Origin of the sequence: Blattabacterium cuenoti, assembly GCF_014251595.1 — a bacterium.
Classification (GTDB): Bacteria; Bacteroidota; Bacteroidia; order Flavobacteriales; family Blattabacteriaceae; genus Blattabacterium; species Blattabacterium cuenoti_Q.
Map to the genome: position 1 here is coordinate 414,995 of NZ_CP059192.1, position 115,343 is coordinate 530,337.

Here is a 115,343-nt window from a genome sequence, read left to right on the forward strand (position 1 = left end):
TTTTTTCCAGTAAGCTTAATTTTATTAGAATTAATAACAATAACATGATCTCCGCAATTTATATGTGGAGAAAAAAAAGGTTTGTGTTTCCCCATGATAATACAAGAAATTTTAGTCGATAGTCTTCCTAAAATTTGATTTGTTGCATCTATTATTATCCAAGATTTTACTACAGTATTTTTTTTAGCTGAAATTGTTTTTAAACTTAAAAAATCCATGTTATTTTATTTATATTTTATCAATATAAGAAATTTTAAAAATTTAATGAATGACTTTTTGTCATAAAAAAATTTTTTTCATAAAAGCTTTTTATTGTCATATTTCCTCTTCCCTTTTATTTATAAAGTTATAAAGGTTTTATTTTGATTATGGCATAATGATTGAAGTGGTTCCTATTGAATAAAATTAACATATGAAAAAACGTAATAAAAATGAGTAAAATTATAGGTATAGATTTAGGAACAACAAATTCTTGTGTTGCTGTTATGGAAATCAATGATCCTGTTGTAATACCTAATTCAGAAGGAAAAAGAACGACTCCATCTATAGTCGCTTTTGTAGAAGGAGGAGAAAGAAAAATAGGAGATCCCGCTAAAAGACAAGCGGTAACTAACCCCCAAAAAACTATTTTTTCAATCAAAAGATTTATGGGAAGAATGTATTCAGAAGTTACTGAAGAATTGAAACATATCCCTTATAAAGTTATTAAAGGAGGAAATAATACACCTAGAGTTGATATAGAAAAAAGATTATATGCTCCTCAAGAAATATCTGCAATGATTTTACAAAAAATGAAAAAGACAGCTGAAGATTATCTAGGAGAAGTAGTTAATCGAGCTGTTATTACAGTTCCAGCTTATTTTAACGATGCACAAAGACAAGCAACTAAAGAAGCTGGAGAAATAGCAGGATTAAAAGTAGAAAGGATTATAAATGAACCTACTGCAGCTGCTCTTGCTTATGGATTAGACAAAAGTAATCAAAACAAAAAAATTGTTGTATATGATTTGGGGGGAGGAACTTTTGATGTTTCCATTCTAGAATTAGGAGATGGAGTTTTTGAAGTTTTGTCAACTAATGGAGATACTCATCTAGGAGGTGATGATTTCGATCAAGTTATTATTAATTATTTAGCTAATGAATTTAAATTAAAAGAAGGATTAGATCTTAGAAAGGATCCTATGGCTTTACAACGTTTAAAAGAGGCATCAGAAAAAGCAAAAATAGAACTATCTTCCTCCAATCAAACGGAAATAAATCTTCCTTATATTACAGCAACAGAATCAGGTCCTAAACATTTAGTTTTAACTTTAACTCGTTCAAAATTTGAACAATTATCAGAAAATTTAATACAACGTTCTATCAGTCCTTGTTCTCAAGCATTGAAAGATGCTAATTTAAACACTAAAAATATAGATGAAGTTATTTTGGTAGGAGGATCTACACGTATACCAAAAGTACAAGAAGAGGTTGAGAAGTTTTTTAGTAAAAAACCATCTAAAGGAGTAAATCCAGATGAGGTTGTAGCAGTTGGAGCGGCTATACAAGGAGGAGTATTAACGGGAGATGTACAAAATGTATTATTATTAGATGTAACTCCTTTATCCTTAGGTATTGAAACTTTGGGAGGCGTGTTTACCAAGCTTATTGATGCTAATACAACCATTCCCACTAAAAAATCAGAAATATTTTCTACAGCATCTGATAATCAATCGGCCGTCACCATCCGTGTAGGACAAGGAGAAAGGCCAATGTTTAATGATAATAAAGAAATAGGTAGGTTTGATTTAGTTGATATTCCTCCAGCACCTAGAGGAACACCTCAAATTGAGGTTACATTTGATATAGATGCTAATGGAATACTTAATGTTTCTGCAAAAAATAAAGGAACAGGAAAAGAACAATCTATACGTATTGAAACTTCTTCAGGATTAAATCAAGAAGAAATAGAAAAAATGAAAAAAGAAGCGAAAGAAAATGCTCAAAAAGATGAAAAAATAAAAGAAGAAATTGAAAAATTAAATACTGCAGATAATCAGATTTTTCAATCTGAAAAACAATTGAAAGATTATGGAGATAAATTATCTGAAAATAATAAAAAAAATATAGAAGATTTATTAGATAAATTAAAAAAAGCACATTCTCAAAAAGATTTGATTTCAATTGATAATTATATGAAAAAATTAAATGAAGCTTGGAGTAATGCTTCTCAAGATATCTATAATGCCAAAAATACAAATAAAAACAATCAATCAAATAAAAAAGAAAATGAAGAAAAAAGTAGTAAAGGAAATGAAAATGTACAAGATGTTGATTATGAAGAAGTCAAATAAATATGTTGATAATGAAGGAGTCAAATAAAATTGACAAGACGCAAGGATAAGATAAAGGGAGTCTATTTATGATGGAATAAAAGAAATTCTAGTTTCTCCTCCAATAACTTTTTCTCCCTTTTTCACTAAAATGATGGATTTCAATGGTAAAAAAATATCAACTCTGGACCCAAATTTAATAAATCCAAATTCATCTCCTTTTTTTATTATAGAATCTTTTTTTGCATATAAAACAATTCGTCTAGCTAAAAAACCGGCAATTTGTCGAAATAAGATTCGATTTCCTTTAGTGCTTTCCACTACTATCGTAGAATGTTCATTCTGTAATGAAGATTTAGGAAGCCAAGCTATAACATGTTTTCCAGTATGATATTTTACATAAATAATTTTTCCAGAAACAGGAAATCTATTAACATGAACATTGAAAGGAGACATAAAAATAGAAATGCATATGCAATTTTTTTTTAAAAATTCGTTTTCAAAAACTGGTTGTACATTTAAGATTTTTCCATCAGCAGGAGAAACAATTGATTCTTTATTATAATTTTGATCATAATTTTCATCATATGAAATTCTTTTTGGGTTTCTAAAAAAGAAGACAAAAAAAAGATAAAGAATAACAAAAAAAACTGATATAAAAACGAAAATAAATCTAGATAATAAAAAAAAAGAAAAAATTATTACTACTATCATTATTAGTAGTGTATATCCTAAAAATGGAATTCCTTCTTTATGAATCATAATTATAAAAGTTGAAATCAATCATGAAAATTTTATAATTTCATTCAAAAAATATAAATAATACTAGTTACTACACTGGCTATAATAGGAATAACAAAAATAAAACTATCTAATCTATCTAAAAAACCACCATGTCCAGGAAACCAAATTCCTGAATTTTTGACATTACAAGATCTTTTAATGATAGATTCTACAAGATCTCCAATAGTAGAAAAAATAGGAACAGTAAAAGATAAAATAAACCAATATTTTTTTTCCCATATTTTGTATAAAAAAAATCCTAATATTATACAAAAAAATAACCCTCCTATAATACCTTCTATTGATTTTTTTGGAGAAATAGATATAGCAATTCTTCTTTTTCCCCATTTTTTTCCTATTAAATAGGATAAAGAATCATTTGTCCATATTAAAATGAATACACCTAAAATCAATTGTTTTCCATGATGAACAATAGTATACATATAAGAAGCTAAATAAAATGGTAAAACAATATACACTAACCCAAAAGTTAGATAACTTGCTTGTATTATTTTTTCTTTATGTGAATATTTTTTAGAAAACAATTGAATTACAAGAAAAATTATAGAATAAGGAATAAAAAAAACTCCATATGCTATTAATCCCTTTTTTGTAAAAAATAAATCTATGAAAATAGGAAATAAAAAAAATAAAGAAGTAATTTTAATTAAATATGTATTAATTTTTGATATTAATAAAAATTCCAATAAACAAAAAAAAGATAGGATCATCATAACTATTCTAAAAGTTTTTTCCCCTTTTTCAATAGAAAATACAATTGAAATAACATAAATTAAACCTGTAAAAAATCTTATCAGAAAATCTAAATTTTTTTTTTTGTTCATTATTCTTTACAATTAAAAAGAAGATATGTTGTTTACTGTATTAGTAACTGAACAACTTAACATATCTCCAATTTCATCAGGATAAGGTCTTTCTCCAAATATTTTTTTCAAATCTTCTCTAAAAATAACTTCTTTTTCTAATAATTCGTTTGCCAATATAGACAATTTTTTTTCATGATTTTTCAATATATTTTTGGCTCTTTGATATTGTTCTGTTATTATTTTAGATATTTCTTCATCTATAATTTGAGCCGTCTTTTCGCTATAAGGTTTAGAAAAAGAAAATTCATTTTGTCCTGTAGAATCATAATAAGAAACGTTTCCAATTTTTTCATTTAATCCAAAAATAGCAACCATAGATTGAGCTTGTTTTGTGACTCTTTCTAAATCATTTAAAGCTCCAGTTGAAATGTTACTGAATATAATTTCTTCTGCTGATCTTCCTGCTAACAATGCACATATTTCATCTTTCATTTGTTCTGGAGTTGTTAATTGTCTTTCTTCCGGAAGATACCAAGCTGACCCCAAAGATCTCCCCCTTGGAACTATAGTGACTTTGACTAAAGGAGCGGCATGTTCTAATAACCAACTTATTGTAGCATGTCCTGCTTCATGATAAGCTATTCGTTTTTTTTCATTGGGTTTTATAATTTTGTTCTTTTTTTCTAAACCTCCAATAATACGATCAATTGCGTCAAGAAAATCTTGATTTTCTATTTGAGATCTATCTCTTCTTGCTGCAATTAAAGCTGATTCGTTACATACATTAGCGATATCAGCTCCACTAAATCCTGGAGTTTGTCTTGCTAAAAAATCTATATCTACATTTTCAGATAATACTAATCTTTTAAGATGAACTCGAAATATTTCTTTTCTTTCATTTAATTCAGGTGGATCTACCAATATAGTACGATCAAAACGTCCTGGACGAAGGAGTGCTTTATCTAAAATATCCGATCTATTAGTAGCGGCTAATACAATAACATTAGTATGAGTTCCAAATCCATCCATTTCTGTTAAAAGTTGATTTAAAGTATTTTCTCTTTCATCATTTGATCCCGCTATATTACTTTTTCCACGTGCTCTTCCTATTGCATCTATTTCATCAATAAATATTATACATGGAGATTTATCCTTAGCTTTTTCAAATAAATCTCTGACTCTAGAAGCCCCAACTCCTACAAACATTTCTACAAAATCTGACCCTGATAAAGAAAAAAATGGAACTTTTGCTTCTCCAGCTACAGCTTTTGCTAATAAAGTTTTTCCTGTTCCTGGGGGTCCAATTAATAAAGCTCCTTTAGGGATTTTTCCTCCAAGCTTAGTATATTTTTGAGGGCTTTTTAAAAACTCTACTATTTCTTGAACTTCTTCTTTGGCTCCTTCTAAACCTGCAACATCTTTAAAGGTTGTTTTAACATTATCATTTTCATCAAATAATCTAGCTTTAGATTTTCCTATATTAAATATTTGTCCTCCAGGACCTCCACTAGTAGACCCTATTCTTCTAAATAAAAAAACCCAAAAAACAATTAATAATATGAAAAATATACCATAATCAAAAAAAAATTTAGTAATGGTATATTCTTGTTGATTTTTAAAATCAATAATAGTATTTAAATTATATTTTTTTTTATATTCTTCAAATTTTTTTTGAAAAAATTGCAAATCTCCTATTTCAAATTCATATTGCAATGGTTGTGTCGTGAATCTTTTTTCATTTTCATAATTCTTAATAATATTACGATTTCGATAAAAATTATTAAATGGAATAAATTCTTTTTTTAAATAAACATATACTATTTCTCTATGTTTGACTATAATTTTTTGCACTTCTCCTTTTGATAAAATATCAAAAAAAGTGTCCTGATCTATTTTTCTGGGATTAGAAAAAGAAGATTTAAAAAAAAATATCCCTAAAAATATAGCAAATATGACGGCATATACCCAAAAAAAGTTATTTTTACTTTTTATTTTTTTATTTATCATATATAGGTTTATCCATTACTTAATTTTAATAAAAACCTGGTTTTTTATGAATCATGATTTTCGTGATTCCAAAGATCTTCTATATCATAATATAATCTTAATTTTTTTTGAAAAATATGAACAACAATAGAAATATAGTCAACTAAAATCCATTCTTTATTTTTTAAACCTTCCACATGCCAAGGTCTTTTTTTTAATTTTTCTATCGTTACTTTTTCGATGGATTGAGAAATAGCATATACTTGATTGTGAGAAACTCCATTACAAATAACAAAATAATCACAAATAAAATTTTTTTTATTTTTTAAATTTATGATAGAGATATTTTCCCCTTTTACCATTTGAATTCCTTCTATTATTTTATCTAATAGCAAAACAAAAATTATTTTTTAATATTATTATAAACAAGTATTTTTTATTTTTAAAATTTATTTCAAAAAAACAAAAATAAGGTTTTCGTATCAAAGAAGTGAAATATCCCAATATAAAAAACATTTTGAAAAAATTTATTTGGCCTATAAATCTAATTATTTTAAAAGAAATTAATTCTACAAATCAATATGCTAGAAAATGTATTCATGAAAAATATAATTGGATAGTCATTTGGACGATGAATCAAACTAAAGGAATCGGAATGAATAAAAACTTTTGGCATGCAGAAAAGAAGAGAAATTTAACTTTTAGCATTGTTTTGAAACCTATTAAAACTTTACATATAAAAAAAGTATATATTGTAAATATGTTGATAATCAATGCAGTTCATAAAGCTTTATCCAAATGTTATAATTCCGAAAATAAAGAAAAAATTTGGATCAAATGGCCTAATGATATTATCATCAATAATAAAAAAATAGGTGGAATATTAATAGAAAATAGTATTTTTTCAAGAAAAATATATGCTATTATTATTGGTATAGGTTTAAATGTCTATCAACAAAAATTTCAAAAAAAATGGAATGCTTCTTCTTTAGAAAAAATTTTTAATCTAAATTTTGATTTAGATTCTCTTTTTTATAAAATTATATCTTCCATTCAAAAAGAATATTTTTTTTTTATAATTAATGGAGATAGATTTATACGAGAATATTATATCCATTATCTCTATTTGAAAAATAGAATCTCTCTTTTTTATATTTACAAAACAAATAATTATATATTAGGAATAATACGATCAATAACAAATAAAGGATTATTAATGGTTGAATTTGATAATAAACTTTATTTTTTTGATCATAAAGAAATAAAATTTATCATTCTGTAGGATTCTTATATTTTTTATTTTCTATTTTTTTAATTATATTTTTCCAATAATTATGTTTTATAATTCTTTTTTCTTGTATTTTCATAAAAATTTTTTTTTCATCTAACATAAATTCTTTAATAAAAAAGAAAAATCCAATATTAATTATGTTAGATGTAAAATAATATAAAGATAAAGCAGAAGCATAACTATTTATAAAAAATAACATTATAATAGGCATTAAATATAATAAAAAATTCATATCAGGAATAGAATAATCATTTTCCTTTTTATAAAAATCTTGTTTTCCATTATTACTCAATTTTGTATAAATTAATAAAGCAAAAGAATACAATAAAGTTAGTAAACTTACATGGTTTCCGTAAAAAGGAATAAAAAAAGGTAACTTTAAAATTGAATCATATGAAGTGAGATCTTCTACCCATAAAAAAGATTTTCCTCTTAAATTAATTATAGTAGGAAAAAATTTAAATAAAGAATAAAAAATAGGAATTTGAAATAATGTGGAAATACATCCAGACATTGGATTGATTCCTACATTATGATATAATTCCATTATAGCTCTTTGTTTTTTTAAAATATTTTCTTTATATTTTTCATTTAATTTTTCGATTTCTGGACGAATTAATTTCATTGTAGCACTTAACTTATATTGTTTATAAGCAATAGGAGATAATATAAGTTTTACAACAACAGTCATTAAAATGATAATTATTCCATAATTTAAATTCGTTTTTTCCAAAAATTCAAAAATTATTAAAAAAAAATATTTATTAATCCACTTGAGAAATCCCCATCCAAATGGAATAATATTTTCGAATCCATTCTGATATTGTTTTAATAAATTTAAATCTAAAGGACCAAAATAAAAACGAAAAGAAAGATAAAATCCTTCATTATTTTCCGTATTTATAAAAGTTTTAAATTGAATTCTTTTGAGTATATCTCCTGATGAAAAATTTTCAGATTTAACAAAAACATTTTTTAATATTTTTTCTGGAATCAATATAAAAGAAAAAAATTGCTGTTTGTGAGCAATCCAATTCACTCTATATATATTTTTATCTTCCGTCTTTTTTTCAGATAAATATTTGATGTCATTATTCAAATTATTTTTATAAGAATAATATACTTGAGTATAAGAATTCTCCCAATCTCTATCCTTTTCTAAAGGAAAAAGCTTATGGTCTAAATTGAGATAAAAACCCTTATTAAATTTAGAATAAAAATTTCTGCTTTTAATAGAAAAGCCAATATCATACTGATTTTTTTCTCCTATTGTATAAATGTAATCTAAATATCCTTTTCCATTTCCATAAGGATTTTTAGCTCTAATAATAAGAGTAGTAATTCCTGATATTTTATTTTTTTCTAATGAAAAAAGATTGAAATATAAAGTATTTGTATCAAATTTTAGTTTTTTTTGATTTAAAAAAGATAATTTGTATAAAAAATTAGAATTTTTTATCAAATGAAGGTTGTTAGTATGAAAAAATGATAAAGGATCATATGCTTTGTATTTTTTTAAAAAAACATCATGAATTACTCCGCCAATACTAGATATCTTAATTTTAAGAACATTATTTTCTAGTAAGAAAAAATCATTTTTTTTTCTTTTATCTGTAAAAAAAATTTTTTCCTTTTCAAATAATTTTTTATGGTTAAAATCTAGTTTTGTAGAAAAATTATTATCATTATTATTGTTTATATAAGTAAAAATTATTAAAACAAACAATATAAGAATCAATCCTATTATAGAACTGTAATCTAAATTTTTATCCTTCATATATAAGAAGAATTCTGAGTATCTATAGAAACTTGAATAAAATTAATAAATAAGGGATGTGGATTAGTAACTGTACTTTTATATTCCGGATGATATTGAACTCCCAAGAAAAAAATGTGATCTTCCAATTCTAATGCTTCTACTAAACCTGTTTCTGGGTTTACTCCAACCGCTTTCATTCCAGCATTAGAAAAATATTCCAAATAATTATTATTGAATTCATATCTATGACGATGTCTTTCAAAAATTTCTTTTTTTCCTCCATAAATAGAAAATATTTTAGAGCCTTCTACAAGAGAACACTTCCAATTTCCTAGACGCATTGTTCCTCCTGTATGAGTTAATTTTTTTTGTTTTTTCATCAAACTTATTACTGGATAAAATGTATTTGGATTGGTTTCACAACTTTCTGCTTTTTCTAATCCTAAAACGTTTCTAGCAAATTCAATGACAGCAATTTGCATTCCTAAACATATTCCAAAATATGGAATTTTATTTTCTCTTGCATATTTTGCTGCAAGTATTTTTCCTTCTATTCCTCGATTTCCAAATCCTGGAGCAACTAAAATTCCAGAAATTCCTTTAAAATATTTTTTTATGTTTCTTTCTTGGATCATTTCTGAATAAATCCATTTTATATCTACATAAGTTTCATTTTCTGTTCCTGCATGAATTAAAGCTTCTGTAATTGATTTGTAAGAATCACGTAAAGAAACATATTTTCCAACTAACGCTATTTTAGTTTCATGTTTAGGGTTTTTATATTTTTTAATAAAAATTTTCCACTTTTTTAAATCTGGAATAGTAATAGTAGATAAATTTAAATGATTTAATACTACTTTATCAAAATTTTGTAAGTGTAATAAATAAGGAATTTCATATATAATTTTAGTATCTATTGATTCAATAACATGATTTGGTTTTACATTACAAAATGAAGCTAATTTTTTTCTAATATTATCGGATATATGTTTTTCGGTTCGACAAACTAGAATATCTGCTTGTACTCCATTTTCCATTAAATTTCGAATAGAATGTTGTGTTGGTTTTGTTTTAATTTCTCCTGTAACTATAATATATGGAAGTAATGTAAGATGAATAACCAATCCATTATATTTTCCTAATTCCCATTTTAACTGACGTACGGTTTCAATGTAAGGTAAACTTTCTATATCACCCACAGTTCCTCCAATTTCAGTAATAACAATATCATATTCTTTTGATTCTTCAAAAATTTTAATTCTTCTTTTAATTTCATTAGTTATATGAGGAATAACTTGTACTGTTTTTCCTAAATAATTTCCTTTTCTTTCATTGTCTATTACTGTTTTATATATTAACCCCGATGTAACATTATTTTTATTATTTGTTGATTGATTTAAAAACCGTTCATAATGTCCTAAATCCAGATCTGTTTCTGATCCATCTTCAGTAACAAAACATTCACCATGTTCATAAGGATTCAGAGTCCCTGGATCTACATTAAAATAAGGATCTAATTTTAATATAGAAACTTTATAACCTCTGGCTTTTAATAACATTCCTAAAGAAGCCGAAACTATTCCCTTTCCCAAAGAAGAAGTAACTCCTCCTGTAACAAAAATATATTTTGTTTCCATTTATAAAAGTAAAATAACCTAATTTTTTCGTTTTTTTTAGAATAAAAATAGATAATTATCTTTTTTCAAAAGAGAATTTATGATTTTTTTTTTATATTTACCAAACTTGGAGCAAGTCCTACACAATCAGCTCCCTAGTCAAACCTCCAGGGTGGGAACACAGCAAAGGTAATTAGGTCGTAGCGATGTGATGTAATTAAGCTTGCTCCTTGTGTAATAGTGAATTTTTATGGAAGATTTCTTAAAATGTAATTTTTGTGGAAGAAGTAAAAATGACATCACTTTTCTTATATCAGGAATTAACGGACATATTTGTAACTATTGTATAGAAAAAACTTATTCCATAATTCAAAAAAAATTTTTGGGAAAAAATATTCACGAAAATAATAAGAATAATGAAACTCATAACGAGTTTTTAAAAGAAATCAAAAAGCCTAAAGAAATAAAATCTTTTTTAGATAAATATATTGTAGAACAAAACGAAGCTAAAAGAATTATATCTGTTGCTGTTTACAATCATTACAAACGTATCCAAAAACAAAATCATAATCATGATTATCAAAATATAGAAATAGAAAAATCTAACGTATTATTAATTGGAAAAACAGGAACAGGTAAAACTTTATTAGCAAAAAGCATATCAAAACTTTTAAAAGTTCCTTTTGCTATAGCTGATGCAACTGCTTTAACTGAAGCAGGATATGTAGGCGAAGATGTTGAATCTATTTTAACTAGATTATTACAATCTGTTAATTATGATATTTTTTCTGCTGAAAAAGGAATAATTTTTTTAGATGAAATAGATAAAATTTCTAGAAAAAATAATAACCCTTCTATTACAAGAGATGTATCTGGTGAAGGAGTACAACAAGCTTTACTAAAAATATTAGAAGGATCTGTAATTAATGTCCCTCCACAAGGAGGGAGAAAACATCCAGATCAAAAAATGATACAAATCAATACTGAAAACATTTTATTCATAGCTGGAGGAACTTTCGATGGTATAGAAAAAATTATTTCTGATCGAATAGAAAAAATGTCTATAGGTTTTTTAACTCAAAAACAAAAAAAAAGAAGAATAAATAAAGAAAAAAATTATTTAAAAAATATTATTGCGGAAGATTTAAAAAAATTTGGATTAATTCCTGAAATTATAGGAAGATTTCCTATTGTTACTTATTTAAATCCTCTCAATAAAAAGACATTGAAAAAAATTTTAGTAGAACCCAAGAATGCTTTAATCAAACAATATCAAAAGTTATTTGACATGGATAATATCTCTTTGAATATAACAGACGAAGCATTAAATATTATAGCAGACAAAACTTTTCAACTGGGTTTGGGAGCAAGAGGTTTACGAACGTTTTGTGAAAAAATATTTTTAGATTATATGTTCGACATAGAAAACATTAAACCTGTATTGAATATAGATAGAAATATAGTCAAACAAAAACTTTCTTATTCTTAATCATTGTTGAATAAGATCCCATAATCTATTGATTAATTCTGATAATCCTTTTTTTGTAAAAGAAGAAATAAAAATAATATTTTCTTTTAATTCAAAAAAAATTTTTCTTATTTTTTTTTTTTGATTATTATCTATTAAATCTGATTTAGATATCACCAATAAACGTTTTTTTTTTAAAAGATTTAAATTGAATTTTTTCAATTCATTTAATAAAATGAAATATTCTTTTTTTTTATTTTTTGTATCTGAAGAAATTAAAAATAACAAAACTGAATTTCGTTCTATATGTCTTAAAAAATGAAGACCCAAACCTTTTCCTTTAGATGCGTTTTCTATAATTCCAGGAATATCAGCTACTAAAAAAGAATTAAAATCGATTTCTACCACTCCTAAATTTGGCTTTTTAGTTGTAAAAGCGTAATCTCCTATTTTAGGTTTTGCTTTTGTAATTACAGAAAGTAAAGTAGATTTTCCAGCATTAGGAAAACCTACAAATCCTACATCTGCTAAGATTTTTAATTCTAAAAAAATCCATTTTCCTTTTGTTTTAATTCCCGGTTGTGCATAATAAGGAGATTGACAAACTGAATTTTTAAAAAATGTATTTCCTTTTCCTCCTAATCCTCCTTCAAATAAAATTTTTTTTTGAAAATTTTGGGTTATTTCCATTATTACATTTTTATTTTCATCTTTTATTATAGTCCCTATGGGAACTTCTATTAATAAATTTTTTCCATTAGCTCCAGTTATATTATTTTTTTTTCCTGGAAATCCCGATTTAGCTATCCAATGTTTATGATATCTCAAATGTAAGAAATTATAAATATGAGAATTCGCTTGAATAACAATATCTCCTCCTTTTCCACCCGTTCCTCCATCAGGTCCTCCTTTAATTATATATCGATCTCTATAAAAATGAACGCATCCAGCTCCTCCATCTCCACTTTTACAATAAATTTTTATAAAATCAACAAAATAATTTTTCATGTCATTTAATTAATATAATAAATTCATAATTTTTTTTTCTATAAAAGTAGAAATTTCTTCTACAGATAAAGCCGCATTTAATTTTATTATATTATTTTTCCATTTATAATTTTTCCATATTAAAGAAGTTTCTTGGTCATACTCTTCTATTCTTCTTTGAACTGTCATAATATCTATATCATCATTACGATGACTTGTTTTTCCTCTTTTCAATAATCTATGTATTATTAAATTTTTTTGAATAAAAAAATAAAAAATTATATTAATTTTACCTAATCCAAATTTCTTTAAAACTTTTTCTAAAGAAAAAATTTGGGTTAGGGTTCTAGGATATCCATCATAAATAATTCCTTTGGATTGAAAGTGTTTTTTTATTTCTATATTTAACATATTTGTAGTAATTATATCAGGAACTAATATTCCTTGATTTATATAATAACTAACTAATTTTCCTAGATTTGTTTTTTTTTTCATATGATCTCTAAATATCATTCCAGTAGATAGGTGTATAAACCCAAATTTATTTGATATGATTTTAGCTTGAGTTCCTTTTCCACAACCTGGTGGTCCAAATAATATAATATGTATCATAAAATAATAAAAATTATGGATTTTATGCAAAAAAAAACAAAAAACATAGTAGAATAAGATGGATTTTTATTATTCGTGTAAAATAGTATAACAAAACATATATGTGTGGAAAAATAAAAAAATCAGTATTTTTTAAACTGATTTATTTACAAATGAATGGCCTTTCCATAAGCATTAGCTACAGATTCAATGATAGATTCACTTAATGAAGGATGAGGATGTATGCTTCCTAAAATCTCATAGCTGGTTGCTTCTAATTTTCTAGCAACTACTACTTCTGAAATTAAATCTGTTACATGATTACCTATCATATGACATCCTAACCATTCATCATATTTATCATCAAAAATTACTTTTACAAAACCATCAGTATTTTCATCAGAAATAGCTCGACCTAAAGCACTAAAAGGAAATTTTCCTACTTTTATTCGAAATCCTTTTTCTTTAGATTCTTTTTCAGTATAACCAACTGAGGCTATTTCAGGAAGTGAATAAACGCATTTAGGAATATTATTATAATCTATTTTTTGACAATTTAAACCTTTTATATTTTCAATACAATTTATTGCCTCATGTGAGGCTACATGTGCAAGTGAAGGACTTTTAATTATATCTCCAATTGCATAATATCCATTAATATTTGTACGGTAATTTTCATCCACAACTATAAAACCTTTTTCCGTTTGAATACCGATTTCTTCCAGTCCAATATATTCAGTATTAGGAATAACTCCCATTGCACATAATATAGTATCTGCTTTTAATAAAATATTATTGGAAAATAATGTTTTAATGCCAACTTCATAAATACCGTTATGATAAGTGATATTATTTATGTTAGAAGATACATAATTTGTGATTCCAATTTTATCGAAAGAATATTTTAAAAAATCAGATATATCATTATCTATATGAGGAAATAATTTAGAACTTATTTCTATGATCGTAACTTTCGTTCCCATAGAATGATAAAAATAAGAAAATTCTAAACCTATAGATCCAGAACCTATAATTATCATTCTTTTAGGTAATGAAGGTAATGATAAAGCATCTTTATATGTTATAATTTTTTTTCCATCACATTGAAATTTGGGATCAATTTTGGGAATTGATCCAGTAGCAATAATAACATGTGAAGCTGAATATTCTGCTATACTTTTATCATTTTTTAAAACTTCTATTTTTTTTCCTTTTTTTAATTTTGCATTTCCATAAATAACATGGATTCCATTTTTTTTCATTAAAAATAAAATTCCTTTTTTTATTTTATCAACAACATTTCTACTTTTAGAAAGTATTTTTGGATAATCTATTTCAATATTTTCACTTTTTATTCCAAATAATTCCCCATTTTTTTTTATGGATTGTAAAATTTTTGCACTATTGAGAAGTGATTTAGTAGGAATACACCCCCAGTTTAAGCATACTCCTCCAACAGATTCTTTTTCAAGAAGAGCTGTTTTCATTCCAAGTTGTGCTGCACGTATAGAAGCTACATAACCTCCAGGACCACTTCCTAAAATAATAACATCAAAATGCATAATCGTTATATAAGTATAAGTAAATAAATACTTTTACTTTAAATTTACGGAAATTTCTGTTTAATTTTAAAAAAACAATTAAAAGTTCTTTACATTTGTTGAAAAATATTATAAATTTGTCCACTTTGAAGAAAAGAAAGTTATGAAATTTTTTATAGATACAGCTAATTTAAAAGAAATTGATGAAGCAAGATCGTTAGGAATGCTAAATGGAGTTACCACAAATCCTTCTTTAATATCAAAAGAATCTGTTTATAACCAAAAAGAAATTTATCAACATTACATATCTATATGCAAACGTCTCAAAAACGATGAAAATGTAAGCGCAGAAGTTATCAGTAGCGATTATACTGATATGATTCAAGAAGGAGAAAAACTCGCTTCTTTACATCCAAAAATTGTAGTAAAAATACCTATGACAAAAAATGGAGTCATGGCTATTAAATATTTTTTTAGAAAAAAAATTAAAACTAATTGTACTCTTATTTTTTCTACGGGACAAGCTCTAGTAGCTGCTAAAGCCGGAGCTGATTATGTTTCTCCGTTTTTGGGTAGATTAGATGATGTTTCTTATAATGGATTGAGTTTAATAAAAGAAATAAAAAATATATATGATAATTATTACTTTAAAACTAAAATATTAGCAGCTTCCATACGTTCTCCTTTACATATTGTAGAATGTGCTAAAATTGGGGTATATGCCGTTACTTCTCCCATAAATGTAATTTATTCTTTATTGAATCATCCATTGACTAACATAGGATTGGCAAGATTTATAAAAGATTTTAAAAACAAAATCAAATAACTAAATTTTTATTTTTCCATCTAATAAATATTGAATAGAAATAGATGTAGATTTTGGCAGTTTTTCATAAAATTTTGACAATTCTATTTGTTCTTTATTTTCGAAAACTTCTTCTAGATTGTTTTTGCTCAAAATATTGAATTCTTCCAATTTATCATATAAATCTTCTTTAATTTGATTATTAATTTTTTGGCTTATTTTTTCTAAAATACATATAGTTTCATATATATTTTTTCCTGATTTTTTTTCCAACTGAACACGATCTATCGTTTGCGTATTTATTGGAGCATTAATATTTCTTAAAAAATTCATATTTAATAACTTAATTAAGTTATAGTCTTTATTAATTTAATTTTTTGTACAAAATTTTTAATTTTTTTGCATTATTAGAATTTGGAAAATTTTTTATGTATTCATTATATGATTTAAAAAAATCTTCTTTTCTTGAAATCTGATATTGAGATACACAAATTTTATACAAAACTTTTTCTTTAAAAGAAGTTTTTGGAAATTGATTTATAAAATCTTGAAAATAAATCAAAGCTGCTTTATATTTATGCATTATAAAATAATAATTAGCAATGTAATAGTTTTTTTGTTCGATTTTTTTCAACAATTTTTGAATCAAGTCATAAGCTTCTTTTACTTTTGAACTATCAGGATGTTCTTTGATAAACTGATTCAGTTCATTAATTGCAAGATTGGTCTTTGTTTGATCTAAATTGAAATTTAAAGATGAAAGATAATCACGTTTTCCCTTTTCAAACAAAGTACTCTCTCCTGATTCTAAAAAATCAGATTTTTTTTCTGATAAAATAGAACATCCTTCAAAAAAAAAACTTATAAATAATATTGTCAATATCAGATAAATAATTTTAATCACAATTTTTTTTTTTATGAAAATTTTTCATGTTTTGATCAAAAAAATATAACCCCCCTTTATCTTCTCCTATTAATTCTATTTTATCCAATACCGTTTTAATCAAAGCTTCTTCTTCAATTTGTTCTTCAACATACCATTGCAAAAAATTATATGTAAAATAATCTTTTTCTTGTAATGAAATTTCTACCAAATAATTAATTTTTTGAGAAATTTTCTTTTCATGTCCAAGTAATTTTATAAATAATTCTTTCAAAGATTGATACGTTACATTTATAATTGATATACCATTTAAAACAATATTCCCCCCTCTCTTATTAATGTATCTGACTAATTTTAACATATGAATCCTTTCTTCATTTGAATGATCATATAAAAATTCACATATTCCTTCATAACCTTTTTTTTCAACCCAAAACGCCATAGATAAATACAATTGAGAAGATTCCGATTCTCTATTTAATTGTTTAATTAATCCTTTCTCTATTTTTTCACTAAGCATATTTTACTTATTAATTTCATTTAATAAATGTAACATCTTTTTTCTTAAAGATGAAGTTCCAACTAATAATGGTAATCTTACATATGGATTACATATTCCGATTATGTCTAAAAAAGTTTTGATTCCTGTCGGGTTTCCTTCTTCATAAATCAAATTTATTATTTCAATAATATTATAAAAAATAGAAAAAGCTTTTTTAACATTATGATCAATTGCAAAAGAAATCATGTTAGATATTTTGTCAGGAATACCTTGAGCTATTACAGAAATAACACCAGATCCTCCTCCTAATATAATAGGTAAAGATATCAAATCATCTCCTGATATTACACTAAAATTTTCAGGTTTATGTTCCAAAATTCTATAAGATTGTAAAACATTACCAGAAGCTTCTTTTATTCCTATTATATTTTTAAAATCATCAGCTAAACGTAAAACAGTTTCCGGTATAATATTGGAACCTGTTCTTTTAGGTACATTGTAGAGAATAATGTCTGCTTCTGTACAATTAACTATCGATTTAAAATGTTGATATATTCCTTCCTGAGAAGGTTTATTATAATAGGGAGAAACCGAAAGAATAGCATAAAAATCAGATAAATTTTTTATGCTATTTATTTTATTTATCACATCTTCCGTATTATTTCCACCTATTCCTAATACCAAAGGTAGTTTTTTATAATTAGCACTTTGAATACATTTTACAACATCCCATCTCTCCTCCTTACTTAAGGTCGTTGTTTCCGCTGTAGAACCCAATGCTACCAAATAGTCAATATTATTATTTACAACATATTTTACAAGTTTCTCAAGTCCATTGAAATCAATGTTTCCTTCCTTTTTAAAAGGAGTAACCAACGCTACACCTGTTCCATATAATTTTTTCATAGATTAGTTTCCTTATATATATTTTTAATTAAATAATAAAACAGATGTAAGCGTATATAAACATAAAGATAAAAGATAAAATAATAACTAATAATCTTTTTTTGCTCTTGGTCTAGCTGCGGATACAATAATATTTCTTCCCATAAATTCTGTTCCATTCAATTTTTCTATGGCTTGTTTTGCATTTTCTTCATTAGACATCTCTATGAATCCAAAACCTTTACTTCTTTTATTTGAAGAAGATTCATCAAAAATAATTTTGGCATGAGTCACTTCTCCTACAGATTCAAAATATTTTTTCAATTCTTGTTCTGTCATATCATAAGATAAATTACCTACGTATAGTTTCGTGTTGTCCATATTAAAAATAAATTGTTTTAAAAGCAAATTTAGATAAATATTTTTTCTAAAACAGAAAAATATATTTTTGACTTAAAAAATACTAATTCATTTTTTTTGTAAAAATTTTTAATTTATTTATAATAAATAACATTTTGTATGAATGATTATTCTATTATTATATCATCATTATTGGATAATGATTTTTATAAATTTACAATGCAAAATGCTGTAATTAAACTTTTTCCACTAGCAAAAGCCAAATATGAATTTATAAATAGAGGACGACACTCTTTTCCTAAAAATTTTGCTCAAATTTTAAAAGAAAATCTAGATAAAATGGCACATTTAAAACTTTCAAATGAAGAAAGAATTTATTTAGAAAAATATTGTCCCTATTTAGATTCCTCTTATTTAGATTTTTTAAATAAATATCAATACAATCCAAAAGAAGTCAACATTCTTCAAAAAGGAAAAAATATACGAATGTATATAGAAGGATTATGGAGTAGGACTATATTATGGGAAGTTCCTTTAATGGCTATTATATCTGAATTATATTATAGATTAACAGAATCTAAAAAAATATCGGAACAAAAAATTACAAATATCACAAAAGAAAAATTAAAAATTTATAAAAAATTACAAGTAAAAATTGGAGAATATGGAACCAGAAGAAGGTATTCTTATCAAGTACAAAAATGGGTGTTAAAAACATTAACAAAAAAAGGAAATCCTTTTTTTATAGGAAGTAGCAATGTTCATCTTTCTCACATTTTTTCAATAAAACCAATAGGAACTCAAGGACACGAATGGATTATGTTTCATGCAGCAAAATATGGATTTAACATAGCTGATCGTATAGCTATGGAAAATTGGCTTAACATTTATAATGGAAATTTAGGAATAGCTTTATCTGACACATATACTTCTCCAATTTTTTTCAAAAATTTTAACAAAAGACTTTCAACTCTTTTTAAAGGAGTAAGACATGATAGCGGAGATCCCATTTTTTTCGCTCAAGAAACCATAAAACATTATAAAAAATTTAAAATTAATCCTATAAGAAAAAAAATTATATTTTCAGACAATCTTGATCCATATAAAGTTGCTTATATTTCTTCTTTTTGTAAAAAAAAAATAAACACTTGTTTTGGAATAGGAACTAATTTTACTAATGATGTTGGTGCTCCTTCTATGAAGATTGTCATTAAAATGGTAAAAACACTTCCAGAAGAAAAAAAAAAATGGATATCAGTAGTAAAACTTTCTAATGTTAAAGAAAAATCAACGGGTAAAAAAAATATGATTTTTTTTGCAAAAAAAAATCTTCATATATGAATTTTTTTTCATTTATGACATAATAACATTTATGTATATATTTAAATTATGAAAAAAAAAAGTGTTTATATTGAAAATTATGGATGTCAAATGAATATATCAGATAGTGATATCATTAATTCGATTTTATTAAATAATGGTTTTATTTTATCTGAAAATTTAAATCAAGCAAATATAATATTATTAAATGCTTGTTCTATTCGAGAAAAAGCAGAATTAACTATTAAAAAAAGATTAGAACAACTAAAATTTTTAAAAAAAAAGAAAAAAATTTGGATTGGAATTATAGGATGTTTTTCAAAACAAATCAAAAATATTTTTTTACAACATAAAATAGTTGATTTTTTTGTAAATCCCAATTCTTATAGAGAAATACATAATTTTATTAATTATTCTATAATTGGAAAACAATATGATCATGTTGAAAATAAAAATGAAACCTATGCAGATATAAGTTTTGTGAAAACTAAACAACGAAATAATAAAATAACAACTTTTTTAAGCATTACAAGAGGTTGTAATAATATGTGTACATTTTGTATCGTGCCTTTTACCAGAGGAAGAGAAAGAAGTAGTGATCCATATTCCATAATTATGGAATGTAAACGTTTATATAAAAATGGATATAAAGAAATAACACTTCTTGGACAGAATGTAGACTCTTATCTATGGATAGATCATAATAATTTGATCTCAAATTATAAAAATACTGTAGATTTTTCAATTCTTTTGAATCTATTAGCTCAAGAAATTCCTTTTATGAGAATTAGATTTTCTACATCTAATCCTCATGATATGTCTGATGAAGTATTAAAAGTCATTTCTAAATACAAAAACATTTGTAAACATATTCATTTACCAGTTCAATCTGGAAGTAATAAAATATTAAAATTAATGAATAGAAAATATACACGGGAAAAATATCTTTTTTTGGTTAAAAAAATTAAAAGTATTATCCCTGAATGTTCTATTTCTCATGATATTATGACTGGATTCTGTAATGAAAACGAAGAAGATCACCAAGATACTATAAGTTTAATGAATGAAATTAAATATAATTATGGATACATGTTTTCTTACTCGCCTAGACCTGGAACTTATGCATATAGAAGATTAAAAGACAATGTTCCTACAAAAATAAAAAAAAGACGATTAAAAGAGATTATTGATTTACAAAAAAATCATTCATTCTACAGAATGAAAGAGCATTTAGGAAAAATAGAAGAAGTTTTAATAGAAGGAGAATCAAAAAAAAATAATCAATATTGGTATGGAAGAAACTCACAGAACTTAGTTGTAGTCTTTCCTAAAAAAAACCTAAACATAGGAGATCTAGCTTATGTAAAAATAACAGATACCACATCTGCAACTTTAATAGGAGAATTTTGCAAATAATAAAAAAATATGGAGTCCATTTCAATCCAAAATATCAAACAAAAATTTGGAATCATCGGATATGATTACGCTTTGCATAGAGCCTTAGAAAAAGCCATTCAGGTAGCACCTACTGATATTTCAGTATTAGTTCTTGGAGAAAGTGGAGTCGGAAAAGAATTTATACCCAAAATTATTCATCAACACTCTTCTAGAAAGCATCATGCTTATATTGCGGTAAATTGTGGAGCTATTCCAGAAGGAACTATTGATAGTGAACTTTTTGGACATGAAAAAGGTTCTTTTACAGGAGCTACAAGTATGCGAAAAGGATATTTTGAAGGAGCAAATGATGGCACTATTTTTTTAGACGAAGTAGGAGAATTACCTTTAACGACACAAGTACGTCTTCTTCGAATTTTGGAATCTGGGGAATTTATTAAAGTAGGATCTTCTAAAATTCAAAAAACCAATATACGTATTGTGGCTGCTACTAATTTAAATATGACAGAATCTATACAAAGGGGGAAGTTTAGAGAAGATTTGTATTATCGTCTTAACACTGTACAAATTAATGTTCCTTCTTTACGTTTCCGTAAAAATGATATTAAATTTTTATTTAAAAAATTTTCTAATGATTTTTCGGAAAAATATCATATGCCTCCAGTAAGGCTGACTGAAGAATCTTTAAAATATTTGGAAAATTATTCTTGGCCTGGTAATATCAGACAGTTAAAAAATCTAACAGAACAAATATCTGTAGTCGAAACCCAACGTGAAATTTCTGTGGAAAAGTTAAAAGAATACATTCCAGAAAATATACCATCAATATCTTTTTCTAATCATAATAATATAATAGAAACATCTTTTCATAATAGGGAAAGAGATTTTATTTATCAAATTCTATTTGATATGAAAAAAAATTTGAATGATTTAAAAAATATTACTTTTCAATTAATAAAAAATAACTCTAATCCTAGGTTTATTGAAGAAAATCAACAACTAATGGAAAAAGTTTTTGGAAAAATATTTCATAATAGAGATGATTCAATTTTTCAATTGGAAGATACATCTAAATCTGATGAAGATGAGGATTTAGATTATGAAGAAGTAGAAGAAGATTTATCTAAAAGTGAGTTATCTTCTTTTTCTTTACAAAAAAAAGAAATAGAATTTATTCAGAGGGCTTTAAAAAAAAATAATGGTAAAAGAAGAAAAACTGCAAAAGAATTAGGAATTTCAGAAAGAACATTATATAGAAAAATTAAACAATATGGCTTATAAAATAGCTTATAGAAACATTTTATTTGTTTTTATTTTTATGTCTATGATAGTTGGTTGTTATCATTCGTCTTTATCATCGCTTTTAAATGGAAGAAAAACAATAGAAATAGGAGAGATTACAGAAGTAGTTAATATACCTCAAAGATCTATTTCTTTTGATTTCAAAAAAAGCATTGAAAATTATATAATGAAACATAATCCTTCTAATTTGGTATTAAAAGACGGAGACGTTGTCTTGGAAGGAGTATTTTTGAATTATGCTGTTATTCCAATGGAAGATTATCCATTGAAAAAAATTAAAGTAACAGCTAAAATATGTTATAGAGATAATTTGGAACCGGAAAAAAGTTGGGAGAAATCTTTTACTGTTTCTGAACAATTTTATAACAACAAAAAAAATCTTTTTTCAAAAGAAATTATTGATAAAATTATAGAAAAGTTAACAATTCAGGTATATCATAAAATATTTCGTGATTTTGACAATGATTAAAAAATAATTAAAAAGAATAAATAAATGGAAAATATATCCATAATTATATTTGGTTTTTTTATTATTATAACATCTCTTTTGCTTTCTTTGGTTATATTAATACAAAATCCTAAAAAAGAAAGTATTTATCAATCTTTTATGGAAAAAAATTTTAGATTTTTTGGAATTAAAAGAACAAATACATTTTTGGAGAATATAACATGGTCTTTATCCATTATTATATTTTTTTTAATTTTGTTTTTCAATTTTTTACTAAAATCAAAACATTGAAAAAAAATATGTCATAATGACATTTAATGTTCTTTAAATGAAAAAAAATTTAAAGTTTTTTTATTTGGCATGTTTTTGGCTCTATTAACGATTAGAACCGTTAACTTTAAAAATTATTTGTAATATGATGGAAGTAAAGATTAAACCTTTAGCAGATCGTGTTCTTGTGCAACCCGATCCTGCTGAAACAAAAACAACTTCAGGTATTATTATTCCTGATACGGCAAAAGAAAAACCACAAAAAGGGACCATCATCGCAGTAGGAAAAGGAAAAAAAGATGAACCTATGAGTCTCAAGAAAGGAGATAGAGTTTTATATGGTAAATATTCTGGAACAGAATTAAAATGGGAAGGATATGAATATCTCATTATGCGAGAATCTGATATAATAGCTATCATATAATTCATATTTAGGAAAATTCATTAAAATTTAAAAATTATGGCAAAAGATATTAAATTTGATATTGAAGCAAGAGATAAATTAAAAAAAGGAGTCGATGCATTAGCAAATGCAGTTAAGGTCACTTTGGGACCAAAAGGTCGTAATGTTGTATTACAAAAATCTTTTGGAGGCCCTCAAGTTACTAAAGATGGAGTAACCGTTGCTAAAGAAATAGAATTAGAAGATCCAATAGAAAATCTTGGAGCTCAAATGGTTAAAGAAGTGGCTTCTAAAACTAATGATGTAGCTGGAGATGGAACAACAACTGCGACGGTATTAGCTCAAGCTATTGTGAGAGAAGGATTAAAAAATGTGGCGGCAGGAGCTAATCCTATGGATTTAAAAAGAGGAATAGATAAAGCTTTAGAAGTGGTTGTATTAGATTTAAAAAGACAATCTAGAGAAGTAGGAGGAAATACAGAAAAAATAAAACAAGTAGCTTCTATTTCTGCAAATAATGATGAAAAAACTGGAGCTTTGATTGCTGATGCTTTTGAAAAAGTAGGAAAAGAGGGTGTTATTACTGTTGAAGAAGCGAAAGGAACAGATACGTCTGTAGATGTTGTTGAAGGAATGCAGTTTGATAGAGGTTATCAATCTCCTTATTTTGTTACAAACACTGAAAAAATGATAACAGAGTTTGATCAACCACAAATTTTATTATCTGATAAAAAAATAGCAGCAATGAAAGATTTGTTGCCTATATTAGAACCTGTAGCACAATCTGGTAAACCTCTATTGATTATTTCTGAAGAAGTAGAAGGAGAAGCTTTAGCAACACTAGTCGTTAATAAAATACGAGGAACTTTAAAGGTAGCAGCAATTAAAGCTCCTGGTTTTGGTGATAGAAGAAAGGCTATGTTAGAAGATATTGCTATTTTGACAGGAGGTACTGTAATTTCTGAGGAAACAGGAAGTAAATTAGAGGATGTAAAATTGCATATGTTAGGAAAAGCCGAAAGAGTTATCATAGATAAAGATAATACAACTATAGTCAATGGAGGAGGAAACAAAAAGGATATTAGAGGACGTGTAGATCAAATTAAAGCACAAATAGAATCTACAACATCTGATTATGATAAAGAAAAATTACAGGAACGTCTTGCAAAATTAGCTGGAGGAGTAGCTGTTCTTTATGTTGGAGCGGCATCTGAAGTAGAAATGAAAGAAAAAAAAGATAGAGTTGATGATGCATTAAATGCGACTAGAGCAGCCGTAGAAGAAGGTATAGTTGCAGGAGGGGGTGTAGCTTTAGTTCGTGCTATAAAATCTTTAGAAAATACAACAGGGGACAACGTCGATCAAGATACTGGTATACAAATAGTTAGAAGGTCTCTTGAAGAACCATTACGTCAAATCGTAGCTAATGCAGGTGGAGAAGGATCTGTTGTTGTGGCTAAAGTAGCAGAAGGAAAAGGTGATTTTGGATATGATGCTAAAATTGGAGAATATAAGAATATGATAGTGGAAGGGATTATAGACCCAACTAAAGTGGCTAGAGTTGCATTGGAGAACGCTGCTTCTGTATCAGGAATGTTATTAACTACGGAATGTGTTGTTACAGAAATAAAAAAAGATGAACCAAATGTATCCCCTCCAATGCCCGGAGCTGGAGGAGGTGGTATGGGTGGAATGATGTAATAATATATAAACATACACAGTTACAAAAAAAAATAGTGTCTAAGACACTATTTTTTTTTGTTGATATTTGTTGATAATTAAAACCAATTTTTTTGAATTTTGAGAGTTTGCTCAATAACATCTCTTACGCATCCTCTTCCTCCTTTCTTAGGTGAAATATATTTAGATATGTTTTTGACCTCTTGAACTGCATCTATTGGAGAACAAGGTAAAGCCACAGATTTCATGACCTCAATATCAGGAATATCATCTCCCATATAAAGTATTTTTTCTTTGGTAATATTTAAAATATTACAATACTCATCCAAATATTTTTTTTTATTATCTACTCCTTGATAAATGTAACGAATATTTAAACCTCTTAAACGTCTAAAAACCATTAAATCTGACCCTCTTGTGATAATACATAAATTATATCCCCTTTTTTTTGCCAATGCTATTGCATATCCATCTTTAGCAAACATTTGTCTAACTAAATTTCCATCTGGAAATAAATTTAAAGTACAATTTGTTAATACTCCATCTACATCAAATATGAAAGTATTAATATCATTCATTATATTTATATAATTTTTCATATATTCCATTAAACATAATAAAATAACAAAAAAAAAGCCATTAAATCTGATTATCTTATTTGTTTAACCAGATCTCCATCTGAAAATAAATTTAAAGTATTTCATTATTTTTTTCTATAACTACTAAAACCTATATAAACTCGATTAAAAAAACTGAGATTAAAATTAAAACATATTAATTTTTCAAATATCTTCAAAATTAATATTTGTGAAATTTTTTATCTCTGATGTTTTTTTTTGTACATCCTTAATTTCTTGATTATATGTAGTATGACTTTTAAAATCTTTTTGATGACGTTCGGAAATAACTTCTCTTCCTTTTTCATGAATAATAAATCGAATCATATCATCAAGTATACTTTGAAATTTTGAAAAATCTTCTTTATACAAATAAATTTTGTGTTTTTTATAAGATATTTCTCCTGTTTCAGAAAAATTTTTCTTACTTTCAGTTATAGTTAAATAATAATCACCTGCTCTTGTTTCTCTTGCATCAAAAAAATAAGTTCGGCTCCCAGTTTTTAGAGTTCGTGAACAAATTTCATTTCTTTCTTTGATATTTTCTTTTTCGTCCATTTCAAAAAATATTATAATCCTAATTAAGCAAATCTAAACAAAAAAAATGGTCCACACTACTTTTTTTATCATAATTATTTAGATTTAAATTTTATAAACAAATATTATGATTTTCCATTTTTGATATTTTTCCATTTTTTAAAACAATAAATAAATCAAAATCAGAAATATAAGAAATATCGTGAGTGATAATAATAATAGTGGTATATTTCATTTTTTTTTTAATAGAATGAATAATAAGTCTTCTAGTTTTTTGATCGATAGCGGAAAAACTATCATCAAATAAAAGAATTTTAGGATTTCTTATAATTGCTCTGGCTATACATATTCTTTGTTTTTGTCCTCCAGATAAAGTAATTCCTCTTTCCCCTATCATAGTATCATACGCTTCTTTAAAATTGAGAATATCATTTTCTATCATAGCTATTCTAGCTGCATTATATACTTTATATGGAGTAGGTTGATTTACACTTCCTAAAGCTATATTATTATAAATAGAATCTGAAAAAAGAAAAGACTCTTGAGGAACATAACCAATATTTTTTCTAAAATCATATAAATTATGATTTTTTAAAGATAAATTATCTACTAATATTTCTCCTTGATTCGGATCATACAAACGAGATATTAATTTTCCTATAGTTGTTTTTCCAGATCCTGTTTCTCCTGTTAAAATTAAAGTTTTTCCTTTCATTAAAGTGAATGATACTTTACTAATAGTTTCATTTTTAATATTTTTATTCACACTTATTTGATGACTATTGTTACAATAAAAAAAACTTACATTTTTAAATTGAATTTTTCCAAAAATTTTATTTTTTATATGATTATTATTTGATATCTCAGGTTTTTCTTTCAAAAATTCACAAATACGAATTTGTGATACTTTAGCTCTTTCTACAATAGAAACAACCCATCCTAATATAATAAAAGGAAAAATTAACACATTTATATATGTGAAGAATTCCGCAATGGTTCCAATTTCTTTTATCTCTCCTTCAAAATATTTTTTTCCTCCAAAAAAAAGAATTAGTAAATGACAAGCTCCTATAAAAAATATAATAATAGAAGATAATATAGTATCAATTTTAGCTAGTTCTATATTTTTTTTTTGATATTTTAATATAATCTTTCTGTGTTTTTCTTTAAAAAAAGATTCAGATACAAATGATTTAATTATGTGAATTCCTGAAAAAGTTTCTTGTATAAAGGAGCAAATAATAGATTGAAAACTCTGAACTTTTTCACTTTTACTAGTAATGAAAACACTAATATAATAAATAAAAATAAAAAGAATAGGAATAGGTAAAATGACATAAAAAGTCAGCATTTTATGAATCCGTAACATTTGCATAAATACCATAAAAAAAAGAATTATAAGATTCAAGAAATACATTATTCCAGGACCAATATATTGTCTTATAAAAGAAACGTCTTCTGTAAGTCGATTCATTAAATCCCCTGTAGAATTTTTTTTATAAAAAGATAAACTTAACTTTTGATAATGTAAAAAAATATCATTTTTAATATCAAATTCTATCATTCTAGATGTAGTAATTATACATTGTCGCATATGATATCTTACAAATCCACCTATAATTGGAACTATTAATATGATACTGGTATAAATACAAATGTCTTTTTTTAAAGAATAAATAGAAAGAGAATTTGATGTATTTGAAAAGTTTATAAACAGATTTTTTATGCTATTAACAGATTTTCCTATATAAGGAATAGGAAGAAGAGTTAAAATATTTGATACTAAAATTAGAAAAAATCCTATACACAAACGAAATTTGTACTTTTGACAATACCTTTTGCTAAAAGTAAATAAACTACTCATATAATATACAAAAATACAAACTTTTTAAGTTTTGATTTTTTATTTATATAATTGTACGAAAAATTTTTTGTGCATAAAAAATCAACATTATTATAATCAAAAATGTCAATTAGACGACACTTTAGAATAAGAAGTTTACAATTTTTATATGCTCAATATTTATCTAAAATGGATTCAAATAAAGTTGAAAAAAATATGCTTCAAAGTATTGAATCATTGCATAATTTGTACATTTTTTTTCTTTATTTAATTTTGAAAATTAGAGAAAATGCTTTAAAAAAAAATTATTTTTTTAATAATAATAACGAAAGAAATATCATACAAAAATTTGCATGTAATTCAGTCATAAAAATTTTATCCAAAAATAAATATTTAGCAGAAGAATATCATTCTACAAAAAATTCGGAAAAAATTTTATGGAAGCAACAAGACGAATATATCTTTATATTGTTGCAAGAAATGCAAAAATATGATTTTTGCTCTAAATATTCTAGAACAAATTCTTCTTCTTTTGAAGAAGAAAAAAGATTTTTAATAAAATATTATAAAAATTTTATTATTCCAAATAAAAAATTGGGAGAATATATAGAAGATTTATACTACTTTAACGGAGAAGAAAATTTATACATAGCGCATACTATGGTATGTAAAACTTTACAGTTTATAAATCATTCTACACCAAAAAATTTTAAATTATATAATATTTATAAAAATAATGACAATAGAAAATTTATCATCGATTTGTATCGAAATACAATTTTTCATAAAGAAGAATTTAATAATTTAATTAATGACATATCGAATAATTGGGATATAAAAAGAATTGCAATTATAGATTTAATTATATTGCAAATGGCAATTTGTGAATTTTTATATTTTCCAAATATACCGCCCAAAGCAACTATGAATGAATATATAGAAATTACAAAAATATTTTGTATGGAAAAAAGTAAAATTTTTATTAATGGTATATTAGATCAAATATTTAAATTTTTATATAAAAAAAATAAAATATTCAAAATCGGAAAAGGACTAATGTAAAATTTACTCAAAAAAAAATAATATGATTTTTATGTTTTTTTCATTACAACAAAATTCTATTACAAACACCATTTGGATGTTCGTTTTGATTTTCATTATATTTTATTTTTTCATGATACGTCCTCAAATAAAAAAACAAAAAATCGAAAAAAAATTTCAGGAAAATTTAAAAATAGGAAATTACATCGTAACGAATTCAGGAATACATGGTAAAATCACAGATATTACAGATCATTTTTGTATACTAGAAACTGTTACAGGAAAAATAAAATTTGAAAAAAATACAATATCAAAAGAATTAACACAATTACGTTATCATCATAATCATGCTAATAATAATAATCAAAAAAAAACTATAAGTTATGATCAAAAAAATAAAGAATAGAAAAATAAAATTAGTAGGTATAACGGGAAAAATGGGATCTGGTAAAAGTTTATTTACTTCCTTTTTTTGTGAAAAAGGTGTCCCTATTTATTATTCAGATCAAAGAGGAAAAATATTAATGAATCAAATAGAAATTATAAAACAAAATATCATAAAATATTTTGGAAAAAATTCTTATGATAAAAAAAATCAAATAAATAAAACTTATTTATCTAATATTGTATTTAAATATCCTACTGCATTAAAATTATTATGTAATATTGTACATCCATGGGTTTTTCTTGATTTTCAACAATGGATATCATCTCTAACACAAGATCATAAAAAAAAATATTATATGTAATCAAAGAATCCGCTATTTTATTTGAAAGTCAAAGTTATAAAGAATGTGATTTTATTATTACTATAATTTCATCCCAAAAAAATATAATCAAAAGAATAATAAAAAGAGATAATTTAAATGAAAATCAAATTATAAATCGTTTAAAAAATCAAATATCTAATAAGAAAAGAAAAAAAAGATCTAATCTTATTATTCATAATTATTTATCTACGTATCATTTAAAAAATCAAGCAAAAAAAACACATCGATTATTAAAAAAACTAATTATACAAAAAAATCAATATGGGGAAAGGAGATAAAAAAACTAGAAGAGGAAAAATAAGAAATAAAACTTATGGAAATCTTCGTCCAAATCCAAGAAATTCCAACAAAAAGAAAAAAAAAATAATTAAAAATGTTCATCTTTTTTATCACCAGTAAAAATAGACAAAAAATATATTAATTGAGCTAAACTACCTAAAGCAGAAACAACATAAGTCATAGCAGCCCAATTTAGTGATTCTTTTGCTTTATGATATTCTTGATGATTTACTACATTTTTATTTCTAAGCCAAGTTAAAGCTCGATTACTAGCATCAAACTCTATAGGTAGAGTGATTAAAGAAAAAACCACAACCAAAAAAAATAAACCTATTCCTAATTTAAGAATTAAAGAATCTTTTCCTCCTGAACTATAAAAAACAGTCAATCCAGACATTATTGCTATGTTCACAAATCTAGAACTAAAATTTAGAATGGGAATTAAATGATTTCGTAATTTTAATAAATTATAGCCTAATCTATGTTGTAAAGCATGACCACATTCATGAGCAGATACTGCAACGGCAGCTGCCGTTTTATCGTTATAAACTTTTTCACTTAAGTTAATTGTTTTATTCATAGGATTATAATGATCAGTTAATTCCCCTTCAACAGAAAGGACCTTAACATCCCATATTCCATGATCAGTTAACATTTTTTCTGCTATTTCTTTTCCACTCATATGTGAATCTAAATAAAGTTTAGAATAAACTCTGAATTTATTTTTTAATATTGTATTCACAATAAGACTTATCAAAAAAGTAATTCCAACAATTAAATAGTAAGTCATAAAATTTGTTTTTAAACAAAATTATTAATTTATAAATTAAAATGAAAATATATATAAATTAGCTTATATGTCAAACCTCTGACTATGAATATACCAAGAGTAAACCATCTAAAAAGAGTCGTTATTATTGGTTCTGGATTCGCTGGATTACAAGTAGCGAAAAAATTAAGAAGAGATAAATTTCAAGTAGTTCTTATAGATAAAAATAATTATCATACTTTTCAACCTTTATTATATCAAGTAGCGACAGCAGGATTAGAACCAGATTCTATAGCACATTCTATTAGAAATATTATTAGAAAAACTAAAAACTTCTTTTTTAGATTGGCTATTGTCCATTCTATTAACACAAAGGAGCAAAAAGTATATACAAATGTAGGAGATTTATCCTATGATTATTTAATTATGGCTACAGGGTCTGTTACCAATTATTTTGGAAATAAAAACATAGAATCTTTTGCTTTACCCATGAAATCTATTCCAGAAGCTTTAAATTTAAGAAGTCTTATTTTACAAGATTTTGAATCCGCTTTATTAACAAAAAATAAGAAGAAAAAAGAAAGACTTATGACTTTCGTTATTGTAGGTGGAGGACCTACTGGAGTTGAATTAGCTGGAGCTTTAGCTGAAATGAAAAAATATGTTTTACCTCATGATTATCCTGATTTAGACATTCAATATATGAATATTCATTTGTTACAAGCTACTTCTAGATTATTAGATGGAATGTCTAAACAATCAGCTCAACAAGCTTACAAAAATTTGGAAAAATTGGGTGTTATTATTTGGCTTAATTGTTTAGTTAAAGATTATAATGGAGAAATAGTTTTTATGGAAAAAAATCAAAAAATAGAATCTTCAAATGTAATATGGGCAGCAGGAGTTAAAGGCGCTATAATGAAAGGTTTTTTAAAAGAAGATATAGAAGGAAATAGAATTTTAGTAGATAATTATCTTAAGACTATAAGATATAAAAATATTTTTGCGATTGGAGATGTAGCTTATATGAATGATAATAAACATTATCCAAATGGTCATCCTATGACAGCTCAACCTGCTATACAACAAGGTAATTATTTAGCTAAAAACTTAAATTATTTTTTATTTTTAGATAACTCAAAAATGAAACCTTTTGTTTACAAAAATTTGGGTTCTATGGCAACCATAGGTAGAAATAAAGCCGTGTGTGATTTCCCTTATTTAAAACTAAAAGGTTTTTTGGCGTGGATTGTATGGATGTTTGTTCATTTAGTCAGCTTAGTTGGTTTTAGAAATAGAGTAATAGCTTTAACAAATTGGATTATTCAATACTTTCATTATCATAAAAGTGTACGTCTAATTATAAGACCATTTCATAGAAAAAAAAAAATTATTTGAAAATAAGTTGAGAAAGAATATTTTTCATTTTATTTTCTGTTTCCATATACTCTTGATGGATATTACTATCCATAGTAATTCCGCTGCCAGCATATAAAGTCATTTCTTTTTGGTCTTCTTTTATTCTTACACATCTTAAATTAAGATATAATTCCATATTATTTTTATGAACGATTCCAATGTATCCTGTATAAAAATTTCTTTTGTATCCTTCATATTTATGAATAAAATCTAAAGATTTGATTTTTGGAAATCCACATATAGAAGGAGTTGGATATAAACGATTTAATATTTCATAATAATTAGGATTATTATAAAAAGAAAAAAAAATTGGAGTTTCTAAATGTTTTAAATGCCCTACTTTTATGATTTTAGTTTTTTTTATATAAATATATCCTTTATAAGATTTTAATAAATGAATAATATATCTTACTACAATTTTATGCTCTTCTATTTCTTTTTTTGTCCATTTATTAGATCCCCAAATTGTTCCTGCTAAAGCTGGAATTTTTAATTGTTTATTATAACATTTCATTAATAATTCAGGAGTACATCCTATCCAAAATCCATGATGAAAATCATACCAAAGACTAATTAAAGCATTAGGATACGTATAGATTAATTTTATAAATGTATTTTTAAAATAAAAATGACGAAAAGGTATTTTAATAAATCTGGATAAAACAACTTTTTTGAAAAATCCTTTTTTTATATTTTGAACGGCTTTTTTTATTAAATTTTTATATTCGCAAGAATATGTTAAAGTTAAAAAGGAAGAATTTTGTTCCCAAAAAGATGAAAAAATATTCTCTTTTTTGTGAAAATATTTATGAATATCCACACAATAAACTTTTTTGGGGTATATTTTTATGGTATAATCGTAATTAAAATTTTTAATTAAAAAAAATTTTCCATTTCTATATATAGAATCATAATGAGAATAAAAAAATATTTTTTTATCATAAGGTTTTCTGAAAATAACAAAATTATTATGGTTAAAATAATTTTTAATAATTTTTTTATACAAAGAAAAAACACTGATTTTTACTGACATATTTATTTTTTGGTAATTATAATATTAGTTAGCTTACAAAAGCTAATAATGGTTTTTTTTTCATTATAAATATTAACTTTGACAAAATGTAAAGAATTTCCTTTATGAAAAATTTTAGCTTTGGCAAACAAAATTCCTTTTTTTGTAGATCGAACATGATTGGCAGAAATTTCAATACTAAAAACATTAAAATTATCTTTTTTTTCGTTTTTTATATTGATAAAAGAAATAGAACTTCCAACACTTTCAGCTAAAATCATAGTCGCTCCTCCATGTAGATATCCAAATGGCTGAAACATTTTATGATCTATAGGCATTTTTGCTATCAAAGTATCCAATTTAGGAGATAAAAAAATAAATTGAATCTTCATCATGTTTATCAATGTATTTTTTTTTAAATCGTTTAGTTCATTTAATAATTCTTGAATATGTTTCATAACATAATATAAAAATCAACAATGTGAAATTCATTATGTCAATCAATTTACATTATTACATAATAATTATTTTATCTATTTCTTAAAAAGAATACAAATACGAAAAATATGAAAAAAAAAAAACAATACGATAAAAACGATGAAAATCTTATTCCTTTAATTGGAATGGAAAATAAAATTATAGGATTTGAAAAAAAAGAAAAAATTCATATCGAAGGACTATTACATAGTGCTGTTTCTGTTTTTATTTTTAATTTAAAAAATGATTTAATGTTGCAAAAAAGATCTTCAAAAAAATATCATTCTTCCTTGCTTTGGACCAATACTTGTTGCAGTCATCCCAAAAAAAACGAATCTGTTTTAAAAGCAGCACATCGTTGCTTGATAGAAGAAATGGGTTTTGATTGTTTTTTAGAACAACGATTCAGTTTCACTTACCATAAGTGTTTTAATAATGGATTAATAGAAAATGAATTAGATCATGTTTTTGTCGGATATTATGAAAAATCTCCAACTATAAATTTTAAAGAAGTCGATAATTGGAAATGGATATCATTAAAAAAATTAATTGAAAATATCCATGCTTATCCAGATTCTTATACCATTTGGTTAAAAATTATTGTTCAAAATTATTTAAATCAATTAAAATATATTTAAATATGATAGCTACCATAAGCAGAAAAGGATATTTTAGTGCATCACACAGACTTTACAATAATCATTGGGATAATCAAAAAAATATTGAAATATTTGGAAAATGTTCACATTTAAATTATCATGGACATAATTATCAATACATTGTAAGTCTCACAGGAAAAATTGATGCGGAAACAGGTTTTGTTTTCAATTTACAAAAATTGAAAAATATTCTTTATGAAGAAATAGAGAAAATTTTTGATCATAAAAACATTAATTTAGACATCAAAGAATTTTCATCGATCAATCCAACTATAGAAAATGTAGTTATTTTCATGTGGAATAAAATAAATAAAAAAATACCTTCAGATTTTCATTTAAAAATAACATTATACGAAACGGAAAATAATTTTGTTGAATATGATGGAAAATAATAAAAATATTATAAAAACAATTTTATATGACAATCATGTCAATTTAGGAGCAAAAATGGTTAACTATTCCGGATTTTATATGCCACTTCAATATACTTCTTCTTTAATAGAACATATGCATGTAAGAAATTATGCTGGAATTTTTGATGTAAGTCATATGGGAAAATTTATATTAAAAGGAAAACACTCTGAAGATTTAATTCAATATTTAACCACAAATGATTTATCTAAAATAAAGACAGGACAAGCTCAATATAGTTGTTTAATTAATGATAAAGGAGGAATTATAGATGATTTAGTTATTTATAAAATATCAAAAGAAAAATTTTTGATTATAGTTAATTCTATTAATATAGAAAAAAATAAAAAATGGATAAATGATCATATTAATAAAAAATATCATAATATAGAATTGATAGATACTTCTAGAAAGTATTCTTTATTAGCTATTCAAGGACCATTATCGTTATTTTATGCTCAAAAGTTTACAAATATTTCATTAGAAGAAATTTGTTTTTATCATTTTAAAATAGGCGAATTTTCAGGAATAAAAGATGTATTAATTTCTCGTACAGGATACACAGGATCTAAAGGGGTAGAAATTTATGTTTCCAATGAAAATGTAAAAAAAATATGGAATGATGTTTTAAAAATAAAAAAAATAATTCCTTGTGGAATAGCAAGTAGAAATTCATTAAGGTTAGAAATGGGATACAGATTATATGGACAAGATATATCTGAAAATATAACCCCTGTAGAAGCTGGTTTATCTTGGATAATTAAATTTGAGAAAGAATTTATAGCAAAAAGAATATTACAGAAACAAAAAAAAGAAGGAAAATATAAAAGATTAATATCTTTTCTTGTTGAAGAAAAAAACAAAATTCCAAGACAAGGACATTTATTAGTAGATGAAAATGAAAAAACCATTGGTTATGTAACTTCTGGTTCCTTCTCTCCAGTTCTAAAAAAAGGCATTGGGATAGGATATTTTTTTAAAAATCAAAAAGAAATAAATTCTGTATTTATTATTATAAGAAAAAAGAAAATATCTATTAAGATGGTTAAATTACCTTTCATCAAAATAAATCATTAAAAAATAAATAAAAAAAAACATAATATATTTAAAACATATTAAAAAAAATTTTTTGTTAGCTATTCCTATATTTTTTACTCAATTAGGTGTAATCTGTGTAGGATTATCTGATAATATGATGGTAGGTTTTTTAGGAAAAAAAGCTTTAGCTTCAGTTTCGTTGGCTAATTCTGTTTTTTTTATTGTCATTATTTTTGGATTGGGAATATCTACAGCAATTTCTTCTTTAATAGCATCAATAGATGTAAAACAAGAATATAAAAAAGGGGCTATTATTTTTCACCATGGATTAATTTTAAATTTTTTTCTATCCATATTTATGTATGGATTCATACATATATTTTGTTATATTTTTCCATACTTAAAACAACCTAAAGAAATACTAAATGAAACAATTTATTTTTTGAAAATAGTATCCATATCTCTTATTCCTTGGATGATTTTTGAAGTTTTTAGAAAATTTTCAGAAGGATTATCTTTAGTCCTTCCTAGTTTAATTATAACTTGGATTTCTGCTTTTATTAATATTATACTAAATTATATTTTTCTTTACGGAAAATGTGGTTTTTCGAAATTAGGGATTATTGGCGTTGCTTATGCAACTTTAATATCTCGTACTTTTATGCTGATAGGTATTTTTATTTTTTTGTATAAATATAAAAAAGTACATAACTATTACAATCAATTAAAATATTTTTTTTTTGATAAAAAATATATAAAAAAAATATTGAAAATAGGAATTCCGTCTGGATTACATATGTTGTTTGAAATGTGTGCTTTTGCCATTTCCTCTTTTATATCAGGTAAATGTGGAGTTAAAGTATTGGCGGCTCATCAAATAGTTTTAAATTTAGTTTCTTCTACTTTTCTTTTAAGTACAGGTTTATCTGTGGCTGCTACAGTGAGGATAGGAAATCAATTCGCTCTAAAAAATTATTTAGAATTAAAAATAATAGGAAAATCTATTTTTTTTATGGGAGGAATTCTTATGTTGATTTGCAGTTTTTTATTTTTCTTCTTAAAAAGTTATATTCCTTATATTTATATAAAAAATGATGATGAAGTTATTAAACTTGCAGAAAAAATGATTATGATTGCTAGTTTTTTTCAATTATCTGATGGATTACAAGGAATTATTCTTGGAGCATTAAGAGGATTACAAGACGTTCATATTCCTATGTGGATCAGTTTTTTTTCTTATTGTATAATTGCTATACCTACAGCATGGTTTTTATCAATTAAAATGGGAGGAATAGGAGTGTGGATTGGATTAGGTATAGGATTAACTATATCTGCTATATTGCTTTTTATCAGATATAAAACAATAATTCAAAAATTACTCAAAAAAAGTACAATAATTTAATATTCAATAATATACTATTCATATTAAATATCTATATTTGTCATGTAATATATGGATATTAAAAATTTTAATAGTATTTTTACCATTCTTTTATGAAAACATTTCAAGAATACGGTCTTCTCAACAAGAATATAATTCAAGCTATAGAAGAACTTGGTTTTAAGTATCCAACTCCGATACAAGATAAAGTAATTCCTTTTTTATTGTCTTCAAAAAAAGATATTATAGCATTAGCTCAAACTGGAACAGGAAAAACAGCAGCTTTTGGTCTTCCCATTATTCAACAAATAAATATTAAATCCAATTTTACTCAATCTTTAATTTTGTGTCCTACAAGAGAATTGTGTATACAAATTACACGAGATCTTTGTCGTTTTTCAAAATTTTCATCATTGATAAAAATTGTTTCATTATATGGAGGTGCTAACATTAATTCTCAAATTCAATCTTTGAAAAAACAAACTCATATCGTAGTTGGAACTCCAGGAAGAATTATTGATTTAATCCAAAGAAAAAAATTATTTTTTGATAAAATTAAATGTTTAGTACTTGATGAAGCCGATGAAATGCTAAATATGGGATTTAAAGATGAATTAGATTCTATAATAGAAAAATTACCAAAAAAAAGACAAAGTCTCTTATTTTCGGCTACAATGTCTAGATATATAAACGTTATAGCTCATAAATATTTAACAGATCCTGTAGAAATTGTTACAGGTAAAAAAAATATAGGTTCAGATGATGTAAAACATGTTTATTATATAATTGAAAATTTAAATAAAAAATATTTAACCTTAAAAAGGATTGTAGATATTAATCCTGATATTTTTGGTATTATATTTTGCAATACTAAAAAAGAAACTAAAGAAATAGCCGAATCTTTAATAAAAGATGGTTATAACGTAGACGCTTTACATGGAGATCTTTCGCAAACACAACGCGAGTCTGTGATGAATAGATTTAGAAACAAAAATTTGCAATTTCTTGTAGCAACAGATGTTGCTGCTCGTGGATTAGATGTAAATAATATTACTCATATTATTAATTATAATCTCCCAAAAGAAAGTGAAATTTATGTTCATAGAAGTGGACGTACTGGAAGAGCTGGAAATACAGGAATTTCGGTTTGTATTATTCAATACAAAGAAATTAAAAATTTAAGAGAATTTGAAAAAAAACTTGGAAAAAATTTTGACCGAATCATGGTTCCTACTGGAGAAGAAATATGCGAAAAACAATTATTTTTTTTTGTAGAAAAGATAAAAAAAGTAATTGTTGATGAAAAAATAATGAATAAATTCCTTCCTGAAATACAAAAAAAATTAGAATTTTTTGATAAAAAAGAATTAATAAAACGTTTTTCCTGGATAAAATTCAATCATTTTATGAATTTTTATAAAAATTCTCAAGATTTAAATCCTATTTTTTATAAAAAAACACAAAATAAAAAAAGAATTTTTTTAAGAACAAAAAAATTTAAGAAAGAATCTTTCTCAAAACTTTTTTTAAATATCGGATCTAAAGATAAACTGACAAAATTAGGATTAATAAATTTAATCAATCAAGCTGTTAATAAATCACGTATTAATATTGGTCATATAGAAATTTTATCAAATTCTTCATTATTTGAAGTGGAAAAACGTTATAGAGATAAAATATTAATAGGAATGAGTAGAATAAGTCATCTAGGAAGACCCCTTTCGATAGAAATTAAAAACTGAATTTTTTTTGTTATGGCAGGAAATATTTTTGGAAATTTGTTCAGAGTTAGCACTTTCGGAGAAAGTCATGGAATAGCATTAGGTGGAGTGATTGATGGATGTCCAGCAGGAATAAAATTAAATATTAAAGAAATTCAATATGAATTAAATAGAAGAAAACCAGGACAATCATCTATTGTCACTCAAAGAAATGAACCTGATAAAGTTGATTTTTTATCCGGAATTTTTAATAATAAAACGACAGGAACTCCCATTGGATTTATTATTTATAATAAAGATCACCAGTCATATGATTATGATCATATTCGAGAAGTTTATCGTCCATCACATTCAGATTTGACATACGAAAAAAAATATGGAATAAGAGATTACAGAGGAGGAGGGCGGTCTTCTGCAAGAGAAACAATATGTCGAGTAGTAGCTGGGGCTATTGCTAAACAATTAATCAAAAATATTACAATTACATCTTATGTTTCTTCTGTAGGAGATATATCCATAAATAAATCTTATCAAGAACTAGATTTATCCAGAGAATCAATAGAAAAAAATTCGATAAGATGTCCTGATCCAGACACTGCAGAAAAAATGATATCTAAAATAAAAAAAACAAAAAGTCAAGGAGATACAATAGGAGGAATAATCACTTGTGTGATAAAAAATATTCCAATAGGAATTGGAGAACCTGTTTTTGACAAATTGCATGCTGAATTGGGAAAAGCGATGCTTTCAATTAATGCTGTAAAAGGTTTTGAATATGGGAGTGGATTTGATGGAACAAAACTAACTGGTTCTCAACACAATGATTTATTTCAAAAAGATGAAAAAACTAAAACAAATTTATCTGGAGGGATACAAGGAGGTATTTCAAATGGAATGGATATTTATTTTAGAATTGCATTTAAACCTGTAGCAACAATAATGAAAAAACAAAAAACTATAGATAAACATGGAAATTTTGTTCTTATGGAAGGAAAAGGAAGACATGATCCTTGTGTATTGCCTCGTGCAATTCCTATTGTTGAATCTATGACAGCTTTAGTTTTAGCCGATTATTGGATGTATACTAAATTATCTAAATATTCTTCAATTATAAATTGAATCAAAAATATCTTATTTTTATTTTAGGCCCAACCTGTGTAGGAAAAACTAATCTTTCCTTATTTTTAGCTGAAAAATTTAAAACTGAAATTTTATCCAGTGATTCTAGACAATTTTATAAAGAATTAAAAATAGGAACTTCTATGCCAACTACAAAAGAACTATATAGTGTTCCTCATCATTTTATTGGACATTTGAGTATTCATCATACTTATAATGCCAAATTATTTGAAATAGATTCTTTGAATAAGATTTCAGAGTTATTTACTAAACATTCCATATTAATTATGGTAGGAGGATCTAGTTTATATGAAAAAGCAGTAACAGAAGGATTATCTGAATTTCCTAAAATCAATTCTAATGTTAGAAATCGTTTGATTTATTATTTTAAAAAAAATGGAATTTCCTTTTTACAAAAAGAATTTCTCAAAATTCAAAAAAAAAATGAATCAATAGATATTGATAATCCTAGACGTTTAATTCGATACTTAGAAATATTTAGATCTACAGGAAAAAATCCTTCTTTTTTTTACACACATAAAAAAAAAAGAAATTTTATAATTTTAAAAATAGGATTAACAATTCCAAGATATGAAATTTATTCCAGAATAAATGATAGAGTAGATTACATGATGAAAATAGGTTTGTTAGATGAAGCAAAACTCTATTATCATTATAGAAATTTAAATAGTTTAAAAACTATAGGATATAAAGAAATATTTGATTTTTTTTCTAAAGAAAAAAATGATTTAAATGAAAGTATAGAAGAAATAAAAAAAAACACCAGAAGATATGCAAAAAAACAGTTTACCTGGTATAGGAAAGATCCGTCAATTATATGGTTTCATCCAAAAGAAAAAGATAAAATATTAAATTTTATTTTAAAAATAATGGGCAATACTGGATTCGAACCAGTGACCTCCTGCTTGTAAAACAGATGCTCTAAACCAAACTGAGCTAATTGCCCTATCTGTTCTTCGTATTTATTCAAATGTAAGAATAAATTATTTATAATATAACAAAATTTCAGATACAACAAACGTACTTCCACTGATTAAAATTAAATCATTTTTATTGGCTTTTTTTTTAGCAGACAAAAAAGCTGTTTTCACAGAAGTAAAAAAATTTATTTTATCACAATTTTTAAATATTTTATTAACCAACATAGTTAAATCATGAATAGAATATTTTCTATCTATATCAGGTTGACAAAAATAATAAAAAGATTCAATGGGAAAATATTTTAATAAATTATCTACTTTTTTTTCTTTTACAAAACCTAAAACTAGGTGTAGTTTTTTATATGATTCTTTTTTTAACTGTTGATTGATTGCATATACCCCTCCTTCATTATGAGCAATATCACAAATAATTTTTGGATTTTCTTTTTGTAAAATGTGCCATCTTCCTTTAAATTTAGTATTTTTAATTACATTTTTTAATCCTTTTTTAATAGATCGATTAGAGATAATAATATTTTTTCTGTGATGCAAAATATTGACAATTTTTAATACTACGCTTCGATTGAAATTTTGATAATCTGCTTTAAAAGGTATTTTATATTGAAAATCTTTTGTAGTATTTACAGAAATATAAATTGGAGCATTTTTTTTTAAAGCTTCTTTAAAAAAAAGAAATCGAACGTCTTTTGATATTTGTCTTCCTATTATTACTGATACATTTTTTTTTATAATTCCAGCTTTTTCCAAAGCAATTTGAAATTGATTATTTCCAAGAGTTTCTGTATGATCTATACTAATATTTGTAATTACAGATATTTCTGGATTTATTATATTTGTAGAATCTAATCGTCCTCCCATTCCTACCTCAATAATTGCTATATTTACCTTTTTTTCTTTAAAATATTGAAAAGCTAAAGCGGTATTCATTTCAAAAAATGAAATTTTTTCTTGTTCTATAAATTTTTTATTTTCATTTATAAAATCTATTATGAATTCTTTTTCTATCAAAAATCCATTCCAGGTTATTCTTTCTCTAAAATCTATTAAATGAGGAGAAGTAAATAGCCCAATATTATATTTTTCTTCTTGTAAAATAGAAGATAACATGTGAACTGTTGATCCTTTTCCATTTGTTCCACCTACGTGAATAGTTTTAAAAAAATTTTGTGGATTTCCTAAATAAGAACAAAAATTATGTATTCTCTTCAAACCTGGTTTATACGATCTCAATCCTATTTCTTGATAGATTGGAAGACGTTTCAAAATCCATTGAACTGTTTCTGTATAATTCAAATATTAATATATTAAAAATAACATAGCAAAAATATATTTTTTTCAAAAAATTGATTATATTCGTATCATAACTAATTTGTAATTATTGTAATAAAATCACATATACATTTTATTGAAAAAATTATAGAAGAAGATATAAAAAATGGACTTCCTATAAAAAAAATTAAATTTCGTTTTCCTCCTGAACCCAATGGGTTTCTTCATATTGGACATATAAAAGCTATATGTTTAAATTTTGAGTTAGGAATAAAATATAAATCTCCAATTAATTTAAGATTTGATGATACTAATCCTATAGGAGAAAATAGAACTTTTATAGAATCTATAAAAAAAGACATTCTTTTTTTAGGATTTCATTGGGATCAGGAAAGTTATGCTTCAGATTATTTTCCTCAACTTTATAAATGGGCTATAAAGTTAATTAAAAAGAATAAAGCTTATGTAGATGATCAATCTCAAAATATTATCCAATTTCAAAGGAAAAATCCTTTTGAAATTGGAATTAATAGTGATTATAGAAATAGATCTATAGAAGAAAATTTGTTTTTATTCGAAAAAATGAAAAATGGATCCTTTAAAGAAGGGGCTTGTGTTTTAAGAGCTAAAATTAATATGAGTTCTTCAAATATGAATATGCGAGATCCAATTATGTACAGAATTTTACAAAAAAAACATCATAGAACTGGATATAAATGGTGTATTTATCCTACTTATGATTGGACACATGGTTTATGTGATTATATAGAACAAATATCTCATTCTTTATGTTCATTAGAATTTGAAAATAGACGTCCTTTATATAACTGGTATTTAGATCATATTTATATTGATAATAATGATCAAATTAGGCCTAAACAAATAGAATTCTCAAGATTAAATTTAAGTCATACTATAACGAGTAAAAGAAAAATTCAATATTTAATTAAAAAAGGAATTATTCAATCTTGGGACGACCCACGTATTTTCACAATATCTGGATTACGTCGTAAAGGATATACTTCTATTGCTTTAAAAAATTTTATTCATAAAATAGGAATTACAAAAAGAAATAATATTATAGACATATCTTTTTTAGAATTTTGGATTAGAAAACATTTAAATAAAATAGCTACTAGGGTTATGGTTGTATTACATCCAATTAAATTAATCATAGACAATTATTTAAATACGAGAACTGAATGGATGGAAGCAGAAAATAATCCAGAAGATTCTAATTTTGGAAATAGAAAAATTCCTTTTTCTAAATATATATATATTGAAGAAAATGACTTTTTAGAAAAAGAAAAGAAAAATTTTTTTCGTCTATGTCTTGGAAAAGAAGTTCGACTTAAAAATGCTTATATCATAAAAGCAAATTATATAAGAAAAAATTCTGAAGGAAAAATAAAAGAAATACATTGTACTTATGATCCCAAAAGCAAGTCTGGAAAAAGAAATAAAACTCAAGAAAAAAGAAGAGTAAAAAGTACTTTACATTGGGTCTCTATAAAACATTTTTTTCCTATAAAGATTAATTTATACAATTCTCTTTTTTTTAAAAAAAATACAGATGATATTAATTTTGATAAACATATCAATCCTACATCAAAAAATCAAATTATAGGTTATGCTGAGCCTTATTTAAAGGAAGCAAAAAAAGGAGATCATTTTCAATTCCAAAGAATTGGATATTTTTATGTGGATAGTGAGATGATTCACAATAAAGAAAAAATTGTTTTTAATCAAACAGTATCTATAAAAAACCAATGGGAAAAATATAACTTATAAACTAATTTTCAGCTTCATATAAAATATCCGGAAAAATGTTTTCATATTCTCTTAATCCAGTCCCTGCGGGTATTTTATGTCCTACAATAACATTTTCCTTTAATCCATGTAAATAATCAATTTTACTACTTATAGCAGCTTCGCTTAAAACTTTTGTTGTTTCTTGAAATGAAGCGGCGGATATAAAAGATTTTGTTTGTAATGCCGCTCTTGTTATCCCTTGTAATATAGGTCTTGCCGTGGCAAAAATTGCATTTCTAGTTTTGACTAATTTTTTATTTTTATATTTTAAAACTGCATTTTCATTTCTTAAATTTCTATAGCTAATAATATCTCCATTTTTAAAGATTTCAGAATCTCCAGAATTTTCAACTACTTTCATTTGAGAAATTCTATCATTTTCTTCTATAAAGTCATCTTTATATTCTATATTTCCTTCCAAAAATTTAGTATCGCCTACATCTATAACTTCTACCTTTCTCATCATTTGTAAAACAATGACTTCAAAATGTTTATCATTAATTTTTACACCTTGCAAACGATATACATCTTGTATTTCTTTGATTAAATATTCTTGAACGGCTCTAGGGCCTCTTATATTTAAAATATCATTAGGTGTAATAGCTCCATCTGATAATGGCATTCCTGCTTTTACATAATCGTTTTCTTGCACAAGTATTTGATTGGATAATTTGACTAAATATTTTCTAATTTCTCCTGTTTTAGACTCTACAATAATTTCCCTATGCCCTCTTTTTATTTTACCATGACTCACTATTCCATCTATTTCCGATACTATAGCTGGATTAGATGGATTACGTGCTTCAAATAATTCAGATAAACGAGGTAATCCTCCTGTAATATCTCCTGATTTAGCTGTTCTTCTTGGTACTTTTACTAATATTTTTCCTACATTTATTTTTTCTTCATCTTCTACCATTAAATGAGCTCCTACCGGTAGATTATATACTTTTAATTCTTCATTTTTGTCATTAACAATTTTTAATGTTGGTATCAAATTTTTGTTTCTAACTTCTGTAATTACTTTTTCTTGAAATCCAGTTTGTTCATCTATTTCTACTTGAAAAGTTACACCTTGTTCTAAATGTTGATAAGATATTATGCCAGAAAATTCTGCAACAATAACTGCATTATATAAATCCCATTTGCAAATTATATCTCCTGTTTTCAATTTATCTCCATGTTTTACATATAAATAGGCTCCATAAGGAATATTATTCATCATTAGAACTGATGATTTTTTTAGATTAAAAAGTTTCATTTCTGTAGTTCGAGAAACCACTATTCCTATATGATCATAATTTTGTTTTATTTTCACTAATTTTAAATCTTCAAATTCTATAATTCCGTCATGTTTTGCTTTTATTTGTGAAGATTCTGTAATATTTCCAGCCGTTCCTCCAACATGAAAAGTTCGTAAAGTTAATTGAGTTCCAGGTTCTCCAATTGATTGTGCAGCAATAACTCCTACTGCTTCTCCTTTTTGAATAATTTTTCCTGTAGATAAATTACGACCATAACATTTAGAACAAATTCCCATTTTAGCTTCACAAGTTAAAGGAGATCTTACTTCTACCGTTTCAATACCAGATTGATCAATAATTTCTGCTATTTGTTCGTCAATCATTTCACCTGAAGAAATTATTAATTGATTATCTTTATAAATATCATTTAAAGATATACGTCCTAAAATTCTATCAAATAAAGTTTCCACTATTTCTTCATTTTTTTTCAATGCTGAAATTTCTAATCCACGTAAAGTTTGACAATCTTCCATCTTGATAATAACGTCTTGAGCTGCATCAACCAAACGTCTTGTAAGATATCCAGCATCTGCTGTTTTTAATGCAGTATCTGCTAATCCTTTTCTAGCTCCATGAGTAGATATAAAATATTCTAAAATTGATAATCCTTCTCTAAAATTGGATAAAATAGGATTTTCAATAATCTCTCCTCCAGAAGATCCTGCCTTTTGAGGTTTAGCCATTAATCCACGCATTCCTGAAAGTTGACGTATTTGTTCTTTAGAACCTCTTGCTCCAGAATCTAACATCATATATACAGAATTAAATCCTTGTCTATCTTCACGCATATATTTCATGACTTTTTCTGTAAGCATAGCATTGGTATTGGACCATATATCAATGACTTGATTATAACGTTCATTATTTGTGATTAATCCCATATTATAATTTATTTTTACATTATCTACTTGTTTCATTGCATGTTCAACCATATTTTTTTTATTATCAGGAATAATAATATCTCCCAATCCAAAAGACAACCCTCCTTTGAATGCATTATAAAAACCTAATTCCTTAATATCATCTAAAAAATTTGCAGTAGTAGGAACATCTGTAAGATGTAATATTTTTCCTATAATTTCTCTAAGGGATTTTTTTGTAAGAGATTCATTAATAAATCCTACTTTTCTAGGAACTACTTGATTGAACAATACTCTGCCTACAGTTGTTTCTATTATTTTACTAACAAATTTTTCTTTTTCACGAAGATTGACTTTAACTTTAATTAAAGCATGTAGATCTACTACATTTTGATTGTAGGCAATTTCTACCTCTTCTGGAGAATAAAAAATAAAACCTTCACCTTTTACTTTCTTTGTGGAATCTGATAACAAAGGTTTAGTCATATAATATAATCCTAATACCATATCTTGAGAAGGGACTGTAATAGGAGATCCATTCGCCGGATTTAATATGTTTTGAGAAGCTAACATCAAAAGTTGAGCTTCTAATATTGCTCCATGAGATAATGGTAAATGAACAGCCATTTGATCGCCATCAAAATCAGCATTAAAAGCAGCACAAACTAAAGGATGTAATTGAATTGCTTTTCCCTCTATTAATTTAGGTTGAAAAGCTTGAATTCCTAACCTATGCAATGTAGGAGCTCTATTTAATAATATAGGATGTCCTTTTAAAACATTTTCTAAAATATCCCATATCATGGGATCTCTTTTATCAATAATTTTTTTAGAAGATTTTACTGTTTTTACAATTCCTCTTTCAATCAATTTTCGTATGATAAAGGGTTTATAAAGTTCTGCTGCCATATCTTTAGGTAATCCACATTCATGCAACTTCAAATGTGGACCGACTACTATAACTGATCTTGCAGAATAATCTACTCTTTTTCCAAGTAAATTCTGTCTAAATCGACCTTGTTTTCCTTTTAATGCATCAGATAAAGATTTTAAAGGACGATTTGCTTCTGATTTTACAGCAGAAATTTTTCTTGAATTATCAAAAAGAGAATCAACTGCTTCTTGAAGCATTCTTTTTTCATTTCGTAAAATCACTTCAGGTGCTTTGATTTCTATAAGTCTTTTTAAACGATTATTTCTTATAAGTACACGACGATATAAATCGGTCATATCTGAAGCGGCATAACGACCTCCATCCAAAGGAACTAAAGGACGTAATTCAGGAGGAATCACAGATAATACATGAATAATCATCCAAGATGGATCTCCTCCATTTTTCTTTCCTTCTCTAAAGGATTCAACAACTTGTAAACGTTTTAATGCTTCAGTTCTCCTTTGTTTTGAAGTTTCATTATGTGCCTGATTCCTTAAATTCATAGACAAAAGATCTAAATTTATTTTATTTAAAAGATCCTCTATACATTCTGCTCCCATTTTAGCAATAAATTTATTGGGATCCGAATCTTCTAATTGTTGATTTCCTCTTGGGAGTTTGTTTAATACCTGCAAATATTCTTCTTCGGTAAGGAAATCTCCTTTATGGAAAGAAGATCCATCTGTACGTATTCCTACTCCTCCTTGAATAACGACATATCGTTCATAATAAATTATCATATCAAGTTTCTTAGAAGGTAAACCTAATAAATGTCCAATTTTATTAGGAGAAGATCGAAAACACCAAATATGAACAACAGGAACGACGAGACTTATATGCCCCATACGTTCTCTTCTGACTTTTTTCTCAGTAACTTCAACACCACATCGATCACAAACAATACCTTTATAACGAATTCTTTTATATTTCCCACAAGCACATTCATAATCTTTGACTGGACCAAAAATTCGTTCACAAAAAAGTCCATCTCTTTCTGGTTTATGAGTCCGATAATTAATTGTTTCTGGTTTGAGTACTTCTCCATGAGATTCCTTTAATATAATTTCTGGAGAAGATAATCGAATGGTTATTTTATTGAATTTATTGTTTTTTTTCTTATTCATTTTTTAATCATATAAGAATATGGAAATTAGGTTATTCTTCTAAACGTATATCTAGTCCTAATCCTTTTAATTCATAACAAAGCACATTAAAAGATTCTGGATTATTAGGTTCAGGCATTGGTTCTCCTTTAACTATAGATTCATAAGTTTTAGCTCTTCCAGGAACATCATCGGATTTCACAGTTAAAATTTCACGTAAAATATTGGAAGCTCCAAAAGCTTCTAAAGCCCAAACTTCCATTTCTCCAAAACGTTGTCCTCCAAATTGGGCTTTCCCTCCTAAAGGTTGTTGAGTGATTAAAGAATAAGGACCTATTGAACGTGCATGCATTTTATCGTCTACCATATGTCCTAATTTCAACATATATATAACCCCCACAGTTGCCGGTTGATCAAATCTTTCCCCCGTTCCTCCATCAAATAAATAGGTCGTTCCAAAACGCGGAATTTTTGCTTTATCTGTATATGTACAGATTTCTTCTATAGTAGCTCCATCAAATATAGGGGTTGAAAATTTTATATTCAATTTCTGTCCAGCCCATCCTAATACAGTTTCATATATTTGTCCAATATTCATTCTGGAGGGAACTCCTAAAGGATTTAGGACAATATCTACTGGACTTCCATCTTCTAAAAAAGGCATATCTTCTTCTCTTAATATTCTAGCAACTACTCCTTTATTTCCATGTCTTCCAGCCATTTTATCTCCTACTTTTAATTTTCTTTTTTTAGCAATATATACTTTTGCCATTTTAATAATTCCTGAAGGTAATTCGTCCCCAACAGTAATAGAAAACTTTTTATGTTTAAAAGAACTATTTAAATCATTTACCGCTATTTTGTAATTATGTAAAATTTCTGATACTAAATTATTGATTTCAAAATTATCTGTCCAATGATTAGAACTAATTTCTATATAATCTTGTATACTATGAAGTAGTTTTATAGTAAATTTGATTCCCTTTTTTATAATTTCTTGTTTTTTTTCATTATAAATAGAATTATGACATAATTTATTATTTAAAATAGATTGTAATTTATTAATCAATAAATTTCTAAGATCTGAAAATTTTTTTTCATATTTTTTTTCTAAACGTGCTATTTTAATCTTATCTTGAGCTCTAGATGTTTTATCTTTTATACTTCTGGTAAAAAGTTTTGTGTCTATCACCACTCCAAATAATGACGGTTCAGCTCTTAAAGAGGCATCTTTCACATTTCCTGCTTTATCACCAAAAATGGCTCTTAATAATTTTTCTTCTGGAGTAGGATCGGATTCTCCTTTTGGGGTTATTTTTCCAATAAGAATATCACCAGGTTTAACTTCTGCTCCAACTCTAATAATTCCATTTTCATCTAAATCTTTAGTAGCTTCTTCACTAACATTAGGAATATCGTTGGTTAATTCTTCCATTCCTAACTTGGTATCACGAACATCCAAAGAATACTCATCTATATGAATAGAAGTAAACCAATCTTCACTTACTACTTTTTCGGATATTAAAACAGCATCTTCAAAATTATAACCATTACACGGAATAAAAGCTGCTTTTAAATTTCTTCCTAAAGCTAATTCTCCATTTTCTGTAGCATAACCTTCACATAAAATTTGACCTTTAGTAACTTTCATTCCTTTTCTAACAATAGGTTTCAAAGTGATACATGTATTTTGATTCGTTTTTCTAAATTTAATCAAATCATAAACTTGAATTTCAGAATCAAAACTAACTAAATTTTCTTTATATGTTTTGTCATAAACAATAATTATTTTATTTGCATCAACATATTTGACCATTCCATTTTTTTTTGCATTAATCAATATACGAGAATCTCTTGCTACTTGTTCTTCTAATCCAGTTCCTACTATAGGAGCTTCAGGCTTTAACAATGGAACGGCTTGACGCATCATATTAGATCCCATTAACGCTCTATTTGCATCATCATGTTCCAAAAAAGGAATCAAAGAAGCTGATATAGACGCTATTTGGTTTGGGGCTACATCGATATAATCTACTTGATCCGATCGGACTATAGGAAAATCTCCATCTTCACGAACTATAATTCTATTAGATAAAAAATTTCCATATTTATCAATAGCATTAGCCTGTGCTATAATTTTTCCTTCTTCTTCTTCTGCACTTAAATATTTTACTTCAGATTGTAAATCTATTTTTTTATTAGAAACGACTCGATAAGGAGTCTCTACAAACCCCATTTTATTTATTTTAGCAAATACAGAAAGAGAAGATATTAATCCTATATTAGGTCCTTCTGGTGTTTCAATAGGACATAATCTTCCATAATGAGAATAATTGACATCTCTAACTTCAAAACCTGCTCTTTCTCTAGATAAACCACCAGGACCTAATGCAGAAAGTCTTCTTTTATGAGTAATTTCAGATAAAGGATTTGTTTGATCCATAAACTGAGATAATTGGTTCGTTCCAAAAAAAGTATTTACAACAGATGATAAAGTTTTTGCATTAATAAGATCTACAGGCATAAAAACTTCATTATCTCGAACATTCATTCTTTCTCTTATCGTTCTAGCCATCCTAGCTAAACCAATACTAAATTGAGCATAAAGTTGTTCACCTACTGTTCTGACACGTCTATTGGATAAATGATCAATATCGTCAACTTCTCTTTTAGAGTTAAATAAAGCATTTAAATGTTCTACAATTGCTATTATATCTTTTTTGGTTAAAACTAAATAATTAGAATCTATATTTAAACCAAGACGTTTATTCAAACGATATCTTCCCACAGGACCTAAACTATATCGAGTATCAGAAAAAAAAAGTTTATCTATGACTCCTCTCGCCGTTTCTTCGTCTGGAGGTTCTGTATTTCTAAGTTGTTTATAAATATATTCTACTGCTTCTTTTTCAGAATTCGTAGGATCCTTATATAAAGTGTTGTAAATAATAGAATAATCTTTTTTCCTTTCTCCTTCTTTATGCAATAAAATAGTTTTTATTTCATGATTGATCATAAGATCAATATGTTCTTCTTTTAAAAGAACATTTCTTTCTATCAGAACTTCATTTTTTTCTATAGATAATACTTCTCCTGTATCTTCATCCACAAAATCTTCATGCCAAATTTTCAAGACTCTAGCTGCTAGAGTTCTATTTAAAATATTTGTTTCATTATCTTTTATTATTATTTCCTCAGCTAAATCAAATATTTCTAATATATCTTTATCTCTTTCATATCCTATGGCACGTAATAAAGTTGTCATAGGTAATTTTTTCTTTCTATCAATATATGCATACATAACATTATTAATATCGGTTGCAAATTCTATCCATGATCCTTTAAATGGAATAATTCTAGCAGAATAAAGTTTAGTTCCATTAGCATGATGAGATTGACCAAAAAAAACACCAGGAGATCGATGTAGTTGAGATACAATAACCCTTTCCGATCCATTAAAAATAAAAGACCCAGATGGAGTCATATAAGGACATGTTCCTAAATAAACATTTTGATAAACAGTTTCAAAATCTTCATGATCAGGATCAGTACAATATAATTTTAATTTTGCTTTTAAAGGAACACTATAAGTTAACCCTCTTTCTATACATTCTTCTATTGAATATCTAGGGGAATCTATAGAATAACCTTTAAATTCTAAAACAAAAGAATTTCTAGCATCAGAAATGGGAAAATTTTCTGTAAAAGCTTTAAATAAACCTTCATTTTTTCTATCTTCTGGTTTTGCATCTAATTGAAAAAATTCTTTAAATGATTTGATTTGAATATCCAAAAAATCCGGATATTCTGCTTGTTTTGCTACTGAGGCAAAAGTGATTCTTTTTTTTTCTGTATTCACAAATTTTAATTTAATAGATAATAAAAAAATGTAAATTTTTCTATTTTAATTCCACTTCAGCTCCTATTTCTTCAAATTTATTTTTCAAATTTTCTGCTTCTGTTTTATTTACAGATTCTTTAATAACACCAGGAATATTATCGACTAAGTCTTTAGACTCCTTGAGTCCTTTTCCAGTAATTTCTTTCACTAATTTGACTACAGATAATTTAGAATTTCCGGATGATTTTAAAATTATGTTAAAAATGCTTTTTTCCTTTTTTTCATCAATTTTTTCTTTTACAGATAAAGGATTTTCCACTTTCATTGAAGTCGATGGCTCTATTCCATATTTTTTTTTTAAAATAGTAGCTAATTCAGAAACTTGTTTTACTGTTAAATTAACTAATTGTTCGGCTAGCTTGTCTATCATTTTATTATTTATTTTTTTAATATTAGTAATTATCGTAAACTGAAATTTTCATTTTTTTATTTTTTATAAGATGATAAAGCTTCTAAAATTTCACATATTTTGTATTTCGTTGAATTAAAAAAAGATGAAATAATATCTTTTATTGAAAATTGAAGTATATTGAAAATTTCAATTATGATATCTTCCTTAGATTTAAGATGTAGTAATATATTTAAATCTTTGTTTCCTCCAAAATAAAAAGATTCTTGAGCATAAGCTCCCTTTAAATAAGGTTTATCAATTTTTTCTTGAACATGAAAATTTTTTATAATATTAGAAGTTATATTTGTTATATTCAAATTTGAATCCGAAAATAATACAGTTGTATTTCCATTTAAAATAGAAAAAAAAGAATCCAATTTTTTATTTTTTATTTTTTGTATGGCTTTTTTCAATAAAGTATTTTTTACCACTTTCATTCTAATACTATATTCATGAAAACTTTTTCTAAGAATAGAAATTTGATTAGAATTTAAATCGGATATATTAATCAAGTATATTGTTTCATTATTAGATAATATAGAAACCAATTTTGATAATTCTTTTTTTTTATTTTCTTTATTCATTTGTTCATGTATTCGCGAAAATTTTTAAATCTAATGGGATACTACAACTCATAGTGCTAGATAAATAAATACTTCTTATATAAAATCCTTTAGAAGTGGAAGGTTTATTTCGAATAATTATTTTCATAAATTTTACTATGTTATCTAATAAATGTTGAGACGAAAATGAAACTTTTCCTATTGAAGCATGAACAATTCCATAACGATCTGCTTTAAAAGTGATTTTTCCCGATTTAATTTCTTGTATAGATTTTCCTGGATTTACAGAAACAGTTTCCATTTTAGGATTAGGCATTAATCCTTTAGGCCCCAATATTTTACCTATAGTTCCTAATTGATTCATAACAGAAGGAGTAGCCACAATAAGATCAATGTCTGTCCATCCAGACTTAATTTTTTCAATATAATTTAATCCAACATAATCAGCACCTGCTTTTTTAACTTCTAATTCTTTATCTTTTGGAACTAAAGCTAAAATACAAATATTTTTACCTGTACCATGAGGTAACAATACCGTTCCTCTTACCATTTGATTAGGAAGACGAACATCAATTCCAAGATGAACTGCAATATCAAAAGATGCATCAAATTTTACAAAATTTATTTCTTTAATAAGAACGATCGCTTCTTCTAAAGAATACTTTTTTTTACTAGAAATTTTTTCTAGAATCTTCTTTTTATTTTTAGTTAGTTTTTTAGACATATAAAAAGTATTTTAATTATAAATTTCTATTCCCATAGATCTAGCAGTACCGGAAACCATGGATATAGCTGATTTCATAGAAAAACAATTAAAATCTTCCATTTTATTTTTTGCAATTATTTTAATTTCATTTAAACTTATTTTTCCTATTTTAGAACGATTAGATTCTTTAGATCCTTTTTCTTTTTTGATAACATTTAACAATTGAATAGAAATTGGAGGTTTTTTGATCAAAAAAGAAAAGGATTTATCTTCATATACATATATTATAACAGGACATATTTCCCCTATTTTATCTTGAGTAAGGGAATTATATTGTTTGCAAAACTCCATAATATTTACGCCAGAACTACCTAAAATAGGACCAATAGGAGGAGCCGGACTTGCTTTTCCTCCATTGATTTTCTGTATTTTAATTTTTTTTATTACTTTTTTTATTATTTTTTCGGACATATGATTTCTTTAAATTTTTTCTATCTGTGTAAAATTCAATTCTAATGGAGTTTTTCTTCCAAAAATTAAAACGGCTAATTCTAATTTTCTTTTTTCTTCATTAATTTTTTCAATTGTTCCATTAAATCCTGTAAAAGGACCATCGATAACTTTAATTGTTTCTCCTACTAAAAAAGGAATACTAATATTTTCATATCTTTCAGATAGTTCATCTATTTTCCCTAACATTTTATTCACTTCTTCTTTTCTCATAGGAATAGGAATAGCGGAAGGGCCTTTTCCTTCACTTAAAAAATTTATAACACCTGGAACATTTTTTATTGCATGAATCGCTTCTCCTTCTAAATTTACTTCGACCATAACATATCCTGGATAATGAACTTTTTCCCTATGAATTTTTTTACCTTTTCTCATTTGTATAACTTTTTCAATAGGAACCAATACTCTTCCTATATATTCTTGAAATCCATTATCTCTAATTTCATTCTCAATATATGATTTCACCTTGTTTTCTTGTCCACTCATGGTTTTTATGACATACCATTTTCTTTCTAAATCATTCATTAATATATAATTTTATAAAGAAAATAATTTTTTAATCAAAAAAATAAAAAAACCATCCACTCCATATAAGAATATGGATAAGAATATGGAAAAAAAAGATATAATCATTGTTGTTAATTGTAAATCCTCCCATTTAGGCCATGTTATACAATGAAAAAATTCGTTATAAATTTCTAAAAAAAAATTATTTTTTATCATTATTTCAATCAATGCACGGACGGTAAGGATCGAACTTACGACCTTCGGTTTTGGAGACCGATGCTCTACCAACTGAGCTACATCCGTTTTTGGAATTAATTATATCATAATAAAAAATCAATTCAATCAATCTATTATATGAATGACTTGTCCAGCTCCTACAGTTTTTCCTCCTTCACGAATAGCAAAACGTAAGTTTTCACTTAATGCTATAGGTTGATGTAATTCAACCTCCATAGAAATATTATCTCCAGGCATGACCATTTCTATTCCATCCGGAAGATGAATTTCTCCTGTTACATCTGTTGTCCTTAAATAAAATTGAGGACGATATTTATTATGAAAAGGAGTATGTCTTCCGCCTTCTTCTTTTGTGAGAACATATACTTCTGCTTTAAATTTTTTATGAGACTGCACAGATCCTGGCTTTCCAACTACCATTCCTCTTTTTATATCTTTTTTTTCTATTCCCCGTAATAATAAACCTACATTATCTCCTGCTTGACCTTGATCCAATATTTTTCGAAACATTTCAACTCCTGTTACTGTAGATGATAATCTATTTTCACCCATTCCAATTATATCAACTAAATCTCCTGTATGAACAATTCCACTTTCAATACGGCCTGTTGCTACTGTCCCTCTTCCTGTTATAGTAAAAACATCTTCTATAGGCATTAAAAATGGTTTATCCATTTCACGAATTGGTTCTGGAATATAATCATCCAATACTTTCATTAAGTCTTTTATTTTTTCTGTCCATTTTTTTTCTCCATTTAAAGCTCCTAAAGCTGATCCTTGTATAATAGGAATATTTTCTCCATCATATTCATATTTAGAAAGTAACTCTCTAATTTCCATTTCAACTAATTCTAACAACTCTGGATCATCTACTTGATCTACTTTATTCATAAATACCACAATTTTTGGAACTCCCACTTGACGGGATAATAATATATGTTCTCTTGTTTGAGGCATAGGCCCATCTGTAGCTGCTACAACTAGAATAGCTCCATCCATTTGAGCAGCTCCTGTAATCATATTTTTTACGTAATCTGCATGTCCAGGACAATCAACATGTGCATAATGTCTTTTTTCGGTTTCATATTCTACATGAGATGTATTAATAGTAATCCCTCTTTCTTTTTCTTCAGGTGCATTGTCAATTGCATCAAAACTTTTCTCTTCTGCCAATCCAATTTCTGATAAAACTTTTGTAATTGCAGCAGTCAGAGTTGTTTTACCATGATCTACATGACCTGTAGTTCCTATATTTACATGTGGTTTATCTCTTTTAAATTTTTCTTTTGCCATGATAAATTTATTAAATTCAAAAAAAGCCAACGGCGGGAATTGAACCCGTGACCTCTTCCTTACCAAGGAAGTGCTCTACCAACTGAGCTACATTGGCCATATATTTCATAGAGCGGAAGACGGGATTCGAACCCGCGACGTTCAACTTGGAAGGCTGATGCTCTACCAACTGAGCTACTTCCGCTTTTATTAAAATATGGGGAGAGCAGGATTCGAACCTGCGAAGGTATAACCAACAGATTTACAGTCTGTCCTCGTTAACCAGGCTTGAGTATCTCCCCCGAAAAAAAGCCGATGGAGGGATTCGAACCCACGACCCCGAGATTACAAATCACGTGCTCTGACCAACTGAGCTACACCGGCTATTCAAATTTTATTCGTAATAATGAAAATCAGGACAATACAAATCTATAGAGATTTTTATAATTCTCAAAAAAATAATAAACGTTATAAAATTTTTACATTTTTAATTTTATGTTTGAATATGAATAAAAAAAACACTCCAATAGATATCACAGCATCGGATAAATTAAAAATAGGTTTAAAAAATTGAAAATGATAATCGCCAAAAAATGGAATCCAATTAGGAAAATAAGCATCTATTATAGGAAAATAAAATAGATCGACTACACATCCCTCCATGAAAGAAGCATATCCTTTATCAAAACTGATTTGAGATATTCCATGATAAGGAATCCATTTTTGTGATTTTTCACTATAAATAGTTCCTGTATTGAATAATAATCCATATAAAGCGCTATCCAAAAAATTTCCCATAGCTCCTGAAAAAATTAAACTAATAGGAATAGTTAAATATTTAGAAGACCCTTTGATTATATTTCTATAAAGAAAAATAAAAATGAAAATAACTAAAAAAAATCGAAAGATGCTCAATAATATTTTTCCATGATATCCGGATCCCAAATTAATCCCATAAGCCATTCCTGGATTTTCTATAAAAAAAATACGAAAAAAAGGAAATATATAAATTTCATCTCCTAATCTAAAATGAGTTTTAATATAAATTTTTAAAATTTGATCTATCGATAAAATAGAAATAATAATTAAAAAGAATTTTTTCAAAAAAAATAAAATTTTTTTATTTTATACTAATCTTATCTTTACTTTTAGTATAATAATATGTTGTTTTTTAAAAATTAATTTTTTTATTTTTAGTAATACAAAAATCTCATAATCTTTATTTTCAATTTTAATCAAAGTTTAATTTAAACTTTATGACTACAAGTTTATGAACACTTAAGCTTTAATATATTATTCCATGATTCTGATTATTAATCTTAATAAAAAGACCTTAAAAATAGATAAATATTTTTCTTTCATTTTTTTATATTTTCCATTTTATGAATCCACATATATAATATAAATTCTTTTTCAAAGTAGATTTTTTCTTTTTTTTCTTCATCTTTTTTTATTCCATTTTTTGGGAATAAAATATCGACAGAAAGAGTTTCTGTACAAATAAAATTTTTATTTTTTATTAAAATAGCTTTTACTTTATTTTTTAACTTATTATTTTCTTTTATTTTTACATATATAAATATTTTTTCAAGAACATCATATTTACAATCTTTTCTTAATTTTTGTATATGTCGTATGAATTCCCTTACAAATCCTTCTTTCCATAAAGAATCTGTAATTTTTAAATCTAATGCAATTGTCAATTTTGGATCAAATAAAATTGACCATCCTTTAATATATTCCGTACTAATTTTAACATCTTCTAAAGAAAGAATAATTTTTTCTTTTTTTAGAAAAAAAATATATTTTCCATTATTCTCTATCTCTTTTATTTTTTCTTGACTAAATTCCTTTATAATTTCGGATATCTTTTGAGTTTTTTTTCCAAATTTTGGTCCTAAAGATTGATAATTAGGTTGAATATGTTTGATAAATTCAAGATTTTTATAAGAGGAAGAAAATTCTATTTCTTTTATATTGGCTTCTTGAAATATAATTTTAGAGAATTGTTTCAATTGAAAATGCATGTTCTTATCAGAGAGAATAATAAGCAATTTTTGTAAAGGTTGACGAATTTTTATTTTATTCTTCTTTCTAATAGAAAAAACCATCGTAATTATTTTCTGAACCCAAAACATACTATTTTCCAAATTTTTGTTAATTAAACTTGGATCATAACTAGGAAAACTTGTAAAATGAATACTTTTGAAATCTTCTTTTTCGGTAACAAAATTTAAATCCACATATAATTTTTCGGATAAAAATGGAACGATGGGGGAAATTAACTTAGCTACAACAATTAAACATTTATAAAGAATTTGATATGCCGATATTTTATTTTTTGTATATTTTTCTTTCCAAAATCTCTTTCGAGATAATCTTATATACCAATTACTCAATTTATCTAAAACAAATGATGAAATTAAACGTGCAGCTTTAGTTGGATTATAGTTAGAATAATAATCATCCGCTTTTTGAATAAGAGTATTTAATTCAGAAATAATCCAAAAATCTAATTCTGTATAATGTTGAAAACATTCTTTTTCTTTGTAAGAAAAACCATCAATGTTAGCATATAAAGCAAAAAAAGAATATATATTATACAATGTTCCGAAAAATTTATTTATAATGGTATGAAGATCATTTATATTAAATTTTAGATTATCCCAAGGTTCAGAATTAAATATAATATACCAACGTATAGCATCAGGACCATAATTGTCTATCAAATCAAAAGGATTTATGCTATTTCCTTTACTTTTAGACATTTTACGACCATGTTGGTCTAATACCAATCCTGTTGATACAACATTTTTATAAGCAATGGAGTTAAACAGTAAAGTACTAATAGTATGCAAAGTAAAAAACCATCCTCTTGTTTGATCTATTCCTTCTGAAACAAAATCAGCGGGAAATAATAAATTTTTATCTATATATTCTTTATTCTCAAATGGATAATGAAATTGAGCATATGGCATTGCTCCAGAATCAAACCATACATCAACTAAATCAGATTCCCTTTTCATAGGTTTTCCTTTAGAAGAAACCAATATGATTTCATCCAAAATATGTTTATGCAAATCTATTTTATCATAATTATGATCACTCATATCGTCTAACACAAAATCTTCAAATACATTATGTGACATAAAACCATATTCAATTGATCTTTGTATTTCTAAAAACAATTCTTTAACTGATCCTATCACAATTTCTTCATCTCCTTTTTCTGTTCTCCAAATAGGAAGAGGAGTCCCCCAATATCTAGAACGTGAAAGATTCCAATCTTTTGTATTTCTTAACCAAGAATCAAAACGTTTTTGACCTGTAAAATCAGGATACCATTGAATTTTTTGATTCAAATTAATCATTTTATTTTTTATGATTGTAGTTTTTATAAACCATGAATTCAATGGATAATAAAGTATTGGTTTTTCTGTTCTCCAACAATGTGGATAAAAATGAATATATTCTTCAGTTCTAAATATTTTTTTTTCTTTTTCTAGAAAAAGAATTATCTCTTTATCTACTGATAAAAAATTTTTTTGATTTGTATTAAATTCGTTTTTAACATATTTTTCTGAAAATCCATGAGGAAAATTTTTTATGAATTTTCCTTGAAAATCAACTAAAGGAATAGGAATATTTTTTTCATTTAGAACTAACATTGGGGGGATGTTATATTTTTTAGCAATCATAAAATCATCTATTCCAAATGTTGGAGAAATATGAACAATACCTGTTCCCTCATTAACGTTAACAAAATCTCCTGTTATAATTTGAAATGCATTTTGTTTATTATATAAAGGTTGAAACCAGGGTAATAATTGTTCATATTTACTGAATATGAATTCTTTTCCTTTGAATTTATCTACTATTAGATAAGGAATTTTATAATTTTTTATATTATGATTATCTAATTCAATATAACTTGATACAGAGTAAAACTGATTTGATAATAATATTTTATGAATTAATTTTTCAGAAAAAACAATATTTTCCTTTAAAAAAGTACGTTTATTATAAGTTTTCACTAATACATAATCTATATCATCCCCAAAAGCTAATGCCGTATTTGAAGGGATAGTCCAAGGAGCCGTTGTCCATGATATAAAATATATTTCACCTGAAATATTTCTAAATTTTTCGGGTAAAGTATTTTTAATTGCTTTAAATTTTAAAAATGGAGATAATTGTTTTACTTCTTTATAAGCTCCTGGCATATTTAATTCATGATGACTTAGACCTGTTCCTGCAGAAGGAGAATAAGGTTGAATCGTAAAACCTTTATAAATAAGTTTTTTATCGTATAATTTTTTGATTAACCACCATATACTTTCTATATACTTTGCTTTATAAGTAATAAATGATTTATCTAAATCAATAGAATATCCTATTTTTTTTGTAAATAATTGCCATGTTTCCAATGATTGATTAACAAACTTTTTACAAAGTTGATTATATTCTTTTACACTAATTTTTTTCCCTATATCATTCTTCTTAATTCCCATTTTTTTTTCCACATTTAATTCCACTGGGAGTCCATGGGTATCCCATCCAGCTTTTATAAATACTTTTTTACCTTTAAGTCTATGGTATCTTAAAAAAATATCTTTTATGGTTCTAGTTAAAATATGATGAACCCCAGGATCTCCATTTAAAGATGGAGGGCCTTCATATAAAATATACGAATATGACAAAGGATTTTTTTTATTATAGAAATTAGAATTTTGTTGAAAAATCTTATGTTTTTTCCAATATTGAGATATTTCCATCGTTATTTTACTAAGATCCAACTCTTTATATTTTCTAAATATTCTCGACATAAGGCTATAAATAATAAATTAATAATCTTCTATTTTAATAATTATATTTTGATATGAATAAAAACAAAACTTTTGATCACAAAAAAAAAGAAGAAACTCCATTAATTAAGCAATATAATAATATAAAAACTAAATATCCAGATACAATTTTATTATTTCAAGTTGGAGATTTTTATGAAACTTTTGGAGAAGATGCCATTAAATGTTCACAAACATTAAATATCGTTTTAACCAAACGATCTCATATGAATTTAGCTGGATTTCCTTATCATTCTTTAAAGACTTACTTACCAAAATTAATACGTTCAGGATTTCGTGTCGCAATTTGTGACCAACTAGAAGAACCCAAAAAAGGAAAAAATATTGTAAAAAGAGGAGTGATCGAACTAGTTACTCCAGGAGTATCTATAGATGAAAATATTATATTACCCAAATCAAATAATTTTTTGGCTTCTATTCATGTAGGAAAAAATCTTAATCTAGGATTAAGTTTTTTAGATATTTCTACTGGAGAATTTTTGGTAACAGAAGATACGAAAAATAATATATTACAATATTTAAAACATTTTCATCCCAGTGAAATACTTTTTCAAAAAAAAGAAAAAAAATTTTTTGATCAATTATTAAAAGGAAAATATTATACATTTCTAATGGAGGATTGGGTATTTAATTATTCATTTGCATATGAAAAATTAATATCACACTTTCAAATTAATTCTTTAAAAGGATTTGGTATTAATGATTTAAAATTGGGAATCATTTCTTGTGGAGCAATTTTATCTTATTTACACAACACTTTACATTTTAATATAAAACATATTTCTACTATACAAAAAATAAAAAAGGAAGAATATATGTGGATTGATGATTTTACATTTCGTAATTTAGAAATATTTCATCCCTTAAATAAAGAAGGAGTTTCTTTAATCAAGATACTAGACCATACTCTTACTCCTATGGGAGGAAGGTTATTGAAAAATTGGATTCTTTTTCCTTTAAAAAATTTATTTTATATCCAAGAACGTCTTCAAATAGTACAAGAATTGTGTACTCATAACATAATACGTCTTTTCATAAAAAATAAACTAAAAAATATTTATGATGTAGAAAGAATAATATCCAAAATAGCCATTGGAAAAATTACACCACGAGAGATGTATACATTATATAAATCGTTGATTTCTATAACAGAAATACAAAAAAAATTTCTATCTCATAAATCTGAAATTTTTATGAAACTTGGAAAATCTTTTCAAGATTGTAATTTAATATGTGAAAAAATTGCTTCAACAATAGAAGAAAATCCTCCATATCAAATTGAAAAAGGAAAAGGAAATGTTATTATTAAAGGTTTTTCTAAAGAATTAGATGAAATTCGTTTGATGTATTTTTCTCAAAAAGAATATTTAGAAGAACTTTGCTCAATAGAAAAAATAAAAACAGGAATTAATAATTTAAAAATTGGATATAACAATATTTTTGGATATTTTTTTGAAGTTAAAATGTCTAAAATAGAAAAAGTTCCATCTTATTGGAGACAAAAACAAACATTGACAAATTCTGTTCGATATATCACAGATGAGTTAAAAAATTATGAACTCAAAATTTTTGATGCAGAACAAAAAATATTTTCTTTGGAAAAAGAAATTTTTTATAATCTAATTAATCAAATATTAGAAAATATAAAAATTTTACAAAAAAATGCAAAAACTATTGCAAAATTAGATGTATTATGTTCGTTTTCTAATTTAGCATTAGAAAATAATTATGTGAAACCAAAAGTTAATAATTCTTTAAAAATTTCAATAATAAAAGGTAGACATCCAGTTATTGAAAGACAATTTATTTCCAAAGCATCTTACATTCCTAATGATATTATTTTAAATAAATTCAATAAACAGATATTAATCATTACAGGCCCCAATATGTCAGGTAAATCTGCTATTTTACGTCAAACTGCGATTATTATACTTATGTCTCATATTGGGTGTTTTATTCCTGCTAAATATGCAGAAATAGGATTAATAGATAAAATATTCAGTAGAGTTGGAGCGTCTGATAACATTTCTATAGGAGAATCTACTTTTATGGTAGAAATGAATGAAACCGCAAATATACTCAATAATCTTTCCAAAAGAAGTTTTTTAATATTAGATGAAATAGGAAGAGGAACAAGTACTTATGATGGAATTTCAATAGCAAAATCTATCATAGAATTTTTACATGAAAAAAATTTACGTCCTCTAACCTTATTTGCTACACATTATCACGAATTAAATGAAATGAGTCTCTTCTTTAAAAGAATAAAAAACTATCATGTATCTGTAAAAAAAACAAATAATAACGTTATTTTTATGCGAAAGCTAATATACGGAGGAAGTAAACATAGCTTTGGAATTTATGTAGCTAAAATGTCTGGTATGCCCATAGAAATTATTGAAAAAGCAAAAAAAACATTAAACATATTAAAAAAAAATAAAACGGAAATAAATAAAAAAAAAGCTCTTCAATTGTTAAAAAAAATAATTTGTTCTTTAAAAACAATAAAAAATATTAATTCTTTATCATTACAAGACGCCACTATAAAAATTTATGAAATTAAAAATTTATTAGATTGTTAAAATTTGCTACATATATAAAAGTGTATTTAAATTAGTTAGTATAAAAATGCGAGAATAGCTCAGTTGGTAGAGCACAACCTTGCCAAGGTTGGGGCCGCGGGTTCAATTCCCGTTTCTCGCTTTTTAATTAAATGCCCGGATGGTGGAATTGGTAGACACACAGGACTTAAAATCCTGTGATCATTGTGATCGTACGGGTTCAACTCCCGTTCCGGGTATATTTTTCACTGGCTATAATTAAAATAATTAGGTGATTCTTTAGTAATGTTTACACTATGTGGATGATTTTCTTTTAATCCTGAATTTGTAATTCTTACAAATTTAGCAGTCCTCATAAGCTCCGTAATAGAAGAAACTCCACAATACCCCATTCCAGAACGTAAACCTCCACAAATTTGATAAATAACATCTTTTATTTTTCCTTTATAAGGAACAATAGCTTCAATTCCTTCTGGAACAGATTTTTCGTTAAATTGAAAATAACGATCTCCACTTCCTCTTTTCATAGCTATTAATGATCCCATTCCTACATAAGTTTTAAACTTTCTTCCCTGAAAAATAACCTCTTCTCCCGGAGCTTCATCTGTACCAGCAAACAAACTTCCAATCATAACCGAACTAGCTCCAGCAGCAATAGCTTTTACCACATCTCCTGAATATCTGATTCCTCCATCAGAAATAATACTAATATTTCTTTTTTTAGCATATTCATATACATCATTAATAGCCGTAATTTGTGGCATTCCTACTCCAGCTATAACTCTTGTTGTGCAAATGGATCCTGATCCAATTCCTACCTTTAAAACAGAAGTACCTGCATCAATCAAATCTTTAGCTCCCTTCATCGTCACTATATTTCCTGTTAACAATGTTATCTTCGGAAAAGAATGCCTAATTAATTTTATTGTATTTAATATTCTAGAAGAATGACCATGCGCTGAATCTATAGCTATAATATCTGCTCCCACTTTGACTAGAGCATCTACTCGTTCTAAAGTTTTTTTATCGATTCCAACAGCGGCACCTACACGTAAACGACCTTTAGAATCTTTACAAGCATTAGGGTGTTTAATCAAATTATCAATATCTCTAATTGTGATTAATCCCACTAATTTATTATAATCATCTATAATAGGTAATTTTTCTATTCTTCTTTTTAATAAAATACTTTTTGCTTTTTCTAAAGTGATATTTTTTTTAGATGTCACTAACTTTTCTTTCGTCATCACTTCCTCAACTAAAGAATCTAAATCGGTACGATATTTTATATCTCTTCTGGTAATAATTCCTACTAATGAATGATCTTTTTCTATGACAGGTAATCCCGAAATTTTAAATTTTTTCATAAGATATTGAGCGTATCTTAATGTTGAATTTCTAGAAAGAGTAATAGGATCATCTATCATTCCACTTTCACTTCTTTTAACTCTATAAACCTCTTCTGATTGATTTTCTATATTCATATTTTTATGAATAATCCCTATTCCCCCTTCTCTAGCTATAGAGATAGCTAAAGAAGATTCTGTTACTGTATCCATAGCGGCACTTAATATCGGAATATTCATAGTAATATCAAGTGTAAGAGAAGTTTTAAGAGAAACTTCTGATGGAAGAATCGAAGAATAAGAAGGGACAAGCAATACATCATCAAAAGTAAGAGCTTCTTTTAAAATCTTTTTATTTAAAGACATAATTTTTATTTTAAAATATATAATTTTGCATATATTATGGTTTATAAACACATAATATTCTTATTTTCAAATCAAAGAGAAAAATAAAATCTAGTTATGCTCGTCTTTTATAAAAATACAAATAATGATATATTTTTTCATTCCAAATTTTTATATAAATTTGCCCAGAATATGTAATAACTGAAATACTATCGATTATGATGAAAAAATTAAGAATTACAGTCACGACCATCTTATTAGCAATGTTTTTGTTTACTATTAGTTGTAACAACAAAAATAAAAATGAAAGTAACTCTACTACAACAGAAGAGGAAAAAACAGCTAATAATAATGAAAATCAAACAGATTCTACTAGCACAAATACTCCTCCTACAACTAGTGAGGATCCCTCAAAAAATAACAATAATGAGGAAAATAACAATAGTCCATCCGAAAAAGAAAAAATAACAACTGAGGAAAACGATAAGAATAATAAATAAAAATATAAAAGGGAAAAGAAGAAAAAGTGAAAAAAGTGTACAACACTTTTTTCACTTTTCAGCTTTAATCCTTGCTTTTTTACCTTTCAAAGCTCTAAAATAATAAATTTTCGATCTTCGAACTTTCCCTTTTTTATTTATTTCTATTTTACGTATATTAGGTTGATTGAATATAAATATACGTTCTATTCCTATTCCTGCACTTATTTTACGAATAGTAAATGTTTTTGTTAAACCTTTTCCTTGTTTTTTTATAACAACCCCTTTAAAAGATTGAATTCTTGTTTTTTCTCCTTCTTTAATTTCGAAAAAAACAGTAATCGTATCGCCCGAATGAAACGAAGGAAAATCATTTTTAGATAAAAATTTATCTTCTGTATATTTTTTTTGAAACATAATTTAATTTTATTAAAATGAAATGTTTTTTATTTCACATATGATATTTTTAGATAAAAAATTTGCTCTTTTTTTTGAAGAACTTTCTGTATGTATTCTAATAATATTTTCGGTATTCGATTTTCGGATATGTATCCATTCATTATGTTTCAAATAAATTTTAATTCCATCATTAAAATCCATTTTTTTTCCTTGATATTTCTTTTTTATTGTTTTTAACAATATTTTAATTTGTTCATGAGAAGAAAATCGAATTTTCTTTTTTGACATAAAATAATTGGAATATCTTTTTTTTAATTTAGATAATGGAATATTATTCAATTTAGCGATTTGAGTTAGAAATAATGCAATTCCGATCAATGCATCTCTTCCATAACGAAAATTAGGATAAATTATTCCTCCATTTCCTTCTCCCCCAATAACGGCATGAACTTCTTTCATTTTTTTTACAACATGTATTTCTCCAACAGGAGTAGAATAATAAGGAACTCCTTTTTTAATAGAAAGATCTTTTAATGCATGAGAAGAAGACAAGGTTGAAACAATAGGTCCCAATTGATTTTCTAATATATAATCTGCAATGGACACCAAAGTATATTCTTCTCCAAAAAATTCTCCATTTTCGCAAATAAATACTACACGATCTACATCAGGATCTACAGAAATCCCCAAATTTGCTTTTATATCCGGTACTTTTTTACAGATTTCCTTTAAGTTTTTTTCAATAGGTTCTGGATTATGCACAAAATCACCATGAGGATTACAATACATTTTGATGACATTAACTCCTAAATATTTTAATAAAATAGGGACAGCTATTCCTCCTGTTGAATTAATTCCATCCACTACAATTTTTAATTTAGAATTTTTAATGATATTTTTATCTATAATAGGTAATGAAAGAATTTTTTCTATATGTTTATGAATATAATTTTTTTTGTAAAAAAGACTACCTAATTTTTTATATGACGAAAAATTGAAATATTTTTTTTCTACTATATAAAACAATTTTTTAAAATCTTCTTCAGATAAAAATTCTCCATAAGAATTAAACATTTTTAATCCATTCCAATTTTTAGGATTATGACTTGCCGTTAACATAACTCCACCATCAGCTTTTTCATTCATGACAGCTATTCCAACAGTAGGAGTTGTAGATAAACCAATATTTACAACATTTACTCCTAAAGTTTGAAAAGTAATTATTAAAAATTCTTGAAATAAAAGAGAAGAGATTCTACCATCTCTTCCTAAGATTATAAAAAATTTCTTTTTATTTTTATATTTTCGTTTCATCCAGGAAACATATCCTGCAGAAAACTGAATTATATCTATGGGAGAAAACCCATTTCCTACTTTCCCCCCCAATGTTCCTCTTATTCCAGATGAAGATTTTACAAGTGTCAAAAATAATTGAATTTTTTATTACAAACAAAAATACAAAAATTAAATTTTTTTGATTTATTCAAATTCTACAATTTTTATAGGTGTAGTTTTGTTTATAACAAATAAAGAAGGAAAAAATATTGTAATAAAACAAATAAAAATTATAGACAAATTAATCATGATAATATGATATATATTTATATAAATAGGCACAAAATCAACAAAATATTGTATTTTATTTAATGATATTAAATGAAATTTTTTTTGTAATGCTAATAAAGTGATTCCAACACTATTTCCTATTAGTAAAGAAGGGAATAATATTTGTATCATATAAAATAAAAATATTTTATGTATAACCTGATTTCTAGCTCCTAAAATTTTTAAAATACCTATAGTTCTAATTCTTTCTAAAAGAAGTATTAAAACAAATACAATCATATTAATAGTTACAGATACCAAAATGATAAAACTGATAACAATAATATTTGTATCGAATATGTTGATCCATTTGATAATATCATGGTTATTTTGAATGGTTTTTACTATAAATTCTTCAGGTATTTTTTTAAAAATTTTTTTCTTTATATTCTCATAAGAAACAAAAATTTCAAATTTTTCTACAAAATCTTTATTCCGTCCGAAAATTTGTTGAATAGATTTTATATTTCCAATAATATATACATCATCAAATTCTGCTATTCCAGTTTCATATAAACCAGAAACTATAAATTTTTTAGAAAAAATAATAGGATTTCCTTTTTTATTAAAAAAAATAAAATCTATTTTAATATTTGATCCAACACTTAATCCTAGAGATAAGGATGCTTTTTTAGATAAAAAAATATTTTTATGACACGATAAATCTTTATTTAAAAAATTTTTCTTGATTAAGAAATATTGAAAAAAAACAGGATTATAATCCTCATATATCCCTTTAAATATGTATTGACTTATTTTATGATTTGTAGAAATGATCACATTATTTTCAGCAATTCCGTAAATTTTTTTAACTAAATTATATTTAAAAAATTTCTTTTTTTTTATAGAAAAAAAAGAAGAACTTGCTTTTAAATCATTTTTATGTATAATAATTTGTCCTCTAATATTTAATAGTTTATTTTTTATGATTTCTTTAAAACCGAATCCTATAGAAAAAGTTAAAAAAGATATAATCAAACCAAAAATTATTGTTGTTTGTGTTATGAGAACTATTATTCTAAGAGTTTGATTTTTTCTATAATCTTCCCAAATTGTTTTTTTAGAAAAAAACCATTCAAAATTCAATTTTATTTTTAATTATTCAGATAAATAATTTTCATTATTGAAATCTATTTCATTTTCATTACTAGATTCTGATAATGGATCATTTTTAAAATCCTCAGGAGAGATAAAAAAATTTTCTTGATCGATAACATTTTTTTTGTAATCTTCTTCCCAAACTAATGAAGTTTGTTTCTTGTCTTCTAAATTTAAAAATTTAGCTTGATCACTTATAAATTTTAAACGAAATTTATCTAATCCTCCGTTTCTATGTTTAGCGATTATAATTTCTGCTTGACCTATGCAAGAATCATTATCTTCATCCGAATCCCAAATTTTAAATCCATAATATTCAGGCCTATAAATAAACAAAACTATATCTGCATCTTGTTCGATAGCTCCCGATTCTCGTAAATCAGACAGTATAGGTCTTTTACTTCCTCCTCTTGTTTCAACAGCTCTAGATAATTGAGATAAAGCTATGATTGGTATATCAAGTTCCTTTGCTATAGATTTTAAACTTCTAGAAATAACGGATATTTCTTGTTCTCTATTTTGTAGTCTAAAATTATGATCAGTAATTCCCATTAATTGCATATAATCTATAAATATCAATTTAATTCCATGTTTAGATATTAAACGACGACATTTTGCACGTAAACTAAATATAGATAAAGATGGAGTATCATCTATAAATAAAGGAACATTTTTCAAATTTTTTGTTTTATGTAACAAATGTTCCCAATCTAATTGAGATAAATTTGCTCTTTTAATTTTATCTGAAGATATACCTGTTTCTGACGAAATCAACTTTGTAATTAATTGAATTGAAGACATTTCTAATGAAAAAATGATGATTGGAATTTTTTGATTAACTACTATGTTTTTTACCATAGATAACATAAAAGTTGTTTTCCCCATTCCTGGTCTTGAAGCTAAGATAATTAAGTCAGAATTTTGCCATCCAGAAGTAATATTATCTAATTTATGAAATCCGGAAGAAATTCCACTCAACCCTTCTTTTTCTGTTTTTTTTATTTTTTCAATAGCTTTTTGTATAAGACATTGAGTAGTTTCAAATTTTTTTGTTATTAAATATTTTTGATTAATCTCAAAAAGCTTTGATTCTGCATGATCTAAAAGATCAAAAACATCTGTACTTTCATCATAACATTTTTGAATGAGATTAGAAGATATACTAATTAATTTCCTTAAAATAAATTTCTGTACTATGATACGACTATGATACTCTATATGTGCAGAAGAGATAACTTTTTGTGTTAATCCAATCAAATATAATTCTCCCCCTATTGATTCCAATTTTCCAATTCTTCGAAGTTCATTTAAAACGGTATATAAATCTATTGGTTTTGAATCATGATATAGTTTTTGTATTGCAATAAATATTTCTTGATGTTCTTTTTTATAAAAAATTTCTGGAAAAAGTATATCAATCACTTCATCTAATCCTTTTTTATCAATCATAATAGCTCCTATGATAGCTTCTTCTAAATCCAATGCTTGAGGAGGTATTTTTATTTTTTTTGTCATGGAATCAAAACGATATTTATTTGTTTCTTCCTGTTTACCAATCATTTTTAATAAATATTATTTCACGAAGTGAAGTGAATAGAATAAATAAGATAATATTAATTTAGATATAATCACAAAAATTTATTCATCAAAAAAACCAATAGAAATATACTTATTTTTTCTTTTTTGAATCAATAATTCTATATTAAATCCAGATAATTGTTTATAATGTTTAATAATTTGTTTTTTTACAAGTTTATAAGCTTTTTCAGGAAAAAAATGTGCACCTCCTAAAGGTTCTTTAATAACATTATCTATAAGATTTAATTTATGCATATTTTCTGCTGTTAATTTTAATGCTTCTGCTGATTTTTCTTTATTATCACGATTCCCCCAAAGTATTGTAGAACAACTCTCAGGAGAAATAACAGAAAACCAAGAATTTTCCATCATTGAAACCTTATCTCCTATTCCGATTCCTAAAGCTCCTCCACTAGCTCCCTCTCCTATAATCAAAACAATAATAGGAACTTTTAAACACATCATTTCATAAATATTTTTTCCTATAGCTTCTCCTTGACCTCTTGTTTCTGCTTCAATTCCAGGAAAAGCCCCTGGTGTATCAATAAAAGTAACAACAGGTTTTTCAAATTTTTCTGCTAATTTCATAAGACGTAAAGCTTTTCTATATCCTTCTGGATTAGGCATCCCAAATCTTCTATACTGTCTATCCTTAGTATTTCTTCCTTTTTGAGTTCCAATTAGCATAAAACTATGATCTTCTATTTTTCCAAAACCACCTACGATAGCTTTATCATCACCAAAATGACGATCTCCATGTAATTCCATAAAAGAATCTTTTTTTGTTATGTAATTTATGTAATCCAAAGTATAAGGTCTATTGGGATGTCTAGACAATTGTACTCTTTGCCAAGGAGTTAAATTACTGTGCAATTTTTTAATGGTTTCTTCCAATTTGAATTTCAATTGATTACAAACTTCTTTCATGTTAATCCCTGTTTTTTTTTCTATTAATATACAGTTCATATATTGATCCTGAATTTCTTGTATGGGTTTTTCAAAATCTAAATATTCCATATTCAAAAAAAAATATAATTAAGTAATAAAGGATTGTATATATTCACGATTCATAAAGGAAATATATTCTGTAGATATACCTTTAGGACATTCAACTTCACATGCTTTAGTATTAGTACAGGTTCCAAATCCTTCTTCATCCATTTTATTAATCATGTTTAAAACTCTTTTTTTTCTTTCTATTTTACCTTGAGGTAATAAAGCAAATTGTGAAATTTTTGCTGAAACAAATAACATAGCCGATCTATTTTTACATGCAGCGACGCATGCCCCACAACCAATACATGTAGCCGCATCAAAAGCTTTATCTGCTTGATCTTTTGAAATTGGAATCATATTTCCATCTATTGTTTTTCCAAATGTACTTACGGAAATGTATCCACCTGACATAATAATTCTATCAAAAGAAGATCTATCTACGATAAGATCTTTAATGATAGGAAAAGGCTTAGCCCTCCAAGGCTCTACATATATCGATTCTCCATCATGAAAATGACGCATATGAAGTTGACAAGTGGTAATTAAATTATCAGGACCATGAGCTCTTCCATTAATATATAATGAACACATACCACAAATCCCCTCACGACAGTCATGGTCAAATGATATAGGAGATGAATCTTGTTTCTTATTACATATGATTTGATTATTTAAAAGATCTAACATTTCTAAAAAGGAACTATTAGGAGATATATTGTCTATTTTATAAGTTTCAAAATAACCTTTTTCTTCTCTGTTTTTTTGTCTCCATATTTTCAACTTAAAATTCATAACAAAAATATTATATATTATTATTTATAAGAACGAGACTGTAATTTAACAAAAGAAAAATTCAAATCTTCTTTATGCATAATTTCATCACTTATGGGTTTATTTTTTTTGTATTCCCATACAGAAACATATTTATAATGAATGTCATCTCTCATAGCTTCTCCTTCTTTTGTCTGATATTCTTCACGAAAATGACTTCCACAAGATTCTTTTCTATTTAAAGCATCCATAGCCATTAATTCCCCTAATTCTAAAAAATCGGAAACACGTCCAGCTTTTTCTAATTCAGAATTTAATCCATCATCAATATTTCCAGGAACAAATACATTTTTCCAAAATTCATCTCTAAGTTCTTGTATATATTTTATAGCTTTGCATAACCCTATATGATTTCTACTCATTCCTACATACTTCCACATGATATTTCCAAGTTTTTTATGAAAAAAATCAACGGACATATTTCCGTTATTCTGAATAAGCTTTTGAATTCTATTTTTAACATTTATTTCCGATAATTGAAAAGCTATATGTTTTGTTGATATTTTTTCTGTCAAATGTTCAGATAAATAATCTGCTATAGTATATGGTAAAATAAAATAACCATCTGATAATCCCTGCATTAATGCAGAAGCTCCCAGTCGATTTGCTCCATGATCAGAAAAATTAGCCTCTCCTATGACATAACATCCAGGAATAGAAGACATTAAATTATAATCTACCCATAAACCTCCCATTGTATAATGTACTGCTGGATAAATTTTCATAGGAGTATTATAAGGATTTTCATTGGTAATTTTTTCATACATATGAAATAAATTTCCATATTTAGATTCCATTATTTTTTTTCCTAATTTTTTTTTATCCAAAAAATTAGGCTGTTTTATTCCAAGTTCATTAGCTTTTTCTTCTCCATATTTTTCTATAGAAAAACTAAAATCTAAAAAGACCCCTTCTTTGTTATCATTATTTTCTATTCCAAACCCTTTATCACAACGTTCTTTAGCGGCTCTAGATGCAACATCTCTTGGAACAAGATTTCCAAATGAAGGATATCGTCTTTCAAGATAATAATCTCTATTATTTTCAATTATATCTTCAGGTTTTTTAGTTCCATTCCGTATATAAACAGCATCTTCTAATTTTTTGGGAACCCATATTCTTCCATCATTTCTTAATGATTCAGACATTAATGTTAATTTAGATTGATAATTTCCATGAACAGGAATACAAGTAGGGTGTATTTGAGTATAACATGGGTTAGCAAATAATCCACCTTTTTTATGTACCTTCCATATAGCACTTGCATTAGAACCCATTGCATTGGTCGATAAAAAAAATACATTTCCATATCCTCCTGAAGCAATAACTATAGCATGTGCGGAATGCCTTTCTATTTCTCCGGAAACAAGATTTCTTGCAATAATGCCTTTAGCTATTCCATCTACAATAACTAAATCTAACATCTCATGACGGTTATACATTTTAATTCTTCCTTTTCCTATTTGTCTAGACATAGAAGAATAACACGCTAATAGGAGTTGTTGTCCTGTTTGACCCTTAGCATAAAAAGTTCTAGAAACTTTTGTCCCTCCAAAAGATCTAGTATCCAAATATCCAGCATAATCACGAGCAAATGGAACACCTTGGGCTACACATTGATCTATAATGTTAGAAGATATTTGGGATAAACGATAAACATTGGCTTCTCTAGATCTATAATCTCCTCCTTTAATTGTATCATAAAATAGTTGATAAACTGAATCGTTATCTCCTTTATAATTTTTAGAAGCATTGATTCCACCTTGAGCCGCCACAGAATGTGCTCTTCTTGGAGAATCTTGATAACAAAAAGCCTTCACTTTATATCCTAATTCTGACAAAGAAGCAGCAGCCGCCCCTCCAGCTAGTCCTGTTCCAACAACAATAATTTCTATGTTATATCTATTATTAGGGGCCACCAATTTCAGTGTAGATTTGTGATCTTCCCATTTATGAGTTAATGAACTTACTGGAATTTTCGAATTGAACTTAAGGGTATTTTCCATCAAAAATATTAATTAAAAAAAAACCAAACCGCAATAATAGAAAATCCAGAACAAATAATCCACAAATATAAATAACCAAATCTTCGTATCCAAGCCAATTTTTTCTGATTATATAAACCTAAAGATTGAAAAGAAGATTTAAATCCATGATTTAAATGAATACCCAAAATTAAAAATGAAAACACATATATAAATGTATAAAAAGGATTTTTAAACAAAGAAACAACTATATTATAATCAGATATTAAATGACGGGTTTTTGAATATTTCATGGGAATCATAAAATTAATAATATGTAAAATTAAAAAACATAAAATTAAAATTCCTGTATATACCATTGTACGACTACTAAATGAAGTCGAAAAATAATAATTTATCGCATAATCAACTTCTCCTTTTATTTTCTTATTTACTAAATGTAACTTTATTCCTAATAAAATATGTATAATGAATCCTATAGCAAGAACATATTCCATCATTCGAATAAATATGTTTTTTCTCATAAAATAAACAGCTTCATTAAAAGCTGTTTCTCCTGAGAAGAGAAATAAATTCACACTTAAATGCAACAATAAAAAAATCATTAAAAAAATTCCTGTAGTAGCCATGACCACTTTTTTTCCAATAGAGGATTGAAAAAAATTGCAATGATTCACTGTATTTTACATATTGATTTTAGTAAATATAAATAAGATATTTGAAAAATAAAATTACTCTATTTTCTAATTTTTTGAAGGGCTTTTACAAGCGTATCTATATCTTTTTTTTCATTAAAAATTCCAAAAGAAATTCTAATAGGCATTGTTTGATTTAATAAATATTTATCTTTTATTATAGATTGAATTACATGAGATTTTTTTGTAGTATGACTGTTACAAGAACTTCCTTGAGAAACAGAAACTCCCATTAAATCCAAATGAAAATATAATAAATGATCTTTTTTTGTAGGATATAAAAAATTTAATATAGAAGGAATACTTTTATCAATATGAGATGATAATCCATTAAAAATAATATTGGGAATTATTTTTTTCAATTCTGAAATACAGTAAAACTTTAAACTTTTCATTTTTTTTATATGATTAGAAAAATTGATATAAGATAGTCGTAAAGCCTCAGATAATCCAGCAATTCCAGGTATATTTTCTGTACCTGAACGAATTCCATATTCTTGAACTCCACCAGTTATAAAGGATTTCATTTTCCTTAAAATATTTTTTCTTATAAAAACAAAACCTATTCCTTTTGGACCATAAAATTTATGTGCACTTGCAGTAGCAAAATCAAAAGATAATTTTTCCATATCAATAGGAAAATTTCCTATAATTTGTATGGTATCTGAATGAAAATAAGCATTATATTTTTGACATAAAAAAATGACCTGATCTACTTCTAACAAATTTCCAATTTCATTATTGGCATACATTAAACTCACAAGTGTTTTTTTATATATATTTTTTTTCAATATTTTTTCCATATCATTAAAATCTAATATTCCTTTTTCATTAATCAAAATAAAATCTACAGATATTTTATATTGAGTAGATAAATCTAAAATAGTTTGTAATACCGATGGATGTTCTAATTCTGAAGTTATAATATGTTTAATATCTAAACTTAATACTGAAGATCTTAATACAAGATTGTTAGCCTCGGTTCCTCCTGAAGTAAAAATAATTTCAGAAGGAAATGCATTAATCTTTTTTGCGATACAAACTCTAGATTCCTCCAAAATTGAACGAGCTTCTCTTCCATAACTATGTTGCACAGAAGAAGGATTTCCTAATGAATATTTTAATGTATTTAACATGACTTTAACAACTTCATTTCTTATAGGAGTGGAAGCTGCATTATCTAAATAAACTCGTTTCATTTATAATCGAATATAATTGAAAGTTTGACAAAAGTTTGACATACAAATATATAATCTATTAAAATTCCGTTTTTTTTAAATATTTTTAATATAAAATATCAATAAAATCTCATCTTTAATTTTGTATATTTATTCGTGATTGTATTGGGATTCGATGAAAATATTTTATAGTATTCATTATAAAAAACTTTATAGTTTTTATTAAACATTTGTTGTTTTAATAATGTTATTAAAATGTCTATTTTATTTTTATTTAAATTGAGTGAGTATGAAAATAAATGTTGGATTTTCGGTCCTAATGGGGTTTTTGATTGGAATTATTACATGTTATTTTTTTGGAAAAAAAACTATATTAAAAAAATATATTCAATTGTTAGATAAAGCTAATTTTAAAGCAAGGAAAATTATAAAAAATGCAGAAAAAGAAGGAGAATCCATAAAAAAAAATAAAATGCTTCAAGCAAAAGAAAAGTTTATCGAACTTAAATCGAAACATGAAAAAGATGTTTTTTTAAGAGAAAAAAAAATAATTGATATAGAAAATAAAACAAGAGAAAAAGAGAATAGATTGTCTAAAGAAATAGAAATTTATTTCAGAAAAAATAATCGTTTAGAAGCACAAATACATGATTATGAAAAAAAATATAAAATTCTTAAAAAAAAACAAGAAGAATTTAAAAATATGCATATTCAACAAGTAGAATTACTTGAAAAAATATCTAATTACTCTTCTGAAGAAGCTAAAAATGAATTAATTGAAATTCTAAAAGGAGAAGCGAAAGTAAAAGCACAAACTCACATACAAAATATTATAGAAGAATCACAATTAACGGCAAAAATAGAGGCAAAAAAAATTGTAATTCAAGCGCTTCAAAGAATTGGAACAGAAGAAGCAGTTGAAAATGCTGTATCCGTTTTTAACATAGAATCAGATGATATTAAAGGTCGGATAATTGGACGAGAAGGAAGAAATATTAGAGCTTTAGAAAAAGCAACAGGAGTAGAAATTATTGTAGACGATACACCAGAGGCTATTCTTTTATCTTGTTTTAATCCTATACGAAGAGAAATAGCTAGATTAGCTCTTCATAAATTAGTTATAGATGGTCGTATACATCCAGCTAGAATCGAAGAAATAGTAGCAAAAACGGAGAAACAAATTGAAGAAGAAATAATAGAAGTAGGAAAGAAAAACATGATAGATTTAGGAATTCATGGAATACATCCTGAATTAATCAGAATGGTAGGAAGAATGAAATATCGTTCTTCTTATGGGCAAAATCTTCTACAACACTCTCGTGAAGTCGCCCATTTATCAGGAATATTGGCTTCTGAATTGGGATTAAATTCAAAATTGGCCAAACGTGCGGGTTTGTTACATGATATAGGAAAAGTTCCAGAAAACGAATCTGAACTACCTCATGCCATTTTAGGAATGCAATGGGCTGAAAAATATGGAGAAAATATAGAAGTTTGTAATGCAATAGGAGCACATCATGATGAAATAGAAATGAAAGTATTAATATCTCCTATTATACAAGTTTCCGATTCTATTAGTGGAGCTCGTCCTGGTGTAAGAAGAAATTCATTTGAATCGTATTCAAAAAGATTAAAAAATTTGGAAGACATTGCCTTTAGTTTTGATGGAGTTAAAAAGGCTTTTGCTATACAAGCAGGAAGAGAATTACGTGTTTTAGTTGAAAGTGATAAAATTGATGATAAAAAAGCTTTTCAATTATCTTGTGACATCACAGAAAAAATAAAAAACGAAATGACTTATCCTGGTCAAATTAAAGTAACAGTGATTAGAGAAACTCGAGCAGTACAAATAGCTAGATAATAAAATAATAAAATTATGAAAGACTCTCCTATTACTTCTTTTATCAAAAAATACTTTCTTCATTTTAATGCTTTGACTTTATCAGAAGCAGCTAAAGCATATAAATATCACATTCAAAATAATGGAAAAATGATGATCACAATAGCAGGAGCAATGAGCACTGCAGAACTAGGTAAAATTTTATCTGAAATGATACGAAAAAATCAAGTTCATATTATTTCTTGTACAGGAGCTAATTTAGAAGAAGATATATTGAATTTAATCGCTCATTCTTATTACAAAAAGATACTCAACTATAGAGATTTAACTCCTGATGAGGAAAAAAAATTCTTAAAAAAAGGTTATTATAGAGTAACAGATACTTGTATTCCAGAAGAACAAGCATTTAAAGAATTACAAAAGCATATATTAAAAGTATGGACAAGAGCCAAAGAAAAATCAGAGCGTTATTTTCCTCATGAATATATTTATCAATTATTATTAGAAAATATTTTAAAACCCTATTATGATATGGATTCGGAAGATAGTTGGGTATTAGCTGCTGCAAAAAAAAATATACCTATAATAGTTCCAGGATGGGAAGATAGTACAATGGGAAATATTTTTTCCTCATATTGTATGAAAAAAATATTTCAACCTTTTCTTGTAAAAAACGGAATTGAATATATGATTTTTTTAGCCAAATGGTATCAAAAAGAATCTATCAAACATAAAATAGGTTTTTTTCAAATTGGAGGTGGAATATCAGGGGATTTCCCTATTTGTGTCGTCCCTATGTTATCTCAAGATATTGGATTTTATCCGACTCCATTTTGGTCTTATTTCTGTCAAATTTCTGATTCAACAACGAGTTATGGATCTTATTCTGGAGCTATTCCCAACGAAAAAATTACTTGGGGGAAACTTGATAAAGATACTCCAAAATTTATCATTGAATCAGATGCAACTATAGTTGCTCCCCTTATTTTTGCATATATATTAAATATGTAATTATTTATTTTAAATTTTAATCTATGTAACTTTGAATATAAAATATAAATATAAAATATTTTTGTGATGAATATATATGATCTTATTGTTATTGGATCTGGTCCAGGAGGATATATATCCGCTATCAGAGCAAGTCAACTAGGACTTCGTACGGCTATTATAGAAAAATATCAAAAATTAGGCGGAACATGTTTAAATGTGGGCTGTATTCCTTCTAAATCTCTTTTAGATTCTTCTAAATATTTTTCGTTAGCTAAAAATGATTATTCTTCACATGGAATTTTTTTTGAAAAACTATTTTTTGATTTCAAAAAAATGATGGATAGAAAAAATGAAGTAGTTAAAAATATAAATAATGGAATCAAATATTTAATGAAAAAAAATAAAATTGATTTATATCAAGGAATAGGTTCATTTAAAACTCAAAATATTCTGTCCATAAACATAAAAGATAAAGAATCGTTACAAGAAAAAGAAAAAATAAAATTCAAATACTGTATAATATCCACAGGATCTAAACCTTTATGCTTCCCCCACTTAAATTTTTCTCTAAAAAATAGAATTATTTCTTCCACAGAAGCTATTAATTTAAAAGAAATTCCAAAAAAATTAATCATAATTGGAGGAGGGATAATCGGATTAGAATTAGGTTCTATTTTTAATAGATTGGGGAGCAAAATTATTATTATAGAAACCATGGATCGAATTATATCAAATATGGATGACTCTTTAAGTCAAGAAATACGAAAAATATTAGAAAAATCTTCTATTCAAATAGAAACCTCTTTATCTATTTGTAATGTTTTTAAAGAAAACAATGAAGAAATATCTGTTATTGGAAAATATTCCAATCATGAAAAAAAAATTAAATTCACAGGAAATTATTGTTTATTGTCAATAGGAAGAAAACCGTATACGAAAAATATAGGTTTAGAAAATATAAATATTAAAATAAATAAAGAAGGATTTATAGTTGTAGATGATGATTTACAAACATCTGTAAAAAATATATATGCAATAGGAGATGTGATTGGAGGAAAAATGTTAGCACATAAGGCTGAAGAAGAAGGATTATATGTAGTAGAACACATAACAGGACAAAAACCAAATAAATTAAATTATGATTTAATTCCATCTATAATTTATACTTTTCCTGAAATAGCAAGTGTAGGTCGATCAGAACATGAAATCAAAAAAGATAAAATAGAATATAATATAGGAATTTTTCCTATGAAAATGCTAGGAAGAGCTCGTGCTAGTGGTTATACGAATGGATTTTTAAAAATGATTTCTCACAAAAAAACAGATGAAATATTAGGTGTTCATATAATTTCGGATCATGCTGCAGATATGATTATGGAAGCATCTATTGCTATGGAATTCAGATCTTCTTCAGAAGACATATATAGAATATGTCATCCTCATCCTACCTTCAGTGAAGCATTTAAAGAAGCCGCTTTATTGAACTTCGAAAAACGCTCTATACACATGTAATCACACATTTTTAATGCCAAAAAATAGTTTTTTTTCCTATTCTTTTTAAGAAATCGTTTGTTTTTTTAAAATGTTTAGAACCCAAAAAACCCATATGAGCAGAAAAAGGGGATGGATGTGAAGTTTGTAAAACATAATGATTATGAAGAAAGTTAATCAAAGATATTTTTTTTTGAGCATATTTACCCCATAAAAGAAAAACAATATTTTGTTTTCGATTAGAAACCGTTCGTATTATTTGATCTGTAAAGAATTCCCATCCTATATTTTTATGAGACATAGGAACTCCTTTTCTGACTGTTAATATTGAATTAAGTAATAACACTCCTTGTTTTGCCCAATGAATTAAAGATCCACTATAAGGAAATTTTTTTTCTAAATTTAAAGAATGATTTACTTCTATAAAAATATTTTTTAATGAAGGAGGAAAAGGAATACCATCAGAAACTGAAAAACAAAGACCATCAGCTTGATGATCCTTGTAATAAGGATCTTGTCCTAAGATAACTACTTTTAATTTTTGAAAAGAACAATATTTCAAACAAGAAAATATATTTTCTTGTTTAGGAAAACAAATAAAATGATGATACTCAATTTTAAGAGTTTTTAATAATTTTATAAAATAGGGTTTATGATATTCATCTTTTAATAAAAAATTCCAATCAAAATTGGTATTTTGCATTATTATTAGGTTTATTGTTTTTTGAATTAAAATTCACTATGAATTACATGAATTTTCATGTAAAAGAATTTTTTTTTTCATAAGTTCCTCTATATTTTCATAATGTTTTGGATCCGGAACACAACATTGAACTGGACAAATTATAACACATTGTGGTTGATCATAAAAACCTACACATTCTGTACATTTTTCATGAACGATAAAATATATGTCTTTTTTTTTAGGTTCTTGAAATATAGTTGGATCCAACGTTTTGTTTTTTATCAAAGAAGTTCCATCTGACATTCTCCATTTTTTTCCTCCCTCATAAATAGCTTGATTAGGACATTCGGGTTCACAAGCCCCACAATTTATACATTTTTCTGTAATTTTTATGGACATTTAATTTGAAAAAATTTTAATAATGATTAAAACTTTTGACCGTTTAGGATCTTTTTTAAGAGAAGTTAATAATTTTTATACACATAAAAAATCTTTTTCTCAAGATTATAAAGAATTTTTTCCTCCTTTTCAAGATCTTATTAAAAAAATAACTATTACGAACGATTGGTTTAGAATCGAAGATTTATTAATAACTTTTGATCAATGGGGAAAAAATCTTAAGAAAGAAAAACTAGAATATTGGATGAGTCAATATAAATTGAAAAAAAAAAATATAAAAAAAATTCTTGTTATTATGCCTGGAAACATTCCAATGGTAGGTTTTCATGATTTTTTATGTGTTATTTTATCAGGACATAAAATAATAATTAAACTATCAAAAGAAGATAATCTATTACTTCCATTTTTGTGCAAAATCATAATACATGAAAACCCCATATTAAAAAATAAAATCAAATTTACAAATAACATTTTTTGTGAAAAATTTGATTATGTAATAGCGACTGGAAATCATAATACAGCTCGTTATTTTGAATATTATTTTAAGATATACCCTATGTTACTCAGAAAAAGTAGAACCTCTATTGCTGTCTTACAAGGAAATGAAACAGAAAAAGAATTAATTTATTTAAATCGTGATATATTAACTTATTCAGGAAGAGGATGTCGAAATGTGGGAAAAATATTTATTCCTCATAATTATGATATTCATTTAATATTGAAAAAATCATCTGTATATGAATATGTTACAAAAAATTATAAGTATATAGATAATTATAAATATTATCTATCTATCTATACTATGAACAAAGTTTTTTTTCAAAAAAATCATTTTGTTATTTTCAAAAAAGAAAAAAATGATTACAGCCCAATATCTGTTGTTTATTATGAATTTTATAATAAAAAGAATATTAATCAATTAAAAAAAATAATTTTGGAAAAAAAAGAACACATACAATGCATAGTATCTAAAAACTTTTTAGAAAAAGAAATTTATTTTGGACAGACACAATATCCAAAATTAGAAGACTATTCAGATGAAATTGATACAATTCAATTTTTGAATTGATAAATAATGAGTTGATCTTCATCTAAATTCTTTTTATGAGATTTAATTCCTCTTGTTATTTTAGGTCCCTTTAATCCATTTTTTAACAAAACATTGCATATAAAAATACGACATTCATCCCAAACATTTTCTTTTATAAAATTTTCCAAAGTTTTTTTTCCTCCTTCCACTATTAAAGATAATATTTTCTTTTTATACAAAAAATTTAATATCTGATTGATTATTTTTTTTTCAAAAGAAATTTGAATATACTCTATATTTTTTTTATTTTCTCTATTGATTCCTGTAAATACAATAGTATGTTGAGATCCATCCAAAATAAAAGAAGAATTAGAAATACTCAGTTTTTGATCAATAAAAATTCTAATAGGATTTTTTCCAAACCATTTTCTTACGTTTAGTCTTGGATTGTCATTTAATACAGTTTTCCTTCCTACTAAAATTCCATCCTCCTCAGATCTCCATTTATGATTTAGCTGCCTAGCATATATTCCACTAATCCAATGATTTTTTTTAGTATATGAAGATATAAAACCATCATCACTTTGTGCCCATTTTAATATGATATAAGGACGTTTTTTTTCATAAAAAGTAAAAAAACGTTTATTCAAAATTCTACATTGATCTATCAAAACATTTTCTATAACTTCAATCCCATATTTTTTTAATTTTTTTATTCCTAATCCTTTGACTTTATGACAAGGATCTTGTATTCCCACTACTACTCTTGGTATATTTTTTTTAATAATCAAATCGACACAAGGAGGAGTTTCTCCAAAATGGACACATGGTTCCAATGTAACATATAAAGTACAATCAAAAAATAAATATTTATTTTTTATATTATTAATAGCTAAAAATTCAGCATGATACATTTTTTTTTTGTAATGCCATCCTTCTGACAAAACAATTCCATTTTTTTCTATAACACATCCAACCATAGGGTTTGGAGATGTAAGTCCTAATCCGTTTTTAGCTAGTTGTATAGCTCTTTTCATAAAAATTTCTTTATATTTCATATTATATTTTCCATATCTTCCAAGATTCTTCTGCTTGAAGATATAACATTTCTAATCCATTTTTTATTAAAGCTCCTTTTTTTTCTGCATTTTTCAAAAACAAGGTCTTATTAGGATTATAAACCATATCATAAAAATAATGTTCATAAGATACGTGTTGATAAGGTAAATATGGACATGAATTTATATTAGGATATGTTCCTATAGGAGTACAATTGATAATAATTTTATATTCTTTCAATAAATTTTTATTTATATCTTCATAAACTAAAAAACCTTTATTTTTGTTTCTAGAAACATATTGATATGAAATTTCTAATTTTTTTAAAACAAATGAAACTGTTTTAGAAACACCTCCAGTTCCTAAAATTAGAGCTTTTAAATTTTTTTTATTATGAAATTGGATTAACCCTTTTTTAAAAGAACATTCAAAACCTAAAACATCTGTGTTAAAACCAGTTATGCATTGATCATTAATTTTTATCACATTTACAGATCCTATAGATTTTGCTTCAGACGTAATTTTAGTTAAAAAAGAAATTATACTCTTTTTGTAAGGAATAGTTACATTACATCCTTTTAGATAAGGATTTTGAAAGATTAACGATACATTTTCGATTTTAGGAATATCAAAAATTTCATAATCAACATTGAAAATAAATTCTTTTTTAAATTTTTTTAAAAAAAATTTTCTCGAAAAAGAATATTCAATATTTTTTCCTATCAAACCATAAATTTGGGTTATTTTATTTATCATAAAATAAAAATCTATTCTTCTTTCTTCAATTTCATACGTTCTATATATTTTGCTCTCAATATTTCATTTCTTCTTCCTTCAGAAGGTTTTATATATTGTTGTTTTTCTCGAAACTCTTTTAGAATACGAGTTTTATCAAATTTTTTTTTACACTTTTTTAAAGCTTTTTCAATTGATTCTCCTTCTCTAATAGTGGTAATTAAGATCATAAAATTGAATAAATAATTTTTGTGGACATTATCGGATTTGAACCGATGACCTCTATTCTGTCAAAATAGTGCTCTAAACCTACTGAGCTAAATGTCCTTTAAAATCAACAAAATTAAGTATTTTTTGATATATAATGGATTACAATTTATTTTATGTCCTGCAATATTCTAAATAAATCTATAAAATATTTAAAAGGATTGAGTTTAAGAAAAGCTGATTTATTTAATCATGAATTAAACCTTTATACATACGAAGATTTACTTTTTTTTTATCCTAAAAAGTATACATATTTATCTACAAAAAAAATATCAGAATTATCAAATCATAATCATAATGATTTTGTCAAAATAATAGGAAAAATTCATAAGATTGAAGAAATCAACTATAAAAATAAAAAAGGAAAAATGTTAGTCGCTTCTTTGGAAGATAGAACAGGTTTGATTGAATTAGTTTGGTTTCAAAAAAATAATTTTATAAAAAAAAATATAACAGAAAATATTAGAGTAATCGTTTATGGAAAAATAAATTATTTTCAAGATAAACTTCAAATCATTCATCCCAATATTAAAGAATTTAATGATTCAATAGAAAATCATTCTATATTTCCTGTATATTCTATTCCTAAAAACTTGATAAAAAAAGGAATTAATAATTTTTTTATGATCAGTTTGTTACAAAATCTTATAAAGGAATTAAAAAATGATATTAGTGAATTTTTTTTTCAAGATTTTATGAATAAAAAATTAATGTCAAGAAAAAAAGCTTTAATTCAAATTCATTTTCCAAAATCTTTAGATTTTTTATTACAAGCACAATATTCTTTAAAATTTGAAGAGTTATTTTTATTAAAACTATTTTTTTTATCTAAAAAAGAAAAAGAAATCGTATACAGTTATCCTTTTACAAAATTAGGTAAGAATTTTCATAATTTTTACAAATATTTTATACCTTTTACTCTAACAACAGAACAAAAAAAAGTGTTTAAAGAGATATGGATTGATTTAAAAAAAAACACTCAAATGAATAGATTATTACAAGGAGAGGTGGGGTGTGGTAAAACTATTATAGCTATATTGTCAATGCTTGTAGCTTTAGATAACGGATTTCAATCTTGTTTAATGGCTCCTACTGAAGTTTTAGCTATACAACATTATTCTTCTATCAAGAAAATGGTTTCAACAATTGGAATTAAAATCGCCTTATTAACAAGTTCTATTTCTGATTCTATTCGAAAATCTTTATATCATGAAATATTAAAGGGACAAATTTCTATTGTAATAGGAACCCATTCTTTAATTCAAGAAAAAGTTAAATTCAAAAATCTTGGATTAGCAATCATAGATGAAGAACAACGTTTCGGAGTAGAGCAAAGAGAAAAAATTTGTAAAAAAGATAATAAAGCTCCTCATATACTCATTATGACAGCTACTCCAATTCCTAGAACTTTAGCAAAAATTATTTACCATGATTTGAATATTTCTATTATAAAAGAATTGCCTTTAGGAAGAAAACCTATTAAAACTATTCATTTTTTTAACAAAAATCGAGATCAAGCTTTTAAAATAGTGAAAGAACAAATTTCAAAGGGAAGACAAATTTATATTATATATCCCACAATTAATACTTCTTTAAAGTATAAAAATTTAATGAAAGGATATCAAGAAATTAGAGAAAAGTTTAAAAATTTAGAAAAAAAGATTGGAATTTTACATGGTGAAATGAATTTTCAAGAAAAAAATATACAAATTAATCGATTTTTATGTGGAGAAACTAAAATTTTAATAGCAACTACAGTTATAGAAGTAGGAGTGAACGTTCCTAATGCGTCCGTTATTTTAATAGAAAATGCAAATTTTTTCGGATTGTCTCAATTACATCAATTGAGGGGAAGAGTAGGAAGAGGAATTCATCAAAGTTATTGTATTCTTGTCACTGATCATAAAATTAGTGTAGAAGGTTTTTTTAGAATCAAAAAAATGTGTGAAACAAATAAAGGATTAGAAATAGCTAAAGAAGATTTAAAATTACGTGGTGGTGGAGACTTAATAGGAACAAAACAAAGTGGAAAAAATTATTTTTGTATTGTAAATCTGATCAGAGATTATAAATTGATAAAAGAAGTTTTCCCGATTGCTAAAAATTTTTTTCATAAAAATCCTAATTTTTTTAATAATAAAAAAAATATTTTTTACGAATACTATAAAAAAAAATGGAAAAATTTAATGAATAAACACCATGAATTATCTAAATAAAGATCAACATAAAATCATAGAAACCTTTAATGTTCCTATTTTAGTTATTGCTGGAGCAGGATCTGGAAAAACTCGTGTTATTACACACCGTATTGTTCACATGATTCAAAATAAGGGAATATCTCCTTTTAATATATTGGCTTTGACTTTTACCAAAAAAGCTGCTAAAGAAATGAAAAGTCGTATTTCTAACATGATGATCAATCCCAACAATTTGAATCAAATCACATTGGGAACTTTTCATTCCATATTTTCTAGTATTTTAAGAAAAGAATCCCATTATCTAGGGTTTAAGTCAAATTATACCATTTATGATCATAAAGATTCAGAAAATGTAATCAAAAAAATATTAGAAAATGTAGATGTATTTTTTAATTATAAAGAAATAAGAAGAAAAATTTCTGAATATAAAAATAATTTATATTATTTATTATGTGATAAACAAAAATTAGAAAATAAAAAATTAGAACTTTTTACTAAAATATATGAATCTTATATAAAGCGTTGTTTTCAAGCAAATGCTTTAGATTTTGATGATATATTGCTTTATACTAATCATTTATTTTTTCATTATCCAAAGGTACTTGAAAAATATCAAAATCAATTTAAATACATATTAATTGATGAATTTCAAGATACAAATTTATCTCAATATACTATTATAAAAAATTTGGTTTCTAAACACAAAAATCTTTTTGTAGTAGGAGATGATGCTCAAAGTATTTATGCTTTTCGTGGAGCTAATATTTCAAATATATTAAATTTTAATGTTGATTATAGTAATGCTAAAATTTTTCGTCTTGAACAAAATTATCGTTCCACTAATTATATCGTACAAGCTTCTAATAGTATCATTTCTTTTAATCAAAATCAAATTTTGAAAAAAACATGGACAAATAATGAAAAAGGAGAAAAAATAAAAATATATTGTGCTTTTTCTGAACTCGAAGAAGCAGAATATATCGCTTCTTCTATTCTTTCAATAAAAAAGAAAACAAATTTTCAATTTGAAAATATTGCTATTCTTTACAGAGCAAATGTTCAATCACATATTATAGAATCTTCTCTTAAAAAAAAAAATATTCCATATCATATATATGGATCCATACCGTTTGAAAAAAAAAAGGAAATTCGAGATGTTTTGGCGTTTCTTAGGATCATTGTGAATTCAAATGATGAAGAATCTTTATTACGTATTATAAAAAATTTAAATCCCAAAATCACGAAAAACATATTGAATTTATCCAAAAAAAAAGAAGCCCAAGTTTATGAAATAATTAAAAATATTGAAAATTATCAATGTTATTTAAAAATAAATAATAAAACGAAAAATAAATTCGTCAATTTATTTTTGACAATAGAAAAACTGCGTATTAGTTTAGAACAAGAAAACGCATATATCATAGCAAAAAATGTAGTAAGTTTTTTGTTAAAAGAAAATTATAAAAATTATAAAAACGAATATTTTCAATATATACTTGATAATATATTTCAATACGTTCAAGATCAAAAAAAATTAAAAAATGAAGGGGATTCAAGTTTAGCTGGGTTCATTCAATGTTTTTATATGGAAATACATGAAAATATTCATCATAAAGACAATGAAAAAAACAAAATTTCATTAATGACAATTCATTTATCTAAAGGATTAGAATTCTCCATTGTGTTTATTACAGGATTAGAAGAAAATTTGTTTCCATCCAAATCTAGTTTAGAAGATCCGTTTAAAATCGAGGAAGAACGTCGTTTATTTTATGTTGCTTTGACTCGAGCCCAAAAAAAAGTAGTACTTACTTATACAAAGTATAGATTTATATGGGGAAAGAAAAAAAAGAATATACCTAGTCGTTTCATTAACGAACTTAATAAAAACTTTATTGATATAGAAAATCATAAATCTATATTAGAAAAAAAAAAATTAATTCTTTAAATCATTTTAATATTAATCATCAAAATTCTAAATGTTTAGAAATTAAAAAAGGAATAAAAGTTTTTCACAAAAATTTTGGAGTAGGAACTATTATAGAATTACAAAATCAAAATCAAATAGCTCTAATAAAATTTCAAAAATCAGGAAAAAAAAGAATTTTGATAAAATTGAATAAACTTGTTATTTGCTCATAACAAAAATTTATGGATGATTCAAAAAAAATTAAATTAAACTTTTATTTTCAGAAAATAATTTGTTTTGTCGCGATTATTTTATTTTTCATAAAATTAGTGACTTGGCATATTACTTCTTCCCTTTCTATATTTAGTGATGCAATGGAAAGTTTGATTAATATTATTAGTGGTTTTATCGGATTATGTAGTCTTTATATATCATCTTTACCTAAGGATCAAAATCATCCATATGGACATGGTAAAATAGAATTTATATCAACAGCTATAGAAGGTTTTTTAATTTCTGTAGTAGGAATTTCTGTTTTTATAAATACTTTTATACGTATTAAATATAATATGTATGAAGTTATTTTATCGAGATTAGATTATGGTATTTTTTTGATGTTTTTTACTGGAATTATTAATTATTTTTTAGGATTTTTAGCCTGTAAAATAGGAAATCAGAATGGAGCCTTGACATTAATTGCTAGTGGAAAACACCTTCAAATTGACACTTATTCTACTTTTGGAATAGTTGTAGGATTAATTTTACTGAATGTAACCAAATGTATATGGATAGATCCTATTATTTCTATTATTTTCTCATCCTTAATTTTGTATACGGGATTCAAATTGTTGAGAAATGCTACAGCTGGAATTATGGATGAATATGATAAAAAACTTTTAAAAAAATTGTCTTTATATCTTAACGAAAAAAGAGATATTAATTGGATAGATCTTCATCATTTGAAAATCATTAAATATGGAAGTGCATTGCACATAGATTGTCATCTAACCGTTCCATGGTTTTTTAATATAAAAGAAGCAAATCAAGAAGTAAAAAAGTTAACTCAATTGACTAAAAATGAATTTGGATCTAAAGTAGAATTATCGGCTCACATTGAGGCTTGTTCTAATAATCATTGTACGTTTTGTTTAAATCATTATTGTCAAGTAAGAAAAAATGTTTTTCAAAAAAAAATTCTTTGGACTCTAGATAAAACATCTTATTATAACAACAACAATAAAAATCCTAAACTTTAAATAGATATTATGGAATACAACACGAATCGTTTAAAATTGGTAATCCCAGAATATGGGAGAAATATTCATAAAATGATAGATCACGCCATACAAATAAAAAACAGAAATAAAAGGAATCGTTGTGCATGGGAGATTATTAAATTAATGACGAGTTCTATTCATACTACTAAATTTCATAAATCAATTCCTTATTTACAACATAAATTATGGAATCAACTTTTTATTATGTCCAAATATCAATTGGATATTGATACTCCTTTTCCTATTCCTAAACCCACCTCAAAAGAAATCTACAAAATAAATTTATGTAATACTAAAAAAGTAGTGTATCCTGAATATTTAACAAATTTTAGATATTATGGAAAAATCATAAGAGATATGATACATGCAGCAATACGTTGTAAAGATACACAAAAAAAAGAAGGGTTATTTTATGCTATTGCTAATACAATGAAAAAAAATTATTTAAGATGGAATAAAAACATGGTGGAAGATGATGTGATATTTAAAGATTTAAAAAAACTTTCAGAGGGAAAGATATGTTTAATGAAAAATGTAGATTCTTTATTACAAAGTTCTCATATTTTAAAATATAGAAAAAATATAAATATGACTAAAAGAAAAGATTATAAATATGACTAAAAGAAAAGATAATTAAAATATACAAACTTATTTTTATAATGGGAACTTTTAAAATAAAAGGAGGAGTTCCTTTAAAAGGAGAAATTCAACCACAAGGATCTAAAAACGAATCTTTACAGGTATTATGTGCCGTATTATTAACTTCAGAAAAGTTAAGAATTAAAAACATACCAGAAATAGGAGATGTTAAATGTATGATGAAAATTCTGAAAGATCTTGGAGTTTTAGTCATAAAAAATGGAATTGGAGATTATACTTTTCAAGCAAAAAATATAAACATTGAATATTTAAATACGAAAAGATTTCGTGAATATGGAAAATCTATCAGAGGATCAATTATGATTGCAGGACCTTTACTTTCTAGATTTGGAAAGGTTTGTATTCCAATTCCTGGAGGAGATAGAATAGGTAGACGACGTATAGATGCTCATTTAACAGGACTAAAATTATTAGGAAGTAATATATACTATCATAATGAATACAAATATTTTGATTTACGTATAAATAAAAACAATTTGATTGGAGAATATATTTTAATGGAAGAAGCTTCTATTACAGGAACAGCTAACGTCATTATGGCTGCAACTTTGGCTAAAGGAAAAACGACCATATACAATGCCGCTTGTGAACCTTATATTCAACAATTATGCAAATTGTTAAATAAAATGGGAGCAAAAATTAAAGGAATAGGATCTAATTTAATTAATATAACTGGAGTTAAAGAATTAGGAGGATGTTCTCATACTATATTACCTGATATGATAGAAATAGGAAGTTGGATAGGATTAGCTGCTATTACTTGTTCCGAAATTAGAATTAAAAATGTTAATTGGAAAAATTTAGGAATTATACCTAATACATTTCAAAAAATGGGAATTAAATTAGAAAAAGAAAAGGATAATATTTATATTCCATCACAAAAATCTTATCAAATAAAAAAATCATTTAATAATGCAATATTAACAATATCCGATGCACCATGGCCTGGATTAACTCCAGATTTATTAAGCATTTTAACTGTAGTAGCGACTCAAGCGAAAGGAAGTGTTTTAATTCATCAGAAAATGTTTGAGAGTAGATTATTTTTCGTAGATAAGCTTATTGAAATGGGAGCACAAATCATATTATGTGATCCTCATAGAGCTACTGTTATAGGATTAGATCATCAATATACTCTTAGAGGAGCGACATTAAATTCACCAGATATAAGAGCAGGAATATCTCTACTTATAGCAGCTCTTTCGGCTAAAGGAACTAGTGTTATTCAAAATATAGAACAAATAGATAGAGGATATGAAAATATAGATAAAAGATTACGTATTTTAGGAGCAAACATTCTAAGAATGAAATGATAAAGTCATTTTTTTTACAATTAACTTGATTGAAAAGATACATTTTAATTTCATAAATAATATATTATTTATCTCCATCATTTTTTTCACAATTTTTGAGTGAATATATGAAAAACAATAAAATAATATGAAACATATGTATTTATTTCAGAATCATATAATATAACTTTATATGTCATATAATTTAAATAGATAAATTGAATGAAAAAGATAAGAAAAAAATAATAATGAAAAATTATGGCAAAATTTGAATATATAACTAAAGAAGGATTAGAAAAATTACAAAAAGAAATAGAGAGACTAGAAAACATAGAACGTCCAAAAATATCTATGCAAATAGCAGAAGCTAGAGATAAAGGTGATTTATCAGAAAATGCGGAATATGACGCAATAAAAGAAGCTCAAGGTTTTTTAGAAATGAATATAGCCAAGTTAAAAAAAAAATTATATAATGCACGGATTATAGATGGATCAAAAATTAATAGAACGAGAGTTTCTATTCTTTCCACAGTGAGAGTTAAAAATTTAACCCATGGAGGAGAACAAATATATACCTTAGTTCCAGAAGGAGAAGCTGACTTAAAATCAGGAAAAATATCCATAAACACGCCCATATCAACAGGGTTACTTGGAAAACAAATAGGAGAAATAGCCCATATTAAGTTGCCTAATAAAATGATACTTGATTATGAAATTTTAGAAATAGCATTTAATGAATAAAAATAATATATTTCAAAAAATAATTAATAATGAAATTATAGCTTATAAAATAGCGGAAAATTCGGATCATTTAGCTTTTTTAGATATTTATCCCTTAAAAATAGGACACACTTTAATAATACCAAAAAAAAGTAATACAGATAAAATTTTTTCTTTATCGGAAAAAGAATTTATCTCTATTATGTCTTTTACAAGAAAAGTAGCTGTAGGTATAGAAAAAATTATTCCTTGTAACCGTGTTGGTATATTTGTTTTAGGATTTGAAATTCCTCATGTACATATTCATTTAATTCCTATGGACAGAGAAAGCGATGGTAATTTTTCCAAAAAAAGAATGGTTTTGTCTTCAAACAATTTACAAAATTTGTCCTATAAAATTAAAAAATCTATTCAAGGATTAGAACATAGATGAAAATTTTCATTTGTGTTCTAATGATTCCAATGAAATAAAATTTTTAATCCTTTTATTGTATGTAATTTATCTTTTATATGAATTTTTTCGATCAAAGGGGTATATATGTGAGAAACACCTCCTGTTGCAATAACAAAACAATTTGTTTTCAATTCTTGATTGACTCTATTAATTAATCCTTCAACCATACTTATATATCCATATATTATTCCACTTTGAATACATGTTTCTGTATACTGTCCTAATATACTAGGAGGTTCTTTTAACTCAATTTTTGATAATTGAGCTGTGTTTCCAATTAAGGCACTTAAAGAACTATTGACTCCTGGAGCTATAATAACCCCTTGAAGTCCCCCATATTTATCTATGCAGGTCAAACTTAATGCAGTTCCAAAATCCACGACTAAAGTCGTTTTTTGATTATTGTATAATGTATATGCAGCTATAGCGTTAGCATACAAATCTGTACCTAATTGATGAGAATAATGTTTAACAGGAGAAGATGAATTTCTATCAACTACAATAGGTTTGATTTTATGTATTTCATATAGAGATTGCTCCACAATATTTGTAAGAGAAGGGACCACTGATCCAATCACAATATTTTGTATAAGTTTGGATAAAATCCCATATTGCTGATATATATTTCTAAATAATAAAATATATTCATCTCGTGATCTATGCGGAGTAGTATTAATAATCCAAGAACAATGACATTCTAAATTATAATGATTATCAAATAATCCAAAACGAAGATTAGAATTTCCAATATTTATTGTTAACAACATGATTCACTTTATTTTTTTTAAACGTCTTTTGAATCAGATAATTGTTTTCTTTCAATTTCAATAATATTTGATTTCATTATATTTATATTAATATATATTAATATATGACTAATATTATAAATTTTAAAACAAAAGGAAAAGGAATTCCTGTCGTCTTGTTACATGGATTCATGGAAAGTTTAGAAATATGGAACTATGTATATGATAACATTTCTAAAAAATATAAAATTATTTCTATTGATCTTCCAGGTCATGGAAAAAGTATTTTTCCATTAAAAGAAAATACAGTTTTTACGATGGAAAAAACTGCAGAAATTGTAAAAAAAATTCTAGAAAAAGAAAATATACAAAAAGCTGTTTTTGTAGGCCACTCTATGGGAGGATATGTTGCTTTAGCAATAGCAGAAAAATATCCAGAAATATTTTTAGGTTTGTGTTTGCTTCATTCCACCACAAAATCAGATACATTTGAAAAAAAAAAAATCGGATTCAATCAATTCAATTAGCAATTAATAATCATCCATTATTTATATCCATAAGTATAAAAAAATTATTTTTTTACAAAAAGCTATCTTCTTTACAAAAAGAATTTCTTTTTGTAAAGAAGATAGCTTCTAATACTCATATTAATAGCATTATTTCTTTTTTAAAAGGAATGTCAATTCGAAAAGATAGAAAGTTTTTATTAAAAACAACCCAATTTCCAAAATTGTATATAGCTGGTTTATATGATATGGTTCTTGATGTAAAAAAAATTTATGAAGAAACTAAAAATGGAAATCAAATTTATTTTGTAGCTATACCTACAGGTCATATGGGGCATATAGAAAAACCTAAAGAAATAATAAAAATATTAGAAAATTTTATAGATTTTTCTATTTTTTATTAGGAAATAAAACATGAATAAAATAAATGAATAAAAAAAAATTACGTAAAAAATATTTGCATATGAGAAGATATATTTCTCAAAATGAAATTAGAAAAATGAGTTATGATATTTTTTTTCAGCTAAAAAAAATATTTTTTATATGGGAAAAGAAACTTTATCATATTTTTATACCAATACAAAAATTTCGAGAAATAAATACATTTATAATCATCAATTTTTTACTAAAAAAAGAAAAATGTGTGACTATTCCTTGTTCTAACTTTCATAAGTTATCTATAGAAAATTGTTTATTTCATGAAAATACCATATTAATCAAAAAAAAACATGGAATTTTAGAACCTATTCCAATGCATAAGTATATTATTTCTATTTCTATGATTGAAGTCATATTTATTCCTTTATTAATATTTGATTTAAAAGGTTATAGAATCGGTTACGGAAAAGGTTTTTATGATAGATTTATTCCTTTATGCAAAAAAAATGTTATGAAAATAGGTTTAAGTTATTTTTCTCCCATAAAAAAAATCCAAAATATACATAAAAATGATTTATTTCTGGATATAGGAATTACACCTAGTCAAATTTTTTTATTCGATAAAAATTCAAGAAATAAAAACTTTGAAAATATCCCAAATTATGATCGACATCATTATTAAACTAATAATGACAAATCCATAAACAGTACTACGTTCAATAATTTCTTCATTTATTTTTTTTCTTGTAATCATTTCAATCATGATAAATAAAATATAACCTCCATCTAATGATGGTATAGGGAATAAATTTAAAAACGCTAACCAAATAGATAAAGTACCTGTTAAAGTCCAAAAAATACCCCAATTCCATTTAGATGGAAATTCTTTAGCAATGGAAAAAAAACTTCCTATTTGTTTATAAGCTTTAGTTTCTATATGAAAAACATTTTTCAAAAAAAAGATTTGATTTTTTAAAACATCATAAGCTTTTTTTGTTCCATGAGGAAAGCTCTCTAAAAAAGAGTATTTCTTTTTTTCGAATAAAAAAATTTGATCTAAATCCATAAAGTTTTTTAAATAAATACCCAAAATCCCTTTTGAATCTAAAAAAATTTCTTTTTGAATTAATTTTCCATTTCTATTTATAGATATTAATATATTTTCATTTTTGTATTTTGATAATAAATCTTTTAATTGATCAGAAAAAAGAACAAATTCAGAATTAATAGCTAATATTTCATCATTATTTTTTAATCCATATTTTTCTGCTTTAGAATTTTTGATCATATAATTTATGATAGGAGGAACACGCGGTTTAATAAAAAAATTAAGTTCTTTTCGATCAAAAATAAATTTTTTCTTTTTATCATCTAATGGTAATTTTATAATATGACCCATACGATCTATAGTAATAGAATTTCCCAAAAGAATTTCTTTAGGAATTTCATTGAAATATGGAATATACTTATCGTTGATAAATAAAATTTTATCTCCATTTCTTAATCCAATTTTTTCTCCTATGGAATCAACTTCTATTCCATATTTCACATTTTTTGTAGGAAGATAAGTTTCTCCATATTTAAACAATAAAAAAGTAAAAATCAAAATGGATAACAATATATTAAAAATAATTCCTCCAGAAATGATTAACAGTCTTTTGATGGGGGATTTAGATCTAAATTCCCAATTTTTATTTTTTGATAAAATATTTTTGTTATCCATCATCATTCCAGATATTTTAACGTATCCTCCTAAAGGTAACCAACCTAATCCATAAATTGTATGTCCTATCTTTTTTTTAAAAATTGAAAACCAAGGATCAAAAAATAAAAAAAATCTTTCTACTCTAACTTTAAAGACTTGAGCTATAATAAAATGACCTAATTCATGAACAACAACTAATATAGAAATACTAAGTAGCAATTGTATAGATCTAATTAAAATTGATGACATTTCTCAGATTTAAAATAATTAAAAAAATAAAAAAGATAAATTTAAACCTTTATTCTAAAATAAAATATATTTTGAATTTATCTAATCTTAAAAAAGGAGAAAAAGGGATTATTAAGGGATATAAAAATGATAATTTTCCTGTCAAATTATTAGAATTAGGAGTTTTACCTGGTGTAAAAATTGAAATACTTTTTGTTTCTATTTTTTATGATCCATTATGTATAAGTTATGATCAATCTTGTTTAGCTTTACGAAAAAAAGAAGCTGAAAACATTATAGTTGAACCTATTATTCACAAAAATAAATAATGTCAAAAATTAAATTAGCTATTGTTGGAAATCCCAATGTAGGAAAAACTTCTTTATTCAATCAATTAACTGGACTTAATCAAAAAGTTGGAAATTATATAGGAGTTACAGTAGATAAAAAAATAGGAAATTTTTATTATGAAAATATGTGTTTTCAAATTATAGATCTTCCTGGAACTTATAGCATATATCCTTCATCTGAAGATGATGAAATAGTATGTAGGTTACTTAACAATATAAACGATTTAGATTATCCAGATAAAATCATAGTAGTAGCAGATTATTCGAATATAAAAAAAAGCCTTCTTTTACTTAGACAAGTACAAGATTTAGGATTTCCTGTTCTTTTTGTATTGAATATGGTCGACGAAGCAAAAAAAAAAGGAATATTTATTAATATAAAAAAATTAAAAAAATTTCTTATAACAGAAATTGTGTTGATCAATGCAAGAAAAGGAATAGGAGTTAATCAAATTAAAAGAAAAATAAAAAATTTAAATTCCAAAATAAAAATAACCCATTTTTTCAATCCCAGATTATATTATTCTCTTGCTATTAATGAAGTAAAAAATATTTATAAAGTCGATACTTATCAAGCTTGGTATTATTTAGCTTATCACAAAAAATTGTTAAAAGAAGATTGTTTATTAAATGAAATAAAAAAAAAATATAATATTATACCAAAACGATTACAAATCAAGGAAACATTAAGTCGATATGAAGAAATAGAAAAAATTTTCTCAAAAACAGTTTCTGAATTCATTTCAGATAAAGAAAAGACTTATTTAGAATTTTCTAAAAAAATAGATAATTCTTTCATTGTTCATCCTTTCTGGGGTTATTTTATTTTTTTATTCTTTTTATTTTTTATTTTTCAATGTATTTTTTTTGGGTCAGAAACTCCTAAACAATTTATAGAGCTTTTTTTTTCTTTTATACAAAAAAAATTATATAATGTTTATCCTGGTCCTTTAAATAATTTCCTTTTACAAGGAATCTTACCTGCAATTAGCACTATTGTTTCTTTTATTCCCCAAATTTCTATTTTACTATTTTTTCTTCTTCTTATGGAAGAAAGTGGATATATAAGCAGAGTTATATTTCTAATGGATAGAATTATGCGACCTTTTGGGTTAAATGGGAAAAGTGTTGTTCCTCTTATTTCTAGTATAGCTTGCGCGATTCCCGCAATCATGTCAGCTAGACATATAGAAAATCCTAGAGATCGTTTAATTACTATTTTAGCTACTCCTTTTATGACGTGTTCGGCTAGATTACCTGTTTATACTTTAATTATATCTCTAGTTATACCGAATAAAAAATGGTGTTTTATTCAATTAAGGGGAATAGTACTTATGTTTATGTATATTTTAGGGATTATATCGGCTTTAAGCGTATCAATAATTTTACATCAATTCTTAAAAAAAAAATATCAAAGTCATCTTATAATGGAAATCCCCACTTATAAAATTCCTATATTTAAAAATATATTAATCACTCTATGGATTCATATTAAATCATTTATTATAAATGCGGGTAAAATGATTTTATTAATTAATATATTAATTTGGGTTTTGGGTACTTTTGGTCCTTCAAAAAATTCATCAAATCAAAATTTGATCATAGATATACAAAGAAAAGAATTGCCTTATTCTTATTTAGGTATATTAGGAAAAAAAATGGAACCTGTAATTCATCCATTAGGATACGATTGGAAAATTGGGATCGGATTACTATCATCTCTTATAGCAAGAGAAGTTTTTGTTAGTACGATGGCTTCTGTCTACAGTATAGAAGAAAAAGAAAATTTTTTGAAAGAAAAAATGAAAAAAGAAATATCTCCTATAACTAAAAAACCTATTTATAATTTAGCAACAGGAGTTTCTTTGTTGTTTTTTTATGCATTTTCTATGCAATGTATGAGCACATTAGCTATAACAAAAAAAGAAACAAAATCTTGGAAATGGCCCATAGTACAATTTGTTTTTATGACTTTATTGGCTTATATAGTTTCATTATTAACATATCAAACACTTCAAATAAAATGTGGCAATACATTATAATAAGTTTATTTTTTTCATACTCAATTTTTTGTTTACTGAGAAAATTTTTGAATTTTTTTTGTATAAAAAAAAATTTTGTAAAAGAAAATAGAAAATGTGATTGTAAACTATGAAATTTTTATTTATTCATTTTTTCAATAGAAGCGTATATATAATTTTTAAAGACATCGGATAAAGATATTCCAACTATTTTCAATTGTTTTGGAAAAATACTTTCTTCTGAAAAACCTGGAACTGTATTGATTTCCAAAAAAAAAGGTTCTTCATTGACAAGTATGTATTCCGCTCTAGATATTCCTGATAGATTTAGAAATTGATATACTTTTTTTGCTGTGTTTCGTATTTTATTTTCAATATTTTTAGACATCTTTGCTGGTGTAATTTCTTGAGATTTTCCAGAATATTTTGATTCAAAATCAAAAAAATCATTTTGACTAATTATTTCTGTTATTGGCAAAACAATAATTTCATTTTTAAACGAAAAAACACCTACGGAAACTTCTTTTCCTTCAAGAAAAGATTCCACAATAATTTCTTCGTCTTCTATAAATGCTTTTTGTATTGCATCAAATAAATCTTTTTCTTCATAAACTTTGCTTATACCTAAACTAGACCCAGATCTATTAGGTTTTACGAAACAAGGAAGTCCTATTTTATTTAGGATTTTTTTTGGGGAAAAAGTTTGATTTTTATTTAAGAAAAAAAAATCAGCTGTATTAATTCCAAAATATTTCAAAAAAGTTAAACAATATTTTTTATTAAAAGTAACATTAGCATGATGAAAGTCACATCCTGTATAAGGAATTCTTAAAAGATCAAAATAAGCTTGTAATATTCCGTCCTCTCCTGGAGTTCCATGTATAGCATTAAATATACAATCAAATTTAAGATGTTTCATTCCATAAACAGTGAAATCTTGTTTATTTATAAAATATTCTTTATTTCTTTTATCTTTCATGAACCATTTTTCTTTAAAAATAAATATTTGATAAGGATCAAATTCTTTCCTACATAAATTTTCGTAAACAATTTTTCCACTTTTTAGTGAAATGATGGATTCTTTTGAATACCCCCCCATAATAACAGCTATTTTTTTCATTATTTATCTTTAATTTTATTAGTTTTTTTTATGTAAAATATGTAAAATATTTTCATTTAAATAATTTGTTTTTTTTCATGAATTATTTAAAATATTTTGTGATATTCATCGTTAATTTTTTAATTGCCATGTTAATTTTATATAAAATTTCTCAAATTGCATTGCAATGGGTAGATGTTTATACAAAACATGGGTCTTATGTGACTGTTCCTGATTTGAAAGGATTTACTTTATCTCAATCTATATCTATTTTAAAAAAATTAGGTCTTAAATACGATATAGATACATCACATTATGATCCTAATTTTAAAATTAATCAAATTATTTCCTTTTCTCCAGAAGCTGGAGATTATGTAAAAGAAGGAAGACATGTATATATACAAGTTAATTCTAAATCCTCTCAATCTATTTTACCTAATATCATAAATAAAGATAAACGAATGGCTATCAAATTCCTTCATGACAATCATATATCTGTTAAAGAAATAAGATATATTAATAATATGGATAAAGATAGTGTTTTCAAAGTTTTATATAAAAATAAATTTATTAAACCTGGATATAGGTTCCCCACTCATCAAGATGGAATCATTTTAATTATTGGAAAAGGATACGAAAAAAACAATTTCACAGTTCCTAATGTTATTGGAATGTCATTACATTCAGCAACTTATACTTTAAAAAATAAATTATTTCATACTATTAATTTTTATTATGATCATACAATAAAAAATCCTGATCAAGATGCAAAAGTATATCGTCAAAAACCTGATCCTGGATCTATTTATGATAAAAATAAATCTGTTGAACTTTGGTTAACTTCAAAAGAAGTGTTAGATCATTTAATTCAAATTGAAGAAAAAGATTCTAATAAAGAAATCGAAGACATTCAAATTGAAAAAAAAAATTATAATAAACAAACGGAAGAAAAGGAAAAAATGAAATTAAATGAGAAAAATTAAAATTATCGCAAACGAAAATCAAAAAGAAATTCGTATTGATAAGTTTTTAAAAAAAAATGTAGAAAATATTAGCAGGAATCAAATTCAAAAACTTACTCTTTCAGGAAGCGTTATGGTGAATCAACGCATTGTAAAAAAAAATTATAAAATAAAACCTTTAGATTTTCTAGAAATAGAAATTTCTAATATTCCCCCTTTATTAGATTATTTAGAGTATAAAAATATAATTGCAGAAAAAATAAATCTGGATATTATACATGAAGATGATGATGTAATTATAATTAATAAACCGGCCGGAATGGTAGTTCATCCTGGATTTGGACATAATAAAGGAACATTAATTCATGGAATTAAGTATCATTTTCAAAAATCAAACTTTCATAAGTTTAATTTATATAGAAGTGGATTGGTTCATAGATTGGATAAAGATACATCAGGTTTATTAGTTTTAGCTAAAAATGAATATTCTAAAAAATATTTATTTCAACAATTTCAATCCAAAACAATTCAAAGAGAATATAGAGCTTTAATATGGGGAAATTTAATTGAAGAAAAAGGAATTATAACTGGTTTTATTGGAAGAGATCCTAAAAATAGAAAAAGAATGACACTTTTTAAAAAAAATGAATCTCATAAAGGAAAATATTCTGTAACATATTATAAGGTATTAGAACGGTTTAAATATTTAACATATGTTTCTTGTAATATAAAAACAGGAAAAACTCATCAAATAAGAGCTCATTTCAAGTATTTAGGTCATCCATTATTTCATGATTCTACTTATGGAGGAAATAAAATTTTTATGAAAAAAAAATGTTCAAATCAAAATATAAAATTTTTAAAAAACTGCCTAAAAATATTATCAAGACAAGCTTTACATGCCATATCTCTTTCTTTTATACATCCAAAAAATGAAAAATGTTATTTTTATTGTCCAATTCCTGAAGATTTTAAAATAGTTCTACAAAAATGTAGAAAAATATTATAATAAAGTACCATGTAAAAGAAGATAAGATATAGAAAAATATATAATTAATCCAACGACATCTACTAATGTAGCAACAAAAGGAGCAGAAGAAGTTGCAGGATCTCCTCTAAATTTTTTAATTATAAAAGGCAACATCGCCCCACTGAAAGTCCCCCATAATACTATTCCAATTAACGAAAAAAATACCGTGAATCCTACCAAAATCCAATGATAACCATAATTAAATAAATTGATTTTGTGCCAAGCTACTACACGTATAAAACCAGTCAGTCCTAAAATACTACCTAAGAAAAAACCACAAATAATTTCTCTTCGCATGACAATCCACCAATCTTTTATTTTCACTTCTCCTAAAGCCATTGCTTGTATGATTAAACTTGCAGCTTGAGAACCACTATTTCCACCACTAGAAACAACTAAAGGAATGAACAAAGCAAGAACTAAAGCTTTTTCGATAACACTTGAAAATATTTGCATCACTGTTGTGGTTAACATTTCTCCTATAAATAATAAAATAAGCCATCCCGCTCTTTTTTTAATAAGTTTGTATAAAGGAACGTTTAAATAAGATTGATTTAAAGCTTCCATTCTTCCTATTTCTTGAAAATCTTCTCTATAATTTTCATTTAAAACCCATAAAATATCATCTATTGTGACTATTCCTAATAAAAAATTCTGATCGTCTATAACGGGAAGCGAAATTCTATTACTCATGGAAAACATTTTGATTGCTTCTTTTTCTGTATCTGTAACATTTAAAGTTTCAGTATATTGACCGTTTGTTAAATCAGATACTTTTGTATTGGGATCTACTAATAAAAATTCTCGTATTTTTATATCATCTATTAATTTTCCTTCTTTATCTATTATATAAACAATTTCTATTACATCACTATCTTTTACATCTTTACGAATATAATTTAAAACTTCTTTTACAGTCCAGTTTTCTTGAACAGCAAGATAATATGGAATCATTAAACAACCTATACTATTTTTAGGATACCCTATAGATACTAAAGTTTTACATTTTTCTTCTGGATTCAAATATTTTATTAAATCTTTTAATATATTCTTGGGAAGATTTTCTAAAAAATAAACACGATCATTTATCGATAAATTATTTAATAATTCCATTTTTTTAATAGGAGGTAAACCTTTTATAATTTTTTTTTTTATAGAAAAATTTAATACTCTAAAAACAGAAATTGCTTTACATAATTTTAATAAACTAAAAATTTTTACAACATGATTCGAATTATGATAAATAATTTTTATTAATCTACTTACAGTTTGATTATTTAGAAATTTATCGTTATTTAAATGATCTTGATCCTCATTAAACATTTTTTATTTTTTTTTTGTAGAAATTTTTTATGAATATATAAATTCATTTCCACAGGAAAAATTTCTATATTGTTCTGCAGAAATGAATTAAAATTACGTAATAAAATAATTGTAATATTTATAGTGTTAAAAAAATAAAAATGGAATATAATTTTCGTGAAATAGAAAAACGTTGGCAAATATATTGGAAAAAAAATCATGTATTTCATACAAAAGAAAATAAAAAAAGAAAGTACTATATTTTAAATATGTTCCCTTATCCTTCTGGAACAGGTCTACATGTTGGACATTGTTTAGGTTATATTACATCAGATATTTATGCAAGATATAAACGAACAAAAGGGTATAATGTTTTAAACCCCATAGGGTTCGATTCTTTTGGGTTACCTGCAGAACAATATGCAATACAAACAGGAAAACATCCTTCCAATACTATTATTGAAAATTCACATAGATATAAAAAACAAATGAATAAAATAGGACTTTCTTTTGATTGGAATAGAAAATTATATACGAGTCATTCTGATTATTATCGTTGGACTCAATGGATGTTTATTCAGATTTTTCATTCTTGGTACGATAAAAACACTGAAAAAGCTAAACCTATAAATCTGTTGATTAAGGAATTTAATAAAAATGGAAATAATTTCATTAACGCAAGTTGTACATCGAATTATAAATTCGATTCAAAAACATGGAACTTATTAAGTTTACATGAAAAAGAATCTATTCTGTTAGATTATAGATTGGCTTTTTTAGCTAAAAATACAGTGAATTGGTGCCCTGATTTAGGAACAGTATTAGCTAATGATGAAATCAAAAATGGAAAAAGTGAAAGAGGAGGATTCCCCGTTTACAAAAAAAAAATGTTACAATGGCATATAAGAATTAGTGCATATGCAGAAAGACTCATGAAAGGATTAAATCTTATTGAAACTTCTCCGTCTTTAAAAAAATTACAATCTAATTGGATAGGAAAATCAATAGGAACTTCTATTTTTTTTAAAATTATTTATCCTATTGGTAAAATTAATCATATTGAATTATTTACTTATCATCCAGAAATGATTTTTGGAATGACTTTTATTATATTATCAACAGATCATCCACTTTCAGATAAAATAAGTTATCATTCTTCACATTATCAAAATGTTTTAACATATACTTCTCAAGTGTTTTCCATAGAAGAAAATACGAAAAATATTTCTGGAATTTTTACAGGAAACTATGTATTCCATCCTTTTATTAGAAATAAGAGAATTCCTATTTATGTCAGTAATTTTTTTTCTATAAATAATCATATACAATCTTTTATAGGAATACCTGGATATGAAGAAAAAAGTAAAAAATTTGCTCAAAAATTTGGAATAGAAATCATAAAAATTTTTGATTTTAATCAAAAATGTATTAATTCTAATTTTTTAAATGGATTAAATCGTCAACAAGCAAAAGAAAAAATAATCAAAATTTTAATAAAAAATAAAATAGGAGGTATGAAAATCAATTATAAGATTCGTGATGCTATTTTTTCCAGACAAAGATATTGGGGAGAACCAATTCCTATTTATTTTAAAAATAAAATTCCTAAAACAATTCCCGTCGATAAATTACCTCTGTTTCTTCCAAAAATAGAAAACTATCATCCTATCAATGGAAAATCTCCATTAATTAGAGCTAAAAATTGGGCTTGGGATGAAAAAAATATGAAAATTGTTTCTAATACTATTATTGATAATAAATATATATTTCCAATTGAAACTAATACAATGCCTAGTTGGGCAGGATCAAGTTGGTATTTTCTTAGATATATGGATGTACATAATCATCAATTTTTTCTTGATAAGAAGAAAGAAAATTATTGGAAAAACGTGGATTTATATATTGGTGGATCTGAACACAGTACTGGTCATTTAATTTATGCTAGATTTTGGAATAAATTTTTATTGGATAGGGGATGGATCACTTCTGAAGAACCTTTTAAAAAAATATTGAATCAAGGAATGATATTGAGTTATTCTGCTACTATACTTAAAGTAATAGGAGAAAATACTTTTATATCTTATGGATTAAAAAATAAAAAACACGCATATTCTTCCTTTCAAGAAATATATGTAGATCTTTCTTTAATTAAAAAGAACAATGAACTAGATATTAATAGATTTAAAAAATTAAGACCAGAATTTTATTCATCTATTTTTATTTTAGAAAGAGGAATTTTTTTATGTAAAAAAAAATTGGAAAAAATGTCAAAATCTAAATACAATGTAATAAATCCTGATGATATATATGAAAAATATGGATCAGATGTACTTCGTATTTATGAGATGTTTTTAGGCCCTATTAATCAATCTAAACCTTGGGACGAAAAAAAAATAAATGGGATAAAAAATTTTATAAATAAATTTTGGGGTTTATTTCATAAAAATGAAATTTTTCAAATAACGGAAATCCATCCTACATTACAAGAATTTCAAATTTTACATAGTACTATAAAAAAAATTCAAAATAAAATGGAATCTTTTTCTTGGAATACTTCTATTAGTTTATTAATGATTATCACTAATCAATTGATTACGTTAAAATGCAATAAAAGAAAAATACTAGAACCTCTTGTTCAATTGATAGCTCCATTTGCTCCTCATATATCCGAAGAATTATGGTATAAATTGGGTAAAAGAAAATCTATTATATATTATGATTTTCCAGTTTTTAATTCAAAATATGTCATGATAAAGGAAATAACGTATCCTATTTTGTTTAATGGAAAATTAAAATTTTTAGAAAAGTTTGATAATCGAACTTCAATTGAAGAAATAAAGAATAAAATTTTGAGTCATCCTAAAACAAAATTTTTTTTGAAAAAAAAGATTTTGAAAAAATTAATTTTAATTCCTAAAAAAGTAATAAATATTTTATTTCAATAATTTTTTTGACATGATTTTAAATATTTTAAAAACGTATTACAATTGAATTTAAATTTCTACATAAAACGTAGATTTGTATTCGATTATGCTAATGTAGCATTTGTATTTTTTTTCATTCTATAGAAATGTGTAAAAACTTTTTTTTATGTCAAAAAACCAAAATAAAACTAGTGCATATAGTTTTTTTAATTGTATAGAAAAAAATTTTGATAAAGCTGCACGATTTATTTCTATTGAACAAGGTCTTTTAGATCAAATTAAAGCTTGTAACGCTGTATATCGAATGCATTTTCCTGTAAAAATAGGAAAAGAAATTAAAGTGATTGAAGCATATAGAGTTCAACATTCTCATCACAAACTTCCTTGTAAAGGAGGAATTCGATATAGTATGAAAGTAAATCAAGATGAAGTTATGACTTTAGCTGCTTTAATGACCTATAAATGCGCTATAGTTGATGTTCCTTTTGGAGGAGCTAAAGGTGGAATAAAAATTGATCCACAAACTGTATCAATAGAAAACATAGAAAAGATAACACGTCGTTATACCTCAGAATTAATTAAAAAAAATTTTATTGGTCCAGGAATAGATGTCCCCGCACCTGATTATGGTACTGGGGAAAGAGAAATGAGTTGGATTTTTGATACTTTTCTATCTCTTCGTTCTGGAGATGTAGATGCATTAGCTTGTGTTACAGGAAAACCGGTATCTCAAGGAGGAGTAAGAGGAAGAAAAGAAGCAACAGGGTTAGGTGTTTTTTATGGAATAAGAGAATTGTGTCTTGTTAAAGAAGATATGGATTATGTCGGTTTAGATGTAGGATTAGTTGGAAAAAAAATTATCATACAAGGATTAGGAAATGTTGGGTATCATGCTGCTACTTTTTTTCATGAAGCAGGAGCGATTATAATAGCTTTAGCAGAAAGAGAAGGCGCTATTTATAACGAAAAAGGATTAAATGTTTCCAAAGTTTTTTTACATTTAAAAAATACTGGATCTATATTAAATTTTCCAGAAGCAAAAAATATGGAGAATACGGAAAAGGCTTTAGAATTGGAATGTGATATTTTAATTCCTGCTGCGTTAGAAAATGTGATCCATAAAAATAATGCCAATCGGATTAAGGCTAAAATTATTGGAGAAGCAGCCAATGGACCTATCACGCCTGAAGCGGATGAAATATTGGAAAAAAAAGGAGTGATTATTGTTCCGGATATTTACTTGAATGCAGGAGGAGTAACTGTTTCTTATTTTGAATGGATAAAAAACTTAAGTCATGTCCGTTACGGACGTATGGAAAAGAAATTTAGCGAAAACATGAACGCAGAATTACTACAAGTTATAGAGACGATTTGCAAAAAAAAAATTTCAGTAGAAGAAAAAAAAATTATTTCAAGAGGACCAAGAGAAATTGATTTAGTCCGTAGTGGTTTAGAAGATACAATGATCAATGGATTTCATAAAATTCGAGATCTAAAAAAATCATCAAAAATAGAAAATATGCGTACGGCAGCATTTGTACTTGCTATAAATAAAATTATAGATTCTTATGAAAAACTAGGAATTTTTCCATAATACCTTTTAATATCCTTTATTATGAAATAAACGATAAAATATATTTTTCATGAAGTACAAAAGATCATTATTGAAATTAAGTGGAGAATCTCTTATGGGAGAGAACGAATTTGGACTTCATTCTACTCGTCTTCAACAATATGCAGAAGAAGTCAAAAAAGTAGTAGATATGGGAGCTCAAGTAGCAATAGTTATTGGGGGTGGAAATATATTTAGAGGGTTTTCTAGAATAAAGGAAAAAACCATAAATCGTATAGAAGGAGATTATATGGGAATGTTGGCTACCGTTATTAACGGCATAGCTTTTCAATCATATTTAGAAAATGTAGGAGTATGTACCTATATTCAAACAGCTATTAGAATGGATGAAATCGCAGAACCTTTTGGTATAGATAAAGCAATATACCATCTTGAAAAAGGAAGAGTAGTAATATTTGTAGCGGGATTAGGAAACCCTTATTTTACTACAGATACAGCCGCTGTTTTACGTGCTATAGAAATAAGAGCTGATGTATTATTGAAAGGAACCAGAGTGGATGGAATTTATACAACAGATCCAGAAAAAGATAAATATGCTAAAAAACTTAAAAATATATCTTTCGATACAGCATATAAAATGGGAATTAAAGTTATGGATCAAACGGCTTTCATTTTAGGAAATGAAAATAATTTACCGATTATTATTTTTGATATTAACAGGAAAGGAAATTTTAAAAAAGTAATTTCCGGAGAAGAAATAGGGACTATGGTTTCCAAAAAAAAATAAAATTATGGATGAATTAAACAACATTTTTTTCTCTTGTCAAGAAAATATGGATAAAATTTTTAATCAGTTTAAAAAAGAAATTCATCGTGTTCGATTAGGAAGTCAATCTATATCTTCTTTTTTAGGTAAAATAAAAATAAAATGTTATGGAACTTTTTTTCCCCTTATAGAAGTGGCTAATATTTCTATTATCGATAATATGAATATTTCTATTCATCCTTGGGATCGTTCTATTGTTTCAAATATAGATAAAGCCATTATTAATGCAAATTTAGGTTTTATGCCAACTAATAAAGGAGACTCTATCGATATACATTTACCTACAATAACAGAAGAAAGTAGAAAAAATTTGATCAAAAAAATCAAATCAAAAACAGAACATGCAAAAATTCTTGTGAGAGAAATTCGGAAAAAAAATAACCAAAATATCAAAAAATTAAAAATATCAGAAGATTTTTATAAAATGGGAGAAAGTCGTATACAAAAAATAACGAATCAATACATACAAAAAATAGAAAATTTCTTTCTTCACAAAGAAGAAGAAATATTGAGAATATAAAATGATAAAAAAATATTCAATTAAAGAATTATTAAATAAAGGAAAATCTTTTATAAATCAAAAAGTATTAGTTGAAGGATGGATCCGTTCTTTTCGTTATTCTATTTTTATTACTTTAAATGATGGATCTACAATTCAAAATCTACAAATTATTTTATCCAAAAAATTAGATAAAATAATTATGAAAAAAATAACGATAGGAAGTTCAATTAAAGTTATAGGAATAGTCAAAGAAAGTATTGGAATTAAACAATATATAGAACTCCAATCTTTGGATATAACTATATATGAATCAGTCGATCCAAAAATTCTTCAAAAATCTATTTTGCAACCTAAAAAACATAGCTTGGAAAAGCTTCGTGAACAAGCTCATTTACGTTTTCGTACAAATATTTTCAGTTGCATTATGCGAATTCGTCATCATATTGCTTTTTGTATACATAAGTATTTTCATGAGCATGGTTTTTTTTATCTTCATACTCCAATTATTACTACTTTAAATTGTGAAGGAACTGGAAAAATGTTTCAGATAACCACTATGGATTTAAAAAATTTAAAAAATAAATCAATAGATTATACAAAAGATTTTTTTAAATGTAAAACTTATCTTAGTGTCTCTGGACAATTAGAAGCGGAGACTGCTTCTTTAGGATTAGGAAAAGTGTATACTTTTGGTCCTGTATTTAGGGCTGAAAATTCAAATACTTCGCGACATTTATCGGAATTTTGGATGATTGAACCCGAAATGGCTTTTTATCATCTAGAAGAAAATATAAATCTGGCTGAAAATTTTCTTAAGTTTATTATTAGATATATTATTGATAATAGTATGGAAGATTTGATTTTTTTAAATCAATGTTTGGAAAAATGGGCCATTAAGAAAAAAAATTACCTTTTAAAAAAATTAGAACTTGTTCTAAAATTTTCATTCAAAAAGATTAGCTATACAGAAGCTATAAAAATCCTTGATCAAGAAGAAAAGAAAAAAAATATAAAATTTTTACATCCAATTATTTGGGGGATGGATTTACAATCAGAGCATGAACAATATTTGGTTGATAAGTATTTTAAAATTCCTGTAATTATATTTGATTATCCTTGTGGAATAAAAGCTTTTTATATGCGTATAAATAATGACGGAAAAACTGTTAGAGCTATGGATGTTTTATTTCCTGAAATAGGAGAAATTATTGGAGGATCTCAAAGAGAAGAACGCTATGATATATTATTGCAACGGATGAAAGATACAAACACTGATAAAAATAAACTTTGGTGGTACTTAGATACACGTCGTTTTGGTTCTGTTCCTCATAGTGGATTTGGTTTAGGTTTTGATCGTCTAGTTCAATTTATAACAGGAATGAATAATATTCGTGATGTTATACCATTCCCAAGAACTCCAAATAATGCAGAATTTTAAAACATGTTAAAACAACAATTATTACAAAAAGGACAACATAAACTCTCTCCACAACAAATTAGATTAATGAAATTAGTTCAATTGTCTACTTTAGATTTTGAACAGAGAGTTCAACAAGAATTAGAAGAAAATCCAGCTTTAGAAGAAGAAAATTGTTTGGATTTAGAAGAAGACTCTGATATAGAAAACCAGACAGATCTTATAGAAGATCAAAATCAATCTATAGACATGTCTGAAATTGATGAATATTTAAGTGATGACGAAATGGAAGATTTCCAAATCAATTATCAAAATCACTATATAAAAAAATATATTCCAATTATTTATGGAATTTCTTTTCAAGAATATTTAAAAAATCAATTACATACATTTCGTTTAAATGAAAAAGATTTATTAATTGCTGATTTTATATTAGGAAATATAGATGATGATGGTTATATTAGAAGAAAAATTACATCTATCGCAGATGATATTTTTTTAAGGTTTGGAATATCTGTTTCTATAGAAAAAATAGAAAAATTGATCGTAAATTATATACAAAAATTAGAACCTATAGGTATAGGATCTAGAGATTTACGAGAATGTTTATTAATTCAATTAGATAAAAAAAATTTTTCTCAAGAAGTTTCTTTTTCAAAAAAAATTATACGAGATCATTTTGAATCTTTTGTAAAAAAACATTATCACAAACTACAAAAAAAATTGGGTATTACAAAAAAAGATCTAAAAAAAGTTATTGATCAAATCAAAAAATTAAATCCTAAACCAGGAAAAATTTATTCTGATAATACTAAAAATATGGATCATATTATTCCAGATTTTAATATTTATGTATCAGACGATAAATTGGAACTTTCTTTAAATCAAAGAAATATTCCGGAATTAAAAGTATCATCTTTATATTTAGATATGTTAAAATCTTATAAGTCAGAAAAAAATGTTAAAAAAAATGAAAAAACCATTGTGTTTTTAAAACAAAAAATAGATTCAGCAAAATGGTTTGTAGACGCAATCAAACAACGTCAGAATACATTGATGTTAACTATGAATGCTATCATGAATTATCAAAAAGAATATTTCCTAACTGGAGATCCAATCAAAATAAAACCTATGATTTTGAAAAACATTTCCCAAAAAATTGGAGTAGGTATTTCCACTGTTTCACGTGTAGCTAATAGTAAATATGTTAATACGCCATATGGTACTTTTTTAATTAAAAGTTTTTTTTCTGAAAAAATGATAAATCGAGAAGGAAAAGAAATTTCCTCTATTGAAATTAAAAAACTTTTAGGAGAATCAATAGATAAAGAAAACAAAAAAAAACCTCTTACTGATGAAAAATTATCCAAAATGCTTAGAAAAAAAGGTTATTTAATAGCTAGAAGAACCATTGCTAAATATAGAGATCAAATGCATATACCTGTTTCAAGAATGCGAAAAAATTTATAATTTTTTATTAATTACAGTTTTCCAATTAGAAAATTCCTTTATAGATAAAATAGACAACTCTCTTCCATATCCCGATTTTTTTACTCCACCAAAAGGAAAACGTGGATCTGATTTTACAACTTCATTAATAAAAACCATACCTGTATCTATTTTTTTTAATATTTTTTCTGCTTTTTCTAAATCTTTTGTCCAAATAGAAGCTCCAAGTCCGTATGGAGTATGATTCACAATATCAGGAATTATTTCTTCTTTTTCAAAAGAAGAAATAATTCCTATTGGACCAAATATTTCTTCTTTATTCACTATACAATTATCATTTTCTATTTTTAATAAAGAAGGAGAAAAAAAATTACCATCTCTAGTAATTTTTAAACATATTTTTCCTCCATTTATAATTATATTTTTATATTGTTGATGCAATTTATCAGACAAATCACAACGGGATATATAGCCGATTTTTGTTGATTCATCATATAAATCCCCTCTATGATATGTTTTCATTTCTTGTATCACAGCATCGATAAAATCGTCTATTATAATTTGATCTACAATAAATCTTTTTGCTGAAATACATGTTTGTCCTGTATTATTTAATCTAGATTCTGTAGCTAATCTTGCTACTTTTTTTACATTATCTACATCTTTTAGAACGACAAAAGCATCATTTCCTCCTAATTCTAAAACAGATTTTTTGATATATTTTCCTGATAATGATCCTATAATACTACCTGTCAAAGTACTTCCTGTAAAAGTGATTCCTTGTATAGCCGAATGAGCGATAACAGATTCTATTTGATGTATGTCTATAAATAAAATCTGAAAAATTCCTTTAGGAAAACCGGATTCTAAAAATATTTTTTCTAAAAGAAGGGAAGATCCTGCTGTATTAAGAGCTGGCTTAATAAGAATTACATTTCCTAACAATAAATTAGGAATAGTAGATCTAATCGTTTGCCATATAGGATAATTCCAAGGCATAATTCCTAATATGGCACCTATAGATTCGAATTTTACATAAGAAACTTGATATTCTGTATCAATTTCTTTCAAAAAGATCGATTCTTTTAATTCACTATAATACTTACATAAAGTAATGCTTTTCTTAACTTCTGCATAAGATTGAGTTATTGGTTTCCCCATTTCCTGAGTGATAGAATAAGCAATTATATCTATCGCTTTATGCATACAAAAACAAAGTTTCATTAAACATTGAATCTTATAGTTGAAAGAACAATTTTTCCATTTTTGATATGCATTTTGAGCCTCAGATAATTTAATCTGTATATTTTTATTGGATAAAAAATAGTAAGTTTTTAATATATTATTCTCTACAGGATTAATAGTTTGAAACATATTATTTTTTTAAATTTGACTATTTAATCTGATAGAAATTTTTGCATTGAAAGCTATCGCATAAAATTTTATTTTTTTCAAAAATAAAAGTATCCCATTAGCTCTAGTAGGAGATAAAAAGGTTTGAAATCCTATTTCATAAATAAAATTAGCATTAGAATAAATAATATCAAAAGGAAATAGCCCTGAATATACTTGAATCATAAGCGCGGCCATCCCTCTAGGTAACAAAGCATCACTATCCGCATCAAAAAAAATACGTGATTTATTGAATTTTGCCTCTAACCAAACCTTGGATTGACATCCATGAATTAATTTATCTTCAGATCTAAATATAGGTGATTTTTTAGATAACCGTTTTCCTAAATCAATTAAATATTCATATTTTTCTTCCCAATTTTTAAGAACTTGAAATTCCTTTTTTATTATTTCTTCTCTTTTATGCAAAGTCATTTATAAATTTTTATGCAAAAATATACACTTTTCTTTTTTTTTTTTTTTAAGTTTAAGAAAGATTGATAAATTTATTTCTAGCTATTTTTGCTGCTTTTGTCATATTATGAAGCGATTGTAATACTTCTTTCCATTTTCTAGTTTTTAATCCACAATCTGGATTAATCCAAATATTTTTTATAGGTAATCTTTTTGAAGCTTTTTCTATTAAGTCAAATATTTCTTCTACAGTAGGTATTCTTGGAGAATGAATATCATATACTCCTGGACCTATTTCATTAGGATAAGAAAAAATTGAAAAAGCTTTTAACAATTCCATTTTAGATCTAGAAGTCTCTATAGTGATAACGTCTGCGTCCATATTTGCTATATGCTCAAATATATCGTTAAATTCACTATAACACATATGTGTATGTATTTGAGTTTCATCTTTTACTCCACTTGAGGATAGACGAAAAGCCTTAATAGCCCAATCAAAATAAGATTTAAAATCTTTTTTTTTCAAAGGTAATCCTTCTCTGATAGCAGGTTCATCAATCTGAATAATTTGAATTCCATTTTTTTCTAATGATAAAACTTCTTCCCGAATTGCCCAAGCTATTTGATAAGCAGTATGAGAAATAGGTTGATCATCTCTCACAAAAGACCATTGTAAAATAGTAACAGGACCAGTTAGCATCCCTTTCA

General features: G+C 25.4%; 107 protein-coding genes, 9 tRNA genes and 1 other RNA gene (2 of these 117 running past the window's edge). 55 read left to right on the forward strand and 62 right to left on the reverse strand.

Annotated features, from left to right (window positions below):
* A protein-coding gene (gene rplM / locus H0H66_RS02030; protein ID WP_185857786.1) for a 50S ribosomal protein L13 crosses the window boundary here: on the reverse strand, positions 1-218 show its 5' end (the start). The gene continues 235 nt to the left of window position 1, outside the view; only the first 218 of its 453 coding nucleotides appear in the window; it begins with the start codon at positions 216-218; its stop codon lies off the left edge, out of view.
* 213 nt (positions 219-431) lie between these two features.
* Here rplM and dnaK point away from each other — a divergent pair, with 213 nt between their 5' ends.
* Positions 432-2,333 carry a molecular chaperone DnaK gene (gene dnaK / locus H0H66_RS02035; RefSeq protein WP_185857787.1) on the forward strand — a complete coding sequence of 634 codons (1,902 nt, stop codon included), beginning with the start codon at positions 432-434 and terminating at the stop codon, positions 2,331-2,333.
* 66 nt (positions 2,334-2,399) lie between these two features.
* Here the strand turns inward: dnaK and H0H66_RS02040 are convergent, their stop codons facing one another.
* From H0H66_RS02040 to rsfS, 4 genes are read right to left on the reverse strand one after another with little or no spacing between them, the layout of a single operon-like run.
* Positions 2,400-3,074 carry a phosphatidylserine decarboxylase family protein gene (locus H0H66_RS02040; protein WP_185857788.1) on the reverse strand — a complete coding sequence of 225 codons (675 nt, stop codon included), beginning with the start codon at positions 3,072-3,074 and terminating at the stop codon, positions 2,400-2,402.
* A 44-nt stretch (positions 3,075-3,118) separates the two neighbouring features.
* Positions 3,119-3,940, reverse strand: coding sequence for a phosphatidate cytidylyltransferase (locus H0H66_RS02045; protein ID WP_185857789.1), 822 nt, complete (start codon positions 3,938-3,940; stop codon positions 3,119-3,121).
* A 12-nt stretch (positions 3,941-3,952) separates the two neighbouring features.
* Complete coding sequence (gene ftsH / locus H0H66_RS02050) at positions 3,953-5,929, reverse strand: ATP-dependent zinc metalloprotease FtsH (RefSeq protein WP_185857790.1); 1,977 nt, start codon at positions 5,927-5,929, stop codon at positions 3,953-3,955.
* Positions 5,930-5,973: 44 nt separating this feature from the next.
* Complete coding sequence (gene rsfS / locus H0H66_RS02055) at positions 5,974-6,303, reverse strand: ribosome silencing factor (protein WP_185857791.1); 330 nt, start codon at positions 6,301-6,303, stop codon at positions 5,974-5,976.
* Between the two features lie 122 nt (positions 6,304-6,425).
* On the opposite strand from rsfS, the gene H0H66_RS02060 reads away from it, so the two are divergent.
* Positions 6,426-7,190 carry a biotin--[acetyl-CoA-carboxylase] ligase gene (locus tag H0H66_RS02060; RefSeq protein WP_185857792.1) on the forward strand — a complete coding sequence of 255 codons (765 nt, stop codon included), beginning with the start codon at positions 6,426-6,428 and terminating at the stop codon, positions 7,188-7,190.
* Here H0H66_RS02060 and H0H66_RS02065 read toward each other — a convergent pair.
* Positions 7,180-8,976, reverse strand: a complete 1,797-nt coding sequence (locus tag H0H66_RS02065) for a YidC/Oxa1 family insertase periplasmic-domain containing protein (RefSeq protein WP_185857793.1) — start codon at positions 8,974-8,976, stop codon at positions 7,180-7,182. The genes H0H66_RS02060 and H0H66_RS02065 overlap by 11 nt on opposite strands.
* On the reverse strand, positions 8,973-10,595 hold the full coding sequence (locus H0H66_RS02070; protein WP_185857794.1) for a CTP synthase: 1,623 nt from the start codon (positions 10,593-10,595) through the stop codon (positions 8,973-8,975). The genes H0H66_RS02065 and H0H66_RS02070 overlap by 4 nt, the downstream gene beginning before the upstream one ends.
* A gap of 109 nt (positions 10,596-10,704) precedes the next feature.
* Here H0H66_RS02070 and ffs point away from each other — a divergent pair.
* Together ffs and clpX are read left to right on the forward strand one after the other, a co-directional pair.
* An RNA gene (gene ffs / locus H0H66_RS02075) (signal recognition particle sRNA small type) lies at positions 10,705-10,806 on the forward strand.
* Positions 10,807-10,824: 18 nt separating this feature from the next.
* Entirely contained in the window at positions 10,825-12,063 is a 1,239-nt protein-coding gene (gene clpX / locus H0H66_RS02080; RefSeq protein ID WP_185857795.1) for an ATP-dependent Clp protease ATP-binding subunit ClpX, read from the forward strand.
* Here the strand turns inward: clpX and obgE are convergent, their stop codons facing one another.
* From obgE to lpdA (H0H66_RS02095), 3 genes are all read right to left on the reverse strand, one after another.
* Positions 12,064-13,050, reverse strand: a complete 987-nt coding sequence (gene obgE, locus H0H66_RS02085; RefSeq protein WP_185857796.1) for a GTPase ObgE — start codon at positions 13,048-13,050, stop codon at positions 12,064-12,066.
* A gap of 9 nt (positions 13,051-13,059) precedes the next feature.
* Positions 13,060-13,641 carry an adenylate kinase family protein gene (locus H0H66_RS02090; protein WP_185857797.1) on the reverse strand — a complete coding sequence of 194 codons (582 nt, stop codon included), beginning with the start codon at positions 13,639-13,641 and terminating at the stop codon, positions 13,060-13,062.
* 146 nt (positions 13,642-13,787) lie between these two features.
* Positions 13,788-15,182: a dihydrolipoyl dehydrogenase gene (gene lpdA, locus H0H66_RS02095; protein ID WP_185857798.1), complete on the reverse strand. Its 1,395-nt coding sequence runs from the start codon at positions 15,180-15,182 to the stop codon at positions 13,788-13,790.
* A gap of 142 nt (positions 15,183-15,324) precedes the next feature.
* Here lpdA (H0H66_RS02095) and fsa point away from each other — a divergent pair, with 142 nt between their 5' ends.
* Entirely contained in the window at positions 15,325-15,987 is a 663-nt protein-coding gene (gene fsa, locus H0H66_RS02100) for a fructose-6-phosphate aldolase (RefSeq protein WP_185857799.1), read from the forward strand.
* On the opposite strand, the gene H0H66_RS02105 is transcribed toward fsa, so the two are convergent.
* The 5 genes from H0H66_RS02105 to H0H66_RS02125 form a co-directional block, all read right to left on the reverse strand.
* A complete protein-coding gene (locus H0H66_RS02105; protein ID WP_185857800.1) occupies positions 15,988-16,299 on the reverse strand; it encodes a hypothetical protein in 312 nt (103 codons plus the stop codon).
* A 31-nt stretch (positions 16,300-16,330) separates the two neighbouring features.
* Entirely contained in the window at positions 16,331-16,870 is a 540-nt protein-coding gene (locus tag H0H66_RS02110; protein WP_185857801.1) for an outer membrane protein assembly factor BamD, read from the reverse strand.
* A complete protein-coding gene (locus H0H66_RS02115) occupies positions 16,863-17,369 on the reverse strand; it encodes a ferritin (protein ID WP_185857802.1) in 507 nt (168 codons plus the stop codon). Before H0H66_RS02115 ends, H0H66_RS02110 begins: the two co-directional genes overlap by 8 nt.
* A gap of 3 nt (positions 17,370-17,372) precedes the next feature.
* Positions 17,373-18,257 (reverse strand): 4-hydroxy-tetrahydrodipicolinate synthase, encoded by an 885-nt coding sequence (gene dapA, locus H0H66_RS02120; protein WP_185857803.1) that lies wholly within the window; start codon positions 18,255-18,257, stop codon positions 17,373-17,375.
* 87 nt (positions 18,258-18,344) lie between these two features.
* On the reverse strand, positions 18,345-18,617 hold the full coding sequence (locus H0H66_RS02125) for an RNA recognition motif domain-containing protein (protein WP_185858243.1): 273 nt from the start codon (positions 18,615-18,617) through the stop codon (positions 18,345-18,347).
* Between the two features lie 138 nt (positions 18,618-18,755).
* Between H0H66_RS02125 and pncB the strand changes: the two genes are divergently transcribed.
* From pncB to groL, 7 genes are all read left to right on the forward strand, one after another.
* On the forward strand, positions 18,756-19,937 hold the full coding sequence (gene pncB / locus H0H66_RS02130; RefSeq protein ID WP_185857804.1) for a nicotinate phosphoribosyltransferase: 1,182 nt from the start codon (positions 18,756-18,758) through the stop codon (positions 19,935-19,937).
* 48 nt (positions 19,938-19,985) lie between these two features.
* Entirely contained in the window at positions 19,986-21,332 is a 1,347-nt protein-coding gene (gene miaB, locus H0H66_RS02135) for a tRNA (N6-isopentenyl adenosine(37)-C2)-methylthiotransferase MiaB (protein WP_185857805.1), read from the forward strand.
* 9 nt (positions 21,333-21,341) lie between these two features.
* Complete coding sequence (locus H0H66_RS02140) at positions 21,342-22,595, forward strand: sigma-54 interaction domain-containing protein (protein WP_185857806.1); 1,254 nt, start codon at positions 21,342-21,344, stop codon at positions 22,593-22,595.
* The gene (locus H0H66_RS02145) at positions 22,585-23,085 is read left to right on the forward strand and encodes a hypothetical protein (RefSeq protein WP_238785044.1); all 501 of its coding nucleotides are present in this window, start codon (positions 22,585-22,587) and stop codon (positions 23,083-23,085) included. The genes H0H66_RS02140 and H0H66_RS02145 overlap by 11 nt, the downstream gene beginning before the upstream one ends.
* A 24-nt stretch (positions 23,086-23,109) precedes the next feature.
* Positions 23,110-23,355 (forward strand): preprotein translocase subunit SecG, encoded by a 246-nt coding sequence (secG, locus tag H0H66_RS02150; protein WP_185857807.1) that lies wholly within the window; start codon positions 23,110-23,112, stop codon positions 23,353-23,355.
* Positions 23,356-23,479: 124 nt separating this feature from the next.
* Positions 23,480-23,758 (forward strand): co-chaperone GroES, encoded by a 279-nt coding sequence (locus H0H66_RS02155; RefSeq protein WP_185857808.1) that lies wholly within the window; start codon positions 23,480-23,482, stop codon positions 23,756-23,758.
* A 36-nt stretch (positions 23,759-23,794) separates the two neighbouring features.
* A complete protein-coding gene (gene groL / locus H0H66_RS02160) occupies positions 23,795-25,438 on the forward strand; it encodes a chaperonin GroEL (protein ID WP_185857809.1) in 1,644 nt (547 codons plus the stop codon).
* Between the two features lie 77 nt (positions 25,439-25,515).
* Here the strand turns inward: groL and H0H66_RS02165 are convergent, their stop codons facing one another.
* The 3 genes from H0H66_RS02165 to H0H66_RS02175 form a co-directional block, all read right to left on the reverse strand.
* Positions 25,516-25,995, reverse strand: a complete 480-nt coding sequence (locus tag H0H66_RS02165; RefSeq protein WP_394366937.1) for a KdsC family phosphatase — start codon at positions 25,993-25,995, stop codon at positions 25,516-25,518.
* 204 nt (positions 25,996-26,199) lie between these two features.
* The gene (locus H0H66_RS02170) at positions 26,200-26,592 is read right to left on the reverse strand and encodes a DUF3276 family protein (RefSeq protein ID WP_185857811.1); all 393 of its coding nucleotides are present in this window, start codon (positions 26,590-26,592) and stop codon (positions 26,200-26,202) included.
* A 91-nt stretch (positions 26,593-26,683) separates the two neighbouring features.
* Positions 26,684-28,435 (reverse strand): ABC transporter ATP-binding protein, encoded by a 1,752-nt coding sequence (locus H0H66_RS02175; RefSeq protein WP_185857812.1) that lies wholly within the window; start codon positions 28,433-28,435, stop codon positions 26,684-26,686.
* Between the two features lie 102 nt (positions 28,436-28,537).
* Here H0H66_RS02175 and nusB point away from each other — a divergent pair, with 102 nt between their 5' ends.
* From nusB to H0H66_RS02195, 5 genes are read left to right on the forward strand one after another with little or no spacing between them, the layout of a single operon-like run.
* Positions 28,538-29,476, forward strand: coding sequence for a transcription antitermination factor NusB (gene nusB, locus H0H66_RS02180; protein WP_185857813.1), 939 nt, complete (start codon positions 28,538-28,540; stop codon positions 29,474-29,476).
* A gap of 31 nt (positions 29,477-29,507) precedes the next feature.
* A complete protein-coding gene (gene yajC, locus H0H66_RS02185) occupies positions 29,508-29,861 on the forward strand; it encodes a preprotein translocase subunit YajC (RefSeq protein ID WP_185858245.1) in 354 nt (117 codons plus the stop codon).
* The gene (locus H0H66_RS03115; protein WP_262887072.1) at positions 29,839-30,204 is read left to right on the forward strand and encodes a dephospho-CoA kinase; all 366 of its coding nucleotides are present in this window, start codon (positions 29,839-29,841) and stop codon (positions 30,202-30,204) included. The genes yajC and H0H66_RS03115 overlap by 23 nt, the downstream gene beginning before the upstream one ends.
* 53 nt (positions 30,205-30,257) lie before the next feature.
* Positions 30,258-30,503: a dephospho-CoA kinase gene (locus tag H0H66_RS03120; RefSeq protein ID WP_262887076.1), complete on the forward strand. Its 246-nt coding sequence runs from the start codon at positions 30,258-30,260 to the stop codon at positions 30,501-30,503.
* Positions 30,487-30,624: a 30S ribosomal protein THX gene (locus H0H66_RS02195; protein WP_185857814.1), complete on the forward strand. Its 138-nt coding sequence runs from the start codon at positions 30,487-30,489 to the stop codon at positions 30,622-30,624. Before H0H66_RS03120 ends, H0H66_RS02195 begins: the two co-directional genes overlap by 17 nt.
* Here H0H66_RS02195 and H0H66_RS02200 read toward each other — a convergent pair.
* On the reverse strand, positions 30,593-31,294 hold the full coding sequence (locus H0H66_RS02200) for a zinc metallopeptidase (RefSeq protein WP_185857815.1): 702 nt from the start codon (positions 31,292-31,294) through the stop codon (positions 30,593-30,595). The two genes, H0H66_RS02195 and H0H66_RS02200, sit on opposite strands and share 32 nt — an antisense overlap.
* A gap of 84 nt (positions 31,295-31,378) precedes the next feature.
* Between H0H66_RS02200 and H0H66_RS02205 the strand changes: the two genes are divergently transcribed.
* Positions 31,379-32,671, forward strand: a complete 1,293-nt coding sequence (locus tag H0H66_RS02205; protein ID WP_185857816.1) for an NAD(P)/FAD-dependent oxidoreductase — start codon at positions 31,379-31,381, stop codon at positions 32,669-32,671.
* On the opposite strand, the gene H0H66_RS02210 is transcribed toward H0H66_RS02205, so the two are convergent.
* Positions 32,664-33,725 carry a chorismate-binding protein gene (locus H0H66_RS02210; RefSeq protein WP_185857817.1) on the reverse strand — a complete coding sequence of 354 codons (1,062 nt, stop codon included), beginning with the start codon at positions 33,723-33,725 and terminating at the stop codon, positions 32,664-32,666. The two genes, H0H66_RS02205 and H0H66_RS02210, sit on opposite strands and share 8 nt — an antisense overlap.
* A 2-nt stretch (positions 33,726-33,727) precedes the next feature.
* Positions 33,728-34,162, reverse strand: a complete 435-nt coding sequence (locus H0H66_RS02215; RefSeq protein ID WP_185857818.1) for a hotdog fold thioesterase — start codon at positions 34,160-34,162, stop codon at positions 33,728-33,730.
* 108 nt (positions 34,163-34,270) lie between these two features.
* Here H0H66_RS02215 and idi point away from each other — a divergent pair, with 108 nt between their 5' ends.
* From idi to miaA, 7 genes are all read left to right on the forward strand, one after another.
* The gene (idi, locus tag H0H66_RS02220; RefSeq protein ID WP_185857819.1) at positions 34,271-34,819 is read left to right on the forward strand and encodes an isopentenyl-diphosphate Delta-isomerase; all 549 of its coding nucleotides are present in this window, start codon (positions 34,271-34,273) and stop codon (positions 34,817-34,819) included.
* Between the two features lie 2 nt (positions 34,820-34,821).
* A complete protein-coding gene (locus tag H0H66_RS02225; RefSeq protein ID WP_185857820.1) occupies positions 34,822-35,232 on the forward strand; it encodes a 6-carboxytetrahydropterin synthase in 411 nt (136 codons plus the stop codon).
* Positions 35,219-36,328 carry a glycine cleavage system aminomethyltransferase GcvT gene (gene gcvT, locus H0H66_RS02230; RefSeq protein ID WP_394366938.1) on the forward strand — a complete coding sequence of 370 codons (1,110 nt, stop codon included), beginning with the start codon at positions 35,219-35,221 and terminating at the stop codon, positions 36,326-36,328. The genes H0H66_RS02225 and gcvT overlap by 14 nt, the downstream gene beginning before the upstream one ends.
* 118 nt (positions 36,329-36,446) lie before the next feature.
* The gene (locus H0H66_RS02235; RefSeq protein WP_238785071.1) at positions 36,447-37,691 is read left to right on the forward strand and encodes an MATE family efflux transporter; all 1,245 of its coding nucleotides are present in this window, start codon (positions 36,447-36,449) and stop codon (positions 37,689-37,691) included.
* A gap of 92 nt (positions 37,692-37,783) precedes the next feature.
* Entirely contained in the window at positions 37,784-39,412 is a 1,629-nt protein-coding gene (locus H0H66_RS02240; protein ID WP_185857822.1) for a DEAD/DEAH box helicase, read from the forward strand.
* A 12-nt stretch (positions 39,413-39,424) separates the two neighbouring features.
* Positions 39,425-40,510 (forward strand): chorismate synthase, encoded by a 1,086-nt coding sequence (gene aroC / locus H0H66_RS02245; protein ID WP_185857823.1) that lies wholly within the window; start codon positions 39,425-39,427, stop codon positions 40,508-40,510.
* On the forward strand, positions 40,507-41,442 hold the full coding sequence (miaA, locus tag H0H66_RS02250; protein WP_185858247.1) for a tRNA (adenosine(37)-N6)-dimethylallyltransferase MiaA: 936 nt from the start codon (positions 40,507-40,509) through the stop codon (positions 41,440-41,442). The genes aroC and miaA overlap by 4 nt, the downstream gene beginning before the upstream one ends.
* Here miaA and H0H66_RS02255 read toward each other — a convergent pair.
* Both H0H66_RS02255 and H0H66_RS02260 read right to left on the reverse strand, forming a co-directional pair.
* A tRNA-Val gene (locus tag H0H66_RS02255) sits at positions 41,402-41,477 on the reverse strand. The two genes, miaA and H0H66_RS02255, sit on opposite strands and share 41 nt — an antisense overlap.
* 37 nt (positions 41,478-41,514) lie before the next feature.
* Complete coding sequence (locus H0H66_RS02260) at positions 41,515-42,765, reverse strand: bifunctional folylpolyglutamate synthase/dihydrofolate synthase (RefSeq protein WP_185857824.1); 1,251 nt, start codon at positions 42,763-42,765, stop codon at positions 41,515-41,517.
* An 84-nt stretch (positions 42,766-42,849) separates the two neighbouring features.
* On the opposite strand from H0H66_RS02260, the gene glnS reads away from it, so the two are divergent.
* The gene (gene glnS, locus H0H66_RS02265; protein ID WP_185858248.1) at positions 42,850-44,532 is read left to right on the forward strand and encodes a glutamine--tRNA ligase; all 1,683 of its coding nucleotides are present in this window, start codon (positions 42,850-42,852) and stop codon (positions 44,530-44,532) included.
* 1 nt (position 44,533) lies between these two features.
* On the opposite strand, the gene rpoC is transcribed toward glnS, so the two are convergent.
* From rpoC to ileS, 16 genes are all read right to left on the reverse strand, one after another.
* The gene (gene rpoC / locus H0H66_RS02270) at positions 44,534-48,775 is read right to left on the reverse strand and encodes a DNA-directed RNA polymerase subunit beta' (RefSeq protein WP_185857825.1); all 4,242 of its coding nucleotides are present in this window, start codon (positions 48,773-48,775) and stop codon (positions 44,534-44,536) included.
* Between the two features lie 31 nt (positions 48,776-48,806).
* Entirely contained in the window at positions 48,807-52,613 is a 3,807-nt protein-coding gene (gene rpoB / locus H0H66_RS02275) for a DNA-directed RNA polymerase subunit beta (RefSeq protein WP_185857826.1), read from the reverse strand.
* Between the two features lie 40 nt (positions 52,614-52,653).
* Positions 52,654-53,025 (reverse strand): 50S ribosomal protein L7/L12, encoded by a 372-nt coding sequence (gene rplL, locus H0H66_RS02280; protein WP_185857827.1) that lies wholly within the window; start codon positions 53,023-53,025, stop codon positions 52,654-52,656.
* Positions 53,026-53,081: 56 nt separating this feature from the next.
* Positions 53,082-53,630, reverse strand: a complete 549-nt coding sequence (gene rplJ / locus H0H66_RS02285; RefSeq protein ID WP_185857828.1) for a 50S ribosomal protein L10 — start codon at positions 53,628-53,630, stop codon at positions 53,082-53,084.
* A 4-nt stretch (positions 53,631-53,634) separates the two neighbouring features.
* Positions 53,635-54,333 carry a 50S ribosomal protein L1 gene (gene rplA / locus H0H66_RS02290; RefSeq protein WP_185857829.1) on the reverse strand — a complete coding sequence of 233 codons (699 nt, stop codon included), beginning with the start codon at positions 54,331-54,333 and terminating at the stop codon, positions 53,635-53,637.
* A 12-nt stretch (positions 54,334-54,345) separates the two neighbouring features.
* A complete protein-coding gene (rplK, locus tag H0H66_RS02295) occupies positions 54,346-54,786 on the reverse strand; it encodes a 50S ribosomal protein L11 (protein WP_185857830.1) in 441 nt (146 codons plus the stop codon).
* A gap of 9 nt (positions 54,787-54,795) precedes the next feature.
* Entirely contained in the window at positions 54,796-55,350 is a 555-nt protein-coding gene (nusG, locus tag H0H66_RS02300; protein WP_185857831.1) for a transcription termination/antitermination protein NusG, read from the reverse strand.
* A 12-nt stretch (positions 55,351-55,362) separates the two neighbouring features.
* Positions 55,363-55,548, reverse strand: a complete 186-nt coding sequence (secE, locus tag H0H66_RS02305; RefSeq protein WP_185857832.1) for a preprotein translocase subunit SecE — start codon at positions 55,546-55,548, stop codon at positions 55,363-55,365.
* A 14-nt stretch (positions 55,549-55,562) separates the two neighbouring features.
* Positions 55,563-55,635 (reverse strand) — tRNA-Trp (locus H0H66_RS02310).
* 39 nt (positions 55,636-55,674) lie between these two features.
* The gene (gene tuf, locus H0H66_RS02315; protein ID WP_185857833.1) at positions 55,675-56,862 is read right to left on the reverse strand and encodes an elongation factor Tu; all 1,188 of its coding nucleotides are present in this window, start codon (positions 56,860-56,862) and stop codon (positions 55,675-55,677) included.
* Between the two features lie 24 nt (positions 56,863-56,886).
* A tRNA-Thr gene (locus H0H66_RS02320) sits at positions 56,887-56,959 on the reverse strand.
* A gap of 14 nt (positions 56,960-56,973) precedes the next feature.
* A tRNA-Gly gene (locus H0H66_RS02325) sits at positions 56,974-57,046 on the reverse strand.
* Positions 57,047-57,059: 13 nt separating this feature from the next.
* A tRNA-Tyr gene (locus H0H66_RS02330) sits at positions 57,060-57,143 on the reverse strand.
* 8 nt (positions 57,144-57,151) lie between these two features.
* A tRNA-Thr gene (locus H0H66_RS02335) sits at positions 57,152-57,225 on the reverse strand.
* Positions 57,226-57,309: 84 nt separating this feature from the next.
* On the reverse strand, positions 57,310-57,945 hold the full coding sequence (locus H0H66_RS02340) for a lipoprotein signal peptidase (protein WP_185857834.1): 636 nt from the start codon (positions 57,943-57,945) through the stop codon (positions 57,310-57,312).
* 254 nt (positions 57,946-58,199) lie between these two features.
* Positions 58,200-61,667: an isoleucine--tRNA ligase gene (ileS, locus tag H0H66_RS02345; RefSeq protein ID WP_185857835.1), complete on the reverse strand. Its 3,468-nt coding sequence runs from the start codon at positions 61,665-61,667 to the stop codon at positions 58,200-58,202.
* 53 nt (positions 61,668-61,720) lie between these two features.
* On the opposite strand from ileS, the gene mutS reads away from it, so the two are divergent.
* From mutS to H0H66_RS02360, 3 genes are all read left to right on the forward strand, one after another.
* Positions 61,721-64,288, forward strand: a complete 2,568-nt coding sequence (gene mutS / locus H0H66_RS02350; RefSeq protein WP_185857836.1) for a DNA mismatch repair protein MutS — start codon at positions 61,721-61,723, stop codon at positions 64,286-64,288.
* Positions 64,289-64,336: 48 nt separating this feature from the next.
* Positions 64,337-64,409: transfer RNA gene (locus tag H0H66_RS02355), tRNA-Gly, on the forward strand.
* A gap of 12 nt (positions 64,410-64,421) precedes the next feature.
* Positions 64,422-64,506: transfer RNA gene (locus tag H0H66_RS02360), tRNA-Leu, on the forward strand.
* A 6-nt stretch (positions 64,507-64,512) separates the two neighbouring features.
* On the opposite strand, the gene guaB is transcribed toward H0H66_RS02360, so the two are convergent.
* On the reverse strand, positions 64,513-65,979 hold the full coding sequence (gene guaB / locus H0H66_RS02365) for an IMP dehydrogenase (protein ID WP_185857837.1): 1,467 nt from the start codon (positions 65,977-65,979) through the stop codon (positions 64,513-64,515).
* A 197-nt stretch (positions 65,980-66,176) separates the two neighbouring features.
* On the opposite strand from guaB, the gene H0H66_RS02370 reads away from it, so the two are divergent.
* On the forward strand, positions 66,177-66,458 hold the full coding sequence (locus tag H0H66_RS02370) for a hypothetical protein (RefSeq protein ID WP_185857838.1): 282 nt from the start codon (positions 66,177-66,179) through the stop codon (positions 66,456-66,458).
* A 51-nt stretch (positions 66,459-66,509) separates the two neighbouring features.
* Here the strand turns inward: H0H66_RS02370 and rplS are convergent, their stop codons facing one another.
* The 9 genes from rplS to H0H66_RS02415 all read right to left on the reverse strand — a co-directional run bounded on the left by rplS (position 66,510) and on the right by H0H66_RS02415 (position 76,823).
* Positions 66,510-66,854, reverse strand: coding sequence for a 50S ribosomal protein L19 (rplS, locus tag H0H66_RS02375; RefSeq protein WP_185857839.1), 345 nt, complete (start codon positions 66,852-66,854; stop codon positions 66,510-66,512).
* Positions 66,855-66,866: 12 nt separating this feature from the next.
* Positions 66,867-68,261, reverse strand: coding sequence for a phosphoglucosamine mutase (gene glmM / locus H0H66_RS02380; protein WP_185857840.1), 1,395 nt, complete (start codon positions 68,259-68,261; stop codon positions 66,867-66,869).
* A 54-nt stretch (positions 68,262-68,315) separates the two neighbouring features.
* A complete protein-coding gene (locus H0H66_RS02385) occupies positions 68,316-69,527 on the reverse strand; it encodes an ABC transporter permease (RefSeq protein WP_185857841.1) in 1,212 nt (403 codons plus the stop codon).
* A 12-nt stretch (positions 69,528-69,539) separates the two neighbouring features.
* Complete coding sequence (gene dnaB, locus H0H66_RS02390) at positions 69,540-71,099, reverse strand: replicative DNA helicase (RefSeq protein WP_185857842.1); 1,560 nt, start codon at positions 71,097-71,099, stop codon at positions 69,540-69,542.
* Between the two features lie 78 nt (positions 71,100-71,177).
* A complete protein-coding gene (locus H0H66_RS02395; RefSeq protein ID WP_185857843.1) occupies positions 71,178-72,134 on the reverse strand; it encodes an acetyl-CoA carboxylase carboxyltransferase subunit alpha in 957 nt (318 codons plus the stop codon).
* A gap of 18 nt (positions 72,135-72,152) precedes the next feature.
* Positions 72,153-72,905: a succinate dehydrogenase/fumarate reductase iron-sulfur subunit gene (locus H0H66_RS02400; protein WP_185857844.1), complete on the reverse strand. Its 753-nt coding sequence runs from the start codon at positions 72,903-72,905 to the stop codon at positions 72,153-72,155.
* Positions 72,906-72,925: 20 nt separating this feature from the next.
* Positions 72,926-74,950: a fumarate reductase/succinate dehydrogenase flavoprotein subunit gene (locus tag H0H66_RS02405; protein ID WP_185857845.1), complete on the reverse strand. Its 2,025-nt coding sequence runs from the start codon at positions 74,948-74,950 to the stop codon at positions 72,926-72,928.
* Positions 74,951-74,958: 8 nt separating this feature from the next.
* A complete protein-coding gene (locus H0H66_RS02410) occupies positions 74,959-75,606 on the reverse strand; it encodes a succinate dehydrogenase cytochrome b subunit (protein WP_185857846.1) in 648 nt (215 codons plus the stop codon).
* A gap of 59 nt (positions 75,607-75,665) precedes the next feature.
* On the reverse strand, positions 75,666-76,823 hold the full coding sequence (locus H0H66_RS02415; RefSeq protein WP_185857847.1) for a cysteine desulfurase family protein: 1,158 nt from the start codon (positions 76,821-76,823) through the stop codon (positions 75,666-75,668).
* A gap of 268 nt (positions 76,824-77,091) precedes the next feature.
* On the opposite strand from H0H66_RS02415, the gene rny reads away from it, so the two are divergent.
* The 3 genes from rny (at position 77,092) to lpdA (H0H66_RS02430) (ending at position 81,147) form a co-directional block, all read left to right on the forward strand.
* The gene (rny, locus tag H0H66_RS02420) at positions 77,092-78,663 is read left to right on the forward strand and encodes a ribonuclease Y (RefSeq protein WP_185857848.1); all 1,572 of its coding nucleotides are present in this window, start codon (positions 77,092-77,094) and stop codon (positions 78,661-78,663) included.
* Positions 78,664-78,678: 15 nt separating this feature from the next.
* Complete coding sequence (locus H0H66_RS02425) at positions 78,679-79,653, forward strand: deoxyhypusine synthase family protein (protein ID WP_185857849.1); 975 nt, start codon at positions 78,679-78,681, stop codon at positions 79,651-79,653.
* Between the two features lie 66 nt (positions 79,654-79,719).
* Positions 79,720-81,147: a dihydrolipoyl dehydrogenase gene (gene lpdA / locus H0H66_RS02430; RefSeq protein WP_185858249.1), complete on the forward strand. Its 1,428-nt coding sequence runs from the start codon at positions 79,720-79,722 to the stop codon at positions 81,145-81,147.
* A gap of 10 nt (positions 81,148-81,157) precedes the next feature.
* Here the strand turns inward: lpdA (H0H66_RS02430) and H0H66_RS02435 are convergent, their stop codons facing one another.
* Both H0H66_RS02435 and H0H66_RS02440 read right to left on the reverse strand, forming a co-directional pair.
* On the reverse strand, positions 81,158-81,829 hold the full coding sequence (locus H0H66_RS02435; RefSeq protein WP_185857850.1) for a uracil-DNA glycosylase: 672 nt from the start codon (positions 81,827-81,829) through the stop codon (positions 81,158-81,160).
* Positions 81,830-81,865: 36 nt separating this feature from the next.
* Positions 81,866-82,210, reverse strand: coding sequence for a 4Fe-4S binding protein (locus H0H66_RS02440; RefSeq protein WP_185857851.1), 345 nt, complete (start codon positions 82,208-82,210; stop codon positions 81,866-81,868).
* A gap of 22 nt (positions 82,211-82,232) precedes the next feature.
* On the opposite strand from H0H66_RS02440, the gene H0H66_RS02445 reads away from it, so the two are divergent.
* Positions 82,233-83,279: an acyl-CoA reductase gene (locus H0H66_RS02445; RefSeq protein ID WP_185857852.1), complete on the forward strand. Its 1,047-nt coding sequence runs from the start codon at positions 82,233-82,235 to the stop codon at positions 83,277-83,279.
* On the opposite strand, the gene ribD is transcribed toward H0H66_RS02445, so the two are convergent.
* The 4 genes from ribD to H0H66_RS02465 all read right to left on the reverse strand — a co-directional run bounded on the left by ribD (position 83,264) and on the right by H0H66_RS02465 (position 85,361).
* Positions 83,264-84,298, reverse strand: a complete 1,035-nt coding sequence (ribD, locus tag H0H66_RS02450; protein ID WP_185857853.1) for a bifunctional diaminohydroxyphosphoribosylaminopyrimidine deaminase/5-amino-6-(5-phosphoribosylamino)uracil reductase RibD — start codon at positions 84,296-84,298, stop codon at positions 83,264-83,266. The two genes, H0H66_RS02445 and ribD, sit on opposite strands and share 16 nt — an antisense overlap.
* 1 nt (position 84,299) lies before the next feature.
* Positions 84,300-85,055, reverse strand: a complete 756-nt coding sequence (locus H0H66_RS02455) for a shikimate dehydrogenase family protein (protein ID WP_185857854.1) — start codon at positions 85,053-85,055, stop codon at positions 84,300-84,302.
* Between the two features lie 11 nt (positions 85,056-85,066).
* Complete coding sequence (gene rpsU / locus H0H66_RS02460) at positions 85,067-85,264, reverse strand: 30S ribosomal protein S21 (RefSeq protein ID WP_185857855.1); 198 nt, start codon at positions 85,262-85,264, stop codon at positions 85,067-85,069.
* A gap of 22 nt (positions 85,265-85,286) precedes the next feature.
* Positions 85,287-85,361 (reverse strand) — tRNA-Val (locus tag H0H66_RS02465).
* A 56-nt stretch (positions 85,362-85,417) separates the two neighbouring features.
* On the opposite strand from H0H66_RS02465, the gene recG reads away from it, so the two are divergent.
* The 8 genes from recG to H0H66_RS02500 all read left to right on the forward strand — a co-directional run bounded on the left by recG (position 85,418) and on the right by H0H66_RS02500 (position 93,790).
* The gene (recG, locus tag H0H66_RS02470) at positions 85,418-87,517 is read left to right on the forward strand and encodes an ATP-dependent DNA helicase RecG (protein ID WP_185857856.1); all 2,100 of its coding nucleotides are present in this window, start codon (positions 85,418-85,420) and stop codon (positions 87,515-87,517) included.
* The gene (locus H0H66_RS02475; RefSeq protein ID WP_238785046.1) at positions 87,501-89,447 is read left to right on the forward strand and encodes an ATP-dependent helicase; all 1,947 of its coding nucleotides are present in this window, start codon (positions 87,501-87,503) and stop codon (positions 89,445-89,447) included. Before recG ends, H0H66_RS02475 begins: the two co-directional genes overlap by 17 nt.
* Before the next feature lie 92 nt (positions 89,448-89,539).
* A complete protein-coding gene (locus H0H66_RS03150; RefSeq protein WP_394366943.1) occupies positions 89,540-89,641 on the forward strand; it encodes a hypothetical protein in 102 nt (33 codons plus the stop codon).
* Positions 89,642-89,650: 9 nt separating this feature from the next.
* Positions 89,651-90,664: a cation diffusion facilitator family transporter gene (locus H0H66_RS02480; RefSeq protein ID WP_185857857.1), complete on the forward strand. Its 1,014-nt coding sequence runs from the start codon at positions 89,651-89,653 to the stop codon at positions 90,662-90,664.
* A 9-nt stretch (positions 90,665-90,673) separates the two neighbouring features.
* A complete protein-coding gene (locus H0H66_RS02485) occupies positions 90,674-91,306 on the forward strand; it encodes a DUF4290 domain-containing protein (protein ID WP_185857858.1) in 633 nt (210 codons plus the stop codon).
* 38 nt (positions 91,307-91,344) lie between these two features.
* Positions 91,345-92,658 carry a UDP-N-acetylglucosamine 1-carboxyvinyltransferase gene (gene murA, locus H0H66_RS02490; protein ID WP_185857859.1) on the forward strand — a complete coding sequence of 438 codons (1,314 nt, stop codon included), beginning with the start codon at positions 91,345-91,347 and terminating at the stop codon, positions 92,656-92,658.
* A gap of 237 nt (positions 92,659-92,895) precedes the next feature.
* Entirely contained in the window at positions 92,896-93,378 is a 483-nt protein-coding gene (gene greA / locus H0H66_RS02495; protein WP_185857860.1) for a transcription elongation factor GreA, read from the forward strand.
* Positions 93,371-93,790, forward strand: a complete 420-nt coding sequence (locus H0H66_RS02500) for an HIT family protein (protein WP_185857861.1) — start codon at positions 93,371-93,373, stop codon at positions 93,788-93,790. Before greA ends, H0H66_RS02500 begins: the two co-directional genes overlap by 8 nt.
* 17 nt (positions 93,791-93,807) lie before the next feature.
* Here the strand turns inward: H0H66_RS02500 and H0H66_RS02505 are convergent, their stop codons facing one another.
* Entirely contained in the window at positions 93,808-94,578 is a 771-nt protein-coding gene (locus H0H66_RS02505) for a type III pantothenate kinase (protein ID WP_185857862.1), read from the reverse strand.
* 104 nt (positions 94,579-94,682) lie between these two features.
* Here H0H66_RS02505 and H0H66_RS03100 point away from each other — a divergent pair, with 104 nt between their 5' ends.
* From H0H66_RS03100 to H0H66_RS02515, 3 genes are all read left to right on the forward strand, one after another.
* Positions 94,683-95,084, forward strand: a complete 402-nt coding sequence (locus tag H0H66_RS03100; protein ID WP_238785047.1) for an alpha/beta fold hydrolase — start codon at positions 94,683-94,685, stop codon at positions 95,082-95,084.
* Between the two features lie 149 nt (positions 95,085-95,233).
* Positions 95,234-95,467, forward strand: coding sequence for an alpha/beta fold hydrolase (locus tag H0H66_RS03105; protein ID WP_238785048.1), 234 nt, complete (start codon positions 95,234-95,236; stop codon positions 95,465-95,467).
* 23 nt (positions 95,468-95,490) lie between these two features.
* On the forward strand, positions 95,491-96,123 hold the full coding sequence (locus tag H0H66_RS02515) for a 5-formyltetrahydrofolate cyclo-ligase (RefSeq protein ID WP_185857863.1): 633 nt from the start codon (positions 95,491-95,493) through the stop codon (positions 96,121-96,123).
* Here the strand turns inward: H0H66_RS02515 and rseP are convergent.
* On the reverse strand, positions 96,070-97,395 hold the full coding sequence (rseP, locus tag H0H66_RS02520; RefSeq protein WP_185857864.1) for an RIP metalloprotease RseP: 1,326 nt from the start codon (positions 97,393-97,395) through the stop codon (positions 96,070-96,072). The two genes, H0H66_RS02515 and rseP, sit on opposite strands and share 54 nt — an antisense overlap.
* A gap of 71 nt (positions 97,396-97,466) precedes the next feature.
* Here rseP and H0H66_RS02525 point away from each other — a divergent pair, with 71 nt between their 5' ends.
* Positions 97,467-97,703 carry a FeoA family protein gene (locus H0H66_RS02525; protein WP_185857865.1) on the forward strand — a complete coding sequence of 79 codons (237 nt, stop codon included), beginning with the start codon at positions 97,467-97,469 and terminating at the stop codon, positions 97,701-97,703.
* The gene (gene feoB, locus H0H66_RS02530) at positions 97,703-99,766 is read left to right on the forward strand and encodes a ferrous iron transport protein B (protein ID WP_185857866.1); all 2,064 of its coding nucleotides are present in this window, start codon (positions 97,703-97,705) and stop codon (positions 99,764-99,766) included. Before H0H66_RS02525 ends, feoB begins: the two co-directional genes overlap by 1 nt.
* Positions 99,767-99,884: 118 nt before the next feature.
* Here feoB and H0H66_RS02535 read toward each other — a convergent pair whose 3' ends face one another.
* Entirely contained in the window at positions 99,885-100,865 is a 981-nt protein-coding gene (locus tag H0H66_RS02535) for a D-alanine--D-alanine ligase (protein ID WP_185857867.1), read from the reverse strand.
* A 128-nt stretch (positions 100,866-100,993) separates the two neighbouring features.
* Here H0H66_RS02535 and H0H66_RS02540 point away from each other — a divergent pair, with 128 nt between their 5' ends.
* On the forward strand, positions 100,994-101,827 hold the full coding sequence (locus H0H66_RS02540; protein ID WP_317167868.1) for a PASTA domain-containing protein: 834 nt from the start codon (positions 100,994-100,996) through the stop codon (positions 101,825-101,827).
* Entirely contained in the window at positions 101,814-102,815 is a 1,002-nt protein-coding gene (locus H0H66_RS02545; RefSeq protein ID WP_185857869.1) for an RluA family pseudouridine synthase, read from the forward strand. Before H0H66_RS02540 ends, H0H66_RS02545 begins: the two co-directional genes overlap by 14 nt.
* Here the strand turns inward: H0H66_RS02545 and mgtE are convergent.
* Positions 102,810-104,159 carry a magnesium transporter gene (gene mgtE / locus H0H66_RS02550; RefSeq protein ID WP_185857870.1) on the reverse strand — a complete coding sequence of 450 codons (1,350 nt, stop codon included), beginning with the start codon at positions 104,157-104,159 and terminating at the stop codon, positions 102,810-102,812. The two genes, H0H66_RS02545 and mgtE, sit on opposite strands and share 6 nt — an antisense overlap.
* Before the next feature lie 140 nt (positions 104,160-104,299).
* Between mgtE and leuS the strand changes: the two genes are divergently transcribed.
* The 6 genes from leuS to rpoN all read left to right on the forward strand — a co-directional run bounded on the left by leuS (position 104,300) and on the right by rpoN (position 112,850).
* On the forward strand, positions 104,300-107,083 hold the full coding sequence (gene leuS / locus H0H66_RS02555) for a leucine--tRNA ligase (protein WP_185857871.1): 2,784 nt from the start codon (positions 104,300-104,302) through the stop codon (positions 107,081-107,083).
* Between the two features lie 145 nt (positions 107,084-107,228).
* Positions 107,229-108,656, forward strand: a complete 1,428-nt coding sequence (locus H0H66_RS02560) for a Glu/Leu/Phe/Val family dehydrogenase (protein WP_185857872.1) — start codon at positions 107,229-107,231, stop codon at positions 108,654-108,656.
* Positions 108,657-108,705: 49 nt separating this feature from the next.
* A complete protein-coding gene (pyrH, locus tag H0H66_RS02565; RefSeq protein ID WP_185857873.1) occupies positions 108,706-109,422 on the forward strand; it encodes a UMP kinase in 717 nt (238 codons plus the stop codon).
* 4 nt (positions 109,423-109,426) lie between these two features.
* Positions 109,427-109,981 carry a ribosome recycling factor gene (gene frr / locus H0H66_RS02570; RefSeq protein WP_185857874.1) on the forward strand — a complete coding sequence of 185 codons (555 nt, stop codon included), beginning with the start codon at positions 109,427-109,429 and terminating at the stop codon, positions 109,979-109,981.
* 1 nt (position 109,982) lies between these two features.
* A complete protein-coding gene (gene asnS, locus H0H66_RS02575; RefSeq protein ID WP_185857875.1) occupies positions 109,983-111,401 on the forward strand; it encodes an asparagine--tRNA ligase in 1,419 nt (472 codons plus the stop codon).
* 3 nt (positions 111,402-111,404) lie between these two features.
* The gene (rpoN, locus tag H0H66_RS02580) at positions 111,405-112,850 is read left to right on the forward strand and encodes an RNA polymerase factor sigma-54 (RefSeq protein ID WP_185857876.1); all 1,446 of its coding nucleotides are present in this window, start codon (positions 111,405-111,407) and stop codon (positions 112,848-112,850) included.
* Here the strand turns inward: rpoN and H0H66_RS02585 are convergent.
* The 3 genes in view from H0H66_RS02585 to metE are tightly spaced (at most 52 nt apart) and all read right to left on the reverse strand, a layout consistent with a single transcriptional unit that may run on beyond the window.
* Positions 112,845-114,203: an aldehyde dehydrogenase family protein gene (locus H0H66_RS02585; protein WP_185857877.1), complete on the reverse strand. Its 1,359-nt coding sequence runs from the start codon at positions 114,201-114,203 to the stop codon at positions 112,845-112,847. The two genes, rpoN and H0H66_RS02585, sit on opposite strands and share 6 nt — an antisense overlap.
* Positions 114,204-114,212: 9 nt before the next feature.
* Complete coding sequence (locus H0H66_RS02590) at positions 114,213-114,656, reverse strand: SufE family protein (protein ID WP_185857878.1); 444 nt, start codon at positions 114,654-114,656, stop codon at positions 114,213-114,215.
* 52 nt (positions 114,657-114,708) lie between these two features.
* Positions 114,709-115,343 carry the 3' portion of a 5-methyltetrahydropteroyltriglutamate--homocysteine S-methyltransferase gene (gene metE, locus H0H66_RS02595; RefSeq protein WP_185857879.1) on the reverse strand. Its footprint extends 1,663 nt past the window's final position, so 635 of the gene's 2,298 nt are visible here — the last part of the coding sequence; its start codon lies off the right edge, out of view; the stop codon is at positions 114,709-114,711.

Bases quoted from the DNA above. Each gene is read 5' to 3' on its own strand.
- murA (WP_185857859.1), top strand. From the start codon at position 91,345: ATGGGAACTTTTAAAATAAAAGGAGGAGTTCCTTTAAAAGGAGAAATT.
- H0H66_RS02545 (WP_185857869.1), top strand. From the start codon at position 101,814: ATGAGAAAAATTAAAATTATCGCAAACGAAAATCAAAAAGAAATTCGT.
- H0H66_RS02070 (WP_185857794.1), bottom strand. From the start codon at position 10,595: ATGGAAACAAAATATATTTTTGTTACAGGAGGAGTTACTTCTTCTTTG.
- H0H66_RS02395 (WP_185857843.1), bottom strand. From the start codon at position 72,134: ATGGAATATTTAGATTTTGAAAAACCCATACAAGAAATTCAGGATCAA.
- H0H66_RS02200 (WP_185857815.1), bottom strand. From the start codon at position 31,294: ATGACTTACTATTTAATTGTTGGAATTACTTTTTTGATAAGTCTTATT.
- frr (WP_185857874.1), top strand. From the start codon at position 109,427: ATGGATGAATTAAACAACATTTTTTTCTCTTGTCAAGAAAATATGGAT.
- rplK (WP_185857830.1), bottom strand. From the start codon at position 54,786: ATGTCCGAAAAAATAATAAAAAAAGTAATAAAAAAAATTAAAATACAG.
- H0H66_RS02105 (WP_185857800.1), bottom strand. From the start codon at position 16,299: ATGAATTTTTTAAGAAATATTAATGCTCCAATAAATACGCAAACGATA.
- H0H66_RS02170 (WP_185857811.1), bottom strand. From the start codon at position 26,592: ATGGACGAAAAAGAAAATATCAAAGAAAGAAATGAAATTTGTTCACGA.
- aroC (WP_185857823.1), top strand. From the start codon at position 39,425: ATGGCAGGAAATATTTTTGGAAATTTGTTCAGAGTTAGCACTTTCGGA.
- H0H66_RS02205 (WP_185857816.1), top strand. From the start codon at position 31,379: ATGAATATACCAAGAGTAAACCATCTAAAAAGAGTCGTTATTATTGGT.
- ribD (WP_185857853.1), bottom strand. From the start codon at position 84,298: ATGAAATATAAAGAAATTTTTATGAAAAGAGCTATACAACTAGCTAAA.
- H0H66_RS02140 (WP_185857806.1), top strand. From the start codon at position 21,342: ATGGAGTCCATTTCAATCCAAAATATCAAACAAAAATTTGGAATCATC.
- H0H66_RS02045 (WP_185857789.1), bottom strand. From the start codon at position 3,940: ATGAACAAAAAAAAAAATTTAGATTTTCTGATAAGATTTTTTACAGGT.
- H0H66_RS02590 (WP_185857878.1), bottom strand. From the start codon at position 114,656: ATGACTTTGCATAAAAGAGAAGAAATAATAAAAAAGGAATTTCAAGTT.
- mutS (WP_185857836.1), top strand. From the start codon at position 61,721: ATGAATAAAAACAAAACTTTTGATCACAAAAAAAAAGAAGAAACTCCA.
- rpoN (WP_185857876.1), top strand. From the start codon at position 111,405: ATGTTAAAACAACAATTATTACAAAAAGGACAACATAAACTCTCTCCA.
- H0H66_RS02540 (WP_317167868.1), top strand. From the start codon at position 100,994: ATGTTAATTTTATATAAAATTTCTCAAATTGCATTGCAATGGGTAGAT.
- secE (WP_185857832.1), bottom strand. From the start codon at position 55,548: ATGATAAAAAATAATTTTTTTTTAGAAATTTATAACGAATTTTTTCAT.
- guaB (WP_185857837.1), bottom strand. From the start codon at position 65,979: ATGTCTTTAAATAAAAAGATTTTAAAAGAAGCTCTTACTTTTGATGAT.
- rseP (WP_185857864.1), bottom strand. From the start codon at position 97,395: ATGTCATCAATTTTAATTAGATCTATACAATTGCTACTTAGTATTTCT.
- H0H66_RS02415 (WP_185857847.1), bottom strand. From the start codon at position 76,823: ATGAAACGAGTTTATTTAGATAATGCAGCTTCCACTCCTATAAGAAAT.
- lpdA (WP_185858249.1), top strand. From the start codon at position 79,720: ATGAATATATATGATCTTATTGTTATTGGATCTGGTCCAGGAGGATAT.
- H0H66_RS02195 (WP_185857814.1), top strand. From the start codon at position 30,487: ATGGGGAAAGGAGATAAAAAAACTAGAAGAGGAAAAATAAGAAATAAA.
- yajC (WP_185858245.1), top strand. From the start codon at position 29,508: ATGTTTTTTTCATTACAACAAAATTCTATTACAAACACCATTTGGATG.
- H0H66_RS02215 (WP_185857818.1), bottom strand. From the start codon at position 34,162: ATGAAACATATTCAAGAATTATTAAATGAACTAAACGATTTAAAAAAA.
- H0H66_RS02405 (WP_185857845.1), bottom strand. From the start codon at position 74,950: ATGGAAAATACCCTTAAGTTCAATTCGAAAATTCCAGTAAGTTCATTA.
- rny (WP_185857848.1), top strand. From the start codon at position 77,092: ATGAAAATAAATGTTGGATTTTCGGTCCTAATGGGGTTTTTGATTGGA.
- pncB (WP_185857804.1), top strand. From the start codon at position 18,756: ATGAATGATTATTCTATTATTATATCATCATTATTGGATAATGATTTT.
- H0H66_RS02145 (WP_238785044.1), top strand. From the start codon at position 22,585: ATGGCTTATAAAATAGCTTATAGAAACATTTTATTTGTTTTTATTTTT.
- H0H66_RS02500 (WP_185857861.1), top strand. From the start codon at position 93,371: ATGAATAAAAATAATATATTTCAAAAAATAATTAATAATGAAATTATA.
- tuf (WP_185857833.1), bottom strand. From the start codon at position 56,862: ATGGCAAAAGAAAAATTTAAAAGAGATAAACCACATGTAAATATAGGA.
- clpX (WP_185857795.1), top strand. From the start codon at position 10,825: ATGGAAGATTTCTTAAAATGTAATTTTTGTGGAAGAAGTAAAAATGAC.
- secG (WP_185857807.1), top strand. From the start codon at position 23,110: ATGGAAAATATATCCATAATTATATTTGGTTTTTTTATTATTATAACA.
- dnaB (WP_185857842.1), bottom strand. From the start codon at position 71,099: ATGATTGGTAAACAGGAAGAAACAAATAAATATCGTTTTGATTCCATG.
- idi (WP_185857819.1), top strand. From the start codon at position 34,271: ATGAAAAAAAAAAAACAATACGATAAAAACGATGAAAATCTTATTCCT.
- H0H66_RS02370 (WP_185857838.1), top strand. From the start codon at position 66,177: ATGATGAAAAAATTAAGAATTACAGTCACGACCATCTTATTAGCAATG.
- rpsU (WP_185857855.1), bottom strand. From the start codon at position 85,264: ATGATCTTAATTACCACTATTAGAGAAGGAGAATCAATTGAAAAAGCT.
- H0H66_RS02515 (WP_185857863.1), top strand. From the start codon at position 95,491: ATGAATAAAAAAAAATTACGTAAAAAATATTTGCATATGAGAAGATAT.
- lpdA (WP_185857798.1), bottom strand. From the start codon at position 15,182: ATGCATTTTGATGTTATTATTTTAGGAAGTGGTCCTGGAGGTTATGTA.
- nusG (WP_185857831.1), bottom strand. From the start codon at position 55,350: ATGAATGATTTAGAAAGAAAATGGTATGTCATAAAAACCATGAGTGGA.
- H0H66_RS02040 (WP_185857788.1), bottom strand. From the start codon at position 3,074: ATGATTCATAAAGAAGGAATTCCATTTTTAGGATATACACTACTAATA.
- H0H66_RS02400 (WP_185857844.1), bottom strand. From the start codon at position 72,905: ATGAATTTTAAGTTGAAAATATGGAGACAAAAAAACAGAGAAGAAAAA.
- H0H66_RS02065 (WP_185857793.1), bottom strand. From the start codon at position 8,976: ATGAAGGATAAAAATTTAGATTACAGTTCTATAATAGGATTGATTCTT.
- asnS (WP_185857875.1), top strand. From the start codon at position 109,983: ATGATAAAAAAATATTCAATTAAAGAATTATTAAATAAAGGAAAATCT.
- H0H66_RS03100 (WP_238785047.1), top strand. From the start codon at position 94,683: ATGACTAATATTATAAATTTTAAAACAAAAGGAAAAGGAATTCCTGTC.
- rplJ (WP_185857828.1), bottom strand. From the start codon at position 53,630: ATGAATAAAGAAAATAAAAAAAAAGAATTATCAAAATTGGTTTCTATA.
- nusB (WP_185857813.1), top strand. From the start codon at position 28,538: ATGTCAATTAGACGACACTTTAGAATAAGAAGTTTACAATTTTTATAT.
- H0H66_RS02535 (WP_185857867.1), bottom strand. From the start codon at position 100,865: ATGAAAAAAATAGCTGTTATTATGGGGGGGTATTCAAAAGAATCCATC.
- H0H66_RS02240 (WP_185857822.1), top strand. From the start codon at position 37,784: ATGAAAACATTTCAAGAATACGGTCTTCTCAACAAGAATATAATTCAA.
- H0H66_RS02115 (WP_185857802.1), bottom strand. From the start codon at position 17,369: ATGCTTAGTGAAAAAATAGAGAAAGGATTAATTAAACAATTAAATAGA.
- H0H66_RS03115 (WP_262887072.1), top strand. From the start codon at position 29,839: ATGATCAAAAAAATAAAGAATAGAAAAATAAAATTAGTAGGTATAACG.
- leuS (WP_185857871.1), top strand. From the start codon at position 104,300: ATGGAATATAATTTTCGTGAAATAGAAAAACGTTGGCAAATATATTGG.
- rplA (WP_185857829.1), bottom strand. From the start codon at position 54,333: ATGTCTAAAAAACTAACTAAAAATAAAAAGAAGATTCTAGAAAAAATT.
- H0H66_RS02125 (WP_185858243.1), bottom strand. From the start codon at position 18,617: ATGGACAACACGAAACTATACGTAGGTAATTTATCTTATGATATGACA.
- H0H66_RS02175 (WP_185857812.1), bottom strand. From the start codon at position 28,435: ATGAGTAGTTTATTTACTTTTAGCAAAAGGTATTGTCAAAAGTACAAA.
- H0H66_RS02155 (WP_185857808.1), top strand. From the start codon at position 23,480: ATGATGGAAGTAAAGATTAAACCTTTAGCAGATCGTGTTCTTGTGCAA.
- H0H66_RS02455 (WP_185857854.1), bottom strand. From the start codon at position 85,055: ATGATAAATAAAATAACCCAAATTTATGGTTTGATAGGAAAAAATATT.
- H0H66_RS03105 (WP_238785048.1), top strand. From the start codon at position 95,234: ATGTCAATTCGAAAAGATAGAAAGTTTTTATTAAAAACAACCCAATTT.
- recG (WP_185857856.1), top strand. From the start codon at position 85,418: ATGTCCTGCAATATTCTAAATAAATCTATAAAATATTTAAAAGGATTG.
- dapA (WP_185857803.1), bottom strand. From the start codon at position 18,257: ATGAAAAAATTATATGGAACAGGTGTAGCGTTGGTTACTCCTTTTAAA.
- H0H66_RS02210 (WP_185857817.1), bottom strand. From the start codon at position 33,725: ATGTCAGTAAAAATCAGTGTTTTTTCTTTGTATAAAAAAATTATTAAA.
- H0H66_RS02505 (WP_185857862.1), bottom strand. From the start codon at position 94,578: ATGTTGTTAACAATAAATATTGGAAATTCTAATCTTCGTTTTGGATTA.
- H0H66_RS02235 (WP_238785071.1), top strand. From the start codon at position 36,447: ATGGTAGGTTTTTTAGGAAAAAAAGCTTTAGCTTCAGTTTCGTTGGCT.
- rplS (WP_185857839.1), bottom strand. From the start codon at position 66,854: ATGTTTCAAAAAAAATATACAGAAGATAAATTTTTATCTAAAAATGAT.
- H0H66_RS02165 (WP_394366937.1), bottom strand. From the start codon at position 25,995: ATGAATGATATTAATACTTTCATATTTGATGTAGATGGAGTATTAACA.
- dnaK (WP_185857787.1), top strand. From the start codon at position 432: ATGAGTAAAATTATAGGTATAGATTTAGGAACAACAAATTCTTGTGTT.
- H0H66_RS02585 (WP_185857877.1), bottom strand. From the start codon at position 114,203: ATGTTTCAAACTATTAATCCTGTAGAGAATAATATATTAAAAACTTAC.
- H0H66_RS02445 (WP_185857852.1), top strand. From the start codon at position 82,233: ATGATTAAAACTTTTGACCGTTTAGGATCTTTTTTAAGAGAAGTTAAT.
- H0H66_RS02090 (WP_185857797.1), bottom strand. From the start codon at position 13,641: ATGATACATATTATATTATTTGGACCACCAGGTTGTGGAAAAGGAACT.
- greA (WP_185857860.1), top strand. From the start codon at position 92,896: ATGGCAAAATTTGAATATATAACTAAAGAAGGATTAGAAAAATTACAA.
- H0H66_RS02560 (WP_185857872.1), top strand. From the start codon at position 107,229: ATGTCAAAAAACCAAAATAAAACTAGTGCATATAGTTTTTTTAATTGT.
- miaB (WP_185857805.1), top strand. From the start codon at position 19,986: ATGAAAAAAAAAAGTGTTTATATTGAAAATTATGGATGTCAAATGAAT.
- ftsH (WP_185857790.1), bottom strand. From the start codon at position 5,929: ATGATAAATAAAAAAATAAAAAGTAAAAATAACTTTTTTTGGGTATAT.
- H0H66_RS02425 (WP_185857849.1), top strand. From the start codon at position 78,679: ATGAAAGACTCTCCTATTACTTCTTTTATCAAAAAATACTTTCTTCAT.
- H0H66_RS02480 (WP_185857857.1), top strand. From the start codon at position 89,651: ATGGATGATTCAAAAAAAATTAAATTAAACTTTTATTTTCAGAAAATA.
- H0H66_RS02475 (WP_238785046.1), top strand. From the start codon at position 87,501: ATGAATTATCTAAATAAAGATCAACATAAAATCATAGAAACCTTTAAT.
- rpoC (WP_185857825.1), bottom strand. From the start codon at position 48,775: ATGAATAAGAAAAAAAACAATAAATTCAATAAAATAACCATTCGATTA.
- groL (WP_185857809.1), top strand. From the start codon at position 23,795: ATGGCAAAAGATATTAAATTTGATATTGAAGCAAGAGATAAATTAAAA.
- pyrH (WP_185857873.1), top strand. From the start codon at position 108,706: ATGAAGTACAAAAGATCATTATTGAAATTAAGTGGAGAATCTCTTATG.
- rplL (WP_185857827.1), bottom strand. From the start codon at position 53,025: ATGATAGACAAGCTAGCCGAACAATTAGTTAATTTAACAGTAAAACAA.
- obgE (WP_185857796.1), bottom strand. From the start codon at position 13,050: ATGAAAAATTATTTTGTTGATTTTATAAAAATTTATTGTAAAAGTGGA.
- fsa (WP_185857799.1), top strand. From the start codon at position 15,325: ATGAAATTTTTTATAGATACAGCTAATTTAAAAGAAATTGATGAAGCA.
- feoB (WP_185857866.1), top strand. From the start codon at position 97,703: ATGTCAAAAATTAAATTAGCTATTGTTGGAAATCCCAATGTAGGAAAA.
- mgtE (WP_185857870.1), bottom strand. From the start codon at position 104,159: ATGTTTAATGAGGATCAAGATCATTTAAATAACGATAAATTTCTAAAT.
- H0H66_RS02225 (WP_185857820.1), top strand. From the start codon at position 34,822: ATGATAGCTACCATAAGCAGAAAAGGATATTTTAGTGCATCACACAGA.
- gcvT (WP_394366938.1), top strand. From the start codon at position 35,219: ATGATGGAAAATAATAAAAATATTATAAAAACAATTTTATATGACAAT.
- H0H66_RS02435 (WP_185857850.1), bottom strand. From the start codon at position 81,829: ATGCAAAATACCAATTTTGATTGGAATTTTTTATTAAAAGATGAATAT.
- H0H66_RS02485 (WP_185857858.1), top strand. From the start codon at position 90,674: ATGGAATACAACACGAATCGTTTAAAATTGGTAATCCCAGAATATGGG.
- ileS (WP_185857835.1), bottom strand. From the start codon at position 61,667: ATGTCGAGAATATTTAGAAAATATAAAGAGTTGGATCTTAGTAAAATA.
- H0H66_RS02440 (WP_185857851.1), bottom strand. From the start codon at position 82,210: ATGTCCATAAAAATTACAGAAAAATGTATAAATTGTGGGGCTTGTGAA.